General features: G+C 71.2%; 72 protein-coding genes and 1 pseudogene. 46 read left to right on the top strand and 27 right to left on the bottom strand.

Annotated elements, in window-relative coordinates:
- Window positions 1-158 precede the first annotated feature (158 nt).
- The 6 genes from R6Y94_RS10205 to R6Y94_RS10180 all read left to right on the top strand — a co-directional run bounded on the left by R6Y94_RS10205 (window position 159) and on the right by R6Y94_RS10180 (window position 8,752).
- A complete protein-coding gene (locus tag R6Y94_RS10205) occupies window positions 159-1,703 on the top strand; it encodes a GH39 family glycosyl hydrolase (RefSeq protein WP_318395554.1) in 1,545 nt (514 codons plus the stop codon).
- Window positions 1,700-2,389 carry a DUF624 domain-containing protein gene (locus R6Y94_RS10200; protein WP_318395553.1) on the top strand — a complete coding sequence of 230 codons (690 nt, stop codon included), beginning with the start codon at window positions 1,700-1,702 and terminating at the stop codon, window positions 2,387-2,389. Before R6Y94_RS10205 ends, R6Y94_RS10200 begins: the two co-directional genes overlap by 4 nt.
- A gap of 76 nt (window positions 2,390-2,465) precedes the next feature.
- Complete coding sequence (locus R6Y94_RS10195) at window positions 2,466-4,556, top strand: beta-galactosidase (RefSeq protein WP_318395552.1); 2,091 nt, start codon at window positions 2,466-2,468, stop codon at window positions 4,554-4,556.
- Window positions 4,553-6,754, top strand: coding sequence for an alpha-glucuronidase (locus R6Y94_RS10190; RefSeq protein ID WP_318395551.1), 2,202 nt, complete (start codon window positions 4,553-4,555; stop codon window positions 6,752-6,754). Before R6Y94_RS10195 ends, R6Y94_RS10190 begins: the two co-directional genes overlap by 4 nt.
- Window positions 6,755-6,867: 113 nt before the next feature.
- Entirely contained in the window at window positions 6,868-7,569 is a 702-nt protein-coding gene (locus tag R6Y94_RS10185; RefSeq protein ID WP_318395550.1) for a TetR/AcrR family transcriptional regulator, read from the top strand.
- 196 nt (window positions 7,570-7,765) lie between these two features.
- A complete protein-coding gene (locus R6Y94_RS10180; protein ID WP_318395549.1) occupies window positions 7,766-8,752 on the top strand; it encodes an NAD(P)-dependent alcohol dehydrogenase in 987 nt (328 codons plus the stop codon).
- A gap of 150 nt (window positions 8,753-8,902) precedes the next feature.
- On the opposite strand, the gene R6Y94_RS10175 is transcribed toward R6Y94_RS10180, so the two are convergent.
- Complete coding sequence (locus R6Y94_RS10175; protein ID WP_318395548.1) at window positions 8,903-9,946, bottom strand: serine hydrolase; 1,044 nt, start codon at window positions 9,944-9,946, stop codon at window positions 8,903-8,905.
- A 300-nt stretch (window positions 9,947-10,246) separates the two neighbouring features.
- Here R6Y94_RS10175 and R6Y94_RS10170 point away from each other — a divergent pair, with 300 nt between their 5' ends.
- The gene (locus R6Y94_RS10170; protein WP_318395547.1) at window positions 10,247-11,341 is read left to right on the top strand and encodes an NYN domain-containing protein; all 1,095 of its coding nucleotides are present in this window, start codon (window positions 10,247-10,249) and stop codon (window positions 11,339-11,341) included.
- A gap of 73 nt (window positions 11,342-11,414) precedes the next feature.
- Window positions 11,415-12,344: a diacylglycerol/lipid kinase family protein gene (locus R6Y94_RS10165; protein ID WP_318395546.1), complete on the top strand. Its 930-nt coding sequence runs from the start codon at window positions 11,415-11,417 to the stop codon at window positions 12,342-12,344.
- A 217-nt stretch (window positions 12,345-12,561) separates the two neighbouring features.
- Here the strand turns inward: R6Y94_RS10165 and R6Y94_RS10160 are convergent, their stop codons facing one another.
- Window positions 12,562-12,843, bottom strand: coding sequence for a hypothetical protein (locus R6Y94_RS10160; protein ID WP_318395545.1), 282 nt, complete (start codon window positions 12,841-12,843; stop codon window positions 12,562-12,564).
- Between the two features lie 172 nt (window positions 12,844-13,015).
- On the opposite strand from R6Y94_RS10160, the gene R6Y94_RS10155 reads away from it, so the two are divergent.
- From R6Y94_RS10155 to R6Y94_RS10145, 3 genes are all read left to right on the top strand, one after another.
- Window positions 13,016-13,705, top strand: a complete 690-nt coding sequence (locus R6Y94_RS10155; protein ID WP_318395544.1) for a hypothetical protein — start codon at window positions 13,016-13,018, stop codon at window positions 13,703-13,705.
- Between the two features lie 691 nt (window positions 13,706-14,396).
- A complete protein-coding gene (locus R6Y94_RS10150) occupies window positions 14,397-15,947 on the top strand; it encodes a phosphodiester glycosidase family protein (protein ID WP_318395543.1) in 1,551 nt (516 codons plus the stop codon).
- A gap of 167 nt (window positions 15,948-16,114) precedes the next feature.
- Window positions 16,115-16,741 carry an FAD-binding oxidoreductase gene (locus R6Y94_RS10145; RefSeq protein ID WP_318395542.1) on the top strand — a complete coding sequence of 209 codons (627 nt, stop codon included), beginning with the start codon at window positions 16,115-16,117 and terminating at the stop codon, window positions 16,739-16,741.
- Window positions 16,742-16,886: 145 nt separating this feature from the next.
- On the opposite strand, the gene R6Y94_RS10140 is transcribed toward R6Y94_RS10145, so the two are convergent.
- Window positions 16,887-18,314 carry an aldehyde dehydrogenase family protein gene (locus R6Y94_RS10140; RefSeq protein WP_318395541.1) on the bottom strand — a complete coding sequence of 476 codons (1,428 nt, stop codon included), beginning with the start codon at window positions 18,312-18,314 and terminating at the stop codon, window positions 16,887-16,889.
- 287 nt (window positions 18,315-18,601) lie between these two features.
- Here R6Y94_RS10140 and R6Y94_RS10135 point away from each other — a divergent pair, with 287 nt between their 5' ends.
- Window positions 18,602-19,438, top strand: a complete 837-nt coding sequence (locus R6Y94_RS10135; RefSeq protein WP_318395540.1) for a helix-turn-helix transcriptional regulator — start codon at window positions 18,602-18,604, stop codon at window positions 19,436-19,438.
- A gap of 55 nt (window positions 19,439-19,493) precedes the next feature.
- On the opposite strand, the gene R6Y94_RS10130 is transcribed toward R6Y94_RS10135, so the two are convergent.
- From R6Y94_RS10130 to R6Y94_RS10120, 3 genes are all read right to left on the bottom strand, one after another.
- Window positions 19,494-20,315, bottom strand: coding sequence for an alpha/beta hydrolase (locus R6Y94_RS10130; RefSeq protein ID WP_318395539.1), 822 nt, complete (start codon window positions 20,313-20,315; stop codon window positions 19,494-19,496).
- Between the two features lie 238 nt (window positions 20,316-20,553).
- Entirely contained in the window at window positions 20,554-21,450 is an 897-nt protein-coding gene (locus tag R6Y94_RS10125) for an RNA polymerase sigma-70 factor (protein WP_318395538.1), read from the bottom strand.
- A 146-nt stretch (window positions 21,451-21,596) separates the two neighbouring features.
- Entirely contained in the window at window positions 21,597-22,352 is a 756-nt protein-coding gene (locus R6Y94_RS10120; protein WP_318395537.1) for an SDR family oxidoreductase, read from the bottom strand.
- 405 nt (window positions 22,353-22,757) lie between these two features.
- Between R6Y94_RS10120 and R6Y94_RS10115 the strand changes: the two genes are divergently transcribed.
- The 5 genes and pseudogenes from R6Y94_RS10115 to R6Y94_RS45085 all read left to right on the top strand — a co-directional run bounded on the left by R6Y94_RS10115 (window position 22,758) and on the right by R6Y94_RS45085 (window position 26,629).
- A complete protein-coding gene (locus tag R6Y94_RS10115; RefSeq protein WP_318395536.1) occupies window positions 22,758-23,780 on the top strand; it encodes an ABC transporter substrate-binding protein in 1,023 nt (340 codons plus the stop codon).
- 478 nt (window positions 23,781-24,258) lie between these two features.
- On the top strand, window positions 24,259-24,579 hold the full coding sequence (locus R6Y94_RS10110) for a hypothetical protein (RefSeq protein WP_318395556.1): 321 nt from the start codon (window positions 24,259-24,261) through the stop codon (window positions 24,577-24,579).
- A gap of 82 nt (window positions 24,580-24,661) precedes the next feature.
- Window positions 24,662-25,681: a FecCD family ABC transporter permease gene (locus tag R6Y94_RS10105; RefSeq protein ID WP_318395555.1), complete on the top strand. Its 1,020-nt coding sequence runs from the start codon at window positions 24,662-24,664 to the stop codon at window positions 25,679-25,681.
- Window positions 25,678-25,965 (top strand): annotated as a pseudogene (locus tag R6Y94_RS45090) (hypothetical protein); the annotation flags it as partial. The gene R6Y94_RS10105 and the pseudogene R6Y94_RS45090, both read left to right, overlap by 4 nt.
- 118 nt (window positions 25,966-26,083) lie before the next feature.
- The gene (locus R6Y94_RS45085) at window positions 26,084-26,629 is read left to right on the top strand and encodes an ABC transporter ATP-binding protein (RefSeq protein WP_412102730.1); all 546 of its coding nucleotides are present in this window, start codon (window positions 26,084-26,086) and stop codon (window positions 26,627-26,629) included.
- A 79-nt stretch (window positions 26,630-26,708) separates the two neighbouring features.
- On the opposite strand, the gene R6Y94_RS10095 is transcribed toward R6Y94_RS45085, so the two are convergent.
- On the bottom strand, window positions 26,709-27,353 hold the full coding sequence (locus R6Y94_RS10095) for a response regulator transcription factor (RefSeq protein ID WP_318395534.1): 645 nt from the start codon (window positions 27,351-27,353) through the stop codon (window positions 26,709-26,711).
- 30 nt (window positions 27,354-27,383) lie between these two features.
- On the opposite strand from R6Y94_RS10095, the gene R6Y94_RS10090 reads away from it, so the two are divergent.
- The 4 genes from R6Y94_RS10090 to R6Y94_RS10075 all read left to right on the top strand — a co-directional run bounded on the left by R6Y94_RS10090 (window position 27,384) and on the right by R6Y94_RS10075 (window position 31,278).
- Window positions 27,384-28,286 carry a HAMP domain-containing sensor histidine kinase gene (locus R6Y94_RS10090; RefSeq protein ID WP_318395533.1) on the top strand — a complete coding sequence of 301 codons (903 nt, stop codon included), beginning with the start codon at window positions 27,384-27,386 and terminating at the stop codon, window positions 28,284-28,286.
- Between the two features lie 62 nt (window positions 28,287-28,348).
- Window positions 28,349-29,182 carry a manganese catalase family protein gene (locus R6Y94_RS10085; RefSeq protein WP_412102729.1) on the top strand — a complete coding sequence of 278 codons (834 nt, stop codon included), beginning with the start codon at window positions 28,349-28,351 and terminating at the stop codon, window positions 29,180-29,182.
- A 93-nt stretch (window positions 29,183-29,275) separates the two neighbouring features.
- Entirely contained in the window at window positions 29,276-30,478 is a 1,203-nt protein-coding gene (locus R6Y94_RS10080; protein WP_318395531.1) for a putative manganese transporter, read from the top strand.
- Window positions 30,479-30,702: 224 nt separating this feature from the next.
- Window positions 30,703-31,278 (top strand): hemerythrin domain-containing protein, encoded by a 576-nt coding sequence (locus R6Y94_RS10075; protein WP_318395530.1) that lies wholly within the window; start codon window positions 30,703-30,705, stop codon window positions 31,276-31,278.
- A gap of 70 nt (window positions 31,279-31,348) precedes the next feature.
- Here R6Y94_RS10075 and R6Y94_RS10070 read toward each other — a convergent pair whose 3' ends face one another.
- Window positions 31,349-32,776 carry an NAD-dependent succinate-semialdehyde dehydrogenase gene (locus R6Y94_RS10070; RefSeq protein ID WP_318395529.1) on the bottom strand — a complete coding sequence of 476 codons (1,428 nt, stop codon included), beginning with the start codon at window positions 32,774-32,776 and terminating at the stop codon, window positions 31,349-31,351.
- Between the two features lie 130 nt (window positions 32,777-32,906).
- Complete coding sequence (locus R6Y94_RS10065) at window positions 32,907-33,662, bottom strand: SDR family NAD(P)-dependent oxidoreductase (protein WP_318395528.1); 756 nt, start codon at window positions 33,660-33,662, stop codon at window positions 32,907-32,909.
- Window positions 33,663-33,759: 97 nt separating this feature from the next.
- Here R6Y94_RS10065 and R6Y94_RS10060 point away from each other — a divergent pair, with 97 nt between their 5' ends.
- Window positions 33,760-34,695, top strand: a complete 936-nt coding sequence (locus tag R6Y94_RS10060; protein WP_318395527.1) for a DUF6282 family protein — start codon at window positions 33,760-33,762, stop codon at window positions 34,693-34,695.
- 82 nt (window positions 34,696-34,777) lie between these two features.
- On the opposite strand, the gene R6Y94_RS10055 is transcribed toward R6Y94_RS10060, so the two are convergent.
- Complete coding sequence (locus R6Y94_RS10055; protein ID WP_318395526.1) at window positions 34,778-34,924, bottom strand: hypothetical protein; 147 nt, start codon at window positions 34,922-34,924, stop codon at window positions 34,778-34,780.
- Between the two features lie 152 nt (window positions 34,925-35,076).
- On the opposite strand from R6Y94_RS10055, the gene R6Y94_RS10050 reads away from it, so the two are divergent.
- On the top strand, window positions 35,077-35,613 hold the full coding sequence (locus tag R6Y94_RS10050; RefSeq protein ID WP_318395525.1) for a carboxymuconolactone decarboxylase family protein: 537 nt from the start codon (window positions 35,077-35,079) through the stop codon (window positions 35,611-35,613).
- Window positions 35,610-36,461: an N-acyl homoserine lactonase family protein gene (locus tag R6Y94_RS10045; protein WP_318395524.1), complete on the top strand. Its 852-nt coding sequence runs from the start codon at window positions 35,610-35,612 to the stop codon at window positions 36,459-36,461. The genes R6Y94_RS10050 and R6Y94_RS10045 overlap by 4 nt, the downstream gene beginning before the upstream one ends.
- 96 nt (window positions 36,462-36,557) lie before the next feature.
- On the opposite strand, the gene R6Y94_RS10040 is transcribed toward R6Y94_RS10045, so the two are convergent.
- The 3 genes from R6Y94_RS10040 to R6Y94_RS10030 are packed head-to-tail and all read right to left on the bottom strand — an operon-like array spanning window position 36,558 to window position 39,700.
- On the bottom strand, window positions 36,558-38,021 hold the full coding sequence (locus R6Y94_RS10040; protein WP_318395523.1) for an NAD(P)/FAD-dependent oxidoreductase: 1,464 nt from the start codon (window positions 38,019-38,021) through the stop codon (window positions 36,558-36,560).
- Window positions 38,018-38,929, bottom strand: coding sequence for a hypothetical protein (locus R6Y94_RS10035; RefSeq protein ID WP_318395522.1), 912 nt, complete (start codon window positions 38,927-38,929; stop codon window positions 38,018-38,020). The genes R6Y94_RS10040 and R6Y94_RS10035 overlap by 4 nt, the downstream gene beginning before the upstream one ends.
- A gap of 9 nt (window positions 38,930-38,938) precedes the next feature.
- Complete coding sequence (locus tag R6Y94_RS10030) at window positions 38,939-39,700, bottom strand: HpcH/HpaI aldolase family protein (RefSeq protein WP_318395521.1); 762 nt, start codon at window positions 39,698-39,700, stop codon at window positions 38,939-38,941.
- A gap of 167 nt (window positions 39,701-39,867) precedes the next feature.
- Between R6Y94_RS10030 and R6Y94_RS10025 the strand changes: the two genes are divergently transcribed.
- The 3 genes from R6Y94_RS10025 (at window position 39,868) to R6Y94_RS10015 (ending at window position 42,755) form a co-directional block, all read left to right on the top strand.
- Entirely contained in the window at window positions 39,868-40,545 is a 678-nt protein-coding gene (locus R6Y94_RS10025) for a GntR family transcriptional regulator (RefSeq protein ID WP_318395520.1), read from the top strand.
- Window positions 40,546-40,650: 105 nt separating this feature from the next.
- Complete coding sequence (locus tag R6Y94_RS10020; RefSeq protein ID WP_318395519.1) at window positions 40,651-41,079, top strand: carboxymuconolactone decarboxylase family protein; 429 nt, start codon at window positions 40,651-40,653, stop codon at window positions 41,077-41,079.
- The gene (locus R6Y94_RS10015; RefSeq protein WP_318395518.1) at window positions 41,076-42,755 is read left to right on the top strand and encodes a thiamine pyrophosphate-binding protein; all 1,680 of its coding nucleotides are present in this window, start codon (window positions 41,076-41,078) and stop codon (window positions 42,753-42,755) included. Before R6Y94_RS10020 ends, R6Y94_RS10015 begins: the two co-directional genes overlap by 4 nt.
- Here the strand turns inward: R6Y94_RS10015 and R6Y94_RS10010 are convergent, their stop codons facing one another.
- A complete protein-coding gene (locus R6Y94_RS10010) occupies window positions 42,756-43,589 on the bottom strand; it encodes an SDR family NAD(P)-dependent oxidoreductase (RefSeq protein WP_318395517.1) in 834 nt (277 codons plus the stop codon).
- Window positions 43,590-43,812: 223 nt separating this feature from the next.
- Between R6Y94_RS10010 and R6Y94_RS10005 the strand changes: the two genes are divergently transcribed.
- From R6Y94_RS10005 to R6Y94_RS09985, 5 genes are all read left to right on the top strand, one after another.
- Window positions 43,813-44,556, top strand: a complete 744-nt coding sequence (locus R6Y94_RS10005; protein WP_318395516.1) for an IclR family transcriptional regulator — start codon at window positions 43,813-43,815, stop codon at window positions 44,554-44,556.
- A gap of 124 nt (window positions 44,557-44,680) precedes the next feature.
- Window positions 44,681-45,733: an extracellular solute-binding protein gene (locus R6Y94_RS10000; RefSeq protein ID WP_318395515.1), complete on the top strand. Its 1,053-nt coding sequence runs from the start codon at window positions 44,681-44,683 to the stop codon at window positions 45,731-45,733.
- Between the two features lie 2 nt (window positions 45,734-45,735).
- A complete protein-coding gene (locus R6Y94_RS09995) occupies window positions 45,736-47,448 on the top strand; it encodes an ABC transporter permease subunit (RefSeq protein ID WP_318395514.1) in 1,713 nt (570 codons plus the stop codon).
- Window positions 47,445-48,587: an ABC transporter ATP-binding protein gene (locus R6Y94_RS09990; protein WP_318395513.1), complete on the top strand. Its 1,143-nt coding sequence runs from the start codon at window positions 47,445-47,447 to the stop codon at window positions 48,585-48,587. Before R6Y94_RS09995 ends, R6Y94_RS09990 begins: the two co-directional genes overlap by 4 nt.
- 114 nt (window positions 48,588-48,701) lie before the next feature.
- A complete protein-coding gene (locus tag R6Y94_RS09985; RefSeq protein WP_318395512.1) occupies window positions 48,702-49,643 on the top strand; it encodes a DUF6282 family protein in 942 nt (313 codons plus the stop codon).
- A gap of 181 nt (window positions 49,644-49,824) precedes the next feature.
- Here the strand turns inward: R6Y94_RS09985 and R6Y94_RS09980 are convergent, their stop codons facing one another.
- From R6Y94_RS09980 to R6Y94_RS09960, 5 genes are all read right to left on the bottom strand, one after another.
- Window positions 49,825-50,592, bottom strand: coding sequence for a carboxymuconolactone decarboxylase family protein (locus R6Y94_RS09980; RefSeq protein WP_318395511.1), 768 nt, complete (start codon window positions 50,590-50,592; stop codon window positions 49,825-49,827).
- On the bottom strand, window positions 50,589-51,551 hold the full coding sequence (locus tag R6Y94_RS09975; RefSeq protein WP_318395510.1) for an NAD(P)-dependent oxidoreductase: 963 nt from the start codon (window positions 51,549-51,551) through the stop codon (window positions 50,589-50,591). Before R6Y94_RS09975 ends, R6Y94_RS09980 begins: the two co-directional genes overlap by 4 nt.
- Window position 51,552: 1 nt before the next feature.
- Window positions 51,553-51,948, bottom strand: coding sequence for a cupin domain-containing protein (locus R6Y94_RS09970; protein ID WP_318395509.1), 396 nt, complete (start codon window positions 51,946-51,948; stop codon window positions 51,553-51,555).
- Entirely contained in the window at window positions 51,945-52,844 is a 900-nt protein-coding gene (locus R6Y94_RS09965; RefSeq protein WP_318395508.1) for an NAD(P)-dependent oxidoreductase, read from the bottom strand. The genes R6Y94_RS09970 and R6Y94_RS09965 overlap by 4 nt, the downstream gene beginning before the upstream one ends.
- Before the next feature lie 109 nt (window positions 52,845-52,953).
- Window positions 52,954-53,763 carry an N-acyl homoserine lactonase family protein gene (locus R6Y94_RS09960; RefSeq protein ID WP_318395507.1) on the bottom strand — a complete coding sequence of 270 codons (810 nt, stop codon included), beginning with the start codon at window positions 53,761-53,763 and terminating at the stop codon, window positions 52,954-52,956.
- Between the two features lie 394 nt (window positions 53,764-54,157).
- On the opposite strand from R6Y94_RS09960, the gene R6Y94_RS09955 reads away from it, so the two are divergent.
- A complete protein-coding gene (locus R6Y94_RS09955) occupies window positions 54,158-54,889 on the top strand; it encodes an SDR family oxidoreductase (RefSeq protein ID WP_318395506.1) in 732 nt (243 codons plus the stop codon).
- 178 nt (window positions 54,890-55,067) lie between these two features.
- A complete protein-coding gene (locus R6Y94_RS09950; protein ID WP_318395505.1) occupies window positions 55,068-58,289 on the top strand; it encodes an ATP-binding protein in 3,222 nt (1,073 codons plus the stop codon).
- A gap of 129 nt (window positions 58,290-58,418) precedes the next feature.
- Here R6Y94_RS09950 and R6Y94_RS09945 read toward each other — a convergent pair whose 3' ends face one another.
- From R6Y94_RS09945 to R6Y94_RS09935, 3 genes are all read right to left on the bottom strand, one after another.
- Complete coding sequence (locus R6Y94_RS09945; protein WP_318395504.1) at window positions 58,419-59,210, bottom strand: ABC transporter permease; 792 nt, start codon at window positions 59,208-59,210, stop codon at window positions 58,419-58,421.
- Window positions 59,207-60,217: an ATP-binding cassette domain-containing protein gene (locus R6Y94_RS09940; RefSeq protein WP_318395503.1), complete on the bottom strand. Its 1,011-nt coding sequence runs from the start codon at window positions 60,215-60,217 to the stop codon at window positions 59,207-59,209. Before R6Y94_RS09940 ends, R6Y94_RS09945 begins: the two co-directional genes overlap by 4 nt.
- 372 nt (window positions 60,218-60,589) lie before the next feature.
- Window positions 60,590-62,170, bottom strand: coding sequence for a serine/threonine-protein kinase (locus tag R6Y94_RS09935; protein WP_318395502.1), 1,581 nt, complete (start codon window positions 62,168-62,170; stop codon window positions 60,590-60,592).
- Between the two features lie 349 nt (window positions 62,171-62,519).
- Between R6Y94_RS09935 and R6Y94_RS09930 the strand changes: the two genes are divergently transcribed.
- The 7 genes from R6Y94_RS09930 (at window position 62,520) to R6Y94_RS09900 (ending at window position 67,465) form a co-directional block, all read left to right on the top strand.
- Window positions 62,520-63,053, top strand: coding sequence for a YlcI/YnfO family protein (locus tag R6Y94_RS09930; RefSeq protein WP_318395501.1), 534 nt, complete (start codon window positions 62,520-62,522; stop codon window positions 63,051-63,053).
- A 75-nt stretch (window positions 63,054-63,128) separates the two neighbouring features.
- Complete coding sequence (locus R6Y94_RS09925) at window positions 63,129-63,974, top strand: DUF4097 family beta strand repeat-containing protein (RefSeq protein WP_318395500.1); 846 nt, start codon at window positions 63,129-63,131, stop codon at window positions 63,972-63,974.
- 84 nt (window positions 63,975-64,058) lie between these two features.
- Window positions 64,059-64,850: an ABC transporter ATP-binding protein gene (locus R6Y94_RS09920; protein WP_318395499.1), complete on the top strand. Its 792-nt coding sequence runs from the start codon at window positions 64,059-64,061 to the stop codon at window positions 64,848-64,850.
- Window positions 64,847-65,608, top strand: coding sequence for an ABC transporter permease (locus R6Y94_RS09915; RefSeq protein WP_318395498.1), 762 nt, complete (start codon window positions 64,847-64,849; stop codon window positions 65,606-65,608). The genes R6Y94_RS09920 and R6Y94_RS09915 overlap by 4 nt, the downstream gene beginning before the upstream one ends.
- A 191-nt stretch (window positions 65,609-65,799) precedes the next feature.
- The gene (locus tag R6Y94_RS09910) at window positions 65,800-66,297 is read left to right on the top strand and encodes a VOC family protein (protein WP_318395497.1); all 498 of its coding nucleotides are present in this window, start codon (window positions 65,800-65,802) and stop codon (window positions 66,295-66,297) included.
- A 44-nt stretch (window positions 66,298-66,341) separates the two neighbouring features.
- Window positions 66,342-67,148, top strand: a complete 807-nt coding sequence (locus R6Y94_RS09905) for a TetR/AcrR family transcriptional regulator (RefSeq protein WP_318395496.1) — start codon at window positions 66,342-66,344, stop codon at window positions 67,146-67,148.
- The gene (locus R6Y94_RS09900; RefSeq protein ID WP_318395495.1) at window positions 67,133-67,465 is read left to right on the top strand and encodes a YciI family protein; all 333 of its coding nucleotides are present in this window, start codon (window positions 67,133-67,135) and stop codon (window positions 67,463-67,465) included. The genes R6Y94_RS09905 and R6Y94_RS09900 overlap by 16 nt, the downstream gene beginning before the upstream one ends.
- 93 nt (window positions 67,466-67,558) lie before the next feature.
- Here R6Y94_RS09900 and R6Y94_RS09895 read toward each other — a convergent pair whose 3' ends face one another.
- Window positions 67,559-68,026: a hypothetical protein gene (locus tag R6Y94_RS09895; protein WP_318395494.1), complete on the bottom strand. Its 468-nt coding sequence runs from the start codon at window positions 68,024-68,026 to the stop codon at window positions 67,559-67,561.
- Between the two features lie 317 nt (window positions 68,027-68,343).
- On the opposite strand from R6Y94_RS09895, the gene R6Y94_RS09890 reads away from it, so the two are divergent.
- A complete protein-coding gene (locus tag R6Y94_RS09890; protein ID WP_318395493.1) occupies window positions 68,344-69,171 on the top strand; it encodes an SDR family oxidoreductase in 828 nt (275 codons plus the stop codon).
- 237 nt (window positions 69,172-69,408) lie between these two features.
- Here R6Y94_RS09890 and R6Y94_RS09885 read toward each other — a convergent pair whose 3' ends face one another.
- Both R6Y94_RS09885 and R6Y94_RS09880 read right to left on the bottom strand, forming a co-directional pair.
- Complete coding sequence (locus R6Y94_RS09885) at window positions 69,409-70,233, bottom strand: SAM-dependent methyltransferase (RefSeq protein WP_318395492.1); 825 nt, start codon at window positions 70,231-70,233, stop codon at window positions 69,409-69,411.
- Window positions 70,234-70,390: 157 nt separating this feature from the next.
- Entirely contained in the window at window positions 70,391-71,131 is a 741-nt protein-coding gene (locus tag R6Y94_RS09880) for a MerR family transcriptional regulator (RefSeq protein WP_318395491.1), read from the bottom strand.
- 380 nt (window positions 71,132-71,511) lie between these two features.
- Between R6Y94_RS09880 and R6Y94_RS09875 the strand changes: the two genes are divergently transcribed.
- On the top strand, window positions 71,512-71,961 hold the full coding sequence (locus R6Y94_RS09875) for a hypothetical protein (RefSeq protein WP_318395490.1): 450 nt from the start codon (window positions 71,512-71,514) through the stop codon (window positions 71,959-71,961).
- Window positions 71,962-72,037: 76 nt separating this feature from the next.
- Here R6Y94_RS09875 and R6Y94_RS09870 read toward each other — a convergent pair whose 3' ends face one another.
- The gene (locus R6Y94_RS09870; RefSeq protein WP_318395489.1) at window positions 72,038-72,778 is read right to left on the bottom strand and encodes a DUF6928 family protein; all 741 of its coding nucleotides are present in this window, start codon (window positions 72,776-72,778) and stop codon (window positions 72,038-72,040) included.
- 438 nt (window positions 72,779-73,216) lie between these two features.
- Between R6Y94_RS09870 and R6Y94_RS09865 the strand changes: the two genes are divergently transcribed.
- Window positions 73,217-74,098 (top strand): FkbM family methyltransferase, encoded by an 882-nt coding sequence (locus R6Y94_RS09865; protein WP_318395488.1) that lies wholly within the window; start codon window positions 73,217-73,219, stop codon window positions 74,096-74,098.
- A 55-nt stretch (window positions 74,099-74,153) separates the two neighbouring features.
- Here the strand turns inward: R6Y94_RS09865 and R6Y94_RS09860 are convergent, their stop codons facing one another.
- Entirely contained in the window at window positions 74,154-75,392 is a 1,239-nt protein-coding gene (locus tag R6Y94_RS09860; protein WP_318395487.1) for a cytochrome P450, read from the bottom strand.
- 311 nt (window positions 75,393-75,703) lie between these two features.
- Between R6Y94_RS09860 and R6Y94_RS09855 the strand changes: the two genes are divergently transcribed.
- Both R6Y94_RS09855 and R6Y94_RS09850 read left to right on the top strand, forming a co-directional pair.
- On the top strand, window positions 75,704-85,849 hold the full coding sequence (locus R6Y94_RS09855; protein ID WP_318395486.1) for a polyketide synthase: 10,146 nt from the start codon (window positions 75,704-75,706) through the stop codon (window positions 85,847-85,849).
- Window positions 85,846-86,345: polyketide synthase (locus R6Y94_RS09850; protein ID WP_318395485.1), on the top strand; the 500-nt coding region annotated here is incomplete at its 3' end. The genes R6Y94_RS09855 and R6Y94_RS09850, both read left to right, overlap by 4 nt.

The following is an 86,345-nucleotide window of genomic DNA, read 5'->3' as shown; positions in this document are numbered from 1 at the left end:
GGGCAAAGGGGGCGTCCGCGGGTTACACCAACTAACCCGGCGGCCGTGCCGGGGGGGGGGGGCCCGGCGGGGCCCCCCCCCGGACCGGTTGTCGGCGCAGCGGCCCGCCCGCACCACCGGTGCGGCCCGGTCCGCGCGACACGGAACAGAGGACCACGATGCACATCCGCGTACCGGAGCAGCCGAGCGGGCGGCTGACCGACGCCTGGCGGGCCTGCGTCGGCACGGGCCGCTTCGACCTGGCGCTGCGGCGTGACTACCAGGACTCCCTCGCGCTGGTGCAGCGGGAGATCGGCTTCCGGCACATCCGCGGACACGGGCTGCTCAGCGACGGTGTCGGCGTCTACCGGCCCTACCAGCACCAGGGCTCGCGCCGGATCCGGCACAGCTTCAGCTACGTCGACCAGGTGGTCGACGCCTATCTCGAACTCGGCATCCGGCCCTTCGTCGAGCTGGGCTTCATGCCGACCGCGCTCGCCTCCAGCGACCAGACCGTCTTCTGGTGGCAGGGCAACGTCACCCCGCCCCACTCGGAGTCGGAGTGGACCGACCTGGTCAAGGCCACCGTCGGGCACCTGGTCGACCGGTACGGCCTCGCCGAGGTACGCCGCTGGCCGATCGAGGTGTGGAACGAGCCGAACCTGGAGCAGTTCTGGCAGGGCGCCGACGAGAAGGCGTACCACCGGCTCTACGAGGTGGCCGCGCACGCCGTCAAGGAGGTGGACGCCGACCTCCAGGTGGGCGGGCCGGCCGTCTCCCCCGGCGCCGACGAGTGGCTGCCGCGCTTCGCCGAGTTCGTCGCGGCCCGCTCGGTACCGGTCGACTTCGTCAGCAAGCACGCGTACACCTCCGGGCCGGCCCAGCACGTGCCGTTCGGGGTACACCAGACGCTGGCTCCGGCATCCCGGCTGCTGGAGCAGTTCGGCACGCCGAGGGAGCTGCTCCGGGACACCGCCCTGGCCGGGCTGCCGGTGCACATCACCGAGTTCAACTCGTCGTACCGGCCGGACAACCCGATCCACGACACGGCGTTCCACGCCGCGTACCTGGCCCCGGTGCTGGCGGGCGGCGGTGAGCTGGTCGACTCCTTCTCGTACTGGACCTTCAGCGACATGTTCGAGGAGGTCGGCATCCCGACCTCGCTCTTCCACGGCGGTTTCGGCCTGCTCACCCACCGCCAGATCAAGAAACCCACGTACCACCTGTACGCCTTCCTGGCCCGGCTCGGTGACCAGGTGCTGGCGCGCGGCACCGACCACCTGGTGACCCGGGAATCCGCCGGGCGGGTCGCGGTGCTCGCCTGGGCCCCGGTGGACGTCACCGGGGCGGCACCGGTCGACCGGCATCGGGTGGCGCTCTCCGTCCCGGTCGGACCGCCGGGCGCCACCTCCGCCTTCCTGCTCCGCTCGACGGTCAACGAGGAGCTGGGCAACGCCTGGACGGCCTGGTCGGAGATGGGTCGGCCGCGCTCGCCGCGCCCCGGTCAGCTCGACGCGCTGCGGGAGGCGGCCGAGCCGGCCCGCACCCACCGGAGCCTGCCGATCGTGGCCGGCCGGGTCGACCTCGACCTGACCCTGGCCCGGCACGAGGTGACCCTGGTAGAGATCACGGCGGTGGTCGACGAGACCCCGCCGTGGTGGGACGAGGACCGGCTCCTCGGCCTGGCACCGGGGGACCGAACGCCCCGAGAGGAGCCGGAATGAACGACACGAGGCAGGCCGGCAGCCGGTTCGGGACCGGACCGCTGTCCCGGGCCATGGCGCTGCTCTACAGCCTGCTGGTGGTGGAGCTGCTGCTGGTGCTGACCACGCTGCCCGGCCTGGTCCCGCTCTTCCTGCTGGACCGGCACGCCAGCAACCTTCCGCTGGTCGCGCTCTGCGCACTGCCGCTCGGGCCGGCCCTCTCCGCCGCGCTGTACGCGCTGCGCCACCACCGCCCGGACCTGACCGACCTGAACCCGGCGGCCCTGTTCTGGCGCGGCTACCGGGCCAACGCCCGGGGCGTACTGGCGATCTGGCCGCCCTGGCTGGCCTGGCTGACCATCGTCGCGCTGAACCTCAGCTACTTCGGCGCCGCCCGCGTACCCGGCTGGTGGCGGGTGCCGCTGCTGCTGGTGGCGCTCGGTGTCACCCTGTGGGGGATCAACGCCCTGGTGATCACGTCGCTGTTCAGCTTCCGGATCCGGGACGTCGCCCGGCTGGCGATGCACTTCCTCGGGCACACCCCCGGGGTCACCCTCGGCAACGCCTGCCTGCTGGTGGTGGCGGCCGGCGTCGTCTGGGTCTCCTCCGAGGCGGTGCTCGGGCTGCTCGGTTCGGTGCTGACGCTGGCCCTGCTCCGCAACTGCCGCCCACTGGTCAGCAAGGTCGAAGAGGAGTTCACCGCGTGAGCGAGCGCAGCGAGCGAACCATCAAACCCAGCGCCGATGAGCCTCAGGACGGCACGGAGCGCAGCGGAGTGCCGGCATGAGGCTGCCTGCCATTCCGAAGGTCGCATTCGGCGGGGACTACAACCCCGAGCAGTGGCCCGAGGACGTCTGGAAGGAGGACTACCGGCTCTTCGACGCCGCCCGGATCGACACCGTCACGCTCGGCGTCTTCGACTGGGCGCTGACCCAACCCGGGCCGGACGTCTACGACTTCAGCCTGCTGGACCGGATCGTCGAGCAGGCCACTGCGCAGCGCCGGCAGATCTGTCTGGCCACCGGCACCGGCGCGCACCCGGCCTGGCTGGCCCGGGCCCACCCGGAGGTGACCCGGACGGACTTCGAGGGCCGCAAGCACCGGTACGGCCAGCGGCACAACTCCTGCCCCAGCTCTCCCGTCTTCCGTCGACTCTCCACCGAACTGGCCCGGCGGATCGCCCGCCGGTACGGCGGCAACCCGGCGGTCGTCGCCTGGCACGTCGGCAACGAGTACGGCGGCGCCTGCTACTGCGACCTCTGTGCCGCCGGCTTCCGCGACTGGCTGCGCGACCGGTACGGCAGCCTCGACGCGCTCAACGCGGCCTGGTACACCACCTTCTGGTCGCACACCTTCACGGACTGGGCCGAGATCGAGCCGCCGTCGGCGCTGACCGAGCACTGGCGCGGGCCGAACCACACCGCCTTCCAGGGCATCACCCTCGACTATCTGCGCTTCATGTCGGACGCGATGCTGGCCAACTTCTCGGACGAGAAGGCGGCCATCCGGGAGTCGAGTCCGGACGTCCCGGTAACCACGAACTTCATGGGGATGTACCGGCCGATCGACTACCACCGCTGGGCCCCGCACCTCGACTTCGCCTCCTGGGACAACTACCCGCCGGACGACAACTCCCCGGCCTGGATGGCGCTGGCCCACGACCTGATGCGCGGGCTCAAGGACGGCCAGCCGTTCTGGCTGATGGAGCAGACCCCGAGCTACACCGCGTCCCGGGACGTCAACCCGCTGAAGCGGCCCGGGGTGATGCGGCTGTGGAGCTGGCAGGCGGTGGCGCACGGCGCCGACGCCGTGCTCTTCTTCCAGATGCGCGCCTGTAGGGGCGCCTGCGAGAAATACCACGGCGCGGTGATCGGGCACGCCGGGCGGCAGGACACCCGGGTCTTCCAGGAGGTGGCCGAACTCGGCGCCGAGCTGGACCGGCTCGGCCCGGCGACGCTGGGCGGCCGGACCCCGGCCCGGGTCGCCCTGCTCTTCGACTGGGACAGCTGGTGGGCGTTGGAGATCTCCGACGGCCCGTCCCGGCTGCTGCGCTACCAGCAGATCGTGCACGCGTACTACCGGGCGCTCTGGGAGGCCGGGGTCGACGTCGACGTCGTACCGGTGACCGCGGACCTCGCCGGCTACCAGGTGGTGGTCGCGCCGGCGCTGCACATGCTCAAGGGTGACCTGGCGCAGCGGCTGGCGGCGGTGGCCGAGCGCGGCGGTTCGGTGCTGACCACCTTCCTGTCCGGCCGGGTCGACGAGGACGACAACGCCTTCCTGATGGACGTGCCGGGTCCGCTCGGGCCGCTGATGGGCATCCGGATCGACGAGTGGGACGCCCGTCCGCCCGAGGTGGTCAATCCGGTACGCCTGCACGGTGCCGGCCCGGACGTCGAGGTCGAGGTCGAGTCGCGGCTCCTCTTCGAACTGGTGATACCGCAGGGTGCCGAGGTGCTCGGCACGTACCAGGCGGACTTCTACGCCGGTACTCCGGCGGTCACCCGGAACAGCTACGGCGCCGGTCACGGCTGGTACGTCGCCGCCGGCCTCGACCAGCCGGGAGTGCACTGGGTGGTCCGCCGGGTACTGGAGCGGCACGACCTGGTCGGGCCGTACGCGGACGTGCCCGGCCTGGAGTCGACGGTGCGGGTCGGCCCGGACGGGACGCGGCTGCGGTTCCTGCTCAACCACGGTGCCGAACCGGTCGAGACGGCGGCGCACACCGCCGGTACCGACCTGCTCGGCGGGGGCCGGGTCGAACCGGGCCAGCCGATCCGGCTCGACCCGTCGGGCGTGCTGGTGCTGCGCGAGGAGGCGGCCCCGACCCGACCGACGACGGGTCCCGACGAAGACCGGGAGGGGGCGCGATGACCACCGCCGGGGGGTCGGGCACCATCCAGACCGGCGCCGAGCCGGCGTCCCCGCATCCGGCGTGGTTGCCGCCGGAGGCGTTCCGGGAAATCGGCGCACGCCGGACGCTGGTCTACGGCGCCGGCACGCTGGTGGAGACCGTACGGGACGAGGCCACCCGGGCCTGCGGCCGCTACGGCGGCACGGTCGACCACCACCCCGGCCACCCGGCAGAACCGGACGGGGCGGCAGAGCTGGACCGGGCCGCCCCACCGGGCCGGGCCGGAGCTGGCGCCGAGGCATACGACCTGGTCTTCGCGCTCGGCACGACCGGGCCGCTCCCGGGCGGTGCGGCGCTCGCCGCCGAGGTCGGGCGGGAACTGGGACCGGATCGCGGCGGGCTCGGCCCGGAGGGCTTCGCGCTGGTCCGCCGGGACGGCGTCACGGCGGTGCTGGCCGACCAGCCGGCCGGGCTGCTCTACGGCCTGTTCCACGTCGTCCGGCTCGGTCCGGCGGCGTTCGGCGCCGACCGGCCGGTCGAGCGGCACCGGCCGGCGATGCGGCTACGGCTGGTCAGCCACTGGGACAACGTCGACGTGCATCCGGTGATGGGGCAGGTCGAGCGCGGCTACGCGGGCGGGTCGATCTTCTGGCGCGACGGTGCGCCGCGCCGCGACCCCGACCGGGTACGCGGCTACGCGCGGCTGCTGGCCGCCTGCGGCATGAACGCGATGACGGTCAACAACGTCAACGTGTACGGCACGGCGACCCGGCTGCTGACCGACCGGCTCGACGACGTCGCCGCGATCGCGGACCTGGTCCGCCCGTACGGGATCCGGGTGCACCTGTCGGTCAACTTCGCCGCGCCGGTCACCCTCGGTGAGCTACCCACCGCCGACCCGCTCGACGGCGACGTGCGGGCCTGGTGGGCCAGGGCCGCCGGGCGGCTCTACGAGACCGTCCCGGACTTCGGCGGCTTCATGGTGAAGGCCGACTCCGAGGGGCAGCCGGGCCCGTACCGGTACGGGCGCACCCAGGCCGACGGCGCGAACATGCTCGCCGACGCGCTGGCCCCGTACGGCGGGGTGGTGCACTGGCGTGCCTTCGTCTACAACCACCGACAGGACTGGCGCGACCGGTCCACCGACCGGGCCCGGGCGGCGTACGACCACTTCACGCCGCTGGACGGTCAGTTCCGGGACAACGTGGTCGTGCAGGTGAAGCACGGTCCGATGGACTTCCAGACCCGCGAGCCGGTCTCCCCGGTGCTCGCGGCCATGCCCGGCACCCGGCTGGCGGTGGAGGTGCAGGCAACCCAGGAGTACACCGGACAGCAGCGACACGTCTGCTATCTGGGTCCGTGCTGGAGCGAGGTACTCCGGTTCGCGCCCTGGGGTCCGGGCCGACCGACGGTCGCCTCGGTGGCCGCCGGCACGGCGGGAGACGACGGCGGCGTTGCCGCTTCCGGGGGCGGCGGTCTGGTGGTCGTCTCCAACGTCGGCGACGACCACTACTGGACCGGACACCCGCTGGCCCAGGCCAACCTGTACGCCGTCGGCCGGTTGGCCTGGGCGCCCGACCTCGACCCGCTGGCCGTACTCGACGAGTGGATCGAGCTCACCTTCACGCCGTCGGCGACCGCCGATCCCGACCTGCTGCGCGGGACGCTGCACGCGCTGCTGGACGACTCGTGGCGCAGCTACGAGCGGTACACCGCACCGCTCGGGGTCGGCTTCATGGTCTCGCCGGGGCACCACTACGGCCCCGACGTGGACGGCTACGAGTACTCGCGGTGGGGCACCTACCACTTCGCCGACCGGGACGGCGTCGGAGTGGACCGTACTCGGGCCACCGGAACCGGGTTCACCGGCCAGTACCCGCAGCCCTGGGCGGACCGGTACGAGTCGCTGGAAACCTGCCCGGACGAGCTGCTGCTCTTCTTCCACCACGTGCCGTACCAGCACGTACTGCACTCCGGGTCGACGGTGATCCAGCACATCTACGACACCCATTTCGCCGGGGTCGAGCAGGTGGCGGAGATGGTGCGCCGGTGGGAGCGGATCGGCCCGGCGGGTCTGCTGGATCCGGCGTTGCACGCCCGGGTGACCGACCGCCTCGCGGAGCAGTTGCGCTCTGCCGAGGAGTGGCGCGACAAGGTCAACACCTACTTCCTCCGCAAGTCCGGAGTACCGGACGCGCGCGGCCGCCGGATCCACTGAACCCGGCGGTCGGCGGCCGCCGACCGCCGGCGCGTCCGCCAGGCCACCTGCCACCTGCGGTCCGGGCCCCGACACGCCTTGTACGATGTCGTCCCGGAGGAAAGTTGAGGTAGGTGGCCAGCCAAGCCGAGCCCGGAGCCGAGCCCCGGATCCCGTTGAGCCGCGACCGGGTGCTGCGGGCCGCGGTCAGCGTCGCCGACTCCGGCGGCATCGAGTCGCTGACGATGCGTCGTCTCGCGGAGCACCTCGGGGCCGAGGCGATGTCGCTCTACTACCACGTCGCCAACAAGGAGGACGTGCTCGACGGCGTCGTGGACGTGATCGCGACGGAAATCAACGAGGTCGTCGACCGGATCGACGTACCGGCCGGCGGCGCGGACTGGAAGAAGGCGGTACGCCAGCGGATCCTCTCCGCCCGCGAGGTCCTGCTCCGGCACCGCTGGGCTCCCGGGGTCTTCGAGACCCGCACCAACACCAGCCCGGCGGTGCTGCGCTACTACGACGCCCTGCTCGGCCTGATGCGCGCCGGCGGCTTCTCCTACGACCTGGCGCACCACGCGCTGCACGCGCTGGGCAGCCGGGCGTTGGGTTTCACCCAGGAGTTGTTCGATCCGAACAGCGGCGCCGGTGCCACCGATCCGGCTGCCGCGATGGCGGAGATGGCCGGGCAGTTCCCCCACCTGGTCGGGATGCTGGCCGAGATCGCCCACGACGATCCCGACTCGACGCTGGGCTGGTGTGACGACCAGAGCGAGTTCGAGTTCGGGCTCGACCTGATTCTGGACGGCCTGGACCGGATCCGCGAGCGGGGCTGACCGCTCCGCCGTCCGGCTTGGGCGGTCCCGACACCGTCCCATCCACCATTGGTCCCTGTTCGGGTGCGAACCCTCGACAACCTTACGCCGTACGAGTACCTTACGTTGTACGACTTACGGCGTAAGGGCGGCTACCGCGTCCACTCGGGGACACCCGCCCGTTTGCCCGCAACCGCACCCGGACAAGGAGACGACGATGAAGGCGGCAGTCCTGCGTTCGTACGGCCCACCCGATGCCCTGGAACTCACCGACGTACAGCGGCCCGCTCCCGGCGACGACGAGGTGCTGGTCAGGGTCCGGGCCACCTCCGTCAACCCGTACGACTGGCACCACATCCGCGGCGAGCCTCTGGTCGCCCGCCTGATGCCCGACGGCCCCGGGCTGCGCGGCCCGAGCATCGGCATTCCCGGCTGTGACATGGCCGGTCAGGTCGAGTCCGTCGGCCGGAACGTGACGGAGTTCCGCCCCGGCGACGACGTCTACGCCCTGCTGCCGGAGGGCGGCTTCGGCGAGTACGTCTGTGTCCGGGAGGACCTGCTGGCGGCCAAACCGGCGAACCTGTCGTACGAGCAGGCGGCGGCGGTACCGATGGCCGGCGTCACCGCCCTGGTGGGGCTGCGCGACGCGGGCCGGCTCCAGCCCGGTCAGCAGGTACTCGTCAACGGCGCCTCCGGCGGGGTGGGCACCTTCGCCGTACAGCTCGCCCGGGCGTTCGGCGCCATCGTCACCGGCGTGTGCAGCAGCCGGAACGTCGACCTCGTCCGGTCGCTCGGCGCGGACGAGGTCGTCGACTACACCGCCGAGGACTTCACCCGGCGCGGGGGCCGCTACGACCTGCTGCTGGACAACGCGGGCAGCCGTACCGTGCCGGCGTACCGGCGGGTGCTGACCCGCAACGGCACCCTCGTCCTCGTCGGTGGCCCGGCCGGTCGCTGGCTACAGCCCGCCGGCCGGGTCTTCGCGGCGCTCGCCGTGGGCCCGCTGGTGTCCCAGCGGATCGCCATCGCCGACGCGGTCCGCTGCCCGGACAAGAAGCAGTGCCTGCGGCTGCTGGCCGACCTCATCGAGGACGGCAAGGTCACCCCGGTCGTCGACCGCCGCTATCCGTTCGCGGAGATCCGGGCAGCCGTGCGCTATCAGGAGGAGGGACACAGCCCGGGCAAGGTGGTGGTGACGATCTGAGCGAGATGGTGGCGACGCTCCGCCCGCCCGGCGACCCGGTGCCGGGGCGACCCGATGCTCCGGATCGCCCCGGCCGTCGGGCGGCCGGGGCGTCGGGCGGCCGGGGCGTCGGGCGGCCGGGGCGTCGGGCGGCCGGGGCGTCGGCGCCGGTCAGCCGCCGCTGACCGGACGGAACGGGTCGACCGAGTGCCGGGCCTTCGCCGTCCGGTTGGTGGTCGTCGCGATCGTGTCGAACATGACCCGGCCGAGCGCCGCGTGCGCCTGCACCGCCGGGTGCGTCGCCCCGTAGTTGTCCAGGTCGGCGAGGGAGTCGGCGAACATCGCGTACGTCAGCGTCGGGGCGCCCGCCGCGTCGAACATGATCCCGGCCTCGTGCCGGGCCGCGCCCAGGTCGTCGAAGTCCGCGCCGTACTTGGTGGCGACCCGGCTGCGCTCGGCCGACGACATGTTGCGGCGGACCCCGTCGTGGTATCCGTTGATCCACCGCAGGATGCCGAGCAGGAAGTCGGCCGACCTCGGCGTCACGATGGTCTTGTTGGCCAGTCGCCACAGCAGGTCGTGGGTCTCCCGGGGCGTGGTGACGCCGAGGAAGAACCGGTTCGGGTTGGCGACCGGCTCGACCCGGGTGTGCGTGAAGCCCAAGCTGGCGAGGATCTCGTTGATCTCCAGCGCCGGCACCACCCGGCCGCACATCCGGACCGCCGTGTTGTCCGAGACCAGCAGCATCGCGGTGAGGAAGTTGGCGACCGTGATGTCGTCGCCCCAGACGGTGTGCAGGAAGTAGATGCCGGTGCCGCCGAGGATGATGTCGGCGGTGAGGTCGAGCTTCTGGTCGAGCCGGAGCTGGCCACGGTCGATCTTGTCCATCACCGCCACCGCCACCGCGAGCTTCTGCACGCTGTAGCCGTGGGTCACCCGGTCGGCGTCGTCCGCCACGACGGTCTCCAGGGTGCCGGCGGCGTTGACCATCGCGATGTGCGAGTGCCACACCCCGCCGGCCCGGGCCTTCTGGGTGGCGTACGCACGCTGGATCACCGCCTGCGGGGTGCGGGGCACCCGCGGCGGGCCGACGGGTGCCCGACCGACCGCCACCGTGGTAGCCGGTGCGGCGGCCGCCGGCCCACCGGTCGCGGCCAGCGCGGCCGCCGCCGCTCCCATCCCGATCGCCGCGCGGCGGCTGACATGCTCCGGCACAGTTCCTCCCCCGTGATCATCGACAACTGTCGTGGGGGAGCGTACCGAGCGTGATTTCAGGCAACAACCCGGACGAGGTCGGACACGCCGGGCGGTCCCCCGGTCCGTCCCGTACCGCGCTTGATTCGTCCACTATCGACCTGGGTACTCCTCGCGCCGCTCTCCGCCGCCGGGCGATCTTCTTCCGACCCGGCCGTTGTACCGGCGGTCTGGTCCGGCCTGCTTCCGGGCCATCACCGTCCGCCCACCACGCCGGGGAAGAACGGCCCGGAGCGGCCCGCCGGGCGTAGGCTGGGCAACGTGGATCAAGAAGACCGGATCGCCCTCTTCCTCGACTACGAGAACCTCGCGCTCGGTGCGCGCGACCATCTCGGCGGCCTGGCCTTCGACTTCCGCCCGATCGCCGACGCGCTGGCCGAGCGCGGCCGGGTGGTGGTCCGCCGGGCGTACGCCGACTGGTCGTACTTTGACGAGGACCGCCGGATGCTCACCCGGTCACACGTGGAGTTGATCGAGATCCCGCAACGGATGGGTGCGAGCCGCAAGAACGCCGCCGACATCAAGATGGCGGTCGACGCCGTGGAGCTCGCCTTCGAACGCGACTACCTGTCCACCTTCGTGATCTGCACCGGCGACAGCGACTTCACCCCGCTGGTGCACAAGCTCCGCGAACTCAACAAGCGGGTGATCGGCGTCGGGGTGGAGAAGTCCACCTCGGCACTGCTGCCGCCCGCCTGCGACGAGTTCCTCTACTACGACCGGCTGGAGGGTGTGGACATCCCCTCGGCCCGCCCCCGGCGCGGCCGACCTGCCCGGCCCACCGGCCCGGAGGCGCCGCAGGGCGGTCCGGACCAGCAGACGGAGCCGGGACCGGAGCCGGCACAGGGCATTGAGGAGCCGGTACGCGACGTCGACACCCTCGCCGAGCTGGTCGCGCAGACCGTGGCAGGATTGCAGGGCAGCTCCAGCGGGGAGGTGACCGCCTCGACGCTCAAGCGCACCCTGCTGCGCAAGGACCCGACCTTCAGCGAGTCCGACTACGGGTTCCGGGCCTTCGGCGAGCTGCTCCGGCACCTGGCCGAACACAACGTCGTCGAGCTGACCGAGGGCCCGGCCAAGGGCGACCCGGGGGTGTCGCTGCCCGAACACGGCGACCGGGAGGTGGCGTTCGGCCTGCTCCGTACCGTGCTCCTCGACCTGGCCGGCGCGGACGGCTCGGTGGCGCTCTCCGGGCTGAAGAACCAGCTCCGCCGGGCGCGCCCCGACTTCAGCGAGAAGAAGCTCGGCTACCGCAGCTTCCTCCAGTTCTGCAAGGCGGCCGCCACCAGCGGCGCGGTCGAGCTGCGGTGGAGCCCCGAGACCGACGACTACCTGCTCACCGCGCGTCCCGCGTGACCCCGGAGCACCCGCAGAGCCGGCTTACCGCCGCCGGGGGCCGGGTGGACGGTTGGCGATAGGGTCTTGGCCCATGCGGTCGAAGCAGGAGCTGGACGCCGCCATCCGACGGGAGCGCCGGGCGGCGCTGGTGGTCAACGCCCGCTCCCGCCGGGGCCGCCGGCTCTACCAGGAGGCGCGGACCCGGCTGACCGGGGCGGGCTTCACACTGCTCGGCACCTACCCGGCGGACCGGCCGGGTGAACTGGAGGCGAGCCTGACCGCCGCCGCCGCGCTCGGCCCGGACCTGCTGGCCGTCGGCGGCGGCGACGGCACCATCGGGGCCGCCGCGCGGCTGCTCGCACACCGGGACATGGCGCTCGGACTGCTGCCGCTCGGCACCACGAACAACTTCGCCCGGACCGTCGGGATCCCGCTCGACCTCGACGCGGCCGTCGCGACGCTGGCCGGCGGCAAGGTGATCGACGTCGACCTCGGGCTCGCCGACGGGATGCCGTTCGCCAATCACGTCGGCATCGGGCTCTCCGCCGAGGTGATGGCCGGGGCACCGGCCCGGCTCAAGCGGGTCACCGGCCGGCTGGCGTACCCGGTGACCGCCCTGGCGCTGCTCACCGGACACCGCCCGATGCGGATCACCGTGCGGGCCGACGGGCAGGCCCGGGAGTTCCTGACCCACCAGCTCTACGTGGCCAACGGCGGCTTCCAGGCCGGCCGGCCGATCACGGCGGACGCGAACGCCGACGACCGGCTGCTGGTCGCGTACCCGGTGGGCGGCCCGACCCGGCGCGACCTGCTGCGCGCGACGGCGCGCAACGCGGCGACCGGTCATCGCCGCACTCTCGACGACGAGCCCTTCCTCACCGCGGGTGAGATTCTGCTCACCACCGACCGGCCGGCCCCGGTCGAGGTCGACGGCGAGGTACGCGGCCGTACCCCGATCCGGATCGGGCTCGACGCCAACGCACTGCGGGTGATGGCCCCCGCCGAGGTCCTCGACCGCTGACCCGCATCCCCGCCGGGCCGACCCGCGACGCGCCGGTACGAGACGGCAACCGCCGTACCCGGAATGGCCACCTGCTGGACCGTCCGATTCGCCGCCAGGCCCGGGCCTGGCGGAGGTGCACGAGGTGCTGAAGACGCCTCTCGGCAGGCTCGGCCACGCCGCGCTGTCCCTGGTCGGCAAGCCGCCGGCCGAAGGGTGGCGGCTTGCCTCCGCCGGCTCAAGCAGGTGCTGGAGACCGGGACGGTGACCGACACCGACCACGCGGTGGCGGGCAAGTTCGACCGGCGAGCCACGAGGCGGTGAAGTCCGGCGGCGGGCCGGTGTGGTGGTCCCGCGCGATCGGGATGCCGGTGGTGCGCGGCATCGGAAGGTCGCTGCCCGCCACGACGGCCAGGTGCCGGTACGGATAGCCGCGCAGGTCGCACCGGCCGTGGATCAGGGCCGCCGCGTCGACCTCGCGGGTCTGCGCGATCTGCTGCGCGGCCTGGAACGGGTGCATGCGGCACACCGTACTAGCCGGGACGCGGTGGCGTCGGCCGCTCACACGGCGCCATCGGGCTGGCACAGATCGGTTAGGATCTAGCGCCTGGGAGTCACGAGCTGGGCCGACCGGAGGCCGGGATCCGAGATCGGGACCCTTCTCCGGCACGGTGACGGGGCATGGGGGAAGCATGTTGCAGACATCGCGCACCGTCAGTCCCGACGATCCCAGGCTGGACCAGGCCCGACGCTTCGTGCGGCACCTGGAGGAGTCGCTGGCCGGCACGCCCCGTCACCTCCCGGTCGAGGGGCTGGACCGCATCCCGGGCGACGACCAGACCGGCACGGTCACCTGCGTGGTCGATGCCCGGGGCGACCTCGTGGACCTGCGCGTCGGCTCCGACTGGTGGTACACGGTGGGACCCTCGGGCGTCGCTTCGGCCATTCTGGACGCCCTCCAGTACGCCCAGGACAAGGCGATGCTGGCCATGGCGGTGCTGCGTCGGCACGGTCGGACGCCGCCGCCTCCGTCGACCGAGGACCCGTTCCCGCAGGACGACGGGTCCGCCGCGCGGCCGGGGGACGCCTGGGCCGAGTGGGGGGCGGCGGAGGCGCGGGTCGAACGGGGATACCACGTCATGTCGGCGGCGGACCAGTTCATCGACGCCCGGGACTCCGCCGAGCCGAGGACGATCTCCGGGCCACGCGGCCTGTTCCACCTGAGACTGGTCGGGTTCACCGTCGCCAGCGTGGAGGTCAGCCCGCGCATCGCCCCGGAGGACGCCGACGCGATAGCCGACGACGCGCGGGCCGCCCTGCGACAGGCCACCTGCGAGAAGGACCCGACGTACTGGTTCTCCGGAGAGGGCTCGCGCCGATGAGTGACTACGACTGGTTCAGCGCGGAGAGCATCGAAGCGGCCAGCGACGGCATTCGCGCCGAGGGGAAGAAGTCGACCAGTACGGTGCGTACGACAAGACCCACGGCTGGCTCACCGGACCGTTCCGGGACGCGACGACCAGGTTCGAGGAATTCGGCAACGCGTTGAACAAGTGCGCTGACGAGTACGACCGAACCGACGGCCGGAGCAAGGCCAGCTTCGACGAGATCGCGAACGCCTAGCCGGATCGCGCGTCCAGAAAGGGGTACGGTCCTGCCGTCTCCCGGAACCGACTCCAGCTACAAGGCCGGGCCGGGCCTGGCGGACAAGGCCTACCTCGGCATCCACAAGGACCGAGCCACGATCGAACTGTCCGTACTGTCGAGCAACGCCAGGTTCACGGTCTACTACCAGGTCCGTGAGGTGGAGCAGGCGGCCTGGGACGCGGCGCTGACCGAGCACCGGGAGACCATGCGAGGGCTGGCCGCCGACGTACTGGACGACCTCAGCTAGGAAGATCGGGAACGGCGGGGCGGGCCGGCGATCCGCGTCCGGTACCGCCGCATCGGACACCCGCGGGCTTCCCGTCGCGCCGCAGCGGAGAATGTTGCCAAGCGCACATCGACGGGTGACAATAACTTTCGCCAGATCCCTCGATCTCCGATCTCGCCCCTGCTCTCACCGGAGACGCCATGCGACGATCAGCCCTCGCCGTCCCGTTGTCCGCACTAATCGCCTTCGTCGGCATCGGCGCCGCGACACCCGCCCCGGCGGTCGCGGTCACCGCCACCTCCGACGTCGGAACGCTCGCCACCACGCCGCTGGCACCCGGCCTCTCCCTGAGCACCACCTCGACGGGCGGCCCCAATCAGATCAACGTCCTCACCGCGAACCTGTCCGAGCCCACCCTGAAACCGAAATACCTCAATCCGGGGACCGTCGGCGCCACAGCCACCCTGACCAGCCAGGCGAACCGGGTGGGTGCGGTCGCCGCCGTGAACGGCGACTTCTTCGACATCGGCGTCACCGGGGCACCCCGGGGCATAGGGCTGGACGACGGCACGCTGCTCAACGGCCCCGCCTCCGGCTGGAACAACGTGGCCGCGCTGTACGCCAACGGCACAGGCACCCGGGGCGGCCTGGCCCAGATCTTCCTCGACGCGAAGATCGCGCTGCCCGGCGGCGCCCAACTCACCGCCACCAACCTCAACTCACCGAACATCGCCGCCGACGGCATCGGCGTCTACAACGCCCTCTGGGGCGACGAGCCGCGCAGCCAGGTACTCGACGGCGCCACCCGCAGCCGCGAGGTGGAGGTGACCGGTGGCCGGGTCAGCAGGGTCAGCACCACCGCCGGCGCCAAGGTACCGGCCGGGTCCGTCGCCATACTCGGCGTCAACGCCGGTGCCGACGCCCTGGCCGGGATCGCCGTCGGCGACCCCGTCACGGTCAACTACTCGCCGCGGGGCGGGGCCGGAGCCGCCCAGGTCGCGATCGGCGGCAACCTCGTACTGGTCAGGGACGGGGTTGCCACCACCGTCTCGCATCCGCGGAACCCACGGACGGCGGTCGGCTTCTCGGCGGACGGTCTGACCATGTGGATGGTCGTCGTGGACGGCCGGTCCAGCACCAGCGTCGGTATGACCTATGTGGAACTCGCCAACTACATGAAGTCGCTCGGCGCCGACGACGCGATCAACCTCGACGGCGGAGGTTCGAGCACCCTGGTCGCCCGGATGCCCGGAGCGACGTCGGTATCGGTCCGTAACACCCCGTCGGACGGCGCGCAACGAGCGGTCCCGAACGGAATCGGCTTCGTCTCGACCGCACAGGCGTGGAGCAGCACGGTCGACAACACCACGGCCGGGCGGTTCAGCGCGAGCGCGAACTGGGGAACTTCCAGCTACTCCAGCCAGAGGTTCGGGGCCGACTACCGGTTCGCCGACCCGGTGCTCTCCAGCGACGTCGCCTGGTACAGGGTGAACGTCCCGGAGACCGGCAGCTACGCCGTCTCGGTCTGGTATCCGGCCGACCCTGGCTACAACGACTCGACGCCGTTCATCGTGGCCACCACCGGCGGCAACCAGACGGTACGGGTGAACCAGCGCGCCAACGGCGGCCGATGGGTGTCACTCGGGGTGTTCACGCTGGCCGCAGGGGATGCGAACACGGTGGGAGTGAGCCGATGGACATCCGGCACCGGTTACGTCGTCGCCGACGCGGTACGGGTCACCCGGGTCTGAGCGTCCGGGCCCGCCGTGGCGTGAGCCGACCGGCTCCGGTCTGGTGATCTTCTCACCCTCCTCCTGCGGTCCGTCGTTGCCGCAGGAGGAACGCCCGTGCCTGCGTCGCGCGGCTACTTCCGCCTGCGGCCAGCACGGACCGCAGTCGGAGGTCGAGAAGGTCCAATGTGGCACCCGAGGTCGTCCGCGACGACGCGGTCGCCGACCTGGAGGTCACCGCCACCGAGGTACGCGCGGTCCGGCTCGCCTCGGGACGGCGGCTTCCCGTGGCCGCCGTGGTGGACTGCGCGGGACCGCAGGCCGCCCAGATCGCCGCACTCGCCGGGCTGGTGCTGCCGATGCGCAACACCCGGGGCGTACTCGTCCACACCTCGCCGGTCACCGTCGCGGTGTCCCGGGTCGTGCACGCCCCGCGCGTGCACCTGCGCCCCGACGGGGACGGGCGGCTGCTGCTGCACAGCCCCGAGATCGACGGTGCGGCCCACCCGGCGGCCGGCGGCGGCTACCGGGTGGACCGGTCGGCGGTCGACCGGGTGGTCGAGGCGGCGGTCGCGCTCTATCCGGGAATCCGGGCCGCGTCCGTGCGCGGCGTACGCGTCGGCGAGCGACCCATCCCCGGCGACGGCCTACCGGTGCTGGGCCGGGCCGCCGAGCGGCCCAACTTCCACTTCGCCGTCTCGCACAGCGGCGCGACCCTGAGCGTGCACGCCGGTGACCTGGTCGCGGCCGAGGTGCTCGGCGAGGACCGCAGTGCCGAACTGGCACCGTTCCGGTTCGACCGCTACCGGAGCTGAGCCGCCGGTCCCCCGTCGGCGCGCCGCCGCACCGCCGTCACCGGGGGCCCGGCGTCGTGCAGGCCGCCGCGCAGTGGCAGCGGCCTCGCCCGGGGCAGCGGTTCGGCGACGAGTCTCGGTGGCCGGGGTCCCGCCACCCCGCCGTTCAGCGCTGGATGGCCTTGATCTCCAGGAACTCCTCCAGGCCCGCCCGGCCGAACTCCCGGCCGTTCCCGGACTGCTTGTAACCGCCGAACGGGGCGAGCGGGTTCCAGTGGCCGCCGTTGACGTCGACCTGGCCGGCGCGCAGCCGCCGGGCCACCGCGAGGGCGTGCTCGGGCTCGCCGAAGACACCGCTGGTGAGGCCGTACATGGTGCCGTTGGCGATCGCGACGGCCTCGTCCTCGTCCGCGTACGGGATGATCGTCAGGACCGGGCCGAAGATCTCCTCCTGGGCGATCACCGAGTGCGGGTCGACGTCGGCGAAGATCGTCGGTCGGAGGTAGGCGCCCTTCTCAAGCCCCTCCGGCCGGCCGGGGCCGCCGAAGACCAGCCTCGCGCCGTCGGCGATGCCCCGCTCGATGTAGCCGTGCACCTTCTCCCGGTGCGCCTCGGAGGCCATCGGACCGATCCGGGTCGCCTCGTCGGTCGGCTCGCCCACGACGTACTCCCGGGCGGCGGCGACCGCCAGCGCGACGACCTCGTCCTGCCGCGACGCCGGCACCAGCATCCGGGGCCAGGCGCCGCAGACCTGGCCGCCGTTGGCGAACGCCATCATCACCCCGGTCCGTACCGCCGTGGGCAGGTCGGCGTCGTCGAGAATGACGTTCGCGCCCTTGCCGCCGAGTTCCAGCGCGACCCGCTTGACGGTTCCGGCGGCGACGGTGGAGATCCGCCGGCCGGCCCGGGTGGAGCCGGTGAACGAGATCATGTCGATGTCCGGGTGGGCGGAGATCGCCTCGCCGACGACCGGTCCGGTGCCGTAGACGACGTTGAAGACCCCGGCCGGCAGGCCCGCCTCGGCGGTCACCTCGGCGAGGATCCGCGCGGTCAGCGGCGCGATCTCGGAGGGCTTGAACACCATCGTGTTCCCGGCAGCCAGGGCCGGTGCCAGCTTCGACACGATCTGCTGCAACGGGAAGTTCCACGGGGTGATCGCGCCGACCACGCCGATCGGCTCGCGTACCACCAGCGAGTTCCCGATCTCCTCGGTCCAGGCGAAGTCGGCGGCCAGGGTGGCGAAGGACTCCGCGACGGCGACCGGGAAGCCGACCTGGGCGGTCCGGGACATGCGGATCGGTGAGCCCATCTCGGCGGTGACCGCGGTGGCGATCTCCTCGGCACGGGTCCGTAGGCCCTCGCCGATCCGCCGCACGACGGCGGCCCGCTCGGCGGGCGCGGTGGCGGCCCAGCCGGGGAAGGCGGACCGGGCGGCGGCGACCGCCCGGTCCAGGTCGGCGGCGGTACCGGCGGGTACCTCGGCGGCGATCTCGCCGTTCGCCGGGTTCCGCACGCCGATGGTTGCCGGCGATCCGGCCGGGTGCCACCCGCCGTTGATCCAGTGGCCGGTCGCGGTCTGTGTTGGTCCAGTCATGGATCCGAGTCTTGGCCGGCCGGGCGGGCGTAACCAGGTACAGCCGATCCGTGGACACCCGTCGCCTGGCTGGCCGCTCGCCCCCGGTGCGACGATCGGCACCACCCGGAATTCCCGCCGGTCCCGAGATTGTTGCCGAAGTCGTGCCGGTCGCGCGGACCGGCGGATGTTCGCGACCGGTCGTCGGTGTCCCCCCACCCGGGGGCGGTAGTGCTCGCGAACAGGGTCGTCCGGTGTTCGCAACGGGTCGACAAACGACCGGACCGACCGGAAGAGGAGGAGACGCCATGGACCGGGACCGGCTCGCCGAGTTCCTCCGGAGCCGGCGGGAGGCGCTGCAACCGGAGGACGTCGGGCTGCCCCGGGGGCAGCGGCGGCGGCGTACCGGCGGGCTGCGCCGCGAGGAGGTCGCCGCGCTCAGCGACATGTCGACCGACTACTACAGCCGGATCGAGCAGCAGCGCGGCCCGCGCCCCTCGGAGCAGATGCTCGCCGCGATCGCCCGCGGCCTGCGGCTCTCCCTGGAGGAACGGGATCACCTGTTCCGGCTGGGCGGATATCCGACGCCGAGTCGGGTACGGCGTGCCGACCACATCAACCCGGGCATGATGCGGATCTTCGACGGGCTCGGGGACGCCGCCGCCCAGGTCGTCAGCGACCTCGGCGAGACGTTGCGGCAGACCCGGCTCGCCACCGCCCTGCTCGGCGACGAGACCCACCACACCGGGCTGGCGCGCAGCCTGCACTACCGCTGGTTCACCGACCCGGAGAGCCGGCGGGTCCACCCCGAGGACGACCATCCCGGGCACAGCCGGCTGCTCACCGCCGACCTGCACCGGGCGTACACCCGGGCCGGGCGGGACTCCCGGGCCGGTGAGATCGTCGACGTGCTCCTCGCCCGGAGCCCGGAGTTCGCCGAACTGTGGCAGGAACACCCGGTCACCGGCCCGTACTGCGCCCCGAAGCGGATCCGGCACCCACGGCTCGGGCTGCTCGAACTGCACTGCCAGGTCCTGCTCGACCCGGACCAGTCCCAGTCGCTGCTGGTCTTCACCGCCACCCCCGGCACAGAGAGCGCCGAGAAGCTGCGACTCCTCTCGGTCGTCGCCGGTCAGGAGTTCTGAGGCACCCGGCCGCAGCTCCGGCGGCGACCGGGGGACGCGTACGAATCCGCGCCGGTCAGCTCTTCAGGAAGGCGAGCAGGTCCTTGTTGACCTGGTCCTGGAGGGTGGCGGTCAACCCGTGCGGCGCGCCCGGATAGTAGATCTCCTGGACGTTCGCGATGAGCTGGGCGGTCTTCCGGGCCGAGTCCTTCACCGGGACGATCTGGTCGTCCTCGCCGTGCATCACCAGCGTCGGGACGTCGAACTTGGCGAGGTCGTCCCGGAAGTCGGTCTCGGAGAACGCCTTGATGCTCTCGTACGCGTTCTTCATGCCGGCCTGCATGCTCCAGAGCCAGAACTGGTCGAGGATGCCCTTGGAGACCGTCGCCCCGGGCCGGTTCGCGCCGTAGAACATCTGGGCCAGATCCTGGTAGAACTGCGACCGGTCGGCGAAGAGCTTGGCGCGCAGCCCGTCGAAGACGTCGATCGGCAGCCCCTCGGGGTTGTCCGGGGTCTGCACCATGATCGGCGGTACGGCGGAGATGAGCACCGCCTTGCTCACCCGGCCGGTGCCGTACCGGCCGATGTAGCGGGCCACCTCACCGCCGCCAGTCGAGTGACCGACCAGCGTGACGTCGGTCAGGTCCAGCGCGTCCAGCACCGCGGCGAGGTCGTCGGCGTACCCGTCCATGTCGTTGCGGGCCGAGGCCTGACCGGACCTGCCGTGTCCCCGGCGGTCGTGCGCGACGACCCGGAAGCCCTGCTGCGCCAGGAACAGCAACTGGCCGTCCCAGGCGTCCGCGCTCAGCGGCCAGCCGTGCGAGAAGGTCACGACCGGACCGGAACCCCAGTCCTTGTAGTAGATCTCCGTGCCGTCCATCGCGGTGACGAAGCCCATCACTACCCCCCGTGCGTCATGATCGCTGCCTGCCCTGACCTGTCCGACCGACCGGTCGGAATCACCGCCGGACGGCCGGCGGTGATGCGCCGACGTACCCGATTAGACACAGGCCGGGTGGGCCGCAGGGCGATTTGACGGAATCCAGCCGTGCCGCGACCGTGAACACGAGCTGTTCGGGCGGGCGCCGACCGCCGGACGTCCCGCACTCCGCGGCGCGGGTCGGCCGGGCGAGCTGTCAGGCCGGGCCGGCGAACTGTTGCAGCTTGTCCGGATTCACCACGATGAACAGGCGCTCGATCCCCCGTTCGGTGGCCTGCAGGGCGAGCAGGGCCTCCGGGGTCCCGTCGGCGGCCGCCACGAGCAGACTCTCCGCGCCGTTGGCCGGGACGAGCCGGATCACCGAGTCGCGCCAGTACTTCCGCAGCACGTTGTCCAGCAGGGTCGTCACCCGGGCCGCGCCGTGCAGATCCTTCCGCGAGGCGTGCACCCGTCCTCCGCCGTCGGAACTGGCGACCACGTCGTCGGCGAGCAGCCGCTCCAACGCGGCCAGGTCCCCGCCCCGAGCCGCCGCCACGAACGCCTCGACCAGCCGCCGGTGCTCGGCCCGGCCGACCGGTGCCGACCGGGCCGAGGCCAGGTGCCGGCGGGCCCTGCTCAGCAGTTGCCGGGCATTCGCCTCGGTCGTCCCCAGTACCTCGGCGACCTGCCGGTGGGCGTAGTCGAAGGCTTCCCGCAGCACGTACGCCGCCCGCTCCGCCGGGGCGAGCTTCTCCAGCAGCAGCAGGACCCCGAACTCCAGCCCCTCCGCCCGCTCCGCACCGAGCGCCGGATCGGCGGCGGTGTCCACCGGCTCCGGCAACCACTGCCCCACGTACGTCTCCCGGCGCGCCCGGGCCGCCGTCACCGCGTTGATCGCCAACCGGGTCGTCGTGGTGGTGAGGAACGCCGCAGGGTTGCGCACGCTCCGCCGGTCCGTCCGCTGCCAGCGGAGCCAGGCATCCTGCACGATGTCCTCGGCGTCGCCGACAGTACCGAGCATCCGGTAGGCGATCCCGAACAATCGTCCCCGGATCGCCTCGAAGTCGACCACATCGTCGGTCTGGACGGCTTGTCCGTCGCTCGCAGGCTGCACGACGCCATCGTCCACAGGTTCGGGGGCAGATGGCAAAACCCGGCCCGCGCCCGATCGACGAACCGGGTCCGGTGGCGGGCCCGACCTCCGGCCGGCACCGCGGGCCGGCCGCAGGTCGGGCAGACAACGCCGAGGCGCTTCGGCGACTACCGCCCGCCCCCGTCCACCGCGCGCACGTCCGCCAGCCGGATGCGACCGGTACGGGCCGCACCGAGCGGAACCAGCGCGTCGTCGGCCACCATGGCGCCGAAGTATCCGGCGGCGGGGTCGGTCACCACCTCCCGGGGGTCCTGCCCCGCGCGCAGCACCGACCGGATCACCTCGTCGAGGCGGGACCGCTCGGGGCCGGCCACCTCGACGATGCCGCCGACCGGGGCGCCGAGCGCGACGTCCGCCACCGTGGCCGCAACGTCGGCGGCGGCGATCGGCTGGAAGAGCACCGGCCCCAGGCGTACGGTGTCGCCGACGGTCCCGGTGGCGGCGATGGCGTCGAGGAACTCGAAGAACTGCGTGGCGCGCACGATCGAGTACGGGATCGGCGACGCCGCGATCAGCCGCTCCTGCGCCACCTTCGCCCCCATGTAGCCGATGTTCGGCATCCGGTCCGCGCCCACGACCGAGAGCGCCACGTGGTGGCCCACCCCGGCGGCCGCCTCGGCCGGGAACAGGTTGCGGGCGGAATTCTCGAAGAACTCCCGCGCGGCGTCCGGGTCGAAGGACGGCGAGTTCGACACGTCCACCACGACCTCGGCGCCGTCGAGCGCCACGGCCAGCCCTTCGCCGGTGACCGCGTTCACCCCGGTCTTCGGAGACGCCGCCACCACCTGGTGGCCCTGCGCGGCGAGCAGTTCCACGACCTTGCTGCCGATGAGTCCGCTGCCGCCGATAACGACGATCTTCATATTGGTCCTCTGGTTGTCTCCCGTGGCGCCGGACAGGCGCCCTGTCGCCCACAACGACCAGGCAGGGCGGTGATCTGTGACAGCGGCGGGCCGGCCGCCGCCGGCTCCTGTCTCCCCCGGCGGAGAGCCTCGACACATACCCGGGACCCATGTGCCACATCCCGCTGCCCGGTAGCGACCTGATCGGCCTGCCCGTGCGGGAATATCCGGTCCTCTGCAGCGCCGGTCGCCGTGGGGCGCACGCCCGTGCGGCAGTGGCGGTGGCGTGGGGAGCGTCACGAACAGGTTCCGGTGGCCGGCCGACGTCTGTCACCCGGCGGGGGTGGTACCCCGGTCGCCGGCGAAGGCGACCATGGGAGCGGGTGCCGCCGCACCTGCGGCGACCTGCCGCCACCCTCTCCACACATGAAAATGATTGTCATCATGGGCAGTCTCTGTGCGGTGCTGGCCGCCACCGGCTGCGCCGAGGGCCAGGCCGACACACCGAATGGTCCGAGCGGCCAGGCCAGCCCGGTCGAGCTGACCAACTGTGGACTCCCGCTCGCCATCACCGCGCCGCCCCGGCGCGCGATCGCACTGGAACAGAACGCCACCGAAATCATGCTCAGCCTCGGCCTCGCCGACCTGATGGCCGGCACCAGCTACCAGACCGACCCGGTGCTGCCACAGTTGCGCCCGGCGTACGAACAGGTGCCGGTACTGGCCAGGTTGTACCCGTCCCGGGAGGCGGTCCGCGCGGCGAACCCGGACTTCGTCTACTCGACCTACACCTCCGGGTACGCCCCGGACGCCGCCGGCTCCCGCGCCGACCTGGCGAGGCTCGGCGTGCCCGCGTACCTCTCCAGGTTCGCCTGCGAGAACCCGGCGGACGCGATCCCGACGGTCAGCTTCGACGGCATCTTCGGGGAGATCCGCGACATCGCCGCCGTCTTCGGCGTACCTGATCGGGGCGAGAAGCTGATCCGTGAACAGCAGGGCAGGCTGGACACGGCCCGCGGCACGGTCCCGACGAGCACGCCGAACGCCACCGGTCAGCCGACCGGCAGCCCTTCGCTGCTCTGGTACTACTCCGGCACCACCACCCCGTACGTGGCCGGGCACGGCGGCGTGCCGGACGCGGTCAGCTCGCTGCTCGGGGCCCGCAACGCCTTCACCGACGTCAGCCAGAAGTGGCCCGCCGGCAACTGGGAGGAGATCGCCGAAGGCAACCCGGACGTGATCGTGCTGGCCGACCTGACCCGGGGCGGCGACAGCGACATTGCCGAGTCGAAAATCGACTTCCTGCGCCGCAACCCGGTGACGTCCAAGCTGGCCGCGGTGGTCGCCGGACGCTTCGTCACCGTGCCCGGCTCGTCGATGGATCCGTCGATCCGCAGCGTCGAGGCGGCCGAACTGGTCGGCGCGGGCCTGCGCGGGTTCGTCCGATGACCCCGCCGGACACCTCCGACGCCAGCACGCCGGCCACCGAGGCCCTGGACCAGTCGGCCGCCCGGCGCCTGCTCCGGCTCTGGGACGACCAGCAGTCCGGCTACGTGGCCCACCGCGAACTGCGGTTCGAGGCGATGTTCGACGTGCTGCGGCTGCACTGTCCGGACGACCCGACGATCCTGGACCTGGCCTGCGGCCCCGGCGCGATCACCGACCGGGTACTGGCCAGCTTCCCCAGGGCCGCCGCCGTCGCGGTCGACTACGACCCGATCCTGCTGCGGGTCGCCCGGGGCGTGCTCGACGGGTACGGCCCGCGCGCCGAGGTGCACGACGTGGACCTGGTGACCGACGACTGGAAAAGGCACTGGCCGGACGGTGCGTCGACGCCGTACTCAGCTCCACCGCGCTGCACTGGCTCTCACCGGAACAGCTGCTGCGCGTCTACACCGCCGCGGCACGGCTGCTGCCGGCCGGTGGTGTGCTGCTCAACGCCGACCACCTCCGGTACGGCGACTCGACGCCCACGCTGCGCGACATCGCGCACCGGCACGACGCGCTGGTGCAGCGGCAGACGTTCGCCGCCGGCGCGCCGGACTACTCCGCCTGGTACGCCGAGGCGGCCCGCCATCCGGAACTGGCCGAACTGGCCGTGGAGCGGGAACGGCGGTTCGTCGATCGGCCGCCGCAGGCCCTCGCCCCGCTGGAGTTCCACCTCGCCGCCCTGCGCGCGGCCGGCTTCGCCGAGGTCGGAACGGTCTGGCAGTACCTCGACGACTACGTGGTGTTCGCTCGCCGATGAACCCGCCGGCCGCACCACCCCTCGCCCCGGCACCTGGTACCGGTGCCGGGGCAGGACGCTACTCGTCCACCCCGGCCGGTGCCTGGCGGCCCGGTGGCCGGCACGTCCTGCCGCTGGCCGGGTTCCTGCTGCTGCTCAGATCGCCGCAGCGGTCGCCGTGGGTTCGGCCGAGTTGTCCGTCAGCGACGTGCTGCGGGCCGTGGGTACCCATCAGGGTCTGCCGGTCCGCCCGCTGCCCCCGTTGCCGGACAGCATCGTGTGGGACCTGCGACTGCCCCGGGTGCTGCTGGCCGCGCTGGTGGGTGCCGGGCTGGCGGTGTGCGGCGCGGTGCTCCAGGCGCTCACCCGCAACCCGCTGGCCGACCCGTTCCTGCTCGGCGTCTCCTCCGGCGCCTCCACCGGTGCCGTGGCGGTGCTGGTGCTCGGAGTCCACATCGGCACCGGTCCGGTCGACCTGACCACCGGCGCGTTCGGCGGCAGCGTGGCCGCGTTCGGCGCGGTACTGCTGCTGGCCGGCCGGCGAGCCGGCGAGCCGACCCGGATCGTGCTCGCCGGAGTCGCCGTCTCACAGCTGTTCAGCGCGGTGACCAGCCTGATCGTGATTTCCGACGCCCAGGGCCAGGACACCCGCAGCGTGACGTTCTGGCTGCTCGGTTCGCTGACCGCCGCGTCCTGGCCGGCGGTGGCGCTCTGTGCCGTGGTGGCCGGCGCCGGTCTGCTGGTCTGCTGGGCCGCCGCGACGGCGTTGGACGCGTTCGCGTTCGGCACCGACACCGCACGGTCGCTCGGCTTCTCCCCCGGGCGTACCCGGCTGCTGCTGTTCGGCGTCACCGCGCTGGTGACGGCTACGCTGGTCGCCGTGAGCGGGGCGATCGGTTTCGTCGGGTTGACCGTGCCACACGCGGTACGGCTCGTGATCGGCTCGCGGCACCGTACCCTGCTGCCCACCTGCGCGGTCACCGGCGCGATCTTTCTGATCTGGGCGGACACCGCGGCGCGCACCGTCTTCTCGCCGCAGGAACTGCCGGTGGGTGTGCTCACCGCGCTACTCGGGGTGCCGGTGTTCGGCCTGGTCATGCGCTGCCGGGCGGAGACTCCGTGACCGGCCCGCACACCGCCGGCCAGGACACGGACACCGTCACCGGACCGGACACCGCCGGCCGGGGCGCCACCGGCAACGGGCGGGCAAACGGAGTTGGCCGCCTCGCCGGTCTTCGTCGACCACGTCGGGACGGCGGCGACGGGCACGCCGTGGGCGCGGGGCCGGCGAGGCTGCGGGCGGAGCGGGTCGGCTGGGGCGTACCCGGCGTACGGATCCTCGCCGAGGTGGCGCTCACCGCCGAACCGGGCGCCACGGTCGGACTGCTCGGGCCGAACGGCTCCGGCAAGTCGAGCCTGCTGCGACTGCTGGCCGGGCTGGCCCGGCCCGACTCGGGGCGGGGTACTGCTCGACGACGCCGCCCTGGGCACGCTGCCCCGGCGCGGGCTGGCCCGGCGCATCGCGGTGGTCACCCAGCAGGCCGCCACCGACGTGGAGATGTCCGCCCTGGAGGTGGTGCTGCTGGGCCGGATCCCGTATCGGCCGCGCCTCGCCGGGACCGCCACCGCCGATCTGGCCCTGGCCCGGCACGCGCTGGCCGAGGCCGGCCTGGCCGGTTTCGAGCAGCGGCGCTGGTCCAGCCTGTCCGGCGGGGAGCGGCAGCGGGTGGACCTGGCCCGCGCCCTGGTGCAGGAGCCGGACCTGCTGCTGCTCGACGAGCCGACGAACCATCTCGACATCCGGCACCAACTGGAGCTGCTGCATTTTCTGGCGGAGTCGGCGACCACCGTCGTGGTGACCCTGCACGACCTCAACCTGGCCGCGCAGTACTGCGACCGGCTGGTGCTGTTGCACGCCGGCCGGGTGGTCGCGGCGGGTACCCCCGGCGAGGTGCTCACCGCGGATCGGATCGCGGAGGTCTACCAGGTACGCGCGGAGGTGAACACCGCCGCCGACGGCCGGCCCCGGATCCGGTACCGCTGGCCGGGGGCCGGAACCGGTGGCCGCTGACCGGCCTGGCGGGCGGACCCGGGTAGCACGATCGGAAACCTTGCAAACCCGCACGGCGTCGGCCAGAACCGGACAGTGCTCACAGCAGACCCGCGTTGCCGGCCAGGGCAGCCGCCTCGGTCCGGTTCGACACGCGCAGCTTGCGCAGCAACGATGCCGTCAGTCGCTTCACCGTGCGCTCGGAGAAGTTCAGCTCTTCAGCGATTTCCACCGTGCGACATCCCTTCGCAATAAGCTGCAGGAGACGGCGTTCCTCGTCGTCGAGGGTGGCCGTCGCCGGCAGGCCGTTGTACACGGGGCGGAGCAGGGCTGCGAGCAGGCCGGCAGGTAGCACTGCCCACCCGTCCAGGATCGCCAGTAGCGGCGGCAGCAACTCCTCGGGCTCGCTGCTCTTCGGCAGGTAGCCCTCCGCACCGGCGCGCAGGGCCTGCACCATGAGGTCGATCTCGTCGAGCCCGGAGATCGCGACGATCCGTACCCGGGGTGTGGTTCGGCGGATGGCGGCGATGGCCCGGATCCCGCCCGGTCGCGGCATGTGCAGGTCGACCAGGGCCAGATCGGGTACGCAGCGGCGGACCGTCGCGGCGGCCGCGGAGGCGTCACCGGTCGATCCGACGACCCGCGCCCGTCCCTGGGTACTGGCCGGAAGCAGGAGTTCGAGGCCACGGACGAAAAGAGGATGGTCATCGACCAGTACGAGCCGGAGGGTTGCGGATTCGGACACCCGGCGGCGTTTCCCGCTCTGCGCCCGATCATGCCCGTCCAGCCGGAGACCGCCCATCGCGCCGGTATCCGGGCTCGACGGCCCCGGCGGCCCCGGGACGCCGCCTCCGGCCGGCCGTTGTTCGGCAACCTCGGCAGGGCGATCATGGGTCGGCTGTCGCTGCTGACCGAAGGCCGGATCAGCCGCCAGGTATGGGAATCGGCCAGCCCCGGAGCCGGAACGCCGGAGTTTTCCCGGCCACCCGCACCGGGCGGTCACGCGCTGCTGCTGCGGATGTTCTGTCACGAACTGCGGTCACCGATCGAGTCACTGCGCTCGCTGACCCGAGCCCTCGCCGAGGAGTCGGGAACGCTGAGCCCCGATGAACGACGTGGCATGGCCACGCTGGCGCGGGAACAGGCGGCACACCTGGCCGGGCTGTGGCGGCAGGCGGTGTCGATGACGCAGAGCCTGGCGGAGCCGGTCGACCGGCTGGTCCCGCTGAGCCAGGTCCTGCCGACCGCGATCCCGGCCGGGGCGCCGCCCCGGTTGACGGTCCGGCTCTCCCGTGGCGCCGGTGGCCGGCTGGTACCGGCCCACCGGGTCCGTCAGATCCTGCTGAACCTGGTGGACAACGCGCTGCGGCACGGCCCTGCCGAGGGCCGCGTCCGGGTGTCCGCCTCGGTGCGGGCGGGATTCCTGATGCTGGTCGTCGCCGACGAGGGCCGGTCCTGCCGTCCCCTGCTGGCCGCGCTGCGCCGGGCCGCGCCGCCACCCGGGATCTCCGGACTGGGGCTGTGGATCGTGCGACACCTGGTCGCCGCCGAGGGCGGCACGATCACGGTGTGCCGCGCCGCGCAGGGAATCGCGGTACGGGTGAGTCTGCCCGCACGGCACTGCCGCTCCGGTTCCGGAAGTGCCGGCGCCCGCTGGCCCTCCGGGGCCGCCGGTTGACCCGACCGGGCCACCGCGACGGGTACCCGGGCACGGTCTGCCACTTCTACCAGGAGGACACCGTGTTCAGCCACGTCAAGGACCTGCAGTTCGAGGCCAAGCCCGATGCGCCCGACGCCGCCTTCGCCCGGCGCCTGCAGGAGGTGCTCGGCGGCAAGTGGGGAGAGATGACGGTCGCCAACCAGTACCTCTTCCAGGGCTGGAGTTGCCGGCTGCCCGGCAAGTACAAGGATCTGCTGCTCGACGTCGGCACCGAGGAGATGGGGCACGTCGAGATGATCTGCACGATGATCGCCCGCCTGCTGGACAGTGCTCCGCTGTCCTTGCAGGAGGCGGCCGCCGAGGACAACCCGATGCTGACCGCGATCTACTCGGGGTCGAATCCGGCGCACTTCATCCACTCCGGCGGTGGCCCGCTGCCGGTGGACAGCAGCGGCGTGCCGTGGAACGGAGCCTTCATCACCGCCAGCGGCAACCTGCTCGCCGACTTCCACCTCAACGTCACCGCCGAGGCGCAGGGCCGGCTCCAGGTCGCCCGGTTGTTCCACATGACCGACGACCCGGGTGTCAAGCAGATGCTGCGGTTCCTGCTGGCCCGCGACACGATGCACCAGAACATGTGGCTCGCCGCGATCGAGCAGCTCAAGGACGACGGTCTTGAGGAGATGCCGGTCCCGGAGGCGTTCCCCGACGCGGAGCAGGAGAACCAGTTCGCCTACCAGTACATCAACTTCTCCGCCGGGGAGGAGGCGGCCGAGGGACGGTGGGCCGCCGGCCCGAGTCCCGACGGCAAGGGGCAGTTCAGCTACCAGGCGAGCCCGACCGCGCACGCGGGGGCGCCGGTACTTCCTCCGGGCGACCCGCGCCTGCACAGCACGCCACCGTCCGGCACCTGACGGGCAGCCGCGTCACCGTCCTGTCCCGTTCCGCCGCGCCGGTCCGTCGCCACCACGGCGGATCGGCGTGGCCACCGTCCGGAAGACACAACCATGATCGAGTTATTCGCCCGCCCGTTGGCGGATGCGTTCATGCAGGTCGGGGTCTACGTCGCGGTGATGGTCGCGCTGTTCGGCTGGCTGCGCTGGCGGTACGGCGACCGGGTCACCGACCACCTGACCCGGCGCCCCCGGCTCGGCCCCCTGGTCGGCGCGTTACTCGGGGTCAGCCCGGGCTGCGGCGGTGCCATCATCCTGATGCCGCTGTACGCGCGCGGCAAGGTCTCCTTCGGGACGGTCGTGGCCGCCCTGGCGGCAACCATGGGGGACTCGTCCTGGGTGGTCATCGCCGCGGATCCGGTGGTCGCACTCAAGATCCATGCCCTGCTCTTCGCCGTAGGCCTGGCCACCGGGTACACCGTGGACCTGCTCGGCGTCGACCCGGCCAACGCCGTCCGGCCCCGCACCGGGAGGTGGACCCGGCGGGTGACCGCCGCGCGGGCATCCGAAGCGGGCCTGCCGGCGGGCGCCGTGCGGCCGTACCCCGCGGCTCGGGCCGGCGCCGACGACCGAGCGGGAGCCGCCGGCACCTGTCCGGCGTCGGTGACAGTGGCCGTGGCCCTGGCGCCGGGCGCGGTGCCGGGGCGCCCGGTCCGGATGTCCCTGGTGTTCTGGGGGCTCACCATGCCCGCCTTCCTGGTGTCGGTACCGGTCGTGTTCCACGCCGTCGACCCGCAACGCCTCAGCGGCGCGCTCGGCGGAATCGACCCCTACCTCGCGCTCGGCTGCTGCGGAACGCTGGTCGCGCTGCTCATCTTCGCCGCCGGACGAGGCCGCTTCGCCGACGACACGGTCGCCACCGCCACCCCGGCAAGCAGACGGGACGCCATGCGACACAGCGCCCACGAGGCCTCGTTCATCACCGTCTGGGTCGCGGCGGCCTACCTCGGCTGGCAGGTTCTCAGCACCACCACCGGTTTCGACGGCTCCCAACTGGCGTTCGCCGGAATGGTCGGGGTGCTCGTCGGCGCGCTGATCGGGCTCATCCCCGGCTGCGCCGTCCAGATCGTCTTCACCGGCATCTTCGTCAGCGGCGGCCTGCCCGTGACGACACTGGTGGCCAACGCGATCAGCCAGGACGGGGACGCCCTGATCCCACTGGCGGCACTGCGCCGCCGCGCCGCCGCGACCGCGACCGTGATCACCACCATCCCGGCCATCCTGGTCGGACTGGCGCTGCTCGCACTGCTCGGCTGAATACGACAGAAATGCACCAAGCGCGCCGAGGACCGTGCCGACCGCGAAGACCGTCAACGTTCGTACCACCCGATCCGGCCGAACGACAGCTCCGGCACCGGCGGGAGTCCGCGTACGGCGCCGCCGGACAGCTCCGGCGCCCGCGCTCGAAGCCGGCGCACATGGAAGCCGCCGCGCCGGGAAACAGCAGCGTAGGCGAGGTCGACCGGAGGAGGGTGACGAACGTGACAGCAGGCGTGAAGCAGGACGTCCTGGACCTGCTGGTCGAGCAGCACAAGCAGATCAAGACGCTGTTCGGTCAGCTCGGCCGTGCCGAGGGAACTCAGAAACGGGAGCTGTTCGAGGATCTGGTCCGGCTGCTCGCCGTGCACGAGAGCGCGGAGGAGATCGTCGTGCACCCGACCGCCAAACGCAAGATCGACCGAGGCGACACCGTCACCGGGCAACTCCGGCACGAGGAGGACGAGGCCAAGCACGAACTGGCCGCCCTCTACGACCTCGGCGTCGACCATCCCGAATTCGACAGGCGGCTGTCGAAATTCGCCGACGCGGTCGTCGCACACGCGGCCCGGGAGGAGACGGAGGAGTTTCCGTCACTGCGTCGCAACCTCTCCGCGGCCCAGCTCGGTCGGATGGCCGGCGCCCTGCGCGCGGCCGAGGCGATGGCTCCGACCCGCCCGCACCCGCGTAGCGGCGAGTCCGCATCGGCGAATCTGATCGCCGGTCCACCCATGGCCGTCTTCGACCGGATCCGCGACGCCGTACGCGACTGGCGCGAATCGCAGCGCGATCAGGACTGAAGCTCTTCCACCCCACCTACCGATCCACGACCGTACGCCCGCTCGGGCTCCGTCCCGAGGGGCGGCACGGTTACGCGGTCAAGGCGATGTACTTCTCCTCGAGGAACTCCAGGATGCCTTCGGAGCCACCTTCCCGGCCGAGGCCGCTCTGCTTCACCCCTCCGAACGGGGCGGCCGGGTCACTGACCACGCCCCGGTTGACGGCGACCATTCCCACTTCGAGGCGGCGGGCGACGGCGACCGCTTCCCGTTCCTCGCCGAAGACGTACGCCATGAGGCCGTAGACGGTGTCGTTCGCCATCCGGACCGCGTCGTCCACGTCGTCGAAGCGGACCACCGCGGTGACCGGCCCGAAAATCTCGGTCGTGTTGATCGTGGAACCGTGCTTGACCTCGGTGAGCAGTGTCGGGTCGTAGAAGGCGCCGTCGCCCGAGGCGTTACCGCCACGCAGCAGCTTCGCCCCGTCCGCCACAGCGGTTTCGACAAGGGCCGCCACCTTGTCGCGCTCCGGCACCGAGACGAGGGCACCGAGATCGTTCGAGCGGTCGAGGCCGGGGCCGACCGTCATCCCGGCGAGCGCGGCGTCCATCCGCGCGACGAAGTCGTCGTGCAGCGAGGTGTGCACGTAGAACCGGTTGGCGGCGGTGCAGGCCGAGCCGCCGTTGCGCATCTTGGCGAGCAGGGCGCCCGTCACCGTCGCGTCCAGATCCGCGCCGGGCAGCACGATCAGCGGGGCGTTGCCACCGAGTTCCATCGACGTACTGACCACACTGTCCGCGCACGCGCGCAGAAGCTCTCGGCCGACCTCGGTCGAGCCGGTGAACGAGAGTTTCCTGACCTCGGGACGGTCGATCATCCGCCGCACCGGCGGGCCGGTCGGCACCGGAGTCACCAGGTTCACGACCCCCCGCGGCACACCGGCCCGGCGCAGTACCTCGACGATGTAGGCCGCGGTGAGCGGGGTCTCCCGGGCGGGCTTGAGAATCGTCGTACATCCCGCCGCGAGCGCCGGAGCGAGCTTACGGGTCGCCATCGCGGCGGGAAAGTTCCACGGAGTGATGAGCAGCGACACCCCGATCGGCTGCCGGTCGACGACGATCCGCTTGTCGCCCGCCGGAGAGAGCCGGTACTCGCCCGGCACTCGCACCGCCTCCTCGGCGAACCAGCGGAAGAACTCCTTCGCGTAGTGCGCCTCGCCGATGGCGTCCGCCCAGGACTTGCCGTTCTCCCGCACCATGATCTCGGCAAAGGTCTCCACCTCGGCCGTGAGGATCTCGTAGGCGCCGCGGAGCAGCTCGCCGCGGTCCCGGGGAGCGGTGGCGGCCCAGGTCCGCTGCGCGGCCGCCGCCGCGTCGACGGCGTCCATGCAGTCGCTCTCGCTGGCGACCGCGAAGCGGGCGATGGTGGACAGGTCGGCGGGGTCGACGACGTCGAAGCGCCGGTCGCCCGTACCCGGTCGCCATTGCCCGTCGATGAACAGGTCGGTGTACAGGGTCATGTGACGCTCCGATCCATCAGCACTCCGTCATGGCCTCGGTCCAGGTACGCCGAGCAGGACGTCTCGTCCGGACCACCCGCGTCGGGGGGAGCCGGCGCCCCCGACGCCGTCTGCCGCGCCGCGCGGCTGCTCAGGCAACGAATCCGCCGTCCACCGGCAGGACGACCCCGCTGACGTGACTCGCCCGGTCGCTGAGCAGGAACGACACCGCCGCGCCGACCTGCGTGCCGGTTCCGGCCCTGCGCAACGGCGTTGCCGCGATCCGGGCCTCCACCCCGCCGGGGATCGCGAGCCGCGTCCGGGCGAGCATCGGCGTCTCGGTGGGGCCGGGGGCGATCACGTTCACCCTGATGCCGAGCGGCCCGAAGTCGTGGGCCGCGGTGCGGGTCAGACCGATGACGGCATGCTTGCTGGCCTGGTAGGCGCCCATGCCGGAGCTGCCGCGAAGGCCGCCGATGCTGCTCATGTTGACGATCGAGCCGGAACCCCGCGCCCGCATGGCCCGGACCTCCTCCCGGACGCAGAGCCAGGTCCCCTTCACGTTCACCGCCATGATCTGGTCGAAGTCCTGCTCCGGCACCTCGTCCAACCGACCCGCCTGAGTCATCGCCGCGTTGTTGAAGGCTCCGTCGAGCCGACCGAACCGCTCGACCGTCTCGTCGACGAACCGGGTGACGTCCGCCGCCGACGCGACATCACCGGTGGTGTAGCCGACGTCGTGCCCGTCCTTCTCCAGTTCCGCGGCGATCGCGGCGAGCGGCGCCTCGGTGCGGGCGACGAGCATCAGTGCCGCGCCGTCCGCGGCGAGCACCCGGGCGGTGTCCGCGCCGATACCCGCACTCGCCCCGACGACCAGGACGACCCTGCCGGCCAGTGATTCAGACATGGGTTCCCTCCCCGCCGCCGGCATGGCGGATCACGCCGCCCTGCCGTTGGTCATACCATCATACAATCTAACTACCGCTACCCCGGGACGAGGTGTGATGACCGATCCGAAACGCGACCTTCTCGCGGCGGCTCACCCGGAGTCGTTCGACCGTCTGCTACGCGGGGCGATCGACGTCCACGTGCACGGTCAGCCCGACCTGTCGGCCGGACTGCCGAACCGTGGCGACGACCTCGAGGTGGCGCGGTTGGCGCACGAGTACGGCATCTCGGGTTGGGTCCTCAAGTCCCATCTGTGGGCGACGATGGACCGGGCCCGGGCCCTGCGACGGGCGATGGCCGGGTCCACGTTCACGGTTTACGGCAGCATCACCCTGAACCCGCCCGTCGGCGGTCTGGAACCCAGCATCGTCGAACTCGCCGCCGCGCACGGTGCCCGGGTGGTGTTCCTGCCGACCTGGGGTGGCGCGGCCGACGTGGCCCGCGACGGGTACATCAGCGCACTGCTGCGGCACGTCTCGCCCTCCTTCGGCGAATACAGCGCCCGGACGGCGATCACACTCTGCGACGCCAACGGTGCCCTCTCCGGCCGGACGCGGGCGGTCATCGACGCCTGCCGCGCGCTCGGCCTCGCGCTGGCCACCGGGCACGCCTCGATCGAGGAGAGCCGCGCGGTCGCCGCGTACTGTGCCGAGATCGGGCAACAGCTGCTCATCACCCACCCGCTGCACTACACGACGGATCCGGCGCGGCTGCGCGAGTTCGCCGACCTGGGCGCGTACCTCGAGTTCTGCAACGCGCCGCTGGTGCACCCGGACGGGCACCTGACCGTCCGGGACGTGCACGAGGCGCTCTGCGCCGTCGGGCCGGAGCGGGCGATCCTCACCACCGACGTCTTCTCCCGCTGGGTACCACCCGAGCCGGAGTGCCTGCGGATGTTCGTCGAACAGCTCGCCTACCTCGGCTGGACCGCCGAGCAGATCGCCACGATGGTCGCCACCAATCCCCGCGCATTCCTGGGAGAGAATTCTTGACGCTTCCGCGCGGCCGGAAGCCGGGGGATCTCTGGCTCGGACCGCACGAGAGCACCGCCCCGGAAGGAGGTGATCGCATGTCTCACGTCGTCGGCACCAGCACGGTCACGCTCTGCCGTGGCGAGAACCAGCGACACCGCCCCCACTCGGCCAACAGCGCCGCCTCGGCGGTCGCGCCGGGACGCAACCGGTAGGTGTACCGCACCGTCTCGCCCACAACCGGAAGCATCCCAGCCCCATCCGACAGTTCCGCCCACACAGAGGAGCCGACACCATGCCGACAACCAACACCACGCCCGAACGCCCATTCCTCCCCATGGCCAAAGCCAGGGGTTTCGCGGGCGGCTTCTGATGAGAGTCAACGACGTCGATCCCGCGGACATGACCGACGAACAACGGGCGCTGTACGAGTACTACACGACCGGGCCGCGCGTGGCGCCGGAGAGCCCGTTCTCGCTCGTCGGTCCGGACGGCCGGCTCCAGGGCCCACCGGCGGTCTGGATCCTCAGCCCCGGGTTCGGCCACGCGCTGCAACAGATCGGCAGCGCGGTCCGGTTCGGCTCGCGGCTGCCCGCCCGGGCCCGCGAGATCGCGATCCTGCTCGTCGGCCACCACCACCGCAGCGCCTTCGAGCTCTACGCGCACACCCGCGCCGGGAAGGCCGCCGGGCTCTCCGATGCCGACCTGGCGGCACTGGCCGACAACCGCGAGCCGGCCGACATGTCCGATGTGGAGGGATGCGTCTTGCGGACGACCCGGGCGGTCCTCGACCGCGGCACGCTGGACGACGACGAGTTCCGCGACGCGGCCGGCGTGCTCGGCGAGCCGGGATTGCTCGAACTGGTCACCATCGTCGGCTACTACAACATGGTGGCCTGGCAGCTCGCCGTCTTCGACGTTCAGCCGGCGGCCTCGTGAACCACTCGATCTGGATCCTCGAGTACGGCTACGTCGACCGGTTCCCGGCCAGCAACCTGTTCGCCGGGCAGCCGAACGAAGGGCACCGGCGGATGCCGTACTGCTTCGGGCTGGTGCGTTCGGCCGACCACTGCGTACTGGTGGACACCGGCTTCGCGGACCCGGCGATCTACGACCGGCTCACCGCCAAGTACGGCGACACGCGATGGTCCGCTCCGGTGGACGTGCTCGCCCGGGTGGGCGTCCACGCCGAGCAGGTCGACACCATCCTGCTGACCCACAACCACTTCGACCACGCCGGCTGCGTCGACGCGTTCCCCGCGGCGCACGTCTACATCCAGCGGCGGGAGATCGAGTGCTACCTCGCCGCGGCCGCCCGGCCCGCCCGGTTCGAGTTCCTGACCCGGTCGTGCCAGGCGGACCTGCCGCAGCGGCTGGCCGCCCGCACCGCCACGCTGGTCGACGGGACGGCCACGGTCACCGACGGCGTCGAGCTGCGGCCGGCACACGACACCCACACCGCCGGCTCGCAGGTGGTCGCGGTCACCAACGCCGCCGACGGCACGTGGGTGTTCGCCGGCGACAACGTCTACAGCTACCAGAACCTCGAGGGCCTGCGGGGCGACGGCGTACTCGCCCCGATCGCCATGACCACGGGCAGCGCCGCCGGCTGGCTCGACTTCGCCGACGAACTCCTGGCCGGTGTCGGCGGGGACACCCGGCGGATCCTGCCCTTCCACGAGGCGGCGGTGTGGGACCGGTTCCCGTCCGCGGTGTTCGACGACGGCCTGCACGTCGCGGAGGTGTCGCTGGCCGGCGGACATCCCAGCGCGGTGTCCGCCGTCTAGGGCCGTGTCCAGCACCCCAGCGCGGTGTCCGCCGCCTAGCGCCGCCGTCTGGCCCCTGAGCGCGGTGTCGCACCCTAGCGCCGTGTCCCGCACCTCCTAGCGCGGTGTCCGCAGCCCGAGCCGGGAGATGAGCCGGGTGGCGATGGCGTAGCTGAGATGGCCGCCCGGCCACTGCGTCACGTTGTGGCCGGCCGGGTCGTGGTAGTAGTTGTGGCAGCCGGAGTTCATCGCCGAGGCGTTGGTGGACATCCGCCGGTCGAGCCAGGCGACAAAGCGGCGCGCCACGGCCGGCGACGTGTCGACACTGCGCCGCCGGGTCCGTTCCAGCCGCCGCACGGCCCGGACGACGACCTCGGCCTGCCGTTCGAGCTGGGCGATGATGGAGACCCCGCCGTTGGTGTTCGGGCCGTACAGGATGAAGAAGTTGGGAAAGCCGGGCACCGTGATGCCCAGGAAGGCGCTGGCGCGCTCGCGCCAGGCGTCGTGGATGCCGCGCCCGTCGCGGCCCTTGACGTCGAGGCTCGCCAGGAACCGGGTCGGCTGGAAGCCGGTACCGAGGATCAGCACGTCGATGTCCCGGGCCGTCCCGGTCGAGTCGACCACCCCGGTCGGGGTCACCCGGCTCACCGCGTGCGGTACCAGTTCCACGTTGTCGCGGTTGAGCGAGGGATAGAAGGTGGACGAGATGACCGGCCGCTTGCAGCCCCACGGATAGTCCGGCGTCACCGCCGCCCGGGTGGCCGGGTCCTGGACGGCGTCGGCGATGAACCGCTCGCACGCCTCGCGCATCCGCCGCTGCCGGCGGGAGCCGACGTCGTAGCCCTTGAACCGCCGATTGCCCTGGTGGAAGATCCAGGCCCGGTGCAGCCGCTGGGCCAGCGGCACGTTGCGGTAGAACCACCGCTCGCGCGGGCTGAACTCACGCTCGTTCTTCGGCTCGATCCAGCCGGGCTCGCGCTGGAAGACGTGGACCTTCCCGGCGTACGGCGCGATCGACGGAACGATCTGCACGGCGGTCGAACCGGTGCCGACCACCGCGACGGACTTGCCGGTGAGGTCGTGCTCCTCCCAGCGCGAGGTGTGGAAGCACGGGCCGGTGAAGGTGTCGAGTCCCGGCCAGTCGGGATAGCGCGGCACGTTGAGCAGGCCGAGCGCGGAGATGACGACGTCGAACTCCTCGCTGTCGCCGTGCTCGGTCGACAACCGGTAGCAGCTCGTCGACTCCTCCCACACCAGGTCGGTGACCCGGGTGTTCAGCCGCAGGTGCGGGGTGAGGCCGAAGCGCTGCACCACGTGCTCGGCGTACGCGAGCAGCTCCGGCTGGGTCGCATGGGTACGCGGCCAGTCGTATTTCAGGAAGGAGAACGAGTACGCGTGCGAGTGCACGTCGACCTCGCACCCGGGGTACCGGTTGTCGAACCACGTTCCGCCGACCCCGGCGGACTGCTCGAAGATCACGAACGTGGCCGAGGTGCGCTTGCGGAGCTTGACCGCGGCGGCGATGCCGCCCAGCCCGGCGCCGATGATGGCGACCCGGATCGGTTCCCGCCCGCGCCTCATCGGGTCGCCGGCGCCGGGTAGTCGTCGGCGTTGAACACCCAGCCCTCCATCGCGGAGAAGTCGAAGCGCGGCGGGCAGAACACGTCGATGAGGTGGTTGGTGCCGGGGCCGACGGCCTCGCTGGTGTGCAGGGAGGGCGGCGGGATCACGGTGACCGCCGGGGCCAGCACGGTCTCGTGCTCGTCCGCACGCCAGTTGGCCTTGTTGGTGGTCCACGGCCACCTGATGTGGTGCACGTACTCCCCCGCCAGCACGATCGAGCACTGCTCGAAGTCGTCGTGCTTGTGCGGTGAGAGCTTCGCCGGGTCGCGCGGCCCCTGCTTGGGGTCGATGAAGTTGACCATGAAGGTGGTGCAGCGGTAGAGCCGGAACGGCGGGTTCGCCAGCGGCGGCACGGTCAGGTCGTAGCTGCGGACCCGATAGCCGCCGGCCGGCTCGGGCCAGGGCTGGAACGGGGGGATGTTCTCGTGCGGCTCGGCGTAGGACTCGGCGTTGGCGGCGAGCGCGGCGACGTCGGCCGACCGCGTGGTCAGCAGCCGCAGCACCCGGCCCTTTCCGGTGACCGTCACCGTGCTGTCCCCGGGCGGCACGACGAGCATCGTCTGACCGCTCGCCGACACCTCCTCGCCAAGCGACCGGACGGTCGCGGCGAGTCCGCCGTCGGCCAGCAGCACCACGTACTCGTCCGGCTGTCCGGCCCGGCTGAAGGTGGTCGTGCCGTCCAGTTCGGAGTAGCCGACGACGAAGTTCTGGCCGCGGGCGTACCAGGTCGAGAGTTCCCCGGTCTTCTCCGCCGGGGCCAGGTCGCGGAACTTGACGTGCTCGGAGCCGGAGAACCGCTCGGGCGCCGTCGCCGTGGCCGTACTCGACGGCAGGGTGGAGCGCAGATCGGTGGAGTCGTACGCCATGGGGGCTCCTTAGGCGGATCGGCTGCGGAGGTCGGCGACGACGGATGCCGCGGCGCTCCTCAGCAGGCTGGTGTCGTTGCTGACCATCACGTACCGGTAACCACGGTCGGCGGCCGCCTGCGCCTGGGCCGCCGTCTGCACCGCGGTGCCGGCCGGCACTCCCCGCTCGTGCGCGGCGGTCAGCAGCCGGTCGACCAGCTTCTGGATCTCGGGGTCCGACTGCGGCAGGCCGGACGACAGTTGCAGGTCACCCATGCCGAGGAAGACCCCGTTGAGACCGGCGACGTCGAGGATCCCGTCGGCCGCCTCGATCGCGGCGCGCTCCTCCAACTGGACCGCGCGCATGACCTCCTCGTCGCCGAACCGCAGGTACTCCTCCCGGGGGGTGCCGCCCCACCTCCCGGCGCGGGACGTTGTCCCGAGCCCACGGTCACCGGCGGGCGGGAAGAGCATCTGCCGGACCGCCGACGCGGCCTCCTCGACGGAGGTCACCCGCGGCACCAGGATGCCGTCCACGCCGACGTCGAGCAGCCGTTGCAGGTGGCTGCCGCTGCGGTCGGGGACGCGCACCAGGACCGACATGCCGGCGCCCTGCGCCACCACCGTCGCCTGGTAGGCGAACTCGAATGTGAGCGGCGCGTGCTCCTGGTCGATGACGATGAAGTCGAATCCGGCGTCAGCCAGGATCTCGACCGGCTCAAGCGCCGGAATCTTGACCCAGGTGCCGACCAGACACCGGTCGACTGAAGCCAGCCGGCGTGCGAAACCCAACCGTGCCATGATGCTCCTCACGAGGGGTTTTGGGTTTCGAGATTGTAGCATCGTCATACGATCTGAAACAACGGTGCGGCGCGCCGGAACACCTTTCCACCGGCGGGCTCTCGCTGGGTACGATGTCAAACACAACAGCCGGGAGAGCGCGGACAGGGAGGGCGGCAGTGACACGAGCCAACGCGTTGCGTGTGGAGCGGACCCCAGCTCTCATCCGCGCACAGGTGCTGGAAAACCTGCGCCAGGCGATCCTCGACCGCCGGCTCGCGCCGGGTCAGCGTCTGATCGAGCGTGAGCTGGTGACGCTCACCGGCGTCTCCCGCACCAGCGTCCGCGAGGCGTTGCGCGAGCTGGCCGCCGAGGGACTCGTCACCGCGATCCCCAACAAGGGCACCGTGGTGACCAGCGTCAGCGCCGAGGAGGCCCGCCAGCTCTACCAGGTGCGCTCGGCGCTGGAGGCCCTGGCCGGCCGGCTCTTCGTCGAGCACGCCAGCACCGCCCAGCGCAAGGCGCTGGTCCGCGCGCTGGAGAAGGTCGACCGGCTGGCGGCGAAGGGCGCACCGATCCTGACCGCGAAGGACGCCTTCTACGACGTGCTGTTCGAGGGTGGCGGCAACCTCGCGCTGCGGTCGGTGGTCGGCAGCCTGCACGCCCGGGTGAGCGTGCTGCGGTCGCTGTCACTGTCGGTTCCCGGCCGGCTCGAGCACAGCGTCAAGGAGCTGCACGCGATCGTCGACGCCGTTCTGGCCGACGACGCCGACGCCGCCGCGGCAGCCTGCGCCCGGCACGTCGAGGAGGCCGGCCGCGCCGGGCTGATCGCCCTCGCCGAGCAGGACGGGGCGTAACCGCCACCTGCGCACCATCGACTTCGTCCGCTTCCATCTGTTCCGCAAAATTGTATGATGGTCGTACGCTGTGCCTCCCCCATCGACCTCAGACAGGAGCGGTCCATGAGTGATGACGAGAGCCGGCTCGAGCGCGGCGACAGGGTTCGGCGCGAGGTGCTCGGCGACGCCCACGTGGACCGGTCGATGAAGCAGGCCACCGACTTCAACCAGGTCGTGCAGGAGTACGTGACGGCGAGCTGCTGGGGCGACGTATGGTCCCGGCCCGGGCTCGACCGGCGCACCCGCAGCCTGCTCAACCTGGCGATGCTGACCGCGCTGAACCGCCCGCACGAGTTCTCGGTGCACGTCCGTGGCGCGCTCCGCAACGGCTGCACCGAGACGGAGATCCAGGAGGTGCTGTTGCAGACCGCCGCGTACTGCGGCGCACCGGCCGCCCTGGAGTCGTTCCGGCACGCCGCGCGGGTGATCGAGGAGGTGCGGCAGGAGTCGGCCGCGGTCGACGGCGAGCCGGTCGGGGTCACCGCCGCGTGACCCGGCGCACCGGCGCCCGGGTCGTCGCGGAAATGCTCGACGGCTACGGCGTGACACACGTCTTCCTGGTTCCCGCGATCCTCCGCCGCACCCTGGCCGAGCTGGAGCGGCACCACCCGCACATCGCCCGGGTGGTGACACACGGTGAGAAGGCCGCCGCCTACATGGCCGACGGATACGCCCGGGTGTCGGGCCGCCCGGGGGTCGCCGCGGCGCAGGTGGTCGGGGCGTTGAACCTCGCCGCCGGGCTGCGCGAGCCGTTCCTGGCCGGATCCCCGGTGGTCGCCCTGACCGGCGGCCGGTCCCCGGCCACCAAGTTCCGGCAGGTCTACCAGGAGATCGACGACCTGCCCGCGTTCGAGCCGGTGACCAAGTTCAACGCGACGATCGACGACGCGGACCGGTTCCCCGACATGCTCCGGCACGCGTTCCGGGTAGCCACCAGCGGCGCGCCCGGCCCGGTCCACCTGCAGATCCAGGGCAACGAAGGGCAGCTCGACACGGCGCAGACCGACGCCGAACCGATCGTGGAGCCGGGCTTCGCCCAGGTACCACCGGTACGCCCCGGGCCCGACGACGAGAGCGTGGCGGCGGTGCTGCGGCTGCTCGCCGCGGCGGAACGGCCGGTCGTGGTCGCCGGCGGCGGGGTGCGGTCCTCCCGCGCCGGCGCCGAACTGGTGGCTCTGGCCGAGGCGTTGCGCGTCCCGGTGGCCACCTCGGCGAACGGCAAGGACACCATCCCGGGCACGCATCCGCTCTCGGCCGGCGTGGTGGGAACGTACTCGCGGGAGTGCGCGAACCGGGTGGTCGCCCGCGCCGACCTGGTCTGCTTCATCGGCACCGGAACCGGCAGCATGACCACGCACTTCTGGGCGGTACCCCCGATCGGCACCCCGGCGGTGCAGATCGACCTCGACCCGACGCACCTCGGCCGCAACTACCCGCTGCGTGCCTCCATCGCCGCCGACGCGAGAGCTGCCCTCACCCGGATGCTGGCCCTGGCCGCCCAGCACGCGCAGCCGGACCGCACCGCCTGGCTGACCGAAGTGGACAGGCTCAGGGCGGACTGGCGTACCCGCTACCGTGAGGTGTTGACCAGCGACGCGGTGCCGATCCGACCGGAACGCATCTGCGCCGAACTGACCGCCGGGCTGCCGGGCGACGCCGTCCTGGTGGTCGACACCGGGCACGCCGGGATGTGGATGGCCCAGTTCCACGACACCACCTCGGCGGAGCAGAGCTACCTGCGCAGCGCCGGCCACCTGGGCTGGGCGTTCAGCGCGGGCGTGGGCGCCAAGTGCGCCGCGCCCGACCGGCCGGTGGTCGTCTTCACCGGCGACGCGGGCCTGTATTACCACCTCGGCGAGATCGAGACCGCCGTCCGCCGGAAGGTCAACCTCGTCACCGTGGTGAACAACAACCATGGCGGCAACCAGAGCCGGCGCGGCTTCGACCGGGCCTACGGCGGGCAAGCCACCGAACGGTCCCGCGAGCTGTGGACGTACCACGAGGTGGACTTCGCCCGGATCGCCGAGGAGATGGGGGCGCTGGGCATCCGGGTGGACCGGCCGGGCGACCTGGCCACGGCGCTCGACCGGGCGCTCTCCGCCGAGCGCCCGGTGGTGGTCGACGTGCACACCGACATCGACGTGGTCGCTCCGCTGCCGGTCGGCTGATCAGGAGTCGCCGTAGAGCGAGCGGTCGTACCCGGCGAAGTCCCAGGCACCGGCGCCGCCCGACGGCCGGACCGTGCTCACGATGCTCGCGCCACCGTCGACCGATACCACCTCGCCGGTCATGTAGGCGGCGTCGTCGCTGAGCAGGAACGCCACCACGCCGGCGATCTCGTCGCCGGTGCCGGCCCGCCGCAGCGGCGTGCTGCTCGCCCGCCGTGACATGTCGTCCCGGCCGCCGGCCACGTCCGGTGTGGCGGCGAACAGGTCGGTGGGGACGATGCCCGGCGCGACCGCGTTCACCCGGACCCCCAGCGGGCCGCCGTACATGGCGGCGCCCCGCAGGATCCCGAGCACGGCGTGCTTGGAGGTCTGGTACGCCAGCAGATCCGCGCTGCCCCGCAGGCTGCCGATGGAGCCGGTGAGCACGATGTTCCCGCCCCCGCCCTGGGCGGCGAACCTGCGGAAGGCCGCCTGGACACCCAGGAAGACGCCCCGGACGTTCACCGCCATGACGCGGTCGAACTCGGCCACGGTCAACTCGGGCAGCGTGGCGAACGAACCGGGGATGCCGGCGTTGAGGTGATGCAGGTCGATCCGGCCGAACCGGTCGACGGCGGCCTGCACGTACGCCGCCACGCCGCCCTCGGTCGACACGTCGGCGCCCACCCAGGTCCCCTCGGTGCGGAGCGACTCGGCGACCGTGCGCGCGCCGGCCTCGTCGGTGTCCACCGCGACGACGCACACGCCCTCGTCGGCGAGTCGCCGGGCGGTGGCCGCACCGATACCACCGGCCGCGCCGGTCACCACCGCCACCTTACCGGCAAGTCCGCGCATGTCGATCCCCTGATCCGCTAGCCATGGATTGTCAGGCAGTCATACAATCATGCCACACCGGGCGACCGTGAACCATCCTCCGGATTTAACTTCCGGGAAGTACGCCGGAAATCTCTCCCGCCCCTTGACATGCGTTGGGATGGATCACCTAGATTCCTCGGTACCGGATAGCCGGATGGACGCCCCGCAATGCGGGACGAGCCCAGAACCCGAGGAGGCACGCATGGAGATCGCCAGCGGAGACCTCCAGGTGGTCGCCCGAGTCGTCCAACTGCTCCGGCTGCTCGCGGCCAACGACACCATCGACCTGGTCTCGGCCGCCGAGGAGTTGGGCGTCGGCAAATCCACCGCGCACCGATACCTGGCGTCGATGGAGAACCACGGCCTCCTGCAGCGCCGCGACCGCAACCGGTACGAGTTCGGCGTCCTCCTCGCCGAACTGGGCACGATGGCCCTGTCCCGGCTCGGGGTCCTCGACCTGGCCGGCCCGGTGATGGAGGACATCAGCATGCGCCTCCGGCACACGGTCGTGCTCAGCGTCTGGAACGGCACCTGTCCCGTGGTGGCGAAGGTGCGGGAGGACAGCAGCCGTACGGCGCACGTCTCGATCGCGGTCGGCAGTCAACTCGGGCCGAACGCGGCCCAGTCAGTGGTCTTCTGGGCGTTCCGGGACCAGTCGTACTACCGGTTCCGTCCCGGAACACCACCTGTGAACGTGACCGAAGCGGAGTTGGCGGAGGTTCGGCGGACCGGAATCGCGATCCGCAAGAGCCCCCGCGACGGCGTCAGCGCCGTGGCGACTCCGGTCCGAGGTCCGGCCGGCCAGGTCGTGGCAACGCTGGCCGTTGTCGACATTGCGCAGTTCGTACCCGAGGAAACCGACAGTCCGGTGGCGCGCGCCCTGCTGGCGGGCGCCGTGACGATCAGCCGGCGGATGGCGAACCCGCTCGACGGCGGGGCCGGCTGACACCGGAGCGCTCCGGCGATGGCCGGAGCGGGCAGGCGGGACGGGGCCGACGGGGAGTCGACGTCCCAGATTCACCGGGCGCGGGAACGAGGCGACGGTTCCCGATCGAGAAAAGGCGATAGAGATGAAGACATTCCGCTTCCTCACCGTGATAACAGTTGGTGCCCTGCTGACCTCGGCCTGCGGCGTGGGCGGTGGTGAGTCCGGTGCCGCGGCCGGGAAGACCCTGACCTGGGCCAGCACCGGCGGCCAGTTCCAGGAGGACGAGAAGAAGGCCCTTCAGGAGCCGTTCACCGCCAAGACGGGCACCGCGTTCACCAACGTCAGCCCGGCCGAGCAGGCCCAGGTACGCACGATGGTGACGTCCGGCAAGACCATCTGGGACCTGGCCAACATGAGCTGGATCTACGCCGGGGCCTACTGCGGCGAGCTGTTCGAGAAGCTGGACGACCCCGCCCTCGACCGCAGCAAGTTCCCGGCGGGGACGACCGGCGACTGCTTCGTCCCGACCTACCGGTACGCCAACATCTTCAGTTACAACGCCGACATGTACCCGGGCGAGAAGCCGACCCGGATCGAGGACTTCTTCGACCTGAAGCGCTTCCCCGGCAAGCGGGTCGTCTACGACTACCCGAAGGCCGGCCTGCTCGAAGCCGCCCTGGTCGCCGACGGAGTACCGCCGGAGCAGGTCTACCCGATCGACGTCGACCGGGCCTTCAAGAAGATCGACACGATCAAGAGTTCGCTGGTCTTCGCGCCCAGCTACGGCGCGATCCAGCAGATGCTGGTGGACAAGCAGGCCAGCATGGTCCTCACGGTGACCGCCCGGACGATCGTCTCGGCGCAGAGCGGCGCCAACCTCGTCGCGGTCTGGGACTTCAACACCACCGACATCGGCGCCCTGGTCATCCCGAAGGGTACCCCGAACAAGCAGCTCGCCCAGCAGATGCTCGCCTTCGTCACCGAACCCGAGCAGGGCATCGCGTACGCCAAGCTGACCGGCACGGCGCCGGCCCGACCCGATGTCGACCTCAACTCGGTCGGGTACACCGAGCAGCAGAAGCAGTTCAACGCCTTCCTGCCCGACCGCGGCACCACCGTCGAGCAGGACAAGCAGTGGTGGATCGAGAACACCGACGCGCTGGTCAAGCGGTGGACGAGCTGGAAGGTCGGCTGAGCATGGCCGCTCCGACAGCCACGGCCGAGGCGCCCACCCGGCGCCTCGGTCCGGCCCGGCTCGGCCGGGCGCACGCCACAGGGTGGCTGCTGCTGCTGCCGTCGCTGGCCGCCCTGCTGCTGCTCTTCGTGCTGCCCCTGGTGAACCTCGTCGTGGACAGCTTCACCGAGCCGACCACCGGGCTGGGCAACTACGCCTCGCTGTTCACCGACGGCTACACCATCCGGGTACTGGGCAGGACACTGCTCGTCGCCCTGGTGGTCTCCGTCGTCGGGGTGCTGCTGGCCTACCCGTACGCGTACGCGATGACCCTGGTCGGGCCCACCATGCGGGCCGTACTGGTGACCATCGTGCTGGTCCCGTTCTGGACGAGCATGCTGGCCCGCAACTTCGCCTGGCTGGTCCTGATGCAGGACGGCGGCGTGATCCAGCAGTTTCTCCGGCCGTTCGGGTTGGGCGACGTCACCCTGCTCGGCACCACGCTGGCCGTCGGCATCTCGATGACCCAGGTGTTGCTGCCGTTCCTGGTGCTGCCGATGTACAGCGCGATGGAGCAGATCGACGGGCGGCTGGTGGCGGCCGGGCAGAGCCTCGGCGCGCCGCGGACCCGCGCCTTCCGCCGGGTCTACCTACCGCTGTCCACGCCGGGCGTCGTCGCCGGCATGTCCCTGGTCTTCGTACTGGCGCTGGGCTTCTACGTCACGCCGGCCCTGCTCGGCTCCACCCGGAGCGCGATGATCGCCCAAGTGATCAACGTACGTACCAAGGAACTGCTCGACTTCGGCGGCGCCGGCGCGATGGGCATGTTCCTGCTCGCCGTCGTACTCGTGGTGCTCGGCCTCAGCCGCCGCCTGGCCGGGCAGAACGTCGCGTCGGTCGCGGCCGGCGGCCAGGCGGCGGTCACCCGGGCCGGCGGGGAGCGCTCGTCCGAGGTGCGTCCCTGGCTCCGGGTGCACACGACGATCGTCGCGATCATCCTGGTCGCGCCCACGTTCGTGGTCATCCCGATGAGCTTCTCGTCGGCCGAGACCTTCCGGTTCCCGCCGGACGGCTGGTCACTGCGCTGGTACCAGGAGCTGTTCACCTCGCCCGAGTGGACCGCGGCGATCCTCAACACCCTCCAGGTGGGTGTCTACACCGCGCTGATCGCGACCGTGCTCGGCACCACGGCCGCCTTCGGTTTGGCCCGGCTGCCCCGGCGCTGGCGTGGCGCGCTCAACGGACTCCTGCTCTCGCCGATGATCGTCCCGCACATCCTCGTCGCGCTGGTGGTCTTCTCCGCCTTCCTGCGGCTCGGCCTGAACGGCACGCTCATCGGGATCATCCTGGCGCACACCGCGATGGCCCTGCCGTTCGTGGTGATCGCGGTCTCCGCACGGCTGCAGGGAATGGACAGCCGGCTCAGCGGCGTGGCGGCGAGCCTCGGCGCCAGCCCGGTCTCGGCGTTCCGCAGGGTCACCCTGCCGCTGGTCATGCCGGGCATCCTGTCCGGCGCCGTGCTGGCCTTCGTCACGTCGCTCGACGAGGTGGTGATCGCCCTGTTCCTCCAGGCGCCCGGAGCGATCACGCTGCCGGTGCAGATGTTCAACAGCGTCACCGTCCAGATCGACCCGACGATCTCCGCCGCGTCGAGCCTGATGGTCGTCCTGGTCAGTGTCCCCATCCTGCTCGCTCAGATCGTCGGCGCGCGACGCGGAAAGAGAGGTACCCGGTGAGATCTCCGTTGGACCAGCACACGTCGGGACCGCCGATCCCGCAGGCGCCGGCGACGCCGGCGATCAGCGCCAGCGGCGGCCGGGTCGAACTCGCGGACCTCTGCAAGCGGTACGGGGCCGGCGACCGGCCCGCGGTGGACCACATCAACCTCGACATCGAACCCGGCGAGTTCATCACCCTGCTCGGGCCCAGCGGCTCGGGGAAGACCACCACGCTCAACATGGTCGTCGGCTTCACCGAGCCGACCTCGGGGCGCATCCAGCTCAACGGCCGGGACATCACCCGGATGCCGCCGCACAAACGCAATTTCGGCATGGTCTTCCAGAACTACGCGCTCTTCCCCCACCTGACGGTGGCCCAGAACGTCGCCTTCCCGTTGCGCGAGCGCAAGGTGCCCGCCGCCGAGACGGCACGACTGGTCGGCGAGGCGCTGGAGCTGGTCGACCTGGGCGGCATGGACAACCGCCGGCCGCACGAGCTCTCCGGCGGGCAGCAGCAACGGGTCGCGCTGGCCCGCGCCGTGGTCTTCTCCCCCAGCGTGTTGCTGCTCGACGAGCCGCTCAGCGCGCTCGACCGCAAGCTCCGGCAGTCGCTCCAGCGCGAGATCAAGCGGCTGCACGACGAGTTGGGGCTCACCTTCGTCTTCGTCACCCACGACCAGGACGAGGCGATGACGCTGTCGGACCGTATCGCCATCTTCGACCACGGCCGGATCGTCGCGCTCGGCACGCCTGCCGAGCTATACCACCGGCCCGCGACCCAGTTCGTCGCCCGGTTCCTCGGCGAGTCGACCGTCTTCGCCGGCCGTTACCGGGCGGCGGACGTGTACGAGTGGCACGACCGCAAGTGGACGGTCGACGAACAGGGACCAGGCAGCGAGCAGCGGGCCCTTGTCGTACGGCCGGAGCGCATGCGGCTCGCCCTCGACGAGGAGTCGGTACCGCCCGGCAGCAACGCCGCGCCGGCAACCGTCACCGACGTCTCCTTCTACGGCACGTACTACCGGGTCGAGCTGGCCTTCGGCGACGACTCGGTCGGCTGTGCGGTGCTACCCGTCGGCACGCCGGCGGCAGTTGATCCGGGTGCCCGGGTCGTCGCCCACTGGCGGCCCGAGGACCAGGTGCTGGTGTCCGAGTGAACCTTTTCCACCTGAACCACCCGGCAAGTGCGCCCCGACTTCCCCCTGCGGCCACCGCGGACCGCAAGGAGAAATCGAAAAGGTTCAGTGAAGTTCGACCGTGAGGAAGCCGAGATGACCGCAGTCGATTACCCGTTCGACCCCGACGCCGACGTTGACCGGAAGGTGCCGGACGAGGAGGCCGACAGCCTCCTCGTCGGAGCGGTCGACCTGCACCAGCACCCGGGCCCGAGCCCGTTCCCCCGGCGGATGAGCATCCTCGACGCGGCTCGCGACGCCGCCGGTGCGGGGTTCCGGGCGATCGTGGCCAAGTCTCACCACCACAGCATGGTCACCGACATCCTGGCGCTGCAAACGGCAGGTCTGGCGGAGCTGTCGACCGAGGTGTACGGCGGGATCGCGCTCAACCGGACGGTCGGCGGCCTCAACCCGTACGCGGTCGAGCTCGCGCTGCGGATGGGCGGCCGGATGGTGTGGTTCCCCACGCTCTCGTCCACCGCGCACGTGCGGCACCACGAGGACCACGACACCGGTTTCCCCACGCCGGAGGTGGACCTCCGACCCAACGAGATCATCTCCATCCTCGACGAGCGCGGCGCGGTGCTACCGGACGTCCGGGACATCCTGTCGGTGATCGCGGCCGAGGACGCCGTACTGACCTGCGGCCACCTGGGCGTCGCGGAGTCGCAGTGCCTGATCGACGCCGCCCTGGAGGCAGGCGTCCGGCGGATCGTGGTCAACCACCCCTGCTTCGTCGTCGGCGCCCCGGTGGAACAGGCGGTGGCCTGGGCCCGGCAGGGCGTGCACATCGAACACTGCATCGTCATGTACTTCGGCCGCCCCGAACGCCGGCGGGACCTGGACGAACTCCTGACCTTCATCAAGGAGGTCGGTGTCGGGCAGACCGTGCTCTCCTCGGACTCCGGTCAGAAGAACAACCCGCTGCCGGTGACGCTCTACCGCCGGGCCGTCCGTGGCCTGCTCGACGCCGGCATCTCCGAGCCGGACATCAGGCAACTGGTCGGCACGAACGCGGGACAGTTGCTGCTGGGCTGAGCAACACCGGCATCGTCGTGAACGCCGCAGCGGCCCGGGGGTCGCTGCGGCGTTCGGGCGATCGAGGTCGTGCTCGGGCGATCGTGGCCCCGCCTCCCGGCACCGGCGCCGGAGCACCGACCGCATGACCGGAGCCCGGACCGGTTCCGCCGACCCTGCGCCCGGATCCGGACGCCGATCGTCAGCCCTCGGCCGCCCCGAGGTTCTCCATCTCCTCCAGCAGGATCGGGGCGGCCGCGGTCACGCCGTGGATGCCGAGCACCGAAGCGATCTCCATGACCTCCAGGATCTCCTGCGGGGTGGCGCCGTAGCCGATCGCGTTCTCGATGTGCAGCTTGAGCCCCTTGACGTACAGGTGCGTGGCGGCGGTGTCGAACGCGATGTAGACGAACTCCTTCACCTTCGGCTCCAGCGTGCCGGAGCGCCAGGGCACCGACGAGAAGTCCGTGTAGGCGGCGAACATCTCCGGATCGAGCTCCAGCATCTCGTCCCAGAAGGCGTGCCAGTAGCCCCGCGTCCTGGTGAACTCGGCCTTGATCTGCTCCTGGTGTTCGGTCAGCGGGGCCGGCCCGGTACGCAGGCCCTTCTCCCGGAGTACCTCGGCCAGGATCGGCACGCCGATGTTCATCGCGTGGATGCCCAGCGTCGCGGAGAGTTCGAGGACCTCCATGATCTCCTGCGGAGTGGCGCCCAGCTTGAGGGCGGCCCTGATGTGCTGGCGTACTCCCGGCAGGTACATGTGGGTGGCGTTCGCGTCGATCGCGATGTAGATGAACTCCTTGACCTTGTCGTCGAGGTGGTTCTTGCGCCACGGCACGGCCGAGAAGTCCAGATAGGCCTTGAGGAATTCGGGATCGAGCCGGAGTACGCCCTCCCAGGTGTCGCTCCACGCCCCACGCACGCGGATGAACTCCTGCTTGATCTCTTCCTGCCGGGCGGTCAGGGTCATCGTGATGCGTCCTTTCGCAGCCAGTTGACGATTTCGGTGTGGTCGGCGGTGGCCTCGAGAGCCTCGGCGGCCCGCGCCCACAGCTCGGCGGTCGCGTGCCCGAGTGGATCGGGCGCGCCCACCTGATCGGCAAGTGCGGTGGCGATGCGAACGTCCTTGAGCATCAGGCGCAGCCCGAAGCCCGAGTCGTAGGTCCCGGGCAGGATGAAGTTGGGCCACTTGTTCTCGGTCGACCCGCTCCGGCCGCTGGATCCGTTGAAGATCGACAGCATGGTTTCCGGGTCCAGGCCGAACCGCTCGCCGGCGAGGATCGCCTCGCAGGTGACCAGCAGGTGGGTGGCGGAGAGCAGATTGTTCAGCGCCTTGACCGCGTGGCCGCTGCCGACCGCGCCGGCCCGGGTGGCCGTGCCGAGGTGGGTCAGGATCGGCGCGACCCGGTCGAGGTCGGCCGGTTCGCCACCGGTCATGATGGTCAGCTCGCCGGTCCGGGCCCGGGACACCCCGCCGGAGACGGGCGCGTCCACCAGCGTGACGCCCCGTTCCGCCAGCTCGGCGGCGAGCGCCCGGGTACGCATCGGCTCCGACGAGCTCATGTCGATGACGGTCGCGCCGTACTCCACCGCGAACCCACCGTCCCGGACCGTGGCCTCCACGATGTCGGAGTTGGGCAGCATCAGCACGATCACGGACGCGCCGCGGACCGCGCCGGTCAGCTCCGGGGCGACCGTCCCGCCGGTGCCGGCGAACGCCTGCCGGGCCGGCTCGGCCAGGTCGAAGCCCTGTACCCGGTAGCCGGCCCGGACCAGCCGGGCCGCCATCGGCCCACCCATGTTGCCGAGCCCGATGAACCCGACCGTCTCGGTCGGCTCGGCCGTGGGCTCGGCCCCGAGGCCTTCCCGGTGCGCCACCGACCCGGTTCCGGGGCGTTGCGTGGCAGTGGTGTCGTCGTCGGCGGACATCTCACTCCCCGCCGGTGGGCGCCGTGTAGTCGGCCTCGGCGACCTCTTCGGCCCACCGGGTGACGCCGAGCGAGATCGCGGTGTGGACCAGGTACGAGTCGGGCGCCGCCCCGTGCCAGTGCCGCTCCCCGGCCGGCACCCACACGCTGGTGCCGGCCTCGATCACCTGCGGTCTCCCACCGTCGGCGCAGATCAGCCCCCGCCCGGCCACCACCTGGAGGATCTGGCCGTTCTCGTGGCTGTGCCAGTACGTCCGGGCACCCGGGGCGAAGAACACCGTCACGATGGTGTTCCCGTCGGTCGGCGGCAGGACCTGGTCGAACCACGCCTCACCGGTCACCGTCGCGGTGCGCTGCTCCGACCGGACACGTTCGGCACGGCCGTGGATGATTCTCATGCGGCAGGCTCCTCCTTCGTGTGCAGCCGGACACCGCCGGAGAGGTCCCCGATGGCGTCGACCACGGTGTTGCTGATCTCGTCGGCGTACCCGAGCGCGCGGGCCAGGCCGAAGCTGGCCAGCGGGCCGGCCGAGTTGGGGCTCACCACGCCCAGCCGCGCGACGAGTTCGACATAGAGGTTCACGTCCTTGAGCATCAGCGTGTTGGTGAGCCCGCCCCGCAGGTAGTCACCGTGGATGATCTTCGGGAAGCGGTTCAGGGTGGCGAAGTTGACGCCGGAGCTCGCGTTGAGCACGGCGAGCACCGTCTCCAGGTCGAGACCGGCCTTCTTGCCGGCGACCATCACCTCGGCGGTGGCCGACAGGGCGACGGCGTTGAGGAAGTTGTTCAGCAGCTTCACCGTGTGCCCGGCCCCACTCGGCCCGCAGTGGAAGATGTTCGCGGAGAACAGCTCCAGGACCGGGCGGGCCCGGTCGAGCACGTCCGGTTCGCCGCCCACCATCAGGGTCAGCGTCCCCTTCTCGGCCGCTGCCGCACCACCGGAGATCCCGGCATCCAGATAGGCCGCTCCCCGCTCGGCGAGCAGCCGGTGGATGCGGGTGGTCGAATCCGGCGCGGCGGTGGACAGGTCGACCACGATCTGGCCCGGGCGCGCGTGGGCCAGTACACCGTCGTCACCCAGGACCACCGCCTCGACGGCACGGCTGTCCGGCAGCGACAACAGCAGGATGTCGCTGCCGTCGGTCACCTCGCCGACCGATCCCGCGGCCTTCGCCCCGGCGGCGACGATGTTGTCGGGGCGCAGGTCGTAGCCGAGTACCTCCCGGTCGGCACGCACGATGCAGGCGGACATCCGGCCACCCATGTTGCCGAGTCCCGCGAAGCCGATCCTCATCACTGATCTCCGTCCATCGCTCGATCCTGCTGGTGGGGCTGCGGCACCGGCGCCACGGCCCGACCCGCCGTCGGCGGTGGACGCCGCGACGACCGCGCCGGGAAGCGCGTCAGCACTCCTCTCCGATCGTGGCCGCCAGCCCGGCCAACGCCCCGGACACCGGGGTGAACCGGGCGAGCGTCTCCGGGTCGTGGCCGGAGACCAGGTGCCGCACCTCGCCGCTGTCGAGCATCCCGCGGATGCGCTCGAACCCGGCGTACATGTCGACCAGGCACGCCACCTGGGAGAACGGCATGGCCCGCTCGTACTCCTCGTAGTAGTGCACCGCGTCGGAGGCCAACAGCACGGTGCCGTCGGAGGTGTTCACCGTGACGACACCCTGCCCCGGGGTGTGCCCGCCGATCCGGATCACCCGTACGCCCGGAGCCAGCTCGACGTCATCGTCGAAGGTCCGGATCCGGCCCTCCCGCTCGGCCCGCCGCAGGTAGGCCAGCTCCGCGTCCTCCACGGAGTGGTGCAGCAGGGTGCGGTCCGCGTACGGGCCGGTCCAGAAGGCGTACTCGGCGGCGGCGACGATCAGCGGCGAGGCGGGAAAGAGGTCCAGGTTGCCGATGTGGTCGTAGTGCGCGTGGGTGACCACGACCGGCGGCCCGGCGGCCCGGTCCACCCCGAGCGCGTCGAACGCGGCGCCCGGGTCGAGCAGCGTGCTGCGGTTGCGGCGGGCACCGCCGGCCGCCGAGAAGCCGGTGTCCACCACGATGGTGCGGTCGGCGTTGCGGACGAGCCAGAAGAAGTAGTCCATCCCGATCGGGCCGTCCGGCTCGCCGTACAGATGGTGGTTGAGGTAGACGTCGCTGCGTACGGTCTGCCGGGTGCCGTACTTGACGATGGTCACCTGGTACCGGTCGGTGGCGGCCATCAGCCGGGAAACGCGACGACCTCGCCGGCGCACCCCGGCGAGGTAGCTCCGGAAGCCTCGATCCCACTGTCTGACATGCCTGCTCCTCGCAACGGGGACACCGAAGTCGACGGAAGACCGCCGGTCCGACTATATGATTGTCATACAAAAACTGCAACGACTCCGGGTCCGTCATAGCAGGCCAAAGCCGGGGCACACGCGGAAATCCGAGGCCGGTCGTGGAAGCTCAGCAACGCCGGGTAGATTTTCCGCCGGGTCTTGCAGATGTACGACTGTCATACGATATTTGAACTCCATGCCGGCCTCCGGCACGATGCCTCGCCTGCTCCACCGGTTCGGCCCGCCGGGAAGGGCCGACAACATCATCAGGGCACCAGCCGAAGGAGACGACACCATGGATCTGACCGCCGTCGTGACCGGCGCAGCTCGGGGCATCGGTCGCAGTGTCGTGACGCGGCTGCGGGCCGAGGGCTACCGGATCGTCGCGGTCGACGTGTCACCCGCGGTGACCGACCTGGCCGAGGACGGCCGGGTGGTGCCGATCGTCGCCGACGTGACCCTGGACGCGACACCGGACGCCGCGATCGGCCGGGCGACGGCCGAGTTCGGCCGGCTAGATCTCCTGGTCAACAACGCCGCACGGTTTCTGCGCCGGCCCATCCTGGACACCACCGACGACGACTTCGACGCGCTGTTCGCGGTCAACGTACGGCCGACGTTCAGGTTCACCCGCGCCGCCCTGCCGCTGCTGACCGAGACTCGCGGCTGCATCGTCAACACCGCCTCGATCTCGGGGCTCATCGGCGTGGCCAACCAGAGCGTCTACGCGATGACCAAGGGCGCGATCGTCCAGCTGACCCGGCAACTCGCGATCGAGTACGCCGCACGTGGCGTACGGGTCAACGCCGTCGCACCGGGCGCGGTCGACACCGAGTTCATGGCCGAGGCGCGGGCCGCCGACACCGATCCCGCGGCGAGCCTGGCCGTCACCCTGAGCAACCATCCGATCGGGCGCATGTCGACGCCCGACGAGGTGGCCCGGGCGATCGTGTTCCTCGCCTCGCCGGAATCGGCCGGGATCACCGGCACCATCCTGAGCGTGGACGGCGGCTACCTCGCCCGCTGAACGGCGGGTGACCGCTGTGGCAAGTGCCTCCGCCCCGACGAGTCGGTGTCGGAAGAACTCGCGCAGGCGAGGACCGGACCGCGTACCGCGCCCGGACGGCCGGCGCGACAGCCGCGACGTGCGGACCTGCGGCGCAGCCGCGGGTCGCGGTGCCGTCCGGGATCGATACCCTGGTGCCGTGACCCCCGATCTCGTCCTGCTGTCACGGGTGTCCTTCCGTGGCCGGGAGATCGCGGGTGCACGGCTGCAGGGGCTGATCGCCCTGCTCGCCGCCGACCTGCGCACCGGCTGCGGCACCGGGCGGCTCGTCGACGGGCTCTGGCCGGACGAGCAGCCGGAGAACCCACCCAAGGCGCTGCAGATCCTCGTCTCCCGGGCGCGGTCCCAGCTCGGCGCCGATGTTGTCGTCCGGACCCCGACCGGCTACCGGCTGACGCTCACGGAGGACCAGGTCGACAGCGCGGCGGTACTGATCCGAGCCGCGGCGACCGCCCGGTGCTCGCGTGCCGGCGACCACGCCGCCGCGCTCTCGCACGCCGACGCCGGCCTGGCCCTGTGGGGCGGCGCCGGACCCGGCCCGGCCGACGACGCCGACAGCCCGGTCAGCGCGCTGCGAGCGGAACGCCGAGCCACCTACCGCACGCTGCTGCGGGCCCGCGCGCTCGCCCTGGCCCGTCTCGACCGGGCGGCCGAGGCGGTGGACCGGCTGGCCGAACTGGCCGGCGATCGACCGCGCGACGAGGAGGTGCTGATCGAGCTGCTGCGGTGCGAGGCGGCGACGGCCGGCCCGGCCACGGCGCTGGCCCGCTACGACGCCTACCGGCGGGCGCTGCGCGACGAGCTCGGCACCGATCCGGGCGCCGCGCTGCAGGCCGAGCACCGGCGGCTGCTCCAGGGCCTGGTACCCACGGTCCAGCGCGGCATCGTGCACGAGCCCAACCCGCTGCTCGGCCGGGACGACGACGTCGCCGCGGTGGAGGCGCTGCTGCGTACCTCCCGGGTGACCTCGATCGTCGGGCCGGGCGGGCTGGGCAAGACTCGGCTCGCCAACGTCGTCGCCCGCCGCGCCGAGGTGCTGACGGTCACCGTCGTACCGCTCGCCGGCATCGTCGCCGACGACGACGTGGTCCGCGAGGTGGCGGCGGCCCTTCTGGTGGACGAGCATCGGACGCCGGGTGCGGCCGGGCGCACCGCAGGCACCGGCGACGTCGCCGCCGCGCTCGGGACCGGCCCGTCCCTGCTGGTGCTCGACAACTGCGAGCACGTCGTCGCCGGTGCTGCCGAGCTGGTCCGCACCCTGGTGTCGGCGACCGCCGAGCTCCGGATCCTCACCACCAGCCGAATGCCGCTCGGGCTGTCGTCGGAGTCGGTCTACCAGCTGCCGGAACTGAGCCTGTCGACGAGCGTCGAGCTGTTCGGGCAGCGGGCGCGGGCGGCGCGGCCGGGCGTGGACCTGCCCACGGCGGCCGTGGTGGAGCTGTGCCGCCACCTCGACGGGCTGCCGCTCGCGGTCGAGCTGGCCGCCGCGCGGGTGCGGATCATGTCGGTGGCGGAGCTCGCCCGGCGGCTCGACGACCGCTTCGGCCTGCTGCGGGGCGGTGCCCGGGACGCGCCGCAGCGGCACCACACGCTGCACGCGGTCGTCGACTGGAGCTGGAACCTGCTGGATCCGGCCGGGCAGGCGGCGATGCGCGCGCTGTCGGTGTTCACCGACGGATTCACCACCGACGCCGCGCGCCTGCTGCTCGAGGCGCTGCCCGGGGGCACGCACGAACGGGACGTGCTCAGCCTGCTCGAGCACCTGGTCGACCACTCGTTGATCAAGGTGCTCGACACCCCGTCGGGCACCCGACTGCGGATGCTCGAGACGGTCCGGGAGTTCAGCGCCGCGCGCCGGGCGGCTGCGGGCGAGACCGGCGACGTGACGACCGCGTTCCTCGGCTGGGCGCGGACGTTCGGCACGGCCCACCACGCCAACCTGCTCGGTTCCGACCCCTACGACACGGCCGCCACGGTCCAGGCGGAGCAGGAGAACCTGCTCCAGGCGCTCCGGCTGGCCCTCGGCCGGGACGACCGGCCCACCGTCGCGGCGATCGCCGCGGTCCTCGGCGGCATGTGGACCCTCAGGTCCAACCACCTGCGGCTTACGACGCTGGTCCGGCAGACCTCCTGGTCGCTGTCGCACTACCGGCCGGAGCCACCCCTCGTCGAGGTGACCCGGACCGCCCTGACCATGGCCGTGGCGCACACGTTCGGCTCCGAGGGGCCGCGGCCGGTGCGGGCGGTCGTCGCGCTGCGCCGGCTCGGCCTGGCGCAGCCGGACACCGTGACCCGGGCGATCGGCTGGGTGGTCGGCGCGCTGGACGATCCGGCGGAGCTGCACCGGATGTGCGACAGCACCGAGCCGCTGCTGGCCGCCGGCGCGAACGTGCTCACCAGCTACTACTGGGAGACCGTCGGCGACGTTGACGCGGCGCTGAAGAGGGCCCGGCAGGCGCTCGACCTCTTCACCGACCGGGACCTGCCGTGGCTGCGCTCGGTCGGCCACTGCCGGGTCGCCGAGCTCTGCCTGCGGCTGGAGCAGGGCGCGGAGGCCCGGGACCACCTGGTCGCGGCACTGCCGGTACTCCAGCGACTCGGCGCCCAGGCCGACGCGGCAGGTGTCCGGACCTGGCTCGTACTGGCCAACCTGCAGATCGGCGACACCGTCGAGGCCGAACGGTGGCTGGAAGGACTCAGGCAGATCGCGCTCGACGCGGAGGAGGCCAAGACGGTCGGCTACGACCTCGGCGTCCGGGGCGAGGTGCTGTTCGCCCGCGGCGAGGTGGAGGCCGGACTGCGGCTGTGGCGCCGGGCCGTCGACCAGATCCGGGGCGCCGGCACCATGGCCTCCACCGGTATCCCGTTCGACCTGGACCCGTGGGTGGTGGAGGCGCGGTCGGTGGCCGTCGTCGCGCACGCCCGGCACGGCCGGCTCGACCTCGTCGCCGACATCGCCGACGCGCTGCCCGGACGCCTGACGCATCTGTTGAGCCATCCGCTGGTCAGTCCACCGCCGTACATGATCGAGCAGGCGATCCACGGCACCCTGCTGCTGGCCATCGCCATGACGGATCTCGCCCGCGGCCGACGGACCGGTGACCCGGCCCTGGTCCGGCTGGCGACCCGGATGATCGCGCTGGCCGAGCGGTTCGGGTTCCTGCGCAACTTCCAGCCGACGATGTCCGCCGCGTCGGCCCGGGCCGACGCCGGGCAGGCCGACCGGACGGCGTACGACGAGGCGGTGTCGTCCTACGCCGACCTGGACCGGGCCGGGATCCGCGCAGCGGCGCTGGACCTGCTGCGCGAGCAGCCCACCGATGAGCAGACCACCGCGGACCGTCCCCTGCCCGATCGGTGAGGCCCCGATCGGGCGAAACCGAGCCGGCCGCCCGCGCGAAACCGAACCGGCCGACGGCACCGGCCCGGCGGTGAGAGGGCGACAACCCGGGCCCGGCTACCAGTGCCGGGCCCGGGGCGCGCGGACCGATCAGCGGGTACGGTCCCGGTTGTAGAGCCGCTTCGCCCACACGTACCCGACCAGCGCGATCACGGCGCACCAGCCGAGCGCGACCAGGCCGCTGTCCCCGATCGGCGTGCCGAGGAACAGGCCACGCAGCGTCTCCATGATCGGGGTGAACGGCTGGTACTCGGCGAACCACCGCAGCCCGACCGGCAGCGAGTCGGTGGGCACGAACCCACTGCCGAAGAGGGGCAGCACCATCAGGGGCATGGGCAGGTTGCTCGCCGCCTCCACCGTCTTCGTCGCCAGGCCCATCGCGACGGCCAACCACACGAGGGCGAACGTTGTCGCGGCGAGGATCCCGGCGGCCGCCAGCCACTCGATCGCGCCCGCGTTCGGCCGGAAGCCGACGAGCACGGCCACGCCCAGCACGACGGCGAGCTGCGACAGGGTCTGCAGGACGCTGCCCAGCACGTGCCCGGTCAGGACCGACACCCGCGCGATCGCCATGGTGCGGAACCGGGCGATGATGCCCTCCGTCATGTCCATCGCCACCGAGATCGCGGTGCCCTGTACGGCGCCCGTGATGGTGATGAGCAGGATGCCGGGCACAACGTAGTTGACGTAGGCGCCGCGACCGCCCGACCCGCCGCCGAGGCCGTCACCGAGCGTGCCGCCGAGCACGTAGACGAAGAGCAGCAGGAAGATGATCGGCACGGCGAGCAGGGTCAGTGTGACGGACAGGTTGCGCGACATGTGCCGTAGCTGCCGGCGCAGCATCGTGGTCGAGTCGCGGACGGCTACTCTCATCGTGGTCATCGTGCGGTCACCTTCTCGGAGCCGGATGCGGAAACGGTCGCCGGGGCAGCAGCCGGAACGTCCGCCGAGGCGGGCTGGCCGGTCACGGCGAAGAACACGTCGTCGAGGTCAGGGTTGTGCAGGGTCAGCCCGTCCACCTCGACCGCCGCGTCGTCGAGGCGGTCGAGCAGTGCCTTGAGCGAGCGGACGCCGCCGTCGCCGGGCACCCGCAGGACCAGTGGGTCGTCCGTGCTGTGCGGCGCGACGTCCAGGATCGCGGCGGCTGCGGTCCGGGCGGTGCCGTCGGCGAACCGCAGCTCGACGTGCCCGCCCGGCACCCGCCGCTTGAGCTCGGCCGGGGTGCCCTCGGCGACGAGCCGGCCGTGGTCGAGCAGGGCGATCCGGTCGGCGAGCTGGTCCGCCTCCTCCAGGTACTGGGTGGTGAGGAAGATCGTGACGCCTCGGCTGACCAGGTCCCGGACGATCTGCCACATGTCGCGCCGGCTGCGCGGGTCCAGCCCGGTGGTGGGCTCGTCAAGGAAGATCACCCGAGGGTTGCCGATCAGGCCCATGGCGAGGTCGAGCCGGCGCCGCATGCCGCCCGAGTACGCCACGCCGGGCTTCCTCGCCACCTCACCGAGGTCGAACCGCTCGATCAGCTCCGCCGTCCGTCGCCGCCCCTCGGCCCGACCCAAGTGGTGCAGGTCGGCCATGAGCAGCAGGTTCTCCTCGCCGGTGAGGAAGTTGTCCAGCGCGGAGAACTGGCCGGTGACACCGATCGCCGCCCGCACCCGGTCGGGATCACGAACCACGTCGTGACCGCAGACGCGGACGTCACCCGCGTCGGCACGGATCAGGGTCGACAGGATCTGGACCATCGTGGTCTTGCCGGCCCCGTTGGGTCCGAGCAACGAGAAGATGCTGCCCTCGCGGACGTGCAGGTCGATGCCGTCGAGCACCACCTGGCTGCCGTACGACCTGCGCAGGCCGGTCACCGCGATCGCCGGCTCGGTCGGGATGTTCGTCATGCACACGACGGTGCCGGCGCACCGGATCGCGGCGGTTTCACTGTGGTTTCACCGCCCCGGGCCGGCCCGAACCGGCAGATCGACAGCCGGGCCGGGCGGCGAACCCTCCGCGCCCGGACCCACGCTCCTACCAGTGTCTCGGAACCGGTGGTGCGCGGCGCCGACGGCGGTCCCGGCAGCAGCGACCGGATTCCCGAGCGCAGCGACTTCCGCTACGTCGACATCAAGGAAGATGTCGCCGTCGGCTCGCTCCGCCGGTCGCGGTTCTGGCGAACCGGCGCGCGAGGTCCGCGAAGGCGCCTCAGGTGGACCTCGCGGCGGTCCCGACCTTCTCCGCGCACTTGCGACCCCGGGGTAGCCGAGGTCGGGGGCTCAGAGCGCGCCCCGGTCGACGAGGCTGAAGCTCGCGGTGGGGGTGGCGTCACCGACCTCCTCGACGAACACCGCCTTGCGTTCCGCGCTCCACTGGACGAAGCCGTAGGCCTCGTTGTAGATGTGGTAGGTCCGCCTGTTCTTGTCGTCCGTGGCGCCGGTGGGGGTGAGGGAGAACAGCGTCGCCTGCGTCGGAACGCACTCGGCGGCGACCAGCGACGACGGCTGGTCCGGCGTGATTTTGACGCCCAGGCAGGTCTCCGAGTTGTCGCCGCGATCCGCACCGCGCAGCGACCTGATCAGATAGTCCACGCCCATCGGCACCAGGACGAACTGCGACTTCATACCGGTGCCGTCGGAAGCCTCCACCTCGTACCAGTGGTAGTCCAGTGCCAGGTCCCGGTCGATCTCGGCGAGATGGATCAGCGTACGCCGGTTTCCCTGAAGGATCGGAGCATCCGGGTCCGGGGCCGCCGGGGCAGGCCGGGTACTCGTCGGACTCGGGCCGGCCGGCGCGGACGCTTCCCCGGAGCCGTCCCGGTCACCGCCGTCGGGACCGAAGGCGTTCAGAGCGGCGAGGCCCGTGCCAAGCAGCACGATGAGAGTTGCGGCGGCCGCCCCGGCTCCCAGGAGCCGTCTACGGCGGGTGGCCTCGGGCCGGGCTTCGGCCCGCACCTTCCCGGGACTACCGTCGGCCAGCCGGAACCTGTCGCGGGCGGTCAGTGCCGCCGCGGCAACCGCAGTGGTGATCTCTGGCTGCGGGGTGTCGCCGGCGAGCAGGCCGTCGAGCAGTTCCCGCGCTGTCGGGCGTTCCTCGGGATTCTTGACGAGTGCCCGATCCACGAGATCGCGGAGCGGCCCGGACAGCCCGGAAAGGTCGGGCGGCTGGGTGAGAATGCGCATGGCGGTGGCTGGTGCGGAGTCGGCGGCGAACGGGGTACGCGCGGTCGCCGCGTACGCCACCACCACACCCCAGGCGAAGATGTCCGCGGCGGAGCTCACCTGCCGACCGTTCTCCGGGTCGAAGCGCTCCGGCGCCATGTAGGCGACCGTGCCGACTATCTGGTCAGTACGCGTGTGCTGGCTGGTCGCCTCGAAGGGGCGGGCGATGCCGAAGTCGATAACCTTGAGGCCGCCCATGGCGAACAGTACGTTGCCGGGCTTGAGGTCGCGGTGGATCACCCCGGCACCGTGGATGGCGGTCAGCGCGGTGGCGATGCCGACGGCCACCCCGTGCAGCGCGGAGGCGGACAGTGGTCCCTGCTCCCTGACGACCGTGGCAAGGCTCGGGCCGTCGACGTACTCGACGACGAGGTAGGGCGGGTCGTGGTCCGGGTCGGCATCGAGTACCTCAGCGGTCGAGAACGGCGGCACCTGGCGCGCCCGGCTGACCTCGCTGCGGAAGCGGCCACGGAACTCGGCGTCGCTCGAGAACTCGGGCCGGACCATCTTGATAGCCACCTTGCGCCCGTCTCGATCTCGCCCGAGGTAGACGGTGCCCATGCCACCCTCGCCCAGACGGCCCAGTAGCTCATACCTACCGAGCCGGGTCCGTTCCTCCGGCAGCAGCGGCATGCTCATCTCGAGTTCTCCCCTCACCGCGCGGCGCCCCACCTGCGGTAGAGAGAGACCCTAGCCGGACGGGGCTCGCGGGACGAACACCCTGCATTTCCGGCGTCTCCGGAAGGTGCTATCGCCGGCCCGGTCGCGCAACGGCACCACCAAGGCGGCGTGTCCTGCTCGAAGGGGGAAGGGAGCAACCTCGCCTCGCCTCCAGCCGTCCCCACGCATCACCGGCGTCCAACATGCCGGCTTGCTGCTGATCTGGGGTGATCCTATTCACGCCCCCGGTGCCGCCGGCATCGACCATGGCGCCAGTTCTGAGCCAACGAGGCTTGTTGGTGTGCCATGAGTGTGCCATGATGGCACCATGGACTTGACCTCATATGTGGGCAACCTCGGACGTGAGTTCGCCACGCTTGCCGAAGCCGGCGGTGCGGAGGCGCGTGCCCTGGTCGAGCGCCTGACCGGGTCGCTCGAATCGGCGATCCGGATGACGCTGCTGGACGCGCTGTCGGCCGCCGCCGACGAGATCACCCGAGACCTGGCTCCGGGTTCGGTGGAACTGCGCCTACGCGGACGCGACCCGAGCTTCGTCGTGACCCCGCCACCCGCCGAGCCGCTCGAACTCGCGGCCGAGCACGCGACAGCGACGCTCGACAACGCCCCGGACAACGACCTGCCGATCGCCGAGAACGGCCCCGCCGCGCGGATCAACGTACGGCTACCCGAGCAGCTCAAGGCCGCGATCGAGGAGGCCGCAGCCAAGGAGGGCCGCTCAGTCAACGCCTGGCTCGTCCGGGCGGCCGCCACCACCTTGCAGCGCTCGGATCAGCACCAGCGATCCGAGCCGTCCGGCAGCGCGAAACGGACCAAGCAGCGTTTCACCGGCTGGGTGCGCTAGCCACCCCCACGCTTACCTCATCCCACGTCTCCGACCTGCGGGGACGACTCACCTACCCATGATGCGGGGACAACCATGCCAAAATTCGAGACCCCTGAGCCGATCTCCGTCACGCTCGAACTCGGCGTCGCCGACGTGCGAATCACCGCGGGCAACCGGACCGACACCCTCGTCGAGGTCCGCCCGAGCGACGAAGCCGACGAGTCCGACGTGAAAGCCGCCCGGCAGGTCCGTGCCGACTACACCAACGGCACGCTCCGGATCACCGGCCCGAGGGCACGCGCCTTCGACTTCTCCCGCAAGACCAGGTCGGTCGACGTGACCATCCAACTGCCCAGCGACTCCCAGCTCTCTGCCCACCTCCAGGTGGGCGACCTCCGCTGCGCCGGCCGGCTCGGGCGGTGCCGGCTCAAGACCTCCGCCGGGAGCGTCTGGCTCGAACGAACCGGCCCGCTGCACGCGGACACATCGGCCGGTCACGTGACCGCCGACGGCATCAACGGCAACACCGAGATCTCCACCGGATCCGGCAAGATCCAGATCGGCGAGATCGACGGCACCGCGGTGGTCAAGAATTCCAACGGCGACACCACGATCGACGTGGTCACCGGCGACGTCCGGGTACGCGCCGCCAACGGCCACATCCGGATCGAACGGGCCGGCGCCGACGTCGATGCGAAGACCTCCAACGGCAACATCCGCCTCGGCGAGGTGGCCCGCGGCTCGGTCACGCTCGGGACCGCCATGGGCGACCTGGACATCGGCGTCGCCGACGGCACCGCCGCCTGGCTCGAGGTCAACACCGGATTCGGACACGTACGCAACGAGCTGGAGAACGCCATCCGACCCGAGGAGGCCGACGAGACCGTCGAGGTACGCGGTCGCACCTCCTACGGCGACATCATCATCCACCGCTCCTGATCCCCGACCGCCTGAACTGGGTCGAGTTCAAAGGTCTCGGGGCAGACCCGTCCAGCGTGACTGTTGCATAGGGAGACACGAAGCATGGAAGCACAGAACCTGGCTATCCGGGTCAACGGATTGCGCAAGTCCTATCAGAAGGTGCAGGTACTCAAGGGCGTCGACTTCGATGTGGCCAGCGGGAGCATTTTCGCGTTGCTCGGCTCCAACGGTGCCGGCAAGACCACGACCGTGAGGATCCTCGCCACCCTGCTCAAGCCGGATGACGGCACGGCAAGCGTCAACGGATTCGACGTCCTGTCCCAGCCGGCGCGGGTGCGGGAGTCCATCAGCCTGACCGGGCAGTTCGCGGCGGTCGACGAGATCCTCACCGGCCGGGAGAACCTGGTCATGATCGCCAAGTTGCGGCAGGTGGAGAATCCCCGCCGGGTCGCAGACGACCTGCTCGGACGATTCGGCCTTGCCGATGCGGCCGGACGCCGGGTGTCGGCTTACTCGGGCGGCATGCGCCGCCGCCTCGACATCGCCATGAGCCTCATCGGCGACCCACCGATCATCTTCCTCGACGAGCCAACCACCGGACTGGACCCGGAGGCCCGCATCGAAGTGTGGCAGGTGATCCAGAACCTCGCCGACAGCGGCACGACGGTCCTTCTCACGACCCAGTACCTGGAAGAGGCCGAGAAGCTCGCCGACCGGATCGCGATCCTGCACGAGGGCACGATCATCGTGTCCGGCACGTTGGCAGAACTGAGGAAGCTACTCCCGTCCGCGAAAGTGGAATACGTGGAACGGCAACCCACCCTGGAGGAAATCTTCCTGGCGATCGTCGGAAGCGACAGGACTCACGAAAAAGAAAAGCAGGTGCAGCGATGACCGCGCATTCCTTCAGCAACACCAGCGTGATGCTCGGGCGCTCCGTGCGACACGTCACGCGCAGCATGGACACCATCATCACGGTCACGATCATGCCGATCGCGTTCATGCTGCTGTTCGTCTACGTGTTCGGCGGCGCCATCCAGGCGGGTACCGACAACTACGTCAACTTTCTGATGCCCGGCATCCTGCTCATGGCGATCGCCAGCGGCATCTCCTACACCGCCTACCGACTGTTCAACGACCTGCAGGGCGGCATCTTCGAGCGTTTCCACTCCATGCCGATCGCACGTTCGTCCGTGCTGTGGGGACACGTGCTGACCTCGCTGGTATCCAACGCCATCTCCGTGGTGGTCATCGTCCTGGTAGGGCTTCTCATGGGCTTCCGCTCGTCGGCGGGAGTGCTGGGGTGGCTCGCCGTGGCCGGGATCCTCGTGCTCTTCACGCTCGCGCTGACGTGGGTCGCGGTGATGGCCGGACTCTCGGCATCCTCCACTGACGGAGCGACCGCCTTCTCATATCCGATCATCTTCCTGCCTTTCGTGAGCTCGGCGTTCGTCCCCACCGACACGATGCCCGGGCCAGTGCGCGCTTTCGCGGAGAACCAACCGGTCACCTCCATCGTCAACACGATCAGGGCGCTCCTCGATCGGCAGCCGGTTGGCGGCGAAATCTGGATCGCCCTCGCCTGGTGCGTCGGAATTCTTGTCGTCGCCTATGCGCTCGCCATGCTCGCCTACCGGCGCAGAATCGCCTGAAACCCCGGGCAGCCGGCCGTCCATCACGTCCCGGGCGGCCGGTCGGACCCCCCCGACAGGCCAATCACACCATTGAATCTTCTTCAATCAGTTGAATCTTCTTCAATCGGTAACGCGTGGCCCACGGCAGCTCCGGGCCGGGTTGCTCCTGAGGTCAGAAACTGGCCGGAACTGCTGTGAGCCTTCTCAGCATGAACAGTGAAGTCCTGCTCCCCCAGCAGTCGGTTCCCGCCGCCGGCGCCGTGCTCAACCCGTTCGTGATCGTGGACGACGCCGCCGCCCTCATCACCTTCGTATCCGAGGTCTTCGGCGTCCCGGAGACCGCCGAGGCGAGGACCCCGATGCCCGACGGCAAGCTGATCCATGCCCAGCTACGACTCGGTAGCGTCGACCTGATGATCGCCGATCGGCTCGACGGCTGGCCACTGCGGCCCGGTCTGCTCCAGGTGTGGGTTCGCGACGTGGCGACGGTGCTGCACCGCGCCAACGCGCACGGCGCCACCACCGTCACCGAACCGACCCCGTTCTACGGTGAATCGACCCTCGGCAGGATGCTCGACCCCTGGCAGAACATCTGGTGGCTTTGGGCACCGGCACCGGGTCAGCCCGATCCGACGCCTCACCGGGACGGCGGCTCGGACGTCATCTTCACCACGCTGGACAATGCCCTCAAGTCGTTGACGAGCTGAGCCGAGCCGCACCGCCTCGATCGGCCGCCCCTTTCCTCGAGTTGTTGACAGCCGAGCCACGCGGCGTCATGCTCCTGCGCATGGAAGGTAAACCGATCGGCGACAGGCGTTCCGAACGGCATCAGGAAACCAAAGCGGAGATCATCCGGACAGCCTGGGACCTAACCCAGTCGCAGGGCCTTGCCGGCCTGTCCCTGCGGGACCTCGCCGGCAGGGTACGTATGCGCCCACAGTCCCTGTACTCGTACTTCCCTTCCAAGCACGCGATCTACGACGCCATGTTCGCCAACGGATACCGCCGGTTCCTGGAGGCGATGCAACAGGTGCCACCTTCCGCCGACCCGCGTGCCGGCCTCAAGGCGGTCGCCCGCGCCTACCTCGCCTTCTGCGTCGCCGACAACGCCCGCTATCAGCTCCTTTTCCAGCGCCCGATCCCCGGGTTCGAACCGTCGGCGGAGTCATATGCGCTGGCTCCGGAGGCGCTCGCCGGTGGCCGGCTGCCGTCGCAGTGGACGGAGAACCTCGCCCGACTCGGCGTCAGCGACCCGGCGGACATCGACATCTCCACCGCACTCGTCACCGGCCTGGTCGACCAGCAGATCGCGAACGACCCGGGAGGCGACCGCTGGGCCCGCCATCTGGACGACGTGGTCGACATGTTCGTCGATCACGCAACCCGTCGGCCCGCTCGGGCTGAACCCGCAAGAAGCGACGAGCGGACGCCACCCCGCGCGGCCATGCCGGCCCCGCACAAATCTAACGCCCGACTGCCACCAAGGGAGACGACCGATGAACGCCCTTCAGCAGTCCGTACGAACCGGAGGAGGGAACTGTCATGGCCAAGTTCGTGACCATCGGATACGGCGACCAGGACGGCTACAACCGCACCGCCGCGGCGGTACGCGACGGTGCCCACGCGCATGACGTGCGCTTGCGTGCGGCGGGAGCTGATATGGGCATCGCCGGCGCGCCCGTGCAGGTGCGAAACCACGACGATGCCGGCACGACCGTGCAGAGCGGGCCCTTCATGTCCTCCGCTCTCCCGGTGGCCGGATTCGCGATCATCGAAGCCGCAACGCTGGAGGAAGCGATCCAACTCGTGTCGAAAACGCCATGTGCAGTCGCGAGGGGTGTCGTTGAGGTGTGGCCGTTGCAGGAGTCGCCGTAGGCCGCAGCCTGCTCGCCATCCGCGACATCAAGCAGGACGGTCGGGCCGAGCGGCACCAGTCACCGACGACTCCCGGACAGCTCAACCGAAGCGTTACTCGCCGTCGTCCCGCACGAAGATCTCCTCGTCCGCCCAGCGCCGTTCGGTGTCCGACACCGTGCGGATGCGGAGGTACTGGCAGGAGTATCCGGTGCTCCCCTTGCCGGCCAGCCAGATCTCCGGGAGCTTGTCGCACCGCACCTCGTCCGACATGTCGCGGTAGTAGAACCAGTCGAGCGTCTTCTCCTGCAGTTCGGGCAGCACCTGTTCGGTGAACGAGACGCCTGGGCCCGACATGCCCGGTACCGCCGCCTCGATCTGCTCCTGGGTCAGCAGACCGGCCTGCGGTCCGGTGATCTTAACCGGACGCTCCCGGCCGACCACGACCGGAGAGGGCGGCGGGCCGGCGGTGGCGGGACTCGTCGTCGCGCCCGCATCCGGGGTGCCGGGTTCGCAGCCGCCGGCGGCGGCTACGACCACCACGCCGACCAGCACGCGCAGGAACGCGGATGGGCTCGCCACGGCACCGATCGCATCCACCCTTTCGATGCACAACATCCACAGCCGCGGCCACGGCGGCGCCGACCTCGGCCTTTCCAGCCCTGCTCGTCCCCGGGCCGGCGCGACACGCGCCAGTAGGGCCACCAGCACTGGTCTTCACCCGGCTGCTCCGAAGATCCGTTCGGGCGGCGTCGTAGCGGGGACTCCCCGAAGCGGTGCCGGGCGTGGGCCGGTGCGCCGGTCTATCCGATAGACGACAGGAGATGCCTCTTCACCTGGACCGGGGATCCTGACAGGCTGCGGTCGGCACGTAACTGTCTGGATGGGACTGTCGTACGATGGCGAAGCGCTGGTTGATCACGGGTTGCTCGACCGGACTCGGGCGCGCCCTCGCCGCCCGGCTCGCCGCCGAGGGAGAACGGGTGCTCGCCACCGCACGGCGACCGGAGACTCTGGCCGAGTTGGTCGCCCAGTACCCCGACAATCTGCTGTCCACCGCGTTGGACGTACGCGACCAGGCGCAGTGTCAGGCGGCGGTCGAGTTGGCGCTGGACACCTTCGGCGGGATCGACATCCTGGTCAACAACGCCGCCTACGGACAGTTCGGCACCCTGGAGGAGGTGTCGGAGGACCAGCTCGCCGCGCAGTTCGACACCAACGTCTTCGGGCCGTGGCGGCTCACCCGGGTGGTGCTGCCGCTCTGGCGGGCGCAGCGGTCCGGGCACGCCGTCTTCGTCAGCTCGGTCGCCGGCACGGTGCCGTTCCCGGGCCTGGCCGCCTACAACGCCAGCAAGGCGGCGCTGGAGGGACTGGCCGAGTCGCTCGCTGCCGAGGCCGGCCACCTCGGCGTGAAGGTGACCATCCTGCAGCCGGGGGGCTTCGCCACCGGGTACGCCACCGCGTTGAGGCTGCCTGAGCAGCGGATCGAGGACTACGCTCCGATCAGCAACGGCACCCTCGGCGCGCTACGCAGCATGAACGACAAGCAGGACGTCAATCCGCCCGAGGTCTTCGCGGACGTCGTCTGGCGCCTCAGCGGGATGCAGTCGCCACCGCTGCGGCTGCCGGTCGGTCGCGACTCGGAGGCGTTCCTGGAATCCGCGTACGACACCCGACGCCGCGAGTACGACGACGTCGTCAAGGCCGGCCACCACACCGTCGTCTGACGCCGTTCGACTCCGCTTCACCCACCCGCGAGCACCAGTGGCGCACCGGGTGCCCGACGAGGGCGGAGATCACGATGCGCCGAGCAGGAACCGGAGCTACTGCCGCCAATTCGAGTCGCACGCCCACTTCCCGCCAGTGGCGCTCGCGGTCGAGTTCGCAGGGATGCGCAGCCGCCCCTCGTTCGGCGGCTCAGGCTCGACGTAACCGCCGTTGCGGCCACCACGCCATGCCGCAGCCTATGGTTTGCGCACGACCCCACACCACTGGTCAACCTCGACCGGCAGGCTGCCGTCGTCCTGCGGCTCGGGGCGCCACCGTGAGCACGAGACCCAGCCCGGCTCTACAGGCTCAAGGCCGGCGAAGAACTCGGCGATTCGCTCGGGGGTCCTCAGCTTCAGTTTCGGCTGGGCATCGATGTTCCACACGCGGACCGCTTCGGCGGTGGCCTCACCGTTGACCGCCGTGGTGGTGTTGGCGACGGCGACGTAGCTTCCGGACGGCACCGCCGCCAGCAGCCGGTCGATGATCTGCTGCAGCTCGTCATCGTCGTTGATGAAGTGCATGATGCCGAGCAGCATGATCGCCACGGGCTCGGCGAAGTTCAGCGTGTTGGCCGCCCGCCGCAAGATGGTCTCCGGATCGTGCAGGTCGGCGTCGATGTAGTCGGTGGCGCCCTCTGGGGAACTGGTCAGCAAGGCGCGTGCGTGTACCAGCACCAGTGGATCGTTGTCGACGTAGACGATCCGCGTTTCGGGGGCCACCCGTTGCGCGACCTGATGGGTGTTGTCCTGGGTGGGCAGCCCGGTGCCGATGTCTAGGAACTGGCGGATCCCCGCCTCGGCGACCAGGTAGTGGACAGCCCGTCCCAAGAACAGCCGGTCAGCACGTGCCAGCTCGATCACGACGGGAAAGATGTCCTTGACTCTTTTCCCGACCTCCCGATCGACCGCGAAGTTGTCCTTACCGCCGAGCCAGTAGTTCCAGATCCGTGCCGTGTGCGGCACGTTGGTGTCGAGTCTGGAGGTCACCGGCTCCTGGTTGGTCGGACGCAAGTCGGACATCTATGCTCCATCGGGCCTAGCCGGGCACGGGTACGGACAAATGAATGATCAGCATAGTAGAACGACGCCTCTTCGCCCGGCCGAGCCTGGTACGGTCCGGGACTCCGTACGGTGCGGTGCCTGGCCGCTGTCGGTGGCCTGGGCGTTTCAGCGGGAGTCAGGTCCGGTCGGCCGCGAGGTGGGCCGGCAGCGTCGCGGGTTGCACCGGTACCTCGAGCACGGTGGCGCTGGCCGCGTCGGCGTCGACCAGGTGCTCTTCCAGGGTGGGTCCGGCTACGGTCAGGTCACGCCGACGCAGCCAGTCGAACAGGTCGAGGCCGGCGCGGACCACGCCGGTTGCCGGTGGGACGACGGCTCGCACCACCGTGCGGGCGGGCAGGTCGAGCCGTTCGCCTCTGCGCCCGGCAGTGACTGCCGCCAGGAAATTCCCGGTGGGTTGCCCGCTGAGCCAGGTCAGCAGGGCCGCCGGGGATGACGGACACAGGACGGCCAGCTCGGACGGATGGGCGATTCGCAGGTAGCGCACGTGCAGGCGGCGCCCACCGACCGTAGCCTGCTGGGGCAGGACCGACGCCGGCGTGGCGAGCCGGTCCTCAGCCGCGGCGAGGGCTGCGGCCTTCAGTGCGATGTCGCGACGTAGTGCGGTCACGGTTTCGGCCAGGGCCTGCCGGAGGTGCGCGTCGGGGGCATCCAGGATGTCGGCGATCTGGCGTAGCGACAGGCCGAGGTGCTGTAGTCCCCGGATGCGTTCCAGCCGGCTCAGTTCGGTCACGCCGTACCACCGGTAGCCGGTGGCCCGGTCCACTGTGGCGGGGACCAGCAACCCGATCTTGTCATAGTGGCGCAGGGTGCGTTCGGATACTCCGACCATCCCCGCCAGCTCTCCGATGCGCCACACAGCTTCCTCCTCCTGCCTTGACCTTCTCCCTGCGTCAGGGTTCTAGCGTCCCGGCCATGAATCCCACTGACCGTAGTGCCGCGGCCCGACTGACGGGCATGCTGCTGTTGAGTTCGTTGACGGCCATGCTCGCCGGTGTGGCGGTCGTCGTGCCATCGGGGCTGACCCTGAATCCGGCCGACCCCGCCGCCGTGTTGGCAGCGGTGCATGCACGGGTCGGGTTGCACCTGATCGAGTTGGGGCTCGACGCAACCGGCTGGCTCGCCCTGCTCGCGGCCGGGCTCATAATGAACCTTTTTCAACCTGAACCACGCGGCGCTCACACACCGCGTCCGACCTCGAGCTCCGGCGGACCGCAAGGGGAGCTTGGGAAAGGTTCAATGCTCGCCCGCCCCACGACGTCCAGGCCACACCTCGTGACGCTGGCCGCCGGGCTGCTGGCCTGCGCCGGCCTGGCGGGCCTGCTCCACGACGCCGGAAACCTGGCGTTGACCCAACTGGCCGCCGATCCCACGGACCCTGCGGCCACCACGGTGGCCTGGGCGGTCCTACTGACCGCCAAGTGGACCGTCAACCTGGCCGGGTTGCTCTGGACCGCCGCGACCGTGGCGACCGCGCTCGGCACCCCGCTGCCCACCGGACTCCGGCGCACCGGCGTGGTCGCCGCGATGTCGGGCCTCGCCGCCGTTCTGCTGCCATGGACAACCGGGACCGACGGCCCCACCGCAACGCTGGAACAGCTCGGCTACGCCCTCCACCTGCCGGTCATGGTCTGGTACGGCGTACTGGGCTGGCGGCTGGTGCACGACAATCCCGCTGCCGCAGCCTGACCAGGCTGGCGTACCAGAGCCACGTTCCGCCGCTCTCGACTTCCCGGCATCGAGGCACGGCCAGCGTTCTGGTGACTCAGAGCGCGTCGAAGCTGACTTCCTGCATCGTCCCGTCCGGTCCCGTTCGGAACAGCCGGGGCGGTCCCATCATCTGGCGCACTCGCTGGTAGTCGGCCTCGCGCTCGGTCTGCTCCCGCCCGGTCGGGTCGGTCACCCGGAAGCCGTGCAGGGAGACGGCTTCCGCAGCAATGTCGTCCGGGTCAGGTCGGCCTTCGACCACGAAGCCGAACAGCGCACGCAGCGCCTCCTCGCCCAGTTCCAGCGGATGGAACGGCAACGGATAGGGACCCTGGTCCGGCCATCCGGGCATCGGCTCGACCGGATGCTCACCGGCCCAGAACGGCAGTTCGAAGTCGTACGGCTCGCCGATGTTCTCCTCGATGCCGCTGTCCGGCGACAGGCTCAGCGAGCGGACCAGTTTCCCGTCCTCCCAGAGGGCGAAGCACAGCCAGTCCACCACGGAATGCATCCCGTGCATGACGATCCGCCGACCAGCGCCGACCGCGCGCAGGTGCTCGGGAAGTTCGGACGGGCGATCGAGCACCAGCCTGCGATCGCACAGCAGCTCGGCGCCGGCCAGCACGGTGGCGTAGGTGATGTCATCCGGCGGGTACGGTCGGTCGAACAACGTGCCATCGCCGATGCGCGTCACCTCGTGCCCCGGGTGGACCCGCCGCACGACATCCTCGGCCTCGGCCGGATCGCAGGCCGTTGCGCCGAGCAACGCCGGAAGCAGATCCCCGTCGGCGAAGGCCAACAACGCCGTCTTCGCACCCATGCCCGCTCCCCCGACTGTCCGCTGCACGATGGCTGTTGGCACGGTACCGGCAGTTGACGACGAAAGCGACCACCGCCTGCAGGAGCCCTCACCGCGACCGCAGGCAGTCCCCGGCGGCCGTCGGCAGGTCCGGATGCCGGATTCCGGTGCCCGCTCTGCGTACCAGCCGTGCAGGGGGATCTGGCGTCCGTCCGCCCGGGAGCGTCGCCGGACCACTCCTCCCGGACCGGCGTCGCACCGGCGGCTATCCGCTCGGGCACTTTCCGCCGGATCAGACGTGCGCGGATCGATGATGGACGCGTTGTCGGGCTCATCGGAACCGGCATCCCAGCCGCATCCATGCCCTCAGTCGCGACTTGATGAGGAGCACGGCAGGGTGCGAAGCTGTTGCCCACGAAGGCTCCAGTCTACGTCTGGATGTGGTCGATCATGGCCGGCAATATCGACGCGCAGCGATCGGCGGCTCTGGTAGAGCTCTTGAAGCCCGAGCGGTTGCCCCGAATCCTGGACGTCGGCGCCAATCCGCTGGGGTGGGACCGGCCTCCCTACCAGACTCTTGTTGAGCAGGGCTTGTGCGAGTTGTGGGGCATCGAGCCGCAGGAGGACGCCTACCAGAAGCTGCTGAAAACCAAGCGGGACAACGAGCACTACCTCCCCAACGCCATTGGCCAAGGTGGCGCGGCGACCCTGCACATCTTCAGGAACGACGCGTTCAGCAGCATGTACCCGATCCATGGACCGTCGATCGACTTCATCGACCGGTGGCGTGACGAAACCACGTTGGTGCAGACGATCGACCTGGAAACCCACCGGATCGACGACCTGCCCGAGATGGAGAACGTCGACCTACTCAAGATCGACTGCCAGGGCTACGAGGTTGAGGCCATGCGAGGCGGGCAGAAGCGACTCGCGGACGCTGTGGCGATCATCCCCGAGGTCCGGTTCCTGCAGCTGTACGACAGCGAGCCGAACATCGGCGGGCTGGACACCTACCTGCGCTCACGGGGGTTCCTCTTCCACAAGTTCCTGTTCGTCAAGTCCACCGGCATCAACCACTCCCGTTTCGGCAAGCTGCCGAAGGATATGACGTGGAACCAGGCCGTCGACGGCGATGCTGTCTACATAAAGAACCCGGTGTCCCCGGAGATGGCCACCGAACAGCTGAAGTACCTGGCGGTCTTCGCCGACGCGGTCTTCTTCTCCTTCGAACTCGTCATCCGGTGCCTCGACATTCTCGCCGCCCGCGGGGTGGTCAGCGACGCCGACATCCAGGGCTATTTCGACCGGCTGGTCGGCTGAGCCGCTTCGCGCAGGTCGACCGGTCCGACGACAGCTCGGCCGCAGAGCAGGAAGGTCAGCGACCGATCCGGATAGGAAGCTCGGTCAGGCCGCGGATGAGGGTGCCCGAGCGCCAGGAGAGTTCGGCGGGCGCGCGGGCCAGCTCCAGGTGCGGAAACCGGGCCAGCAGCGAGTTGAAGGCGATCTCGCCTTCGAGGCGGGCCAACGGGGCGCCGAGGCAGTAGTGGAGGCCGTGGCCGAATGCGAGGTTTCCCGCCTCCCGCCGGATGTCGAGCCGGTCGGCGTCCGGGTACTGCGCGACATCGCGGTTGGCCGAGGCCAGCGCGACGAAGATGACCTCACCTGCGGGAATCGTCGTGCCGCTGAACACGACAGGTTCGGTGGTGTAGCGGAGAGTGGCCATGTTGATCGGGCCGTCGTAGCGCAGGAACTCCTCCACCGCCTGCGGGGCGAGTGAGGGGTCGGCGCGCAGCGCGGCCATCTGCTCGGGATGGCGCAGCAGCGCGAGAACGCCGTTGCCGATCAGGTTGACCGTGGTCTCGTGGCCGGCGATCAGGAGCAGGAACACCATCGCGACCGCCTCCCGGTCGGAGAGCCGGTCGGCGTCCTCGCTGGCGGCGACGAACGTCGAGAGCATGTCCGGACCGGGATGGCGCCGCTTGTCGTCGATGAGGTCCTGTAGGTATGCGGCCATCGCCGCGTACCGGCGCGGGGCTGCGGGGTCGCTGGACAGGCTCGCGTTCGACCACTCGCGGAACTCGTCGCGCCGGTCGAGCGGTACGCCCAGCAGTTCGGTGATCACGGTTATCGGCAGCGGAAAGGCGAAGCTGTCCAGCAGATCGACCATACCGCCGGTGCTGGCCGCCTCGGCCGCCACCGCGTCCAGCAACTCACCCGCGATCTGCTCGATGCGCGGCCGGTACTGCGCGATGCCGCGCGGGGTGAACGCCCTGCCGACCAGGCGCCGCAGCCTGGTGTGGTCGGGCGGGTCGGAGTTGAGCATGTGCTCGGCGTACGACTTGGCCACCGCGGGGTACCGACTCGGGTCCGTGTGATGCTCCAGCCGACGGATGATCGACGCGCTGTCCTTGGCCAGCCGCGGGTCGGCGAGCGCGGCCCGCACGTCCTGATGGCGGGTGACCAACCAGGCCCGGATCCCGGACGGCACGGTGACGCGCACGACCGGTCGCTGCGCACGCAGCACCCGGTAGAGCTCATGGGGGTTGGCCAGTCGAACGTTGTCCAGGATCAAGTGATCTTCCACAATGCCTTCGGTGCTGGCGGCCTCGGTCACGAGTCCTCCTCACACTGGCCGGCGAGCGCCGCCACGCCTGCGGTGCGACGTCGGCCAGCATACCCACGCCGATGACCGACGGTAAGGCGTACACAGTGGACGGACGGGCAGCCGCTCGACCGCGCCGATGTCTCGACCCGGTGAGAGCTGGCACTGCGGGTGCGGCCGCGCGCTGGTGATCCGGTAAGAATTGGAAGATCTTCTAATCCCCCGCGCCGCACACTCGTACCCGACGCCATTACCCAAGTGCCGTCAGACACCTCGCGCCGTCAAGCGCGGGATGCGAATGTACGAGGACGGGGGATGCAGCCGTGACCGCACGCTCAACCTCAGGCCCGCGGACCGTCACCGAGCTGCTCCGGCAACGCGCCGAGCAGGATCCCGACCGGCTCGCGTTCCGGTTCCTCGAATATGCGGGGTCCGCCCAGCCCGTCGTGTCCGAGTTGACCTACGGCCGGCTCGAAGCTCGGGCCAGAGATGTCGCCGCCATGCTCAGCCAGGTGGCCAAGCCCGGTGACCGGGTGCTCATGCTGTGCCCGCCGGGCCTGGACTACATCACCTATTTCTTCGCCAGCCTCCACGCCGGACTCGTGGCGGTACCCGCCTATCCACCAGCCGCGTCGGGCCGCTACGACCGCATCGAGGCCATTGCGCGCGACTGCGACGCCGCCATCGTACTGTCGGACCAGGCGGAGTCGAACCAGGTGCCGGCCGACCTGACCGAGCAGTCCGGGTCATCGCTGTGGCACGCGCGCTGGCTGTCCGTCCGGCAGGAGGTCGCCGAGGGCTCCGGGCTGGATTGGAATCCGCCCGGCACGGCCGGCGACGCACTGGCGTTCCTCCAGTACACCTCGGGCTCGACCGGTTCGCCCAAGGGTGTGATGGTCTCCCACGCCAACCTGCTCGCGCATGCCCGGTCGGCGCAGAGTTGTTACTCCTTCGACCCCGAGGTGCGGGGCGTCAACTGGCTCCCGCTCTACCACGACATGGGTTTGGTCTCCGGTCTGATCTATCCGCTGTACTCGAATTTCCCGTCGACGCACCTGGCGTCCGCGGCCTTCATCCGCTCGCCGGTGCGCTGGTTGGAGGCCATCACGCGGTACGGCGGGGTGGTCAGTTTCGCCCCGAACTTCGCGTACCAGATGTGCGTCGACCGGATCGACGAACAGGCCAGGCAGCATCTCGACCTGTCCACCTGGACCCGGGCGATCAACGGCGCCGAGCCGATCCGGGTGACCACGCTCGAAGCCTTCACGCGCGCCTTCACCGGCTGCGGATTCCGCAGGTCGAGCTTTGTTCCCGCCTACGGCCTGGCGGAGAACACCCTGACGGTGTCGGCCAGCGCGACCGGTGCCGGTCCGGTCGTGCGCTACGTCTCACGGCCCGGGATGGAAGCGGGCCGGCTGTTGCCGCCGACCGACCTGGCGCAGGCACAGCCATTGGTCAGCTCGGGGCGTCCGATGCCCGGCGTCGTGGTGGAGATCGTCGATCCATCGACCGGCGGTCGTACCGGTGCCGACCGGGTCGGCGAGATCTGGCTCGGCGGCCAGAGCGTGGCCGGCGGATACCTCGACAACCCCGAGGCCACCGAGCGGACGTTCCACAACACCATCGGCAGCGGTAAGGAGCGATATCTGCGCACCGGCGACCTCGGGGCGATGATCGACGGCGAGTTGTACATCGCGGGCCGCGTGGACGACATGATGATCTTCCGGGGACGCAACGTCTACCCGCAGGACGTCGAGGCCACGAGCATGGACAGCGATCCCGCGCTCGGTTCGACGCGCTGCGCCGCGTTCGCCGTCCCGGCGGAGGGCGAGCCGTCGCTCGTGATCGTCCAGGAGCTGCCGCGACGCCGGACCGGGCCCGCCGACCGCGCCCGGCTGGCCGCGACCATCCGCCGTCGGATCGTCGAAGAACATCAGTTGGCCGCCGACACGATCGTGCTGGTCCGGCCGGGCGCCCTGCCGACGACGTCGAGCGGCAAGATCCAGCGCAAGGCCGCTCGGGCCAGATACCTCGAAGGCGGCTATCCGCCGCCGGTGCGCATCGGCGCCGACGACGCCGGTGACGACGCTGTACCGCGCACGGCGGAGCAGGCTCCGGCCCCGCCGCCGGAGCAGGTCGCCGTCTCCTACGCCGCTTCGCCGACCCGCACGCCGGCGGAGATCGAGAACCAGCTACGACTGCTGATAGCGGAGTCGGCACGCTGCGCCGTACGGGACGTTTCGCCGAGGGAGTCGTTCAGCTACTTCAACCTGGACTCGGTACGGGCGGTCAGCGTCGCGGAGCGGCTGTCGAGGTGGCTCGGCCGCGACGTATCCACCACCCTCGCCTGGGAGCATCCGACCATCGCCGCCGCCGCCCGCACACTGGCGCTCCCGGCGGACGGATCAGACCGCAACGGGTCGACACCTGCGGTGTCCGAGCCGATTGCGGTGGTGGGTATCGGATGCCGGTTCCCCGGCGCGGAGGGCCCCGAACAGTTCTGGCAACTCCTCACCGAGGCACGCACCGCCATCACCCCCATCCCCGCCGACCGCTGGAACAACGACCGCTACTACCACCCCGACCCCGACACCCCCGGACACACCTACGCCCGCCACGGCGGCTTCCTCCACGACGTACGCGGCTTCGACCCCACCGTCTTCGGCATCACCCCCCGCGAAGCCGCCGCCATCGACCCCCAACACCGCATCATCCTGGAAACCGCCTGGCACGCCCTCGAACACGCCCACATCCCACCCGACAGCCTGCACGGCACCAACACCGCCGTCTACATCGGAATGCGGGCCGGCGAGTACGAGCGGCTGGCCACGCCGGCCCCTGATTCGATCGACGAATACACGGCGATCGGGGCGTCGGCGAACTTCGCGGCGAACCGGCTCTCGTACGCTCTGGGCCTGCAAGGCCCCAGCCTCGTGGTCGACACCGCCTGCTCAGCCAGCCTGGTCGCCGTCCACCTGGCCTGCCAAGCCCTCCGCACCGGCGAAACCGACACCGCCCTGGCCGGCGGCGTCAACCTCATCCTCTCCCCCGACGCCATGATCGCCCTCAGCAAAGGCCGCATGCTCTCCCCCACCGGCCGATGCCACACCTTCGACCACAACGCCGACGGCTACGTCCGCGGCGAAGGCTGCGGAATCGTCGTCCTGCGCTCGCTGAGCACGGCCTTGGCCAGCCGGGACCGCATCCTGGCCGTCATCCGCGGCAGCGCGGTGAATCAGGACGGAAGAAGCAACGGCCTGACGGCGCCGAGCGGCGAGGCGCAGGAACGTGTCGTGCTACGTGCCCTGGCGGACGCGGGGGTCGAGCCGCAGCACATCGACTACGTCGAAACCCACGGCACCGGCACCACCCTCGGCGACCCCATCGAAATCCGCGCCCTCACCCACACCCTCACACCCAACCGACCCCACCACCACCCACTCCACCTCGGCTCCGTCAAAACCAACATCGGCCACCTCGAAGCCGCCGCCGGCATCGCCGGACTCATCAAAACCATCCTCACCCTCCACCACCGCACCATCCCACCCCACCCCACCACCATCACCCCCAACCCACACATCCCCTGGAACCCACACCTCCACATCCCCACCACCCCAACCCCCCTCACCACACCCACCCCCACCGCCGCCACCAGCAGCTTCGGCTTCGGCGGCACCAACGCCCACATCATCCTCCAACACCACCCCACCCCAACCACCACAACCACCACCCACACCACCAACACCACCCACACCACCCACACCACCGACACCACCGACACCACCGACACCACCGACACCACCGACACCACCGACACCACCGACACCACCGACACCAACCAACCCCACACCATCACCCTCTCCGCCACCACACCCACCACCCTCCACAAAACCGCCACCCAACTCCTCCACCACCTCCAACACCACCCCACCCCCCTCCCCCACCTCGCCTACACCACCACCCACACCCGCACCCACCACCCCCACCGCGCCACCATCACCACCACCAACCACACCCACCTCACCCAAGCCCTCACCGCACTCACCACCAACACACCCCACCCCCACCTCACCCAACACCACACCCCACCCACCACCACCCCACACACCACCTTCCTCGTGCCGGGTCACGGCACCGCAGTCCACGGCGCCCTGGCCGGGCTCTACCGAAACGACCCGCACATCACCGCCGCGCTGGACTCGCTCGCGGAGGTACTCGGCCCGGCCGGCAAGGGGCCGATCAGCGTCCTGCTCGACTCCGGGTCGCCAGGGCGCGAGGACCCACGCCACATCCAGCCCGCGCTCTATGCGCTCGCGCTGACCCTGGCCGCGTGGTGGCGGGCACACGGGGTCGTGCCGCAGACCGTCCTCGGACACAGCGCGGGCGCCTACGCGGCAGCCACACTCGCCGGAATCCTCTCGCCGCAGGACGGCGCCCGCCTCAGTGCGGTGCGCGGCGAACTCATCGCGGACCTGCCCGGAGACGGCGCGATGCTCGCGGTGTTCTGCGAACCGGAGCGTCTGGCCGGGTTGGCCCCCGTCGTCTCGGGCGCGGTGGACATCGCCCTCTACAACGGCCCACGCGAGACGGTCATCGCCGGGCCGTCCAGCGCCGTCGACCAGTTCGCAGCGCTGGCCGCGGACGAGGGCCTGCGCACGGTCCGCCTTCGCGTCCCGGTCGCCTTCCACACGGCGCAGGTGGAGCCGATGCTCGGTACGCTGGGCGACGCATTCGCCCAGACCACCCTGCGACCGGCCACCGTACCGTTCGTGTCGGACACCACGGGGCTGCTCGCCGGTGCGGAAGCGGCCACCGCGCCGTACTGGGTCCGGCACAGTCGCGAGCCCGTCCACTTCAACGAGGCTCTGCACACGGCCCTGAACCAGGGCACGACGATCCTGATCGAACTCGGGCCGGGCGGCCTGCTCGGCTCGGCGGCCTCGGTCGCGGCCGCGGCCGCGGCCGCGGCCGGCGCCGAGTGGACCTGCGTGCCGACGCTCTCCCGCGCGGCCGAACCGGCCACGCAGCTGGCCGAGGCGCTCGCGCGGACCTGGGTCGCGGGCGGGCCGGTCGACTGGTCGCCGCGGACCACCCGGCCGGCCGTGCTGCCGGACCTGCCGCGGTACCCCTTCGAACGCCGCGAGTACTGGATCCCGACGGCGCATCCACACCGCGAGAGGTCCCGCACGGTCGACGTGCCCGCGACGGCCGACTCCACCGAAGTGGCCGTCGGTGGAGGCGGCGACGCAGGTGTGCTCGACGTACTTCCGCTCCTCCGCGGCCTTCGTTCCGACGGAGCCTCCGGCGGCATCGCGGCAGACCGCGCGGCGGACGCGCCCTCGCCCGATACCCGGCCCGTTCCCGTCGCGGTGCCGGAGGTCAATCCGGCCCGGGCGGGCGAGCTGATCCACCGGCTGCAGGCCGAACTGTCGGCAGTGCTCGGACTACGCCGCCCCGAGGAACTCGGCCCCGACACCGGCCTCTTCGACCTCGGGCTCACCTCGGCGATGATCGTGCAGGTACGCGCGCGGCTGGAAGACGAATTCGGCCTGAAGCTGCCGGTGACCCTGGTTTTCGACCACCCCACGATCCGGAGGCTGGCCGGATACCTGGCCGGGATCGAGCCGTCCCGGGTCAGTGCTCCGGCACCCGTACCTGCGCGACGCCCGGCCACCACACCCGCACCACGCGAACGGCGTGCGGCCAGCGCCGAACCCCTCGCGATCGTCGGCATGGCGTGCCGGCTGCCCGGCGGTGCCGTCGATCCCGACTCATTCTGGCGGCTCCTGCGCGAAGGGCGCGACGCGACGCGCGACGTACCCGGCGACCGCTGGCAGCCGCAGGCGCCGTACGGGTCGGGCGGCTCGCCCGGATGGCGCGGCGGGTTCCTGGCGGGCCCGGTCGACGGGTTCGATGCCGCCGCCTTCGGGATCTCACCCCGCGAGGCGCGCAGCATGGACCCGCAGCAGCGCCTGCTCCTCGAAGTCGCCTGGGAGGCGCTCGAAGACGCCGGCGTCACCGCGCGGACGCTGGACAGCTCGGCGACCGCCGTATACGTCGGCATCAACACGTTGGACTACCTGCACCTGCTCGCCGCGCACCCGGCCGCCACGGACGACCCGTACCTGGCCACCGGCAACACCTTCAGCGTCGCGGCCGGACGCCTGTCCCACCTGCTGGGCACGCACGGCCCGAGCCTGGCCGTGGACACGGCGTGCTCCTCCTCGCTCGTCGCCGTACACCTGGCCACCCGCAGCCTGCGCTCGGGCGAGGCGGACCTGGCGATCGTCGCCGGAGTGAATCTCATGCTCTCCCCGCTGACCACAGCGAGCCTGGCCAGGATGGGCGCGCTGGCACCGGACGGGCGGTGCAAGACCTTCAGCGCCCGGGCCGACGGGTACGGCCGCGGCGAGGGCTGCGGCGTCGTCGTGCTCAAGCGGCTCGCCGACGCGCAGTCCGCCGGAGACCGCATCTGGGCGCTGGTCCGGGGCTCCGCGGTCAACCAGGACGGCCGCAGCGCCGGGCTGACGGTGCCGAACGGGCGGGCGCAGGTGGCGGTGCTGCGCGAAGCGCTGCGCGACGCCGGGGTACGGCGCGAGGAGGTGAGCTACGTCGAGGCGCACGGCACCGGGACGCCGCTCGGTGACCCGCTGGAGGTCAGCGCCCTGGTGGACGCGTTGCGGCCGGAACGGGAGCGCGGTGCGGCGCTCCACGTCGGTTCGGTCAAGACCAACATCGGGCACCTGGAGGCGGCAGCCGGTATCAGTGGTCTGATCAAGGTGGCGCTCGCCCTGCACCATCGCCAGATTCCCGCCCAGCTCCACTTCGACGAGCCGAGCCCGCACATACCGTGGGACGAGATCCCCGTCCAGATCCCCCGGCGGACGGTCGAATGGGCGGACTGGCACGGCTCGCGGATCGCCGGCGTCAGCTCCTTCGGCTTCAGCGGCACCAACGCGCACGTCCTGCTGGAGCAGGCCCCCGAGCAGGTGCCGGATTCCGTGCCGTCCCCGTCGCGCCCCGAGCGACCGGGTACCCAGTTGCTCCTGCTCTCCGCGCACTCGCCCGAAGCGCTCGACGCCACTGCCGAGGCGTACCGGCGGATGCTCGGCCAGACGCGGCACGGCGGGCCCGCCCTCGCCGATGTGGCCCGCACCGCCGCGCTGCACCGGACCCACCTGCCCCACCGGCTGTCCATGGTCGCCGATTCCGCGCAGCAGGCCGGGGAACTGCTGGCCGGGCCGGTGGCCGGACGGCGCGGTGCCGGCGCGGGCGGGCGGGACGATCCGCGCCGCGTCCGCCGCGGCCTCGCCCGCCAGGACGGCCGGACCAGGCTGATCGCCGTCTACACCGGCCAGGGGTCCCAGTGGCCCGGCATGGGACGCGCCCTGGCCCGCCACCCTGCCGCCGACGAGGTCGTCGAGCGCTGCGACGCGGTGGTGCACCGGCTTGCCGGCTGGTCGCTGCGCGACGAGCTGTCCGCCGGGCGCGAGCGGTCCCGGCTGGACGACACCGCCGTCGCCCAGCCCGCGGTCTTCGCCGTCCAGGCGGCGCTCACCCAACTGTGGCGCGCCTGGGGGGTGCGGCCCGACGCGGTCATCGGGCACAGCGTCGGCGAAGTCGCCGCCGCCTACGCGGCCGGATACCTCGCGCTGGAAGAAGCGTGCGAGATCGCGGTGCGGCGCGGGGAGGCGATGGCCGCGACCCGGGGCCGCGGGATGATGGCCGTCGTCGGGCTCGACCGCCAGGAAACCGCCGAGCTGATCGCGCGGTGTGGCGCGGCCGTGTCGGTCGCCGCGGTGAACAGCCCGCGCAACACCGTCGTCGCGGGTGACCGTCCGGCAGTACTGGACCTGGGGCGCGAAGCCCGCTCCCGCGGCGTTTTCTGGTCGGTCGTGCAGGAGCAGTACGCATTCCACACGCTGGCGATGGCGGACTGCGCGCGGGCGCTGCGAGCCGATCTGGCGGATCTCACTCCCGCGCCGCCGACGCTGAGCGTGTACTCGACGGTGACCGGCGGCCCCGCGGAGCCCGGCTTCGCCGGTGCCGGGTACTGGGCGCGCAACGTCACCGAACCGGTGCTCTTCGAGGACGCGCTGCGCCGTGCGGCCGGCGCGGGGCACAACGCCGTACTGGAGATCGGTCCGCATCCGGCCCTGGCAACCCCGATCCTGCAGTGCCTTGACGGCCACGGGACGGCAGTCCTCGCGGTCGAGTCCATGCGCGCGCAGCAGGACGGCCTCGCGTCGATGCTCGCCGCCGCAGGCACGCTGCACGTCAACGGTTACCCGCTGGACCACGCGGCCGTGCAGCCGGCCGGCGGCCGGCGGGTCCGGCTGCCGAGCTATCCCTGGCAGCGGGAGCGGTTCTGGATTCCCGACCGGCCGGCCCGGGCCCCGGTGGCGCGCGGCGAGGACCGGGCGGTCCCGGCACCGGATGAGCGCGGGAGCGGCATCCGGGGCGACGTCGACGAGTCCATGTACGAGGTCGTGTGGCAGCCGGACCGCGCGGACCGTGCCACGGCGAACGGCGGCGCCGGTTCCGGAGGCGGTGGTCACTGGGTGCTGACCGGGGGCGCCGGGGACGGCGTGGCGGACCGGTTGTCCGCACTCCTCGAGGCGGCGGGCCACACCTGCCTGCGGATCCCGGCACGGATGCTCGACCCGGACGACGGGTTCCGCGCTCTGGCGGAGGCGGTCCGCGGCGCCGGCGCCACATTGCGCGGCGTCGTCCACCTCGCGGCACTCGACGCCGACCCGGCGCTGCGCACACCCGGACCGGAGTGGGACGAGGCGCTCGCCGCCTCGTGCGGCCCGCTGTTGACCGCGCCGCGATCCCTGTCGGCGCCCGGCATCGCGGCCGGAGCGCGCCTGTGGGCGGTCACCCGGGGCGCCGTCCCGGCCGGCGACGCGGCGTGCGTACCGGTGCTGGCGCCCGCCTGGGGCCTCGGGCGCGCCGTATCGACGGAACAGCCGGGCATCTGGGGCGGCCAGATCGACCTCGATCCGCAGGACCGGGACCCCGACGCCGAAGCCGCGACGATCGCCCGGGAGATCCTGCACCCGGATGTGGAGGACCAGGTGGCGTACCGCACCGGACAGCGCATGGTTCCCCGGCTGGTACGGGCTGGAGCCGGCCGCGGTCCGGGCGACGCCGCACCCGAGCCACTCGCGCTCGATCCGGCGGCCGCCTACCTCGTCACCGGTGGCCGCGGAGCGCTGGGCCTGCTTCTCGCGCAATGGCTGTACCGGCGCGGGGCGCGGCACCTGATCCTGCTGGGACGTACTCCGCTGGCCCGGGGCGGTTCGGACAACGGGCATGCCGGCCCGGGTGATGCCGAAGGCCGGGTGCTCGCCGCGATCGAACGGCTGCGGCGCGGCGGCGCCACCGTGTACACCCCGGACGGCGACGTCGCCGACCCCGAGGCGATGCGCACGGTCTTCGACCCGCGCAGCGGGCCGTGGCCGGCCGTACGCGGTGTGATCCATGCCGCGGGCCTGTTCGAACTCCGGCCGCTGGCGGACATCGACTGGGTCGGGTTCCGGGCGGTGCTACGGCCGAAGGTCGAGGGTTCGCTCGTCCTCGCCGCCGCCGCCGAGGGCACCGCGCTCGACTTCTTCGTGTCCTGCGGTTCCGCGTGGTCCGTGTTCGGGGCCGCGCTCGCCGGGCATCTCGTCGCCGCGTGCCACTTCCAGGACGTCTTCGCGCACGACCGCGCGCGGCGCGGCCTTCCGGCGCTGACCGTGGACTGGGGCTGGTGGGCCGACGGCTCGCTCGCCGAGGAGCACGGGGAATCCTTCCGGGCGACCGGAACCGCGCCGGTGAGCCGGGAGCTCGGCTTCGCCGCGCTGGACCGGCTCACGGCCCCGGCTACCGGCCCGGCCCGGGTCCAGGCCGCGGTAGCGCTGTTGGACTGGGACAGGCTGCTCGCGACGCTCGAGGCGAAGCGCCGGCGGCCGATGTTCGAGGCGATGCGGCCGGCGCACGAGGCGAGCACCGCGCGCGACGAGGAGCTGGCCAGCCGGCTGCGCGAGGCCGGAAACCCGGCGGCCCGGATCCGGGTGCTGGAGGACGCCGTACAGGTCGAGCTCGCGGTGGTCCTCGGCCGTCCGGGCGGTTCCCGGATGGATCGCGAACTCGGCTTCTTCGACGCCGGGATGGACTCGATCACCAGCGTCGAGCTACGCGACCGGCTCGCCCGGCGGCTGGGCGCCGAGGTGCCCGCCACCGCGGCCTTCGAAAACCCGACCGTCGCTGCGCTGGCCAGGTTTCTGCTGTCCGAGTTCGTCGACGAGTCGGCGGAGCCGGCCGAGCCGGCCGAGCTGGCGAAGCCTGCCGGGCACGCACCGGGCGGCGCGGTCGGGCGGGATGTCGGCCTGACCGGGCTCGAAGCGGAGCTGGCCCACCTGGCCGAGGACGACCTGCTGGAGCTCCTGAAGCAGGAGTTGGAGACGGGAGGCACCGCATGACGACCGATGACGGGACCGCGACGCCCGCGGAGCGGGACAGCCGCTCACAGCGCGAGGAACTGCTCCGGCGCGCCCTGCTCGAGGTGAAGGCGGCACGGGCCGAGGCCGCCGCGCTGCGGGCAGCCCGCCGCGAGCCGATTGCGGTGGTGGGTATCGGATGCCGGTTCCCCGGCGCGGAGGGCCCCGAACAGTTCTGGCAACTCCTCACCGAGGCACGCACCGCCATCACCCCCATCCCCGCCGACCGCTGGAACAACGACCGCTACTACCACCCCGACCCCGACACCCCCGGACACACCTACGCCCGCCACGGCGGCTTCCTCCACGACGTACGCGGCTTCGACCCCACCGTCTTCGGCATCACCCCCCGCGAAGCCGCCGCCATCGACCCCCAACACCGCATCATCCTGGAAACCGCCTGGCACGCCCTCGAACACGCCCACATCCCACCCGACAGCCTGCACGGCACCAACACCGCCGTCTACATCGGAATGCG

Origin of the sequence: Plantactinospora sp. KLBMP9567 (genome assembly GCF_033446045.1) — a bacterium.
In the GTDB taxonomy this organism is placed as follows: Bacteria; Actinomycetota; Actinomycetes; order Mycobacteriales; family Micromonosporaceae; genus Plantactinospora.
Note: the sequence above shows the minus strand (reverse complement) of the source record. Positions and strands in the feature narration are given on the sequence as shown.

Bases quoted from the DNA above. Each gene is read 5' to 3' on its own strand.
- R6Y94_RS10120 (WP_318395537.1), bottom strand. From the start codon at position 22,352: ATGAAGATCGTCGTTATCGGCGGCAGCGGACTCATCGGCAGCAAGGTC.
- R6Y94_RS10000 (WP_318395515.1), top strand. From the start codon at position 44,681: ATGAAGACATTCCGCTTCCTCACCGTGATAACAGTTGGTGCCCTGCTG.
- R6Y94_RS10190 (WP_318395551.1), top strand. From the start codon at position 4,553: ATGACCACCGCCGGGGGGTCGGGCACCATCCAGACCGGCGCCGAGCCG.
- R6Y94_RS09875 (WP_318395490.1), top strand. From the start codon at position 71,512: ATGCTCGCCCGCCCCACGACGTCCAGGCCACACCTCGTGACGCTGGCC.
- R6Y94_RS09940 (WP_318395503.1), bottom strand. From the start codon at position 60,217: ATGACGAACATCCCGACCGAGCCGGCGATCGCGGTGACCGGCCTGCGC.
- R6Y94_RS10160 (WP_318395545.1), bottom strand. From the start codon at position 12,843: ATGCACCCGTTCCAGGCCGCGCAGCAGATCGCGCAGACCCGCGAGGTC.
- R6Y94_RS09885 (WP_318395492.1), bottom strand. From the start codon at position 70,233: ATGTCCGACTTGCGTCCGACCAACCAGGAGCCGGTGACCTCCAGACTC.
- R6Y94_RS10155 (WP_318395544.1), top strand. From the start codon at position 13,016: ATGTTGCAGACATCGCGCACCGTCAGTCCCGACGATCCCAGGCTGGAC.
- R6Y94_RS10060 (WP_318395527.1), top strand. From the start codon at position 33,760: ATGACCGATCCGAAACGCGACCTTCTCGCGGCGGCTCACCCGGAGTCG.
- R6Y94_RS09930 (WP_318395501.1), top strand. From the start codon at position 62,520: ATGGACTTGACCTCATATGTGGGCAACCTCGGACGTGAGTTCGCCACG.
- R6Y94_RS10080 (WP_318395531.1), top strand. From the start codon at position 29,276: ATGATCGAGTTATTCGCCCGCCCGTTGGCGGATGCGTTCATGCAGGTC.
- R6Y94_RS10135 (WP_318395540.1), top strand. From the start codon at position 18,602: ATGGACCGGGACCGGCTCGCCGAGTTCCTCCGGAGCCGGCGGGAGGCG.
- R6Y94_RS10065 (WP_318395528.1), bottom strand. From the start codon at position 33,662: ATGTCTGAATCACTGGCCGGCAGGGTCGTCCTGGTCGTCGGGGCGAGT.
- R6Y94_RS10115 (WP_318395536.1), top strand. From the start codon at position 22,758: ATGAAAATGATTGTCATCATGGGCAGTCTCTGTGCGGTGCTGGCCGCC.
- R6Y94_RS10090 (WP_318395533.1), top strand. From the start codon at position 27,384: ATGCCCGTCCAGCCGGAGACCGCCCATCGCGCCGGTATCCGGGCTCGA.
- R6Y94_RS09955 (WP_318395506.1), top strand. From the start codon at position 54,158: ATGGATCTGACCGCCGTCGTGACCGGCGCAGCTCGGGGCATCGGTCGC.
- R6Y94_RS09960 (WP_318395507.1), bottom strand. From the start codon at position 53,763: ATGGCCGCCACCGACCGGTACCAGGTGACCATCGTCAAGTACGGCACC.
- R6Y94_RS10050 (WP_318395525.1), top strand. From the start codon at position 35,077: ATGACCGACGAACAACGGGCGCTGTACGAGTACTACACGACCGGGCCG.
- R6Y94_RS10150 (WP_318395543.1), top strand. From the start codon at position 14,397: ATGCGACGATCAGCCCTCGCCGTCCCGTTGTCCGCACTAATCGCCTTC.
- R6Y94_RS10010 (WP_318395517.1), bottom strand. From the start codon at position 43,589: ATGCGCGGACTTGCCGGTAAGGTGGCGGTGGTGACCGGCGCGGCCGGT.
- R6Y94_RS10180 (WP_318395549.1), top strand. From the start codon at position 7,766: ATGAAGGCGGCAGTCCTGCGTTCGTACGGCCCACCCGATGCCCTGGAA.
- R6Y94_RS09915 (WP_318395498.1), top strand. From the start codon at position 64,847: ATGACCGCGCATTCCTTCAGCAACACCAGCGTGATGCTCGGGCGCTCC.
- R6Y94_RS10040 (WP_318395523.1), bottom strand. From the start codon at position 38,021: ATGAGGCGCGGGCGGGAACCGATCCGGGTCGCCATCATCGGCGCCGGG.
- R6Y94_RS10205 (WP_318395554.1), top strand. From the start codon at position 159: ATGCACATCCGCGTACCGGAGCAGCCGAGCGGGCGGCTGACCGACGCC.
- R6Y94_RS10130 (WP_318395539.1), bottom strand. From the start codon at position 20,315: ATGGGCTTCGTCACCGCGATGGACGGCACGGAGATCTACTACAAGGAC.
- R6Y94_RS09945 (WP_318395504.1), bottom strand. From the start codon at position 59,210: ATGACCACGATGAGAGTAGCCGTCCGCGACTCGACCACGATGCTGCGC.
- R6Y94_RS09995 (WP_318395514.1), top strand. From the start codon at position 45,736: ATGGCCGCTCCGACAGCCACGGCCGAGGCGCCCACCCGGCGCCTCGGT.
- R6Y94_RS10195 (WP_318395552.1), top strand. From the start codon at position 2,466: ATGAGGCTGCCTGCCATTCCGAAGGTCGCATTCGGCGGGGACTACAAC.
- R6Y94_RS09865 (WP_318395488.1), top strand. From the start codon at position 73,217: ATGTGGTCGATCATGGCCGGCAATATCGACGCGCAGCGATCGGCGGCT.
- R6Y94_RS10020 (WP_318395519.1), top strand. From the start codon at position 40,651: ATGAGTGATGACGAGAGCCGGCTCGAGCGCGGCGACAGGGTTCGGCGC.
- R6Y94_RS09985 (WP_318395512.1), top strand. From the start codon at position 48,702: ATGACCGCAGTCGATTACCCGTTCGACCCCGACGCCGACGTTGACCGG.
- R6Y94_RS09920 (WP_318395499.1), top strand. From the start codon at position 64,059: ATGGAAGCACAGAACCTGGCTATCCGGGTCAACGGATTGCGCAAGTCC.
- R6Y94_RS09965 (WP_318395508.1), bottom strand. From the start codon at position 52,844: ATGAGGATCGGCTTCGCGGGACTCGGCAACATGGGTGGCCGGATGTCC.
- R6Y94_RS09980 (WP_318395511.1), bottom strand. From the start codon at position 50,592: ATGACCCTGACCGCCCGGCAGGAAGAGATCAAGCAGGAGTTCATCCGC.
- R6Y94_RS10200 (WP_318395553.1), top strand. From the start codon at position 1,700: ATGAACGACACGAGGCAGGCCGGCAGCCGGTTCGGGACCGGACCGCTG.
- R6Y94_RS10035 (WP_318395522.1), bottom strand. From the start codon at position 38,929: ATGGCGTACGACTCCACCGATCTGCGCTCCACCCTGCCGTCGAGTACG.
- R6Y94_RS09900 (WP_318395495.1), top strand. From the start codon at position 67,133: ATGGCCAAGTTCGTGACCATCGGATACGGCGACCAGGACGGCTACAAC.
- R6Y94_RS09925 (WP_318395500.1), top strand. From the start codon at position 63,129: ATGCCAAAATTCGAGACCCCTGAGCCGATCTCCGTCACGCTCGAACTC.
- R6Y94_RS09975 (WP_318395510.1), bottom strand. From the start codon at position 51,551: ATGTCCGCCGACGACGACACCACTGCCACGCAACGCCCCGGAACCGGG.
- R6Y94_RS10165 (WP_318395546.1), top strand. From the start codon at position 11,415: ATGCGGTCGAAGCAGGAGCTGGACGCCGCCATCCGACGGGAGCGCCGG.
- R6Y94_RS10005 (WP_318395516.1), top strand. From the start codon at position 43,813: ATGGAGATCGCCAGCGGAGACCTCCAGGTGGTCGCCCGAGTCGTCCAA.
- R6Y94_RS09890 (WP_318395493.1), top strand. From the start codon at position 68,344: ATGGCGAAGCGCTGGTTGATCACGGGTTGCTCGACCGGACTCGGGCGC.
- R6Y94_RS09970 (WP_318395509.1), bottom strand. From the start codon at position 51,948: ATGAGAATCATCCACGGCCGTGCCGAACGTGTCCGGTCGGAGCAGCGC.
- R6Y94_RS09935 (WP_318395502.1), bottom strand. From the start codon at position 62,170: ATGAGCATGCCGCTGCTGCCGGAGGAACGGACCCGGCTCGGTAGGTAT.
- R6Y94_RS09910 (WP_318395497.1), top strand. From the start codon at position 65,800: ATGAACAGTGAAGTCCTGCTCCCCCAGCAGTCGGTTCCCGCCGCCGGC.
- R6Y94_RS10140 (WP_318395541.1), bottom strand. From the start codon at position 18,314: ATGACTGGACCAACACAGACCGCGACCGGCCACTGGATCAACGGCGGG.
- R6Y94_RS10055 (WP_318395526.1), bottom strand. From the start codon at position 34,924: ATGCTTCCGGTTGTGGGCGAGACGGTGCGGTACACCTACCGGTTGCGT.
- R6Y94_RS10070 (WP_318395529.1), bottom strand. From the start codon at position 32,776: ATGACCCTGTACACCGACCTGTTCATCGACGGGCAATGGCGACCGGGT.